Below are 115,343 nucleotides of genomic sequence, written 5' to 3'. Positions count from 1 at the left end.
CTGATCTGCCAGTCCGGATCGGAATTCGCCCATCGCAGCGCGGTGGGGTGGCGCGAATTGTTCGACCGGAAACTGTGCCTGTTGACGCCGGACATGCAGAACCGCCGCATCATCAACCGCAACTTTGCATCGGTCGGCGTGACCCCGGCGGCCAGCGTCGAGTCCAATTCCGCGATCGTGCTGGTGGCGCATGTGGAATCCGGCGGATACCTGACGGTGCTGCCCGAGGACATGGCGCGGTTTCTCATTGCCGGCAAGCCGCTGACGGTGGTGCCGATGCAGGGCAAGGAGCCGGATCACAGCGTCGGACTGATCGCGCCCTACCGCGAGCCGCATACGCCGGTGCTTGACGCGCTGCTGCGCGAGGCGCGGCGGCTGGCGGCAGATCCTTGATAGGAATTCTCTATCGCCTGACGGAAACCCGATATTGATTCGTGAATATAGCGGCTGATTGACTGGGCCTGACTCAACCAAGGGGCCAGACCATGCAACCAGCCGCATCTCCACCCTCAGACGAGGAACTGCACGCTCTCGTAACCGCCCATGCCGGGCGCGAGGGTCCGTTATTGCCGATATTGCACGATCTTCAGGACAGGTTCGGACATATCCCCGAGGCGGCGCATGGGCCGATCTGCGATGTGCTGAATATCACCGGCGCAGAGTTGCACGGGGTCATCACCTTTTACCACGATTTCCGGCAGGCCCCCGCCGGGCGCCATGTGCTCAGGCTTTGCCGCGCCGAATCCTGCCAGGCGGTGGGTGGCGCGGCGCTGGCGGAGACGCTGCTCGCCAGGCTGGGGCTGGATTGGCATGGCACCACCGTGAACGGCGCGGTGACAATCGAACCGGTCTATTGCCTTGGGCTCTGTGCCTGCGCCCCGGCGGCGATGATCGATGACCGGGTGATCGGCCGTGTGGACGGGGCCAGGCTGGACAGGGTTGTCGCGGAGGCGGGCGCATGAGGATTTTCCTGCCGATGGACAGCGCCGCCAAGGCCCTGGGGGCCGAGGATGTCGCCGCCGCCCTGCGCGCCGCAGCACCCGAAGCCGAGATCATCCGCACGGGAACGCGCGGGATGATCTGGCTCGAGCCGCTGATCGAGATCGAGCGCGACGGGGTGCGCTACGGGTTTGGCCCGGTCGAACCCGACGACGTGGCGGGCATTCTGGATGGCACCAGCCCCAAGGCGCTTGGCCCGGTCGAGGAACTGGACTGGATGAAACGCCAGACCCGGCTGACCTTTGCCCGCGTAGGCGTGATCGATCCGCTGTCCCTGCGTGAATACGAGGCGCATGGGGGGCTGACGGGCCTGCGCCGCGCCCTCGCCATGACCGGTCAAGAGATCGTTGATACGGTCAAGGCATCCGGCCTGCGCGGGCGCGGCGGGGCGGGTTTCCCGACCGGCATCAAATGGCAGACCGTGCATGACGCGGACGGCCCGCAAAAATACATCATCTGCAATGCCGACGAGGGCGACAGCGGCACCTTTGCCGACCGGATGCTGATGGAGGGTGATCCCTTTACCCTGATCGAGGGCATGGCCATTGCCGGGGTCGGCGTGGGGGCGACACGGGGCTATGTCTATCTGCGTTCGGAATATCCCGATGCCATCACGGTGATGACAAGCGCGGTCGAGATTGCCCGTGCGGCGGGTGTTCTGGGCAAGGACGTGCTCGGCTCGGGCAAGGCGTTCGACATGGAGATCCGCAAGGGGGCCGGGGCCTATGTGTGCGGCGAGGAAACCTCGCTGCTGAACTCGCTCGAAGGCAAGCGTGGCGTGGTGCGCGCCAAGCCACCGCTGCCGGCGCTGCAAGGGTTCCTTGGCCGTCCCACCGTGGTGAACAACGTGATCAGCCTCGCCACTGTGCCGGTGATCCTTGAAAAGGGCGCGCAGCACTATGCCGATTTCGGTCTTGGCCGCTCGCGTGGCACGGTGACGTTGCAGATCGCCGGGAACGTGTCGCGGGGCGGGTTGTTTGAAACCGCTTTTGGCATCTCCCTTGGCGAGGTGGTCATGGATCTTGGCGGCGGCACCCGTTCCGGGCGACCAGTGAAGGCGGTGCAGGTTGGCGGCCCGCTGGGGGCCTATTTGTCGGTCACGGAATTCGACACGCCGCTGGGATACGAAGAGCTCGACGCGGCGGGCGGGTTGATCGGCCATGCGGGGCTGACGGTGTTTGACGACAGCACCGACATGCTGGGCAAGGCGCGGTTCGCGATGGAATTCTGCGCGGTCGAAAGCTGTGGCAAATGCACGCCCTGCCGCATCGGCGCGGTGCGGGGCGTGGAAACCATCGACCGTATCGCCGAAGGCGACACCGCGGCGCTGCCCCTGCTCGCCGACCTGTGCGAGACCATGCAGGACGGCTCGCTCTGCGCATTGGGAGGGTTCACGCCTTTCCCCGTGATGTCCGCCGTGACCCGGTTTCCCGACGATTTCGCCCGGCACAAGGAGGCCGCAGAATGAAGGATTTCATCATTCCCCCGAATGGTTCGCAAGATGACCGTGACATGGGCACACCCGCCAAGGCGGGCAAGCCCGTCACGCTGACCATTGACGGGTTCGAGGTCACGGTCCCCGAAGGCTCGTCTGTCCTGCGCGCAGCCGCAGAACTGGGCATCCAGATCCCCAGGCTCTGCGCGTCGGACAATCTCGAGGCGTTTGGCTCCTGCCGCCTGTGTGCGGTCGAGATCGAGGGACGGCGCGGCACGCCGGCCTCTTGCACCACGCCGGCGGCGGCGGGCATGGTTGTCGATACCAACTCGGCCAAGCTGCGCAAGCTCCGCAAGGGCGTGATGGAGCTCTATATCAGCGATCACCCGCTGGATTGCCTGACCTGCGCCGCCAACGGGGATTGCGAATTGCAGGATATGGCCGGGGCCGTTGGCCTGCGCGACGTGCGCTTCAAGGCCCCGCAAAGCGGCGGGCTTGCCAATCACTTCACCGCCCGCGACACATCGGGCGCTGCCAACCCGGAATGGCTGCCCAAGGACGACAGCAACCCGTATTTCACCTATGATCCCTCCAAATGCATCGTCTGCAACCGGTGTGTGCGCGCCTGCGAAGAGGTCCAGGGGACATTTGCCCTGACCATTTCGGGGCGCGGGTTTGACAGCCGGGTATCGGCGGGCGGCGCGGGGGATGATTTCCTGTCCTCTGACTGCGTGTCCTGTGGGGCCTGTGTACAGGCCTGTCCCACCGCGACCCTGCAAGAGAAATCCATCATCGAGATGGGCACGCCCGACCGTTCGGTCATCACCACCTGCGCCTATTGCGGCGTCGGTTGTACCTTCAAGGCGGAAATGCAGGGCGACGACCTGGTGCGCATGGTGCCTTATAAACACGGCAAGGCGAACCGGGGTCACAGCTGTGTCAAGGGGCGCTTTGCCTATGGGTACGCGACCCACAGGGACCGCATCCTGAAGCCGATGATCCGCGACACGATCGACGAACCCTGGCGCGAAGTCAGCTGGGACGCGGCGCTGAATTTCGCCGCCAGCCGCCTGCGGGGCCTGCAAGACAGGTATGGCAGGAAATCCATCGGTGTCATCACGTCGAGCCGCTGCACCAACGAGGAAACCTTTCTGGTGCAAAAGCTGACCCGTGCGGTTTTCGGCAACAACAACACCGACACCTGCGCCCGCGTCTGCCATTCGCCGACGGGTTACGGCCTGGGCCAGACCTTTGGCACCAGCGCCGGAACGCAGGATTTCGACAGTGTCGAACAGACCGATGTGGTGATCGTCATCGGCGCCAACCCGACCGATGGTCACCCGGTTTTCGCCAGCCGGTTGAAAAAGCGTCTGCGCGCAGGGGCCAAGCTGATCGTGATCGATCCGCGCCGGATCGACCTGGTCAAATCGGCGCATGTGCGGGCGGCGCATCACCTGGCCCTGTCGCCGGGCACCAATGTTGCCGTGATCACCGCGCTGGCCCATGTGATCGTGACCGAGGGGTTGATGGACGAGGCGTTTATCCGCGAACGCTGTGACTGGGACGAGTTTCAGGTCTATGCAGACTTCGTCAGCGACCCGCGTCACAGCCCCGAGGCAAACCAGCTGTTGACCGGTGTGCCCGCGCAAGAGCTGCGCGCGGCGGCCCGCACCTTTGCGCGCGGCGGCAACGGTGCGATCTATTACGGGCTGGGCGTGACCGAGCACAGCCAGGGATCAACCACCGTCATGGGCATTGCCAACCTTGCCATGCTGACCGGCAATATCGGGCGGCCGGGCGTTGGCGTGAACCCTCTGCGTGGGCAGAACAACGTGCAGGGGTCTTGCGACATGGGGTCTTTCCCTCATGAACTGCCGGGCTACCGTCATGTGAAACTGCCCGAAGTGCGCGCGATTTTCGAGAGCACATGGGGCGTCGAGATCGATCCCGAGCCGGGGCTGCGCATTCCCAACATGCTGGATGCCGCCGTCGAAGGAAGCTTCAAGGGATTGTATTGCCAGGGCGAGGACATCCTGCAATCCGATCCCGATACCAAACATGTCGCGGCGGGGCTTGCGGCGATGGAATGCGTCATCGTGCATGACCTGTTCCTGAACGAAACCGCGAATTACGCGCATGTTTTCCTGCCCGGATCGACCTTTCTGGAGAAGGACGGCACATTCACCAATGCCGAGCGGCGCATCAACCGGGTACGCCGTGTCATGGCCCCCAGGAACGGCTATGCCGATTGGGAGGTGACACAATTGCTGGCGAACGCCATGGGCGCGGGTTGGTCATATACCCATCCGGCGCAGATCATGGCGGAAATCGCCGCCACCACGCCCAGCTTTGCCAATGTGACCTATGATCTGCTGGAAGAGAAAGGATCGGTGCAATGGCCCTGCAACGAGGCACACCCCGATGGTGCGCCGCTCATGCATGTGGACGGGTTTGTCCGGGGCAAGGGGCGGTTCATCGTCACCGAATACGTGGCGACGGATGAAAAGACCGGACCGCGCTTTCCGTTGTTGCTGACGACCGGGCGCATCCTGTCGCAATACAACGTGGGCGCCCAGACCCGGCGCACCGACAACGTGGTGTGGCATGGGCGTGACGAGCTGGAAATCCACCCGCATGATGCGGAGAACCGGGGGCTGGCCGATGGCGATTGGGTGCGGCTGGCCTCGCGCTCGGGGGAAACGACGCTCAGGGCAAAGGTCACCGATCGCGTCAGCCCCGGCGTGGTCTATACGACCTTTCACCATCCCGACACCCAGGCCAACGTGATCACCACGGATTATTCCGACTGGGCCACGAACTGTCCGGAATACAAGGTGACGGCGGTGCAGGTGTCGGCGTCCAACGGGCCCACGGACTGGCAGGAAGACTATGCGGCGCAGGCCGAACGGTCGCGCCGCATCCGGCCGGCGGCGGAATAGGCCGATGCCCGCGCATATCAGCATACCGGGCCGGGCCCATCGCGCCGACGAGACCCGCACCATTCACCGCGCCCTGCCCGAAGAGGTGCCCGTTGCCCTTGTGTTCAATGGCACGACCCAGGCGGTGATGATGGCGACGCCTGACGACCTGGCGGATTTCGCCCACGGCTTTGCCCTGACCGAGGGCATCGTCAGCGACCCGGCACAGATCGAAGGGTTCGAGATCGTCGAACATGCCGATGGGATCGAGGCCCGGTTCTGGCTGCGCGGCGACCGGGCCGCGGCCCTGTCCGAACGGCGGCGCGGCATGGCCGGGCCGGTTGGCTGCGGCCTCTGTGGCATTGACAGCCTGCAACAGGCGTTGCGCGCGGTGCCGGGGGTGGCCTATGGTCTGCGCCTGTCGGTGGCCGAGATGTCGGGGGCGACCGAGGCGCTTCGCGATCATCAGGGCCTGCACGACCTGACCCGCGCCACCCATGCGGCGGGGTTTCTTGTGCCCGGCCGCGGCGTGACCCTCGCGCGCGAGGATGTGGGCCGCCACAACGCGCTGGACAAGCTGATCGGCGCGGTGTGGCGACGGGGCCGCGACCCGGCAACCGGCGCTGCCGTCATGACCTCGCGCCTGTCGGTGGAGCTGGTGCAGAAATGTGCCTTTGCGGGCATCCCGGTCCTGATCGCGGTGTCCGCGCCCACCGGGGCCGCCGTGCGCCTGGCCGATCATGCCGGGATCACCCTCGCCGCCTTTGCCCGTGGCGGCGGATTCGAACTCTATTCCCACCCCCACCGCATCAGCCAAGAGGCCGCGCATGTCGCCTGACAAGATGATCCGCATGGCGAACCAGATCGCCACCTTCTTCAAAACCCAGCCGGGTCAGGATGCGCCCGCCATGGTGGCCGCGCATATCTCCGATTTCTGGGAACCGCGCATGCGCGCCCAGCTGCGCGCCCATGCTGAGGCCGGCGGGGCCGGGCTTGACGATGTCGTTCTCAGCGCCCTTCGGCACAAGGCGAACTCTGTGCCCTTCGGCACAAGGCGAATTGACAAATCCCTGACAAGGTGAGACGGACGATCCCGGCCCGCACCCTTTGAACGGTATCGGGCCGGGCCATCCCCTTGCGCACAGGGCCTATGCAATGTCATCGGGACATGTTCAATTCATCCGCAGGATCGGGGCGCTTGTCGCCCTGCTGTGCGTGCTTGTTATGCCGGTGTCGCCGCGCATCGCCGGCCCGGCACAGGCCGATGCGATCATTGGCGGTCTGGCCCCCGAGGATGTCAGGGGTATCCTGACCGGCCTTTCCGGCGATCACGCCCTGCTGCGCCCACCCGATCCGGCGGCGCCTGACTGGATCGATCCACATGCTGGCCCCTGTGCTGGCGATGAGAGTACCCGGCACGGTGCGGCGTCGCCTCGGGTGCGCCCGGCACTGCGCGGCTGCTGGCTGCGCAGCGCCGCCCGGCTGGCCAACCCGCCGCGCGCCCCGCCCGCATCGTGATCCCCTCCTGCCCCTGCCGCCGATCCGCGCGGGGCAGCTTTCGTCATCATCACAACCATCACGACATACGGCAGGCCCCGCGCAAAATCCGCGGCGGTTCCTGTCGGGGATTTCACATGCAACGAACACCTTTCTGGAAACGCCTGGGCGTCTGGGGCATCTGCCTCCTGTGCCTCTGGCTTGCTCTGCCCAACGCCTTTTACACCCGCGTCGAGCAACTTGACGACTCCTCTTCTGTACCGACCACCGCGCCCGGCTGGCCGGGGTGGCTGTCTTCGGGACTGGTCAATCTGGGTCTCGACCTGCGCGGCGGGGCCCATCTTGTGGCCGAAGTCGACATTGCCGGCGTCGAACAGGACCGCATGGCCGCGCTCTGGCCCGAACTGCGCGATGCGCTGCGCGGCGAGGTCGGGGCCTTGCGCCGTATCGAGGCTCCTGCCGGCGAAATGCACATCACCCTGGCCGAGCCACAGAACATGGCGACCGCGCTCGGGATCGCGCGCGACCTGCTTCGGTCAGATGGCGGGCAGCCCGAGATCGAGGTGCTAGAAGACAAGGGCACGCTGGTGCTGCGGTTCTCCGAGGCCGGGCATGCCGCCTTGACCGACCGCATCGTGGCGCAGAGCCTTGAGATCATCCGCCGCCGCATCGACGAGGCCGGAACCCGCGAACCCACCATCCTGCGACAGGGCCGCGACCGTATCCTGATCGAACTGCCCGGTATCGACAGCGCGCAGACGCTCAAGGCGCTGATCGGCACCACCGCCCGGCTGTCGTTCAACCCGGTGTCCGGCACCGCCGGGCCGGATCGGCTCACCCTGCCGCTGGCCGGGCAGCCGGGACAGAGCTATGATCTGGACCCCCGCGCCGTCGTCACCGGCGAGGATCTTGTCGACAGCCAGCCCGGCTATGACGCGAACGGGCGACCGGCGGTGACCTTCCGTCTTGACAGTGCCGGGGCGCGCGCCTTTGGCGCGTTTACCGCGACCCATATCGGCCAGCCCTTTGCCATCGTCCTTGACGGCGAGGTGCTGTCGGCCCCGATCATCCAGAGCCACATTCCCGGCGGCTCGGGGATCATCACCGGCACGTTCACAACCGACGAGACGGCCCGGCTTGCCACCCTGCTGCGCGCCGGGGCGCTGCCTGCCGAGCTGCGGTTTCTCGAAGAGCGCACCGTCGGGCCGGAACTGGGCCGGGACAGCATCATCGCCGGGGCGCGGGCGGCGCTGGTCGGTCTCCTGGCGACCTGTGCGCTGATGGTGCTGTGCTATGGCGGTTTCGGCTTTGTCGCGACCTTTGCGCTTGCGGTGAACATGGTCATGCTGGTCGGGCTGCTGTCGGCGATCGGGGCCACGCTGACCCTGCCCGGCATCGCGGGGATCGTGTTGACCATGGGCATGGCGGTGGATGCCAACGTGCTGATCTTCGAACGCATCCGCGAAGAGCTGCGCCGCGAAAAATCCGTGTGGCGCGCCGTCGGGAACGGGTTTGACAGCGCCTTTTCGGCGATCCTCGACTCGAACCTGACCGGGCTGCTGACCGCCGGGCTGATGTTCTGGCTGGGTGCGGGGCCGGTGCGCGGATTCGCGGTGACCATGGGGCTTGGCATCCTGACCTCGATGTTCGCGGCGCTTCTGGTCACCCGCCTCGTGCTGCAATACCGGCTGGAATGGCGCGCGCCACGAAGCCTCGGGATGCGCGGCCTGCTCGCCCGGTTGCCCGCCCGTCCGGGGGTCGATTTTTTCCGCGCGCAATTTGCGACCTTCGGCGCATCCGTGCTGGCGGTGGTGGTGTCGGTTGTCCTGATCGCCGGCATGGGGCTGAACCTTGGCATCGATTTCAAGGGCGGCACCGGCATCCGCGCCGAGACGCAGCAGAGCGTCGATATCGGCGCGTATCGCGAGGCGCTTGCCGGGGTCGGCCACGCGGACGCGGTGATCACCGAGGTTTTCGATCCCGGCCGCGCCGCCGACTCGCATGTAATCGCCATCCGCATCGGCACTGACGGGCGCGATACCGCCCTGCCCCGGGACGCGCTCGCGTCAGTGCAGACCGCCCTGCACACGGTGGATCCGGAGATGGCGTTCACCTCGGTCGAGACCATCGGCGGCAAGGTTTCGGCAGAGCTGATGTGGTCGGCGTTGCTCGCCATTGGGGCGGCGATCAGCGGCATCATGCTCTATGTCTGGGCGCGGTTCGAATGGCAGTTCTCGGTGGGGGCGGTGGCCGCGCTGGTGCATGACGTGATCGTTACGCTGGGGGTTTTCGCGCTGTTTCAGCTCCGGGTCGATCTGGCCACCGTGGCTGCGTTGTTGACCATTCTGGGCTATTCGATCAACGATACGGTGGTGGTGTTTGACCGGGTCCGCGAGAACCTGCGCCAGTACCGGCAGATGCCCCTGCGCGACCTGCTCAACCGCTCGGCCAATGAAACCCTGAGCCGCACGCTGATGACTTCGCTGACCACGTTGGCGGCGTTGATTGCGCTGCTGGTGCTGGGCGGAGACGTGATCCGGGGCTTTGTCTTTGCGATCACCTTTGGCATCGTGATCGGCACCTGGTCGTCGATCTTTGTCGCCAAGAACATCGTGCTGATGCTCGGCGTCGACCGCCGCAGCCAACAGGAACGCGACGCCGCGCTGCATCCGTTCCCCGGCTGATACGAACCGGCCCCCGCCTGACACGCGGGCGGGGGCCGGATTGCGGGGTGCAAGGTGGATCATTGTCGGCCTTGTGATTTGTTATGCTATAACATACCATCTTCACCAACCACACCGAAACCGAACAAGACACCGAACAAGGAGCAGGCAAGGGATGGAGCTTGAAGACACCCGCATTCCGGTGACCTTGCTGACCGGGTTTCTCGGGGCGGGCAAGACAACGCTGCTGAACCGGATGATCAGCGATCCGCAGGCCGGGCGCATTGCCGTGATCGTCAATGAATTTGGCGATGTCGGATTGGATCACGACCTGATCGAAGAAGCCACCGAAGAAACCGTCCTGATGCAATCGGGATGTGTCTGCTGTACGATCCGCGGCGATCTGCTGCGCACGCTGGGCAAACTGCTGGCGCGGCGCAATCGGGGCGATCTCGCCTTTGACCGGGTGGTCATCGAAACCACCGGCATCGCCGATCCCGGCCCGATCCTGCATAGCCTGGTGGTGGATCAGCTTGTCGGCCCCGGTTTCCGCATGGACGGCGTGGTGACGGTTGCCGATGCTGCCGCCGGACCACGCACGCTGGATACCCAATTCGAGGCGGTACACCAGGTCGCGATGGCCGACCTGATCATCCTGACCAAGACCGATCTTGTCACGCCGCAGGTGCTCGGACAGTTCGAGGCGCGGCTGAACGGCATCAACCCTACCGCGCGGCGGCTGCGCGCCGACCACGGACAGTACCCCGCCGGCGCGCTGCTCGGCCTCTCGGCAATGCGCGAGGGGGTGGAACCGGGCGATGTGTCCGGCTGGCTGGGCATGGCGACCGAAACGCCGGATCCGCTTGCCGGGCTGTCGGGGTTTTCGGCGAAACCGGCCACCGCCCTGCGGCTGGCGGGCACCGGGTCGCCGGGGCATCACGACCACCGGATCGTTTCGGCATCCATCGAGGTGCCCGAGCCGATCCCGGCCAGTGTCTTTGACTTCTGGCTCGACACGCTGATCGCGATCAAGGGTGCCGACATCCTGCGCATGAAGGGGATCGTGCATGTCGAGGACATGGAGTGGCCCTTTGTCTTTCACGGGGTGCAGCATATCTTTGACGCGCCGGTGCCGCTCAAATCCTGGACCGGCAGCGACCGCACCAGCCGGGTCGTGCTGATTGCGCGCGACATGCGCCAAGCCGATCTCGGGGCCAGCCTCGACATGCTGCGGATGCAGCTTTCGCAGGACCGGCCCGCCGCCCGGGGCATGATCGCACGGACGGTCGATCTGCCGCACTGAGCGCGGCCGCCCCAAGCCACCGCGCAGCGCGCGAAAATGACAAGGACATCGAGAAACATGATAACCCAGGACGAAATCACCGCCGCGCTCGGCCGTTGGGGGGATGCCAAGGTGGCCATCTCGCGCGCCTATGAAGAGAGCGGTATCGAGGCCGCGCGCAGAGTCGCCACGGCACATCTGGACAGCAATTACGCCTATGATCAGGGCCCGGTTCTGTTCAAACCCACCATGGCCAGCGGCGAACAGACCTTTCGCCCGACCAAGGCCGGGGCATTGGCCTATTTCTGTGGCCATTCCGACAGCTACCCGTTGGATGCGGGTTTTGCGATCCGGGGGTGGCGCGCCATGCGGAGCGTGACCTCGGCCATCTTTACCGAGGGCGATGTCGCCATGTGGATGGGTTGGGTCATCCTGACCGACAAGGCCGGTGCCGAGACCAAGGTCGACAAGAGCTTTGGCTACAAAAGGGACGCGACCGGCACATTGCGCATCGTGCTGCATCACTCGTCCCTGCCCTACGAACCCTAGCACCGCAGACCGCGCCCGACCCGCAGATGAAAGGACCGTCATGACACTGCTTGAGGCACAGGAATTCGCCGGCGCGAACGGCCTGCACAGCGCCGCCACGCCCGAGGGGCTGGCGGCGATCCGCCGGCCCGATTGCGCCGCCACGATCTGGGAGCGCCGCCCCCTGCCTCGGTTCCGTCAATGGATCGACCAGGTGGCCCCCGACAGGCTCCCCCGGGCGCGCATCGTGCTGCGCGCCGACAGGGTCTGCGAAGCGCTGGTGGACATTGCCGGCGTGTGCGGCACCCCCGACGGCCCCGAGCGTGACCTGCTGATTGATGACGTGTCGGCGCTGGCGGCGATTTTCGCCAATGTCATGCGGGTCGACTATCTGCGCCTGCGGCTTGACGTGGTGCGCGGCAATGCCTGTCGCAAGTTCCACATTGACGCGGTGACGGCGCGGCTGGTCTGTACCTATCGCGGTACCGGCACCCAATACGGCATTGCCGGCGACGGGGCCGATCCGCGCCGCGTGTTCACCGTGCCGACCGGGTCGCCGATCATCCTGCGCGGCACAAGCTGGCCGGAAACCCCGGTTTCCGGCCTGTTGCATCGTTCGCCCCCGATCGAAGGCACCGGCGAGACCCGGCTGGTTCTCGTGCTCGATCCGGTCACGGATCCCGGGCAGGAACCAGACAGGCATTTGATGCACTGACCCACCCACCCCATCAGGAGACGCCCAATGAAAACCCGTGCCGCCATTGCCTGGGAACCCAACCGGCCGCTTGAAATCGAAGAAATCGACCTCGAAGGCCCCAAGGCGGGCGAGGTTCTGGTGCGCATCGTCACCACCAGCCTGTGCCACACCGATGTCTTTACCCTGTCGGGCGAAGACCCAGAGGGACTCTTCCCCTGCGTTCTGGGCCACGAGGGCTGCGGCGTGGTCGAAGAGATCGGCCCCGGTGTCACCTCGGTCAAACCCGGCGATCACGTGATCCCGCTCTACGTGCCCGAGGACCCCAATTGCCCCTATATCAAATCCGGCAAGACCAACCTGTGCCAGACCATTCGTCAGACCCAGGGCGCGGGCGTCATGCCCGATGGCACATCGCGCTTTTCCCACAAGGGCAAGCAGATCCTGCATTATATGGGCACCAGCACCTTCAGCGAATACACCGTGTTGCCGGAAATCTCCGTCGCCAAAATCTCCAGGGATGCGCCGCTGTCGAAGGCATCGGTCATGGGCTGTGCCGTGCCCACCGGCATGGGGGCCGTGCGCAACACCGCCAAGGTCGAGGCCGGGGCGACGGTTGCGGTCTTTGGCCTTGGCGCGGTTGGCATGGCGGTGATCCAGGGGGCCGTGATGAGCGGCGCTTCGAAAATCATCGGCGTTGACATCAACCCGTCGAAATTCCTGCTGGCCAAGGCGCTTGGCGCGACGGACTGCGTCAACCCCCGCGACTACGACGCCCCGATCCAGGACGTATTGGTCGAGATGACCGGCGGCGGGCTTGATTACACGTTCGAAGCAGTCGGCAATGTGGGCCTGATGCGGGCGGCGCTGGAATCCTGCCACAAGGGGTGGGGCGAATGCACGGTGATCGGCGTGGCCGGCGCGGGGCAAGAGATCTCGACCCGCCCGTTTCAGCTGGTCACCGGAAGGGTCTGGCGCGGCACGGCCTTTGGCGGGGTCAAGGGCCGCAGCGAGTTGCCCGGCATGGTCGATGAATGGCTGCGCGGCGACTTCAGCGTCGATCCATACATCACGCATCACATGACCCATAACCAGATCAACACCGCCTTTGACCTGCTCAAGGCGGGCGAGTCGATCCGTTCGGTCATCCATTTCCAGCCGGATGAAACCATGACGGTGAACTCGCTGCCCGGGGTTCTGGTGCCCGAGTGACACGCCGATGACCCCAGGGCCCCGACACGGAACCATGCCGTGCCGGGGCCGTATCTGACCGCCCGGCGGGCCGGCCGGACACTGACCATTTCCCCTTTCCGTGACCTGCACCCCGGCCCACCCCGGCGCGTCGGGTCCGCCGTCGTGCCCGTCGTCGTGCCGGTATCCGGCGTGCAGCTTTGTAATTCTGTTTTGCAGAAATGAATTCTACATATTGAAATTTAGATCGAGATGATCTACACCCCCGGCGAATTGAATGCGACGGGAGGAACCTGCATGTCAGATTCGGTCAGGCCAAGTTTTCACGATGGCATCGCCGTGGTTGAAATCGCGAACCCACCGGTGAACGCGCTGTCATTCGATGTGCGGGTTGGTCTTGTCGAGGCTGTGCACCAGGCATCCGACGATCCGAAGGTCGCCGCGATCCTGATCCATGGCGCGGGCCGCACCTTTATCGCGGGGGCCGATATCCGCGAATTCGGCCAGGCTCCAAAAGAGCCGCTTTTGCCCGAGGTCATCAACATCCTCGAAGCCTGTGACAAGCCGGTGATCGTTGCCATGCACGGCACGGCCCTGGGCGGCGGGCTCGAAGTGGCGCTTGGCGGGCATTACCGGATCGCGCTGGCCTCTGCGAAATTCGGCCTGCCCGAAGTCACCCTTGGCCTGCTCCCCGGTGCGGGCGGAACCCAGCGTCTGCCCCGCGTGATCCCGGTCGAGAACGCAATCGCGATGATCACCTCTGGACGACCCATTGGCGCGGATGCGGCGCTGGAGTTGGGCCTGATCGACAAGGTGGCCGAAGTCGACGACATCCGCGCCGCCGGGATTGCCTTTGCCCATGAAATCGTCGCCGCGGCCAGGGGGCCGCGCCCGACCGGCGCGATGGCCGTAACCCCGGTTGATCCGGCGGTGTTTGACGCGGCACGGGCCAGGTTGGCGAAATCCGCTCGTGGTCAGGTAGCGCCGCAAAAATGCGTGGATGCCGTGCAGGGCGCACAGGACCTGCCGTTTGAACAAGGTCTGGCGCAGGAACGCGCCCTGTTTCGCGAATTGATGGACTCGGACCAGCGCGCCGCCCTGATCCACGCGTTTTTCTCGGAACGTCAGGTCGGCAAGCTGCCGGAACTTGCGGGGGTCGCCCCGCGCGACGTGGCGGCGATTGGCGTTGTCGGCGGTGGCACCATGGGTGCGGGGATCGCGGTCAGCGCGTTGTTGGCGGGGCTGGACGTGACGCTGATCGAACGCGATGCGGACTCGGTTGCGCGGGCACAGGCAACGGTCTCCAAACTGCTGATGGGTTCGGTTAAGCGCGGCAAGCTGAGCCAGAGCGCCCATGATGCCATTCTCGCCGACACTTTCCGGGCCAGCGATGACTATGCCGCGCTGTCGCAGGTGGATGTGGCCATCGAGGCCGTGTTCGAGAGCATGGAGGTCAAGAAGGACGTTTTCACCAGGCTTGATGCGGTGTGCAAACCCGGCGCGATCCTGGCGTCGAATACCTCGTATCTGGATTTGGACGCGATTGCCCGGATGACCACCCGCCCGGCGGATGTGGTGGGGCTGCATTTCTTCTCGCCGGCGCATGTGATGAAGTTGCTTGAGGTTGTCGTCGGGGCCGAAACCGCGCCCGACGTGGTGGCCACCGGCTTTGCCATGGCCAAGCGGCTGCGCAAGATCGCGGTGCGCGCGGGCGTGTGTGACGGGTTCATCGGCAACCGCATTCTGGCCCAATACCGCAAGGCGGTGGATGGCGCGGTGCTGGCCGGGGCCAGCCCGTTCGACGTGGACGAGGCGCTGGTTGATTTCGGCCTGGCCATGGGCCCCTTTGCGGTGGGCGATCTGGCGGGGCTGGATATCGGCTGGGCCAATCGCAAACGCGTGGCACCAAATCGCGACCCGCGCGAGGTCTATGCCGAATTTTCCGACCGCCTGTGCGAACAGGGCCATTTTGGCCGCAAGACCGGCACCGGGTTCTATATCCATGGCAGTGATGGCAGCCGTCCCAATCCCGATGTGGACGCGATTATCGCGGCCGAGCGTCAGGACAAAGGGATCGCGGCGCGGCCGCTTGACCCGCAGGAGATCGTCGACCGCTACATGGCGGCGATGGTCAACGAAGCGGCCCGCGTGGTCGAAGAGGGCATCGCCCTGCGTCCGCTGGACGTGGATGTGACGCTGCTCAACGGTTACGGGTTTCCGCGCTGGCGCGGGGGACCGATGCAATATGCCGACACCGTGGGCCCTGAGAAAATCCTGAACGACATCAAACGCTTTGCCGCCGAAGACGCGTATCTCTGGCAACCTGCTCCGCTGCTGGAGCGGCTGGTCGCCGAGGGCCGGACCTTTGCAAGCCTGAATTCCTGAGGAAGACCCATGAAACAAGCCGTTATCGTCTCGACCGCCCGTACGGGCCTTGCCAAGTCCTATCGCGGGGCTTTCAACGAAACCCACGGGGCCACGATGGCCGGTCACGCGGTGGAACATGCCGTGGCGCGGGCCAAACTTGACCCCGCGCTGATCGAAGACGCCTTTATCGGCTGTGGCTATCCCGAGGGGATCACCGGCATGAATATCGCGCGCCACGCGGTTGTGCGCGCCGGACTGCCAGTTACCGTCGCGGCGGCTACCGTCAACCGGTTCTGTTCCTCGGGATTGAACGCGGTGGCGATGGCGGCTCATGCGATCACGGCCGAAGGGGCCCCCGCCGCTATTGCCGGCGGCGTCGAGAGCATCAGCCAGATGCCCCCGTCGCGCCCGCCGCAGCAGCGCGAAGCCTGGCTGGAAGCCAACAAGCCGGCGATCTACGATTCCATGATCAAGACCGCCGACACCGTGGCCGCACGGTATGACATCAGCCGCGAGGCGCAGGATGCGCTGGCACTGGAAAGCCAGCAGCGCACCGCCGCGGCACAGGCGGCGGGCAAGTTCGACGGCGAAATCGTGCCGATCACCGTGACCCAGGCCTTCAAGGATCGTGAAACCGGCGAGATCACTCGCAAGGACGTGACCTTTGGCATGGATGATTGCAACCGTCCCAATACCACGATCGAAGGTTTGTCCGGGTTGGCCCCGGTACAGGGCGAAGGCCATTTCGTGACCGCTGGCAATGCTTCGCAACTGTCGGATGGGGCGGCGGCGCTGGTCTTGATGGAGGCCGCTCAGGCCGAGCAGCAGGGGATCGATCCGCTGGGCGCGTTCAAGGGGTTCGTGACCGCCGGGTGTGAACCCGACGAGATGGGCATCGGCCCCGTGTTCGCGGTGCCGCGCCTGTTGGAACGGCACGGGCTCAAGGTGTCGGATATCGATCTTTGGGAGCTGAACGAAGCCTTTGCCAGCCAGGCTCTCTACTGCCGTGACCGGCTGGGGATCGACCCGGCAATCTGCAACGTCAATGGCGGTTCGATTTCCATCGGGCACCCGTTTGGCATGACCGGCGCGCGCATGAGCGGCCATATCCTGCTGGAGGGGCGGCGGCGTGGCGCAAAGCTGGGCGTGGTTACCATGTGTATCGGCGGCGGTCAGGGCGCGGCCGGCCTGTTCGAGATTTTCTGAGGGAGCCTGAGCAATGGATCTGAATTTCACCCCCGAGCAACAGGCATTCCGCGCCGAAGTGCGTGACTTTCTGGCCGAGACCCTGCCCCGCCACATCCGCGAGAAAGTGCGGCTGGGCAAGCGATTGTCCAAGGCCGACAACGAGGAATGGAACGCCACCCTGAACGCGCGCGGCTGGCTGGCACCCAATTGGCCCGCCGAACATGGCGGTGCGGAATGGGATGCGGTGCAACGCATGATCTTCGAAGAAGAAGCCTGCCTTGCCCACGCACCTCGCCTTGTGCCCTTCGGGTTGACCATGCTGGGGCCGGTGCTGCTGAAATTCGGCTCTGACGCGCAAAGACAACGGTTTCTGCCGCGTATCCTGAATGGCGAGGACTGGTGGTGCCAGGGCTATTCCGAGCCGGGGGCCGGATCCGACCTTGCCGCCGTCAAGACCCGCGCGGTGCTCGACGGGGATCATTATGTGGTCAACGGTCAAAAGACATGGACCACGCTGGGCCAGCACGCCAACTGGATCTTCTGCCTCGTGCGCACCAATCCGGACGTGAAGAAACAGGAAGGCATCTCTTTCCTGCTGATCGACATGAAAACGCCGGGAGTCACGGTGCGGCCGATCACGCTCATTGATGGCGAGGCCGAGGTGAACGAGGTGTTTTTCGACAATGTCCGCGTGCCGGTCGAGAACCTCGTGGGCGAGCAGGACAAGGGCTGGACCTATGCCAAGTACCTGCTGACCCACGAACGCACCAATATCGCCGGGGTCGGGTTTTCGCAGGCGGCGCTGGCGACGCTCAAGCTGGTGGCGGCGAGCACGTATTCCGGGGGCAAGCCGCTGGATCAGAACCCGCATTTCGCCGGGCGCATGGCACAGGCGGAAATCGACCTGATGGCGATGGCCACGACCAACCTGCGGGTGGTGTCGGCGGCGGCGAAAGGTCAGGCACCGGGGGCGGAAAGCTCGATGCTCAAGGTCAAGGGCACCCTGCTGCGCCAGGAACTGACCTCGCTGCTGCGCCGCGCGGCGGGGCCGGACGCGATGCCGTTCCTGCCCGACTATCTCGAAGGGGGCGACAACCAGCCGCCACAGGGGCCGGAACACGCGCCCGCCGCCGCGCCGACCTATTTCAACATGCGCAAATTGTCGATCTTTGGCGGTGCGAACGAGATTCAGCGCACCATCATTTCAAAAGCCATTCTGGAACTCTGAGGGGGCGTCATGGATTTCAATCTTACCGAAGAACGCGCGATGCTGCGCGACATGCTTTCGCGCTTTCTGGCCGAGAAATACGACCACGAAGCGCGGCGGAAATTGCTGGCAAACGGGGCGGCCTTTGACCCGGCGATCCTTGCGGAGCTGGCCGAACTGGGCATTCTCGGGGCGCTGTTTTCCGAGGATCAGGGCGGGTTTGGCGGCACCGGGTTCGATATTTCGGTGGTGTTCGAGGAACTGGGTCGCGCCGGGGTGATCGAGCCGGTTCTGGGCAATGCGGTTCTGGCCGGCGGTCTTGTCGCGGCACTCGGGAACGACACGCAGAAGGCGCTGATCGATGAGGTCATCGCGGGTGGTCAGGTGCTGGGCCTTGCCCATGCGGAAACCGCGTCGCGCTATGACCTGATGCATGTCACCGCCACCGCGGCACCGGATGGCGCGGGCGTGGTCCTGAACGGCACCAAGGCGCATGTCATCAACGGGGCCGAGGCTCAGACATTGGTGGTTTCGGCCCGCGAAAGCGGCGCGGATTGGGATCAGGACGGCATTTCGCTGTTCCTGCTGCCCGCCGATGCCGAAGGCGTTTCGATCATTGGTCGCCCGAATATCGACGGCACATCCGCTGCGATAGTGGTGCTCGACAACGTCCGGCTGGACGCATCGGCGCGTCTGGGCGTGGCGGGCAAGGCGTTTGACGCGATCGAAGCGGCCCATGCCCGTGCCACGCTTGCCGTCTGTGCCGAAGCCGTGGGTGCGATGGAGGCCGCCAAGGCGCTGACCATCGGATACCTGAAGGAACGCAAGCAGTTCGGCGTCGCCATCGGCAAGTTCCAGGCATTGCAGCACCGCATGTCCGACATGCTGATCGAGATCGAACAGGCGCGTTCCGCCGTGGTCAATCTCGCCGGGCATCTGGACGCACCGCGCGCCACGCGCGAACGCTATGTCAGCGCCGCCAAGAACCTGATCGGGCGGGTTGGCGCGCTGGTCTCCGAGGAATGCGTGCAAATGCATGGCGGCATCGGCATGACCGACGAATACGCCCTGTCGCATTTCGCCCGCCGCCTGGTGATGATCGACCACCAGTTCGGCGACGTGGATTACCACCTTGAGCGCTTTATCGCGCTGAAGGCCGCCTGAGCCATGAGCCTGTTTCGCAAGGACCGTCATCCGGATCATCTGGTGTTGTGGAACACCAATGCCGCCACGCGCAATGCGTTGTCGCCCGAGTATTACGCCGGGCTTCTGGACGGTCTGCGCGAGGCCGGGACCGACCCGGACATCGCCGCGGTGATTCTGGCCGGCGACGGCGGGTTTTTCTGCTCGGGGGGCGATCTGAACCAACTGCGCGAGCGGCGCGACATGACGCTGGAGCAACGCCACGCCAATATCAACCGCCTGCATGACATCATCCGCGCCATCCGCGAATGCCCCAAGCCGGTGATCTGCGCGGTCGAAGGCGGCGCGGCGGGGGCGGGCCTGTCCATCGCGCTGGCCTGTGACATGGTGGTCAGCGCCGAGCGGGCCAAATTCGTGCTGGCCTATGTGCGCGCCGGGCTGGTGCCCGATGGCGGCGCGACCCATACGCTGATGCAGATGCTGCCGCGCGCCACCGTGTCGCGCATGGCGATGCTGGCCGAGCCGATCAGCGCCGAACGCCTGTTTGATCTGGGCGCGATCACCGAACTGGTCGCGCCGGGGGATGCGCTGCGCGTGGCCCAGGAGCTCGCCGCGCAGGTGGCCAAGGGGCCGGAGCAGGCCATTGCCACCATCAAGGGGCTGCTCAACGCCGCCCAATCCGCCACGCAGGACGAACAGCTTGCCGCCGAATGCACCGCCATGGCGCAGGCGCTTGGCAGCGACGAAGCCCGCACCGGCATCACCGCTTTCCTGAACAAACAACGCCCCGTTTTCCGCTGAGAGGTTGCCGCGATGAACGCCATTTCCCCGACGTCCGACATTTTCGACACCCCGGTGACCCGCGCCTTTGGCACCCGCCTGCCGATCGTGGCCGGGGGGCTGCAATGGCTGGCCAAGGCGGAATACGTCTCTGCCGCGGCGCGGGCGGGGATCATCTCGTTCATCACGGCGGCGAGCTTTCCCGAACTGGACGATCTGAAGGACGAGATCGAAAAATGCCGCGACCTGTCCGAGGGCAAGCCCTTTGGCGTCAATGTGTCGATGCTGCCGAAACTGGTACAGGGTGAACGGACCCAAGAGGTGTTTCACCTGATCGCCGAGAGCGGCGTGAAATTCGTGGAAACCTCGGGCCGCAGCCCCGAAGCCTTCATGCCGATCCTCAAGGGCGCGGGGATCACCGTTCTGCACAAGGTGCCCAGCCTGCGTTACGCGGTCAAGGCCCAGGCCGTCGGGGTCGACATGGTGTCGATTGTCGGCGCGGAATGCGGCGGCCATCCGGGCATGGACATGATCGGCAGCATGGTGAATGCCGGGCTGGCGGGCCAGCGGCTCGACATCCCGTGGCTGATTGGCGGCGGCATCGGCAGCGGGGCTCAGCTGATCGCGGCGCTGGCGATGGGGGCATCGGGCGTGGTGATCGGAACCCGGTTTCTCGTTGCCGAGGAAATCCAGGCCCATGCGGATTACAAGCAGCGCCTGATCGATGCGAGCGAGCTCGATACGGAACTCTGCATGGCCTCGATCCGCAACACCACCCGGTCGCTGCGCAACGACACCACGCGGACGGTTTCCGGGATCGAACGGGACAACCCGAATGTCGGCCTGCAGGAATTGATGCAACACATCTCGGGGGCCATCGGGCGCAAGGCCTATGAAACCGGTGACACCTCGCGGGGGTTGTTGGCGGCGGGTCATGCCCTGGGGTTTGTCGACCGGGTCGAGCCGCTGGCGGATATCGTCGGCCGGTTCGAGGCGGATGCACGGAACGCGATGAAACGACTGGGCTGCGCCGCCTGACGGGGCACAAGGGAGGGCCACATATGCAAACTCGAATCCATGATTTTCTGACCGAGGCCGCCGCCGCGCGCGGCGATACGCTGGCGGTGATCGATCACGCCGGCACACATCACGGCTGGGCGGATCTGCTGCGCGCCACCGATGACGCGGAAACCGCCCTGCGCGCGCGCGGCGTAAAAGCCGGGGACCGGGTGGTTCTGGTCTTTGAGAACGGCATTTCGGTTCCGGCGTTCTTTTACGCGGTCAGCCGGTTGAATGCGATTTCCGTCGTCATCAATGCCCGCCTGACCGATACCGAACTGGACCGCATCTTTGCCCATAGCGACCCGAGCATGGTGGTGTTCAGCACCGATGTTTCGGGGGCCGCGCAGGCCCATGCCACCCATTTCCAGGCAGAAGAGGTGTCGGGCGCCTTTGGCACCGTCGGTATGATGCCCCGCGCGGGCAGCACGCCGGAACCGGTCTTTGACGCCGCCGCCGAGCAGGTGGCGCTGATGCTCTATACATCCGGCACGACGGGCGCGCCCAAGGCCCCGATGCTGACCCATGCCAGCCTGATCAATGCCGCCCATGGCACGCAAGAGGTGCGCGGCATGCGCCCTGACGACGTGTGTTTCCTTGGGTTGCCGCTTAGCCATGTCTATGGATTCGTGACGTTTCTCGCGATGACACGGGCTCAGGGCACCGTGCGGCTTGAAACCCGGTTCGAGGTCGAACGGCTGTATGACGCGTTGCAGAAAGACGTGACCTTCCTGCCCGGCGTGCCGCAGATGCACGCGCATCTGTTCCACTATGCCCGCCAGCACGACAAGGCGCGCTATGAGCGGGGGCTGCTGCGCTATGTCTCGTCCGGGGGCGCGCCGCTCGATCCCGTGTGGAAGCGCAAGGCCGAGGCGTTTTATGGCCTGCCGCTGCAAAACGGCTATGGGCTGACCGAAGGGGCCGCCGGGGTCTGCGCCACCAATAACGAGCTGGGCGACCCGGATATCAGCGTCGGACAGCCGATGCTGAACTGCGAATTCCGGCTGGACATGACCGCCACGGGCGCGGAACCGGGCCAGGGTATCGGCGAAATCCAGCTGGGCGGGCCGCAGGTGATGAAGGGCTATTTCCGCGACCCGGACCAGACCGCCAAGGCCCTGACCGATGACGGGTTCTTCCGCACCGGCGACCTGGGCCGGTTCGATGAGGAAGGGCGCTTGCACATCGTCGGGCGCAGCAAGGAACTGATCATCCGCTCGGGTTTCAATGTTTACCCGGTCGAGATCGAAGCCACCCTGACCGAGCATCCCGAGGTGATCACCGCCGGGGTCGTGGGACGCCAGGTGGATGGCAACGAAGAGGTGCTGGCCTTTGTCAAGGTGGCCGAGGGGGGCAGCGTGACCGAGGCCGATCTGGGTGCGTTCATCCATGACCGGCTGGCCCCCTACAAGCGCCCGGCGCGAATCATCGTGGCGACCCAGCTGCCCACCGCGCCGACGGGCAAGATCCTCAAGGCCAAACTGATCGAGAGCTTTGCCGGGGAACTGGCGGGGTGAACCCGGTCTCAACCCTCTGGGACCGAACCGAAATCCGAGATTGCGGTCGCGAGGGGTAGATCGCAAATAATTTTGCTTTACGGAAAGTAATTCTACTTAGTAGAACGGCACGCAAACGCGACAAGTGGAGGAGTTGCAAATGAACCTGATGAAATCGGCAATCTGCGGTGCGGCCATGGCTTTGGGGCTCGGCAGCGCCGCCGCCGCCGAAACCACCATCTTTTACGGACATGGCGGGCCGGGGCGCGGAACGGTTCCGACGGCGTTGGAATGGTTTGCCGAACGCATGGGCGAACTGTCGGATGGCGAGATGAAGCTGGACATCCAATGGGGTGGCGCGCTGTTCAAGGCCCCGGCGGCGGTCCAGGGTATCGGCGATGGCGTGGCCGATGCCGGTTCGGTGATTGCCGCCTATTTCCAGAAGGAAATGGCCGCCTATTCGCTGGCCGACCTGCCGATTGCCGGGTCCAATATCTGGGTCGGGCTGCGCGCCACGGACAAGCTGATGCGCAATTCGCCCGCGATCACCGAACACCTGGCGCAGCAGAACCTGGTCTATATCGGCACCTTCACCGCGTCGGATGTGAACGTGGCCTGCAAGGGCGGCGAGATCGCCTCGGTGGCGGATATCGCCGGCAAGAAGGTGCGCGGCGCGGGTGTCTATGGCAAGGTCTTTGACGCGCTTGGCGCCACCATGGTCAACCTGAGCATCTACGAGGCATATCAGGCGATCGACACCGGCCTGATCGATTGTACCCAGGGCTATTCCTACGTGGTTCCGGCGTTCAAATGGTACGAGGTCGTCGACAGCTATACCTTGCTGAACTGGGGTCAGATCGGCGGTTATGGCATGTTCATGAACAAGGACACCTATGACAGCCTGACCGACGATCAGCGCGCCGTGCTGGTGCAGACCGGCACCGAGCTGGCCGACAAGTTCGCCGAGATCGTGATCGGGTTCAACGCCGAGGCCGAACGCAACATGCGCGAAGACGGCTATGAGCGCCCGGTCAAGCTGATCGAACTTTCCGCCGAGGACACCGCCGCCCTGAACGACGCGACCGAACCGTTCCTGGCCGAGTGGAAGGAAAATGCCGAAAGCGTCGGGCTGGACGCGGATCAGCTGATCGCGACCTTCACCGCCGCCGTCGCGGAATACACCGCCGAGTTCGAGCAACAGGGCTATCCCTGGGAGCGCTGATCGCGCGCGCAAGAACATCCTGCACGGGGCCACCCCTGGCCCCGGCTTCTCGTGAGGAGGACCCCCCATGCTGAACAGGCTGGAACGGCTGTTCGTGGATGTCGCCACGGTGGCCATCATTCTCTTGGCGCTGCTGATCTTCGCCGATGTGGTGGCGTTGAACCTGTTCAACGCGGCGGTGCCCGATACCGTGATCATCGTGCGCGAACTGATGGTGCTGGCCATTGCCATGCCGCTGGCCGCCGCCACCACCAAGCGCGCCCATATCGCGGTGGAGTTCGTCACCAATTTCCTGCCTGCCGGGCTGGTCAACTGGTTCGTCGTCTTCGGCAGCTTCTTTGGCGTGCTGGCTTTGACCCCGCTGATCTGGTCGGGGGGCAAGGAACTGCTGCACCAATGGACCACCGGCAGCGCGTTTTATGGCGATCTCAACCTGCCGCAATGGCCCGGACGGCTGGCGTTTGTCATCGGTGTGACGCTGTGCTGGCTGCGGCTGGTGGCGATGGTCATTTCCGATGCCGCAACCGCCCTGCGCGGTGAACCGATCGATATCGACGGGCACTGAGCCCGCCGCCGCAACCCCCTGAACAGAAAGAGCCCCCATGGATCCCGCAACCATCGGAATGATCGCCTTTGGCACCATGCTCGTCCTGCTGGCGATCCGGGTGCCGATTGCCTTTGCCCTGATCGGCGTCGCCACTGCCGCCGCCTTTGCCATCTTTGCCCTGCGCACAGGCACCTTCATGCCCGAGCGGGCGTTCCGGGCCACCGCGTCGCTGGTGTTTTCCAACTCCTTCGATCTGATGCACACATTCGATCTGTCGATGATTCCGCTGTTTGTCGCCCTGGGCAACATCGCCTATCGCGCGAGCATCACCACGGCGGTCTACAACTCGGCGCGGGTCTGGCTCCAGCAGCTGCGCGGCGGCGTGGCTGTGGCCTCGGTGGTGGGATGCGGCGGGTTTTCCGCGATCACCGGGTCGTCGATTGCCTGTGCGTCGACCATGGGCAAGATCTGTACCCCCGAGATGCTGCGGCTGGGATATGATCCGCGGCTGGCGACGGCAAGCGTCGCGGCGGGGGGCACCATGGGGTCGCTGATCCCGCCCAGCGTGCTGTTCATCATCTATGCCATCTTTACTGAAACCTCGGTCAGCAAGCTGTTCCTCGCCGGGGTCCTGCCCGGCCTGCTGACCCTGTTCGGCTTTGTGCTGGTGATCTGGATTTGGACCGCCGCCGACCCCGCCGTGGCCCCGGCCCGGGGCGAACGCGCCAGCAAGGCCGAACGGCTGCAATCGGCGATCGAGGCATGGCCCGCGATCCTGATCTTCCTGATCATCGTGGTGGGAATTTATGGCGGGTTCTTCACCGCAACCGCCGCCGCCGCCGTCAGCGTGGTGGTCACCGCCGCCATCGGTTTTGCACAGCGCCGCCTGACCCTGCGCGACATGTGGCTGTCGGTGCGCGAGACCTGTGTTCAGACCGCCGCCCTGTTCGCGGTCGCCGCGGGGGCCAAGATCTTTGTGGCCGCGACCGCCCTGACCGGCATGGCCCCTGCCCTCGTGCAAACGGTTGCCGAGGCACAGCTGACACCGGCCGTGCTGCTGCTCTGTGTCTGTGCGGTCTACCTGTTGCTGGGCATGTTCCTTGATCCCATCGGCATCATGGTTCTGACCCTGCCGCTGGTGATCCCGCTGGTTGAATCCTATGACATGAACCTGATCTGGTTCGGTGTCGTGGTGGTCAAGCTGCTGGAGATCGGGCTGATCACGCCGCCGGTCGGGCTGAATGTTTTCGTGCTGTCCAACGTGGTCGGCCGCGCCGCGCCCGTGGGCACGATCTTTGCGGGCATCTGGCGGTTCCTCTGTGCCGATGTCATCGTGCTGTTCCTGATTGTCAGCTTTCCGGCCATCTCGCTGCTGCTGGCGCAGGCGGTCAGCTGATGGGATCTTTTCGTCCGGCATAAATTCTATATTGTGGAACAGGGATTGTTGTCGGATGGGACGTTGATGCAGGAACTGAAAGGGGACAAGCGCTTTGCCAACACGCTGGCGCGCGGGCTTGGAGTGTTGCGCGCCTTTCGGCCAAGCGACAACGGCCTCGGCAATCTCGAGATTTCCGAGCGCACTGGCATCCCCCGCTCGACCGTCTCGCGGCTGACCTTTACCCTTTGCGCCCTGGGCTATCTGACCCATGGGCGGCACCATGACAAATACCGGCTGGGACCGGCGGCGCTGGCCCTGGGCAACATCGCTTCGGCGGCCTTTGGCTTTGTCGAAACCGCCGCCCCGAGCATGCAGGCCCTCGCCAACAGCACCCGCACCCTGATCGGTGTTGCCATCCAGGATGATGGCGACATGCTGATGGTCAAGACCTGGCGGCCGGAAAACACCGCGCCGATCTGGCTGAATGTGGGGTACCGGATGCCGGTTCTGAATTCCTCGACGGGGGTTGCCTATCTCGGCGCGCTGAGCGAGGGCGAGCGCAGCAAATTCCTGACCCACCTGCCGCAAGAGGCCCATGCCGATTGCCGCGCGTTATGCGACCGCGCCCAAAGCGACCTTCTGACCCATGGCTACGCGCTGTTCAGCGGCGAGCGTCGGTTCTCTTCCAAGATCAATGCGCTGGCCACGCCCTATCGCCCGTCCGAATTTGGCGAACCCGTGTCCTTTCTCGCGGGTGCGCCCGCCGATGACCTGAGCGACGAGCGCATCCGCGCCGAGGTCGGGCCGGCGCTGGCCAATGCGGTCGAACAGCTCCGGGTCATGACCGGCCAGCATTATTCCGTATTGGCGGGCGGCTGACGCATCGCGCGCCAGCCGCTTCAGGATGGCCTGCCCCTGTCCTGTCCGGGGTCCTGTCGGGGGTCCGTTTCGGGATCGGGGTCGGGTTCGGCGGCACGGGCCTCGCGCAGGGCCTCATGGTGTTCCGCCGCGTTCCGGTAGCCGATCAGGATGCCCGTCTTGACCTCTCCGTATGTCGTGTCACGTGCGGCGATCCATGCGTCGGACCGGGTTGTGCGCTGTGACCTGCGCCGCGTCCAGTCGAACAGCAGCCGTTCCAGCCGGGCGATTTCGCCGGCATGGGCGGGATCGGCCCCGATATCGGCCAGCTCATCGGGATCACGCTCCAGATCGAACAGCATGGGCCGGAACCCTTCGGCAAAGATGAACTTCCAGCGCCCGTCAAACAGCATCGTCAGCCGGGCGTCCCTGACCTCGACCCCAAGCCGTCGCCGCACGTCGCGCATCGAATAATCATATTCGGACACCACGAAATCCCGCAGGCTGTCGACCTGGCCCTGCAGGATCGGCAACAGCGATGTCCCTTCGAGGATATGGGGGGCCGGATCGCCGCCGAAATAGTCGAGGATTGTCGGCACGATATCGATCGCTTCGATCAGGGCGTGGGATTTCAGGCCGCGCGTGGCGTCGGCCTTGGGGGACGGGTCAACGACGATCAGAGGGATGCGGGCCGAAGCATCGTGAAACAGCTCTTTTTCGCCCATCCAGTGATCGCCGAGGTAATCGCCGTGGTCGGATGTGAAAACGATCATGGTGTCCCCGGCAAGGCCCTGGTCGTCCAGGAACGCCATCAGCCGCCCGATCTGGTCGTCGATCTGCTTGATCAGTCCCATATAGGCCGTCAGCACGCGGGTCCGGGCGGTGTCGTCGCGGAACGCCCGGCTGACGCGTTCCTCCATGAAGGCGCCATAGACGGGATGGGGATTGTCGCGCTCTGCCGGGTCGCGCACCGGGGCCAGATGGGTCGCTGGGCCATACATGGCGTGATAGGGCGCGGGGGCGATATAGGGCCAGTGCGGCTTGATATAGCTCAGGTGCAGGCACCAGGGGGTGTCGCCCGCCTCGCGGATGAAATCCATCGCGCGGCCGGTGATATAGGGCGTCTCGCTGTCTTGGTCGGCGGCCCGGGCGGGTTTGTCGGCATTTTCCATGAACCAGCCGCTCAGGATGTTGCCCGCCTCGTCCTCGGCACTGTTGGCAACGCGGTCCCAGGGGTTTTCGTCGGGCCAGCCGCGCCGTTTCATGTGGGTGTCATAGGACGCGTTGCGCGGATAGCGGGGGCCGTCGGGATGCAGGCCGTCTTCGCGCTCATAGGCTTCAAAGCCGCATTCCGAGACCCGCGCGCCGATCTCGCTGTCCGGGGCGAGGCCAAGCCGTTGCATGCCTTCGATATCCGCCGTCATATGGGTCTTGCCGCACAGCGCGGTGCGCACCCCGAGGGGCCGCAAATGATCGCCAAGCGTCATCTCGCCGACCTTGAGCGGGATGCCGTTCCAGGTCGAGCCATGAGAACAGACATAGCGCCCGGTATAGAACGACATGCGCGACGGGCCGCAGATCGGCGATTGGACATAGGCACGGTCAAACAGGACACCGCGCGCCGCGAGGCGATCGATATTCGGTGTGTGCAGGTGCGGATGCCCGGTGCAAGACAGGTAATCCCAGCGAAGCTGGTCGCACATGATGAAGAGAACGTTTTTGGGCATTGGGCAAGTCACCTGAAGTCATGGCCGGGACGATCCTGCCCCGGCCGGGAAGGGGCCTAGAGACGGCCGGCGTCCGGTATCTCCACTCCGAGCTCTTCGAGCGCGCGCAGCGACCCCGGATGCAGCGGCAGGTTCAGATCCGCCACCGCCGCCCCGGGTGTGATCGCCCTGAGCCAGGGCGCGCTGTCGCGCATCTCGGCCACGCCATCGTAAAACGCCCGGGTCATCTGGTAGATCATCGTTTCGTCGGCGGTTTCATTGGTGATGATGCCCACCGTCACCCGCAGGGTCGTCGTGTCGCTGTCGTTCACGTGGTTGTCGCCATAGGTGCCCGCGGGCAGCGTGCCCAGACCAAAGCCGGGGCGGCTTGCCAGCGCGGCAACCGCCTCGGAACCGACCTGGTCCTCGGGGATACCCAGGAAACGGATCGGGTTGGTCACGGCAATCTGGGTAAGCACCGGGCTCGGGGCATTGGTCGGGTTGCAATAAATGTCGAGATTGCCATCCTGGAACGACGCGGCGGCGGCGTCCCAGCCCAGCTTGACCGCCTCATAATCGGTGCCCGCTTCCAGGCCCGCGACCTCGCTGAAGAGCCGGGACATGGTGGCATAGGCCGCGCCGCCGGGCGGTCCGAGGAAGACCCGTTTGCCCCGTGCCTGCTCAAGCGAGGTGATGCCCGAAGAGTCATAGACCGCGATGTGATAGACCCCCATCGGGAAGTTCAGCACCGTGCGCAGCCGTTTGACCAGTTCGGGGGCCTGGTCGATCTTTTCGAACATGGCGCGCTGATCCCGCATCAGCGCGTGGATCGCCGGCGACGACATGCAGAACGCGGTCTTGCCCATTGCCACCTCGAGCGCGTGGCGGGTGGCCGCGCCGGTGGCATTGACCTGGATTTCATAATCCGGCAGGTCCCGATTGATGATATTGGCAAAGGTCGTCATCACGAGGTTCGGACTTGTGCCCGGTCCGAGCGTCGACATGCGCAACAGCTCCTTGGCCAGCGCGGTGCGGGGCAGCATCCCGAGTGTCGCGGCGGCCGTGGCGCCCGCCAGAACGGAACGGCGGCTGAGTTTGGTGATGTTCATGGGTGAGGTCTCCTCCTGGATGTCATGTGGGTTGGTTCGTGTTGGAGATGTCCAACCGGTCAAGAACCATCAGGCCCAGGGTCGCCACCGTGGCGATCCAGGACAGGATCGGTCCGAAAAAGATGAGCGCCGCCGCCAGCCCAAGCCCGAGCGGCACCATGTAGGCACGGCCACGCCGCGGATAGCAGGCCCGCGAGATCAGGATCGTGGCCAGCAGCACGAACAGGATCGACTGCGCTGACTCGCCCGGCGGATAGCCTGTCCCCAGCAACAGCGCCGGTTGATAGATGAATGCAAACGGGATCACGAACCCCGGCAGGGCGAGCCTTGATGCCTCCAGCGCCGTGGCCATCGGGCCGGCCCCGGCGATCGGTGCCGCCGCAAAGGCCGCAAGGGCCACGGGCGGGGTGATCGCGGACAGGACGCCGAAATAGAGCACGAACATGTGGGTATGGATGATCGGCACACCCAGTTTCTGAAGCGACGAACCCATCACCAGCACGATGATCAGATAGGCCGGAACCGTCGGCATCCCCATTCCCAGCAGCAGGCAAGCCACCGCCATCAGGATCAACGACAGGATCAGCTGATCGTCCGCCAGGCTTGAAAGCAACGCGGCAAAACGCAATCCGACCCCGGTCAGGTTCAACACGCCGATGACGATGCCCACCGCTCCGACGATCACCACCAGCTGAGCCGAGATCAAACCGGCAGAGCGCAGGAATTTCAGCCAGGCCCCGCCATTGGTCAGCAGGTCGGGACGGAGGGCAAAGCCCGGTATCGCGGCCAGGGCGACGCCGACAAAGCCGGCATAGGCGGGCGAGGAGCCGCCAACCATCGTCACCACGATCCCGGCAAGGGCGAGCACGAAAACCGCCATCTGGGTCAGTTCACGCCAGTTGAACGTGATGTCGGGGCGCGGCTCTTCGACCAGGTCCATGTTTCGCGCGGCGCTGGAAATCGCGACGAACAGCCCCCCGTAATAGAGCAGCGCCGGCACCGCGGCGGCGGCGCAAATGGTCAGATAGGGCTGTCCCGTGACATCCGCCATGATGAAGGCCACCGCCCCCATGATCGGCGGCGTGATCTGTCCGCCGCTGGAGGCCGCGGATTCCACGGCGCCGGCAAAGCGGGCCGAGAAACCGCGCTTTTTGATCAGCGGAATGGTGATGACGCCGGTGCCGACCACATTGGCAACCGCGCTGCCCGAGATGGTGCCGAACAGCCCGCTGGCCACCGTCGCCGCCGCGGCGGGCCCCGAGCGCATCCGCCCGGTCGCCGCCAGGGCCAGCCGCACCAGAACCTGATCGATGGCCAACAGCTCGAGCAGCGCGCCAAAGACGATAAAGATCAGGATGGTCGAAACGACCGTCGCCATCGGGCGGCCGAACACACCGTCGAAGGAATACCACAGCACGGTCATCAACTCTTCGGTAGAGATACCCGCATGTCTGAGAAACCCCGGCGCCAGATGCCCCAGGGCCCCATAGGCGAGCAGGACCCCGGCCACCAGCGCCATCACCAGCCCGACCGAACGCCGGGTCAGTTCAAGAACCGCAATCAAACCGAGAAACCCCATCCAGATATCGGTGGATGTCAGGAAATACAGCCCGGTCTCGATCTCTTCCGCGGCGCGGAAATACTGGAACACCGAAAGTGACAAGGCCAATGCCGCCGCAACGAGAAGCGCGCGATCCGGCAACCTGCCGCCGGCCCCGAGACCGGTCAGCACGATCAGCACCCCGGCGGCAAGCAACATGCCCACGCGCAGGTAGGAGTCAGAGAAAACCCCAAACAGCGAGACGTAAAAGACGACACCGATGATGACGCTCGAAAGCCCGAGTATTGCGGCCTCCAGCAATGCGGACCTGTTGTGTTCAGACACGATTTCCCTCCCTTTCGCATCTTGCACCGGCAGGACGGGCAGGCCCTGGCCCATGCGAAATGCGCAGGCTCGATACTTGACGGATGCCGCGATTTTGTCGACGCTGCGTTACACCAGGTGAAACGCGGCCCATGACGAAACTGAACCGATCCATCGAACGCGGGCTGGCGGTGCTCGAAGCCGTGCATATGTCAGGGGCCTGTTCGCTGGCCATGCTTGCGACGCGGACCGGGCTATCCAAGCCGACGCTGCTGCGCATCTGTGCAACGCTGGAAACCCGCCGCTGGCTGTCGCGCCGCAACAGCGATGGCTGGTATCAACTGGGCTCTGGTTTCCCCTCGGTTGGCGGGATGCCGGATCTCGGCGATCGGCTGGTGTCTGTCGCCAAGGGGGAAATCCTGCGCCTGTCCGAACAGACCGGGCTGGCGGTCGATCTGGCGGCGGCAATTGGCGAGGGGCGGACCGAGATCATGGATACCACCCGTGCCTTTCGCAAACATGGCGTTTATCCCGATACGGTCGGGTTCCGCCCCTCTCCGATCCTGTCGGCGCTTGGGGCGGCCTATCTGTCGGGCCTGTCAAAACCGGCCTTCGCCGAGGCGCTGCGCGCATTGGTGGCGCGGCTGCCACGCGAGGATGCCGCCGCCATTCCGAGGCTGCCGCAGATTCTGAGGTCGGTTCAGGAAAACGGCTATGCGATACGGGAAGAGGGCCATTGGGGGCGAGCGGTGGATTATGGTGCCCTGCCATCGGCAATCGCGGTGCCGATCATGGCCGGCCCGGACCCGATCGGTGCCATCAACCTGATCTGGAAGGCCAGCGACCACGCGGTCGCGGATGTCGTCAGGCACCACCTCAGCAGGCTTCAGGCCACCGCCCGGTTGATCGGAGAGGGGTATGTCGACCTTGGCTGACGGGTGGTCCCGTTCGGCGTCGTTCCGGGCATGGCCCGCGCTTTGATCCCGCGCGGGCCATGCCGGTCTTGTCACTGCCCAGACGGCTGCGCGAGCGCGTCCTTGCCTTCGATGAGGTAATGATGGCTGGTCGAGCCCTCGGTGCGGGCCTTCAGGTGGGGCGCGTATTCGGGATCGTTGGCAAAGGCCAGGGCCGCGTCTTTGGAGGGCCATTCGATGATGATCCGCAGCGCGGCGTCTTCGCCCTTGCCCTCAAGCCTTTCGTGGGTCGGCGTGCGGGCGAGATATGTCCCGCCATGCGCGGCAACCAGACGGTCGGCCACCGGCAGATAGGCCGCAACCCAGGCATCATCCGTGGGGGTGACTTCGAGAACCGAGTAATAGGTCCCCTTGTCCTGCGCAATCGCCTGAACGGCCGCGATGGTCAGGAGTGCGGCAAGTACAAGTGTCTTTTTCATTGGATTTTCCTTTCTGGTGAGTATCGGGGCCGGCCTCGTGTCGATGGCGGCCCAATGGGGCCGGGCGCGCCGGTCATTGCTGTCCGTTGACGCGCCCGGTGTTGGTTTCCTGTCAGCGTCTGCAAGGTCGGTCAGGCGGCTTTCATCTGGTCCCATGCCGCCAGAATTTTTCCGGCATCGGGCATGAAGTCCTGCTCCACGTCCCGCGCACAGGGGATCGGCACATCCGGATGCGCCACGCGCTTGGGCGAGGCCTTGAGGACCGAAACGTCATGCTCGGTGACGGTCGCGATGATTTCACCCGTCACGCCATAGCTGAGATAGTCGTCATCAACCACGATCAGCCGGCCGGTCTTGGCCACGCTGGCGCGGATCGTCTCGCGGTCCAGCGGCACCAGGCTCATCAGGTCGACCACCTCGGCGCTGACACCCTGTTTTTCCAGCTCACCGGCAGCCTTGAGCGCGTTATGCGCACCCATGCCAAACCCGACGATGGTGACATCGCTGCCCTCGCGGGCGATCCGCGCCTTGCCGATCTCGACCGAATAGCTTTCCTCGGGAACATGGACCGCCGCCGATTCCTCGGCGCCCAGCCAGGCCAGCCCGTGCAGCCGCTTGTCGAACATGTAGACAACCGGGCTGTCGTCGCGAATGGCCGCCGCCAGCAACCCCTTTGCATCGCGGGAATTGGAGGGCGATACCACCTTGAGGCCCGGAAAATGTGCAAATGCCGCATAGGGGCTCTGCGATTGGGTCGCGCCATCGGCATAGCCGCCACCGGTCCCCGTCATCAGCACCATCGGCACCTTGATCTTGCCGCCCGACAGGAAATGATGCTTGGCCATCAGGTTATAGATCGCATCGTAACAGACCCCGAAAAAATCCGCGAACATCAGCTCGATCACCGGGCGCATTCCGTCCGCGGCAGCCCCGACCGCCGCACCGATGATGGCGGTCTCCGAGATCGGCGTGTCGCGCACGCGTTTGTCGCCGAATTCCTCGAGCAGGCCACGGGTATTGCCATACAGGCTGCCGAATTTGCCGATATCCTCGCCCATGACGAAGACGCTTGGATCGCTGCGCATCTCTTGTGCCAGGGTTTCGTTGATAGCCTGCGCGCTGGTCAGCACGCGTTCGTTTGTCTTGTCCATTTTCAATCTCCTGTGGCTCAGGCCGCGAAAACAATGTCGCGGGCAAATTGCGATGTCGGGTATTCGCTCTCGACCGCGAAGGTGATGGCCTGTTCCGCCTTGGCCGCGCAGTCGGCCTCGATCCGGTCAAGCTCATCCGTGGTGGCGACCCCATCCGCGATCAGCTTGCGGCGCATCGCCGGGATCGGGTCCTTGGCGCGTTGCGAGTCGAGTTCGCCTTCGGGCATGTAGCTGAAATCGTCACCGACAAAGTGGCCCTGAAGGCGATAGGTTTCGACAACGATCAGCGACGGCCCCTCACCGGCGCGGGCCCGCGCAATGGCCTCTCCGGCAACGCGGTAGATTTCGTAGGGATCATTCCCTTTGACGTGATAGCCGGGCACACCGTAGGACGCCGCGCGCACGCTGTGGTTTTCGACCGAGGTCGCGGCGCTCTTGGGGGTCGAGATGCCCCAGCCATTGTCTTCGATCACGGAGATGAACGGCAGCTTCCAAACGGCGGCAAGGTTCATCGCCTCGTGCCATGCCCCTTCATTGGCGCCGCCATCACCGATGAAATTCACCGCGACACCGGGTTTGCCCTGGATCGAACGGCTCAGGGCCGCCCCCACCGCCGGACCAAGCCCCTGCCCGATGATGCCCGAACAGCTGAAATTCACTTCGGCGTCGATCAGGTGCATGTGACCGCCCATGCCGCTTGAAAGCCCCGTCTTCTTGCCAAAGATCTCGGCCGCCATCTTGTTCAGGTCGACGCCCTTGGCGATGGCTTCGTGGTGCGGGCGATGCGACCCGGTCACAACGTCTTGGGCAGTCAGGTGCGCACAGACCCCCACGGCGACCGGCTCCTGCCCGTCGCTGCGGTGCATCTCTCCGGGAAGCGGACCCTTGGCGAAATCGAATTTCGGCTGCTTGCCTTCCATATAGATTTCTCCGATCGCTTCATCAAAGCGGCGGCTGGTGACCATCGTTCGATACATCCAGATTTGCTCTTCACGGGTGGGATTCATCGGTTTGATCCTTTTGAGGTTGTCGTCGCCCTGACACTTACAGAACCCCATAAGGAATATAATTGGCATAATTTTGATTTTAGTTTCACGATTTTCTATATAATGATGTGACGGAGGGTCGCTAATGGTTGACAAATTCTGTATTTCCGCTATCTGCGATCTCAGATCACAAGTTAGGCGATGAAAAATCCATGGACCTGTTCAGTGAAACACAAGCGGCCGGGGACCGGCCGCTGCGGCGGGACAGCCTGCAACAGCAGATCTATGACAAGTTGCGGCTGCGCCTGATCACCGGCGCCTATCAACCGGCGGACACGATCTCGAGCCGTGGGCTGGCGGCCGAACTGGGGGTCAGCGCGATGCCCGTACGCGAGGCTCTGACCCGTCTCACCGCCGAGGGGGCCCTGGAACTGACCAGCAGCCGGACGTTGCGGCTGCCATTGCTGAGCACCGGAGATTTTGACGAGATCACCGCCATCCGGATTGACCTGGAGGGGCGCGCCGCCTCCCGTGCTGCAACCGAGGCGACGCCCGCAGGTGTCGATGACATACGCCGCGCCCATGAGGTGCTGCGGGATGCCGCCGAGGCCGGGGATGTCGATGCCTATCTTGTCGCCAATGCCGCGTTCCACAGCCGCATCTATGCGACGGCGGGCTGGCCGCGTCTGCTGGAGATGATCCAGCGCCTGTGGATGATTGTCGGCCCGTCGATCCGCGCCAGCCTTCCGGACCAGACGCATGTGGCAAACTCGATGCAGTTTCACGACGCCGCGCTGATCGCGATCTCGGCACATGACCAGACCGCCCTGCGGCAGGCCATCACCGATGACATTCAGACCGCCGCCACGGACATCCGTGCCTTTCTTGGCGCGGAAGGCGGCAAATCGCTAACGAGGAGCAAGTAACATGTCGATCCTGAGTTCATTGACGCCGCCACCGGGGCTGCGGGTGCTGGTGACAGCCGGGGCTGGGGGCATCGGGGCCAAGATCGTGGCCGGCTTTGTCGAAACTGGTGCAAAGGTGCATTTTTCCGACGTCGATGCCGATGCCGTTGCCGCGGCAACCGCGGAGTCCGTAACGGGGTCGGTGGCGAATGCGGCGGACGAGGCCGATACCCGCCGGCTCTTTGACGAGGCGCGCGAGGCAATGGGCGGGATCGACGTGGTGGTGGCAAATGCCGGCATTGCCGGACCGACGGCCACGATCGGCGACATATCCGCCGACAACTGGGACCAGACGCTCGATGTGAACCTGCGCGGTGCTTATCTGGCGGCCCGTTTCGGTGCGCCCGACCTGATCGCCGCCAAGGGGTCTTTCATCGCCATGTCATCGGTGGCCGGGCGGCTTGGCTTTGCCTATCGCACCCCGTATTCGGCGGCGAAATGGGGGATCGTGGGGCTGGTCAAGAGCCTCGCCGCCGAACTGGGTCCGCAAGGTGTGCGGGCCAATGCCATCATGCCCGGAATCGTCGAGGGGCCGCGTATCGACCGGGTCATCTCGGCCCGCGCCGACGAGCTTGGAATTTCCTTCGAAGAGATGCGCGAAAGGAACCTCGCCAAGGTCTCGTTGCGCCGGATGGTGACCGCCGAGGACATCGCCGCGACCTGCCTGTTCCTCTGCGCCCCGGGCGGTGGCAGCATCTCTGGCCAGGCGCTGAGCGTCTGCGGCAATGTCGAGGCGTTGTGATGTCAGAGCACCCTCGTATCGCGATTGTCGGCGCGGGCCTGATCGGCTGTGCCTGGGCGGTGTCCTTTGCGCGTGGCGGCTGTTCGGTCAGGCTTTTTGACCGGTCCGCCGATGTGGCCGGGGCTGCGCCTGCGTCGATTGCCGCCATTGCCGGCGAACTCGAAGCCGCCGACCTGCTTGGCGAGACCGATGCCGCGTCGATGATGCGCAACATCGACATCGCCGCCACCCTGCCCGAGGCGCTCGACGGCGCGATCCACGTACAGGAGAACACGCCTGAGCGTCTTGATGTCAAAAAGGCGGTATTTGCCGAGCTAGATGCCATCGCCGACCCTGCCGCGACCTTGGCCAGTTCGACCTCGGCGCTGCTGCCATCGGCCTTTACCGAGGATTTGCCCGGCCGGGCGCGGTGTCTGGTGGCACATCCGATCAATCCGCCCAGCCTGATCCCGGCGGTCGAGGTTGTGCCCGCCCCCTGGACGGCCCCCGGCACGATGTCCGATTGCATGGCCCTGATGCGCCGCATCGGCCAGATGCCCATCCGGATGAAGCGCGAAATCGACGGGTTCATCATGAACCGCCTGCAATCGGCGCTGTTGCACGAGGCGTTTCGCCTGGTGGCCGACGGCGTGGTTGAGCCCGAGGACGTCGATATCGGCATCGCCCACGGGTTGGCCCCGCGTTGGGCTCTGATGGGTCCGTTCGAGACCATCGATCTGAATGCGCCCGGCGGGGTGCGCGACTATGTGGAGCGTTATGGCGACATGTATCGCCGGATCGGCGCAGAGCAGAAACGGCTGGTGGATTGGGAGGGCGATACGCTCGACCGGATCGACACCGCCCGCCGCGCGGAACTGCCGGTCACGCGGATCAACCAGGCCCAGGCCCGGCGCGACAGTCGGCTGATCGCCCTGATGAAACATCTGCGCGACGATGCGCAACGCCAGACGAGCTGAACCAAAAAAGGAATCCAGAACATGGGCAAGCCCAATCGCAAAGTCATCATCAGCTGCGCCGTCACCGGTGCGATCCACACCCCCTCGATGTCGCCGCACCTGCCGGTCACACCCGAGCAGATCATCGATCACTCGCTTGCCGCCGCCGAGGCCGGGGCGACCATCCTGCACCTGCACGCCCGCGACCCGCAGAATGGGCGCCCGACACAGGATCCGGATGCGTTTCGGGCCTTTCTGCCCCAGATCAAACAGGCCACCGGCGCGGTGCTCAACCTGACCACCGGCGGCAGCCCGCATATGGAGGTCGCCGAGCGGATGCGCCCCGCGGCAGAGCTGAAGCCCGAGGTGGCGTCGCTCAACATGGGGTCGATGAATTTCGGTCTCTACCCGATGCTCGACCGGTTCAGCGAATTTGAACATGACTGGGAACGCACCCATCTGGAAAACAGTCGCGACCTGGTGTTCAAGAACACATTCAGCGATATCGAGCATATCCTGCGCACCGGCAATGGCAACGGGACGCGGTTCGAATTCGAATGCTATGACACCAGCCACCTCTACAACCTTGCGCATTTCGTCGACCGGGGGTTGGTCAAGGCACCGTTCCTCGTGCAGACCGTGTTCGGCCTGCTGGGGGGCATTGGCGTTCATCCCGAAGACGTGATGCACATGAAGCGTACGGCCGACCGCCTGTTCGGCGATGCCTATGTCTGGTCCGTGCTGGGCGCGGGTCGCAACCAGATGAACATCGCCGCTCAGGCCGCCGCGCAGGGCGGGAATGTCCGGGTCGGTCTCGAGGATTCGCTGTGGATCTCACCCGGCAAGCTGGCGAAATCCAACGCCGATCAAGTCACCAAAGTGCGCGGGATTCTCGAAGGGTTGAGCCTGCAGGTCGCGACCCCGGACGAGGCCCGCGAGATGCTGCAACTGAAAGGTGGTGCCGACGTCGCCTTCTGACGCGGTACGACAGCCGAATGCCCGAAGGCTCGGGGAAAACACGCAACGCCATGGCCAGCCGGAAGCGGGCCATGGCACCCGTTCAGACCAGCGCCAGCCCCAGGTCGATATTGCGTTGCCGCCCGTCGAGGAACGGCTTGCCGGCATGGACATAGGTTGTGTGCCGCAGCATGTCCGCAACCGGCAGGTCGCTGGCAAACCCCCCGAGCAGCGCCTGAATCGGCACCTGCCGATCGCTGTAATTCCCGCTCCAGAAATAGCCGTGAACAACCCCCGCCAAGAGCCTGGCCTGACGCGGGATGTTGCCGTCGATCCCGGCGGCGGTGAAAAGGTCCGGATACAGGCCGAGGCCGTCCACATTGCGGGCGAGCTTGTTTTTCAATGCGCCCAGATAGGCCAGGTACAGGCGGATATTCTCGTCCAGGCCAATCCGGTCGTCAAAGGCCGGGGCATCGTGGACCAGCCAGAAGTCGATATTGCGCGGCAGCGGCAGCAGGCCGAACTCGCCGTTGGAATGGACAAAGCCCGGATCAACCTGTCCGGACGGGGTGATCCCGGCCTCGGCCATGACAATGACCGCGACATCCTGCAGGCTGAGAGGCATCGCGCCCGGCCCATAGCGGCTTTGCAGGTCGGCATTCACCGTCGCGGTCACGCGTTCAAGCGACGCGCGGTTGTCGCGGAAGAACTCGGGCTTGGTCCGCCCGTCGGTGAGCCAGCCCGCCATGGCTGCGGGCGCGTCCGCGGCGACAGGCGGCGTTGATGGCCCGGCCGCCACGGCCAGCCCGAGATCCACGAGCTTTTGCCGGAAAATCGCGTCCGCCGAGCGGCTGTTCGGTGTCGCCGTCTCTTGGGCCGTTTCGATGTCGGGTAGATCCGCAAGCGAAAGCCGCATCGCGATCGGACGATGATCCGAGGTTTCATCGATGAACCGGCTGACGGATTTGTCGGTTTCGACGATATAGAAATCATCCTCGTCCACCAGCCGCCTGAGGTTTTGCGAGACAAAGATCGTGTCGATCAGGCTCTTGTACGGCGCCTTGAGATAGGTAAAGGCACCAGAGGCTTCATCGCTGGCGGAAAGCGGGGTAAACCCCTTGGCGGTCAGCGGATCGAAATCCTCGCTGGCAAGCGTGGCATTGACATCGCCCAGCAACACCCAATCCTTGTCCGCACCATGGTTCTCGATCATCTGGTCGACCGCGTAGGACAGCGCCTTTGAGGCCAGCTGTCGCCGCAGGCTGCCTTCACCGCGCGCCTTCAGGTGCAGCGGTACGAGGTAGAAATCAAAGGCCTTGGTCTCGCTCTTGATCTTGAACCGGAACAGGCCGGGATAGCGGTTGAAGATCTTGCCATGCACCGCCTCGAAAGGCAGGTCATCGCGGCTGTCGAGGCCGAACAATTCGTCGATCCGGTCGGGCCAGTCGGCACGCTCGCCTTCGACTATGGTGGGCCGCCAGATCACCGCCGTGGTCTGTTTGCCACTTGAGGCATCCGGTTCCGAATAGGCGACGTGGTAGGTCTGCTTGAACTTGGTCGCCAGAACATCGAGCAGGGCGGCAACAGCGTCGGGTGAAACTTCGACCAGCGCCCAGATGTCGAGGTTGAGATCGGTGATGACCGTGGCCACCCGGTCAAGCCTGCCGGGCTTTCGGTAATCGCGATTGAGCCATTCGATGTTCCACGACCCGATGTCGATATCCATCTCGTTGCCCTGATAGACCTGGACAACATGTTCATAGGCGCTTGCCCCCGCGGTGCTTTCGTGAACGGGTTTCGGGGTCGCGGTGGCGCGATGCCGGCCAAGGCTCCCGAACAGCCCGGTCATCGTGTCCGACCCGGTAAAGGCCTGCAGCACGGTTGCGGCGGCGCTGCCTTCGCTGCCCCCGCCGGCAACCCGGCGCTCCAGGTCGATGGCAATCGCCGAGAGCTTGATCCCCTCGTTCACCACGTTGGTGGACCCGCCGTCATTCAGCCTGCCGTCCAGCGTGGCGTATCTCGCCTTGGCGGACGAGATCGACCACCAGGCATGGTGCAACGCCACCAATCGGCCCCGCCGGCAAAACACCGGCGCCCCCGACGACCCGCCGGCGGTATCCGCCGCATAGAGCACGGCGCTGGAATTGATCGACAGGACCTCGGTATCGTCAAGCGACACCTGCTTGGGATCGCCGCCGGGATGATGGATGATATAGGTCGGTTCCGTCTTGCGCACGGTGAACGATCCGCGGGTCATGGTGACATGGCCGAATTGCGTCGCCGCGCCGGGATCGATCCAGACAAAGGTGTAATCGAAATCCTTCATGCTGCTGGTGATGAACAACCGCGCAGGGTTCAGCCGGAACCGCGTGGCAGAGGGTATGGTGTCGGGCGGCCCGTCCTGCAATTCCGCCTGGGTGATCTGGTATTCGAACTCTGCCGTCGCCGCTTCGGCCACGGCCGTCGAGTTCAGAACATGGTGGTTGGTCAGCAGGATGTTGGGCGAGACGAGAAATCCGGTTCCGAACCAGGTGGAATTCGCCCCCCGGTCGCGGTAATCCGTATAGTTGCCGGGGGGAACGACAATTCGGCAAACCGCCCTGCTGTGGCGCGCAAGTATCGCCAGCAGCGACGCGTCCACGGTTTCGAACCGCCCGACGGTCGCCTCTGCCCCGCCTTCCGCCGGGGCGGCGGGAGGTTCCCGCCACTGTTCGAGCATCCGTTCCGGGCTGTCGACCTTGGCAACGCTGCGAAGATCGCTGAAAACACTCGTGTCGCTCCAATCGGTGACGAAATCGATCTGGCGGCCAAAACTGGTGTCTGACATGCTCATGGCGGGCCTCTCAGAGTGTGTCGCGCGTATCGATATGTACGAAGGTGGCGTATGGTTTGATGAAACCACGGAAGCGGGCCGGATCGCTGTCGCTGACCTGTCGCGCGACCGACGCCCATTGTGACGGAGACCCCGTTGCACAGCTCCAGTCCAGCGCGTTGAAGCGCATGTGCAGCGAGGCCGCAGCTCCGCCGATGCAGGTGTTATACGCCGGCGAGCGATAGGCCGAGCTGATCGTGACAGCCGCGCCCAGCCGGTCGCGGATCCTGTCGATCATGATCGCCGTGTTCGCGATGTTTTGCCAAAGCGAGCGGTCCGGGAAATGGTTCTTTCCGGCGCAGGGGCCGGCGTTGTTCTGACCGCCCAGCACCAGGAATTCGCCGGCGCTGAAATGGCTCAGGTTCAGGCTCTCGATGAAGGCCGCAAATGCCGCGAGGTCAAAGCCCGTGCCGGTTTCCGCGGCACCGAATATCCGGCCAAGCGGTGCCATGTTGGCATCGGGATCGGCTCCCATCCGTTGGAACGCGTCGGCAACCGCCGGATCGAGATCCGCTGTCTCGTTCCCCTCGTCGCCGCCGCCGCCGGCCTGTCGCCGCCGCATGAACCGCGCCTCGATCTCTGCGAGGGATCGCAGGAACGAACCGCCGACACTTTCGGCCCCAGCGATCATGTGACCGTTGGAGATATCCGCTTGCGGCAACATGGGCGGCGCGACCACCTCTGGCGTGTCGTCGGACAATTGCGTGGCATCCTCGATCTCCGCTTCGGTCATGCCCAGGCTCTCTGCCCCGGCAAGGCCCTGCAGATAGGTCTCAATCCCATCGGCAAGCGCGGTCGCGACCCGTCGCCGGTAAGACACCGTCAAGAGCCTGCTTTCTTCGTCCGCACGGTCGAGAAAACTCACCTCGTGCAGGGTCGCGGCGGTCGCGGGGTCATGATGCGCCGGCTTGAGCACACCGAAATTGGCAAATTTCAGCCCACCGGGATGCAGGGCGTTGCGGTCCCTGTGGCCAAGCGCCGCGACCATTTCCGCCTGCACCGCCCGGCACAGCGCCTTGGCCGCCGACCCGCCCGCCGACCGGAGCGCGGAATGCACGAATGTTTCGGTGCCCTGCGCCGTATGCCCGGACGATGCGTTGAAATGGACCGAAACAAAGACCGCGGCCTTGTTCACCCTGGCGATGGCCGCCCGGTCCGCCAGCCCAAGATTGCTGTCGCTCTCACGCGTCAGCATGACGGAATGCCCGCGCCCTACCAGAATGTCGCGTGCGCGCTTCGCGACATCCAGCGTCAGCGCCTTCTCGAGGGTGCCCGCCGGACCAACCGCGTTGTTCGCCGACGAACCGCCGACGGCGGTCATGCCCCCGTGGCCCGGGTCCAGAACGATAAGCCCGGTTTGCCCCGTCAGGCTTTCCGCAGCCGGCCCGCCGGTCGCCAGTTCCGCCCCCCCAGCCAGCCGGTGCCGGATGGTGGCTTCCAGTTCCAAAGCCGCCCGCGCATAGCCGGCATTCTTGGGGTGCAGCTCGTCAAACCAGCTGTTGGGTCCACGATCGACCTTTTCGCGCAGATCCGAGAACACGAAATTCGCGTGCTGATCCTGCAAGACAAGCAACGCCTCGTTGAAGCGGTTCATCATGACGCCCAGGACATTCCTGCCGATGTCAAAGGGAATGCCCTTGTCCTGAAGAACCGGACCGATCCATTTCCCGTCATCCTGCGGAAACGGCAAATCATACCCGTGGCCAAAAACCGGAAGGCCGGGAAATCCGGCGGCAACGTCGGTCAGGATGGTATTGTAGCCCGCGATCACCTCGTTCAGGAGCGCATCAAAGGCCGCGCCATCGATCAGCTCTTCCGGCGTTGCGCCCGCGAAAAAGCGGCGCAGAACACCGCCCAGATCCCCGAACAGGTCATTGCCCCCGCCAGACAGCAACAGCCCGTCCGCCCGGCTGGTTCTCAGCGCCGGGAGATATTCCTTTTTCTGCGCCATGTTGGCAACAAGATCGCCAGCGGCGCCAACCGAGAAAACGGCGATATCGCCGTTGCGGTCAAGCTGGTCGACAATGTCTTCGAGCAAGAGCGGGTATTGGGTCCAGCTGTCGCCCTCCTCGGCCAGCCTGATCCCCTTGAAACCGAACAGGGTCTTCAACCGAAAGCTGACACGCCGCTCTGCCCGTGCCAGCGCGTTCGCCACGTCAACCGCGACGCCGCCAACAAAATCGCCAAACCCGGCCTCGGCCCCGCCTTCCAGCTGCGGGCCAAAGGAATTCTTCAGCGGCCCGGTCATCTCCAGCGCGGCCGCATAGGGTTTTGACGCGCTTTCCGTCTGGGTGAACCCTTCGTGCAGGAACCATTTCAGCTCCTGCTGGGCCCGTTCCAGTTCTTCCCTGGTCCGGGCGGCATCAGCTTCTGCAATGAGTTGTTTGTACCGGGATTCGGTCAGTTCAAATTCATTTGTCATCAGGTCTACTCCCCGAATGGCGATGTCAAAATAGAAAAAGCTTATTGAAACGAGACACTAAAATACGAAACGGCCACCAGAACTATCAATCGGTGCGGGTATTTCGGTGTGGGTATTTCTCGTAGAAGTCTTTCTATTAAACAGCCTGGGGTTGTCCTGCGTCAAATGTAAAAGCGGAAAACCACCATCTGCCCGCCTTCGCCCGGAATGGGGAAATTCGGCGAGTGCGGTGATCGCGGGGTTTCAAAGCCTGACGTGAAACCCCGCCAGTGCCGCCGGATCAATCGGTCAGCAGAACGCCCGCCGCGCCGGAGATTGAATGATGCCCCTGGAACTGGATCACCCCTTCATATCCGAAATTGCGGCCGATGCCGGATTTCTTGAAGCCGCCAAAGGGGCCGTTGCCATCCTGCGCCGAGGGGCCGTGCGCGTTGATAAAGGAATAGCCGGCCTCGATCCGCCGGGCCAGTGCCACCGCGCGGTCGATGTCCTCTGACCACACCGACGAAGCCAGCCCGAACGGGTCGTCATTGGCCATTGCCAGAGCGGTTTCCTCGTCATCGAAAGGAACGATCGGAAGCACCGGGCCGAATTGCTCTTCGCGCACGACCGACAGGCCGGGATCGGCATCGAGCACAAGGGTCGGTCGCTGGAAATACCCCCCGGCATAGAGCGCGGGATCGGGAACCTGGCCAAGTTCGAGCACCTTTTGCCCCCTGGCGCGGGCTTGGGCGATCATGTCGGTCACTACCTTCAGCTGCTTGGCGTTGTTCATCGGCCCCATGGTGGTTTCGGGCAACAGCCCGTCCCCGACCACCTGGGCGTCGATGGCCGCGCCAAGCCCTTCGGCAATCTCGTCAAACCGCGAACGGTGCACGTAGAGGCGCTTGAGGGCAAAGCAAATCTGCCCGGTGGACATGAAGGCCCCGCGATAGAGCCGTTGAAACGCATCCCCCGTCAGGTCCGCGTCATGCAGCACCAGCCCCGCGTCATTGCCGCCCAGCTCCAGCGTCACCGGGGTGATGTTCTCGGCGGCGACCTTCATGACATGACGCCCGACATCCACCGAGCCGGTGAAATTGACATAGCGCACCAAGGGATGACCGATGATCGCATCGCCGATCCGGCTGGCCGATCCGGTCAGGATGTTGACCACGCCGGGCGGCAGCAGCGCGGCGATCTTGTGCAATGTCATCGTGGGTGCCAATGCCGAATTGGCCGAGGGTTTCACCACAACCGTGTTCCCCGCCATCAGCGCCTGTGGCAGTTTCGCGCCCAGGATCGCCAGCGGCCAGTTCCACGGCACCACCAGCGCCGCGACCCCGCGCGGCTGGCGGGTGATGATCGTGTCATTGGGCGCGGCGCGGATGAGGTCGTCGCGCTCGAGCCGCTCGCCGTAATCGGCGGATTGCACGAACCGTTCGCCCAGGCGGCTGATCTCGAGACGGGTTTCGCGCAGGACCTTGCCATGCTCACGGGTGAACAGGCGGGCGCGGGTTTCGACCTCTTGCATGTCCTCGGTGATTGCGGCGGCCACCTTGCGCAGCAGCGCCCCGCGCTCGCCATAGCTGAGCGCTGCCCAGGCCGGGAAGGCCGCATGCGCGGCCTTGACGGCGCGCTCCACATCGTCCGGCGTGCCTGCGGCGGCGCGGCCTACCAATTCGGCCGGTCGGGCCGGGTTGAAAATCTCGTAGGTGCCGCCATCGGATGTCCCGCAGGCGGCCCCATCGATGAACAGCTTGGTTTCGACGGTCTCGGTCATGGCAGGGCCTTTCTCAGCGCATCGCCTGCGGCAGCAGGGTGGCGATCTGGGGGAAGAACAGGATCAGCACACCGCCCAGCACCATCGCGGCGATATAGGGCAGCACGCCAAGGAAGATCGAAGCGAGCGGGATTTCCGGCGCCACGGATTTCACCGTGAAGACATTCATGCCGATCGGCGGCGAGATGAGGCCAAGCTCGATCACGATGATGACGAGAATGCCGAACCAGATCAGGTCGACCCCGAGCGAGCTGAGCGAGGGCAGGAATACCGGGATGATCAGCAACAGGATGCCGATCGATTCAAACACCATCCCGAGCAGGACACAGATGGCACAGATCATCAGCACCAGCCCGACCGGCCCGAGTTGCCAGCCCAGGACCAGCGTCTGCAAGTCATAGGGCATCCCGGTGAGGTTGACGAACTGGGCCAGGACCAGCGCCGAGAACACGATGGCAAAGATCATCGCGGTGGTCGTCACGGTTTCCTCGAAAACCCCCCAGAGGCTTTGCCGGTCGAGGAAATGACCCCGGAACACGCCAAAGAGAAACGCCCCGGCACAGCCGACACCGGCGGCCTCGGTCGGGGTGAAGATGCCCGAATATATGCCGCCAAGCACGATGCCGAACAGGATGATGACGGGCCAGGTCGAATAAGAGGCACGCAGGGTATCGCGCAGGGTCATGGCCTTGCCGGCGGGGCCAAAATCCGGTTTCACCATGGTGACCGCCGAGGCGGACAGCATGAACAGGCACACCAGAAGGATCCCCGGAAGAACCCCCGCCATGAACAACAGGCCAATGTCCTGACCGGCAACGATCCCATAGATCGCCAGCGGCACCGAGGGCGGGATCATGATGCCAAGCGTGCCACCCGCCGCGATGGTTCCGGCGGAAAACCCGTCATTATACCTGAACTCGCGCATCGGCGGCACCGCGACGCGGGTCATGGTGGCGGCCGTGGCCAGCGATGATCCGCAGACCGCCGCGAACCCTGCGCATGACAGGATCCCCGACAGGGCAAGACCGCCGCGAAACCGTCCGAGCCAGGCGTAGGAGGCGGCAAACAGGTCGCGGCTGATGCCCGAGCGGTGGATAAAAGCCCCCATCAGCACGAAGAGCGGGATGATCGACAGGTTGTAGTGGATCGACGTGTCGATGATCCATTGCGACGAAACCGCGAGGGCGGCATCGAGACCGCGCAGGTACATCAGGCCAAAGAACCCGACGCCGAGCGTCGCAAAGGCCAGCGGCACGCCGATCAGCGCCAGTACCAGGATGATCGCAAATCCGGTCAATGCAAGTTCCATGTCCCTGTCCTCACTCGAAATTCTGCGGGGAATGCGGCGGGGTCTCGCGCGAGGTGTCCCGCATCGCGGCAATTGCCGCCACGACCGCCAGACCCGCCAGCAGCGTCATCACGCCGACGATCCAGATCATCGGGAACCTGAGGACCACCGTGCTTTCGGGGTAATGCGTCAGGTCCCAGACCCGCCACCCGAGAATGACCGCAATGGCGAGCACCCCGACAAGGGTGCAGATGTCAAAGAGCCTGCGATAGGCGCGGCGCACATGCCGCAGCAGAAAGGGTTCGAACAGCGAGACATTCACATGCCCCCGATCCCGGGTGACGGCGAACATGCCGGAGAAGACCAGGATACCGAGCAGCAGCTGGGTCAGCTCGGCCGCCCCGAATATCGGACTGCGCATGAAATACCGCATGAACACTTCGGCGCAGGTGACACAGGCCATCGCGACCAGGCACAGCGCGCCAAGAACGATGGTGATTTTCCGGATATAGGTCAACGCGGCCTCCCTTGATCTGATGCGCGACGCCTGGCGGAGCCGCGCTTGGGGTTTCTCAGTTCGCGGAATCGGCGGCGACGCGCGCGCGGGTCGCCTCGATGATCGCCAGGCCATCGACGCCATAGGCGGCCTGCACCGTGTCGGACCAGGCCTGGGTCACATCGCCGGCCGCCGCCTGCATCGCCGTCAACAGCCCGTCATCAACCGGCGAGAATGTCACGCCCATCTCTTCCAGCTGGGCCCGCGCGGCATCGTCGGCAGCATCGGTGGCCGCACCGATGCGCGCGGCGAGCGCCGAACCGGACAGGTCGGTAATCGCCGCCCGGTGCGCGTCGGAGAGACGATCCCAGGCCCGCTGGTTGAAAAACACCGAGAAGCTGGCCGACAGCAGCGAGCTGTCCATCTCGACGCAGGATTTGGTATAGGGGGCGACACCGAATGCGACGATGGTTTCCATGGTAACGCCATGATGGGCATCAACCGTGTTGCGCGAGGTCAATTCCTGAAGCTGCACCGCGGGCGATGCGGTGATCGCCAGGTCCATCCCCACGAACGTGTCCGCAATGGTGCCCGGAAGCGCCCAGACACGGCGGCTTTGCAGGTCGTCCAGCGTGGTGATCGGATTGTCGGTTGTCGAGCAAAGAAATGTCGGACCCAGATGGAAGCCCGAGACCAGTTCGACCCCGCGAATGTCTTCTACATCGGCGAAATTGTCCTGGTAGGTTTCCCAGAACGCAACCGACATCGCCCGGCTGTCGCCACGGTCGATAAAGGGCATCTGGGTCACCATGGTGCCCGGCGCGCTCTGGGCGAGAAACCCGTTGAAGATAAAGCCGCCATCGGCCACGCCATTGCGCACCGCATCGACGACGCCCGGCGGCGGGGCGACCGATTGCGGCGGAAAGGAGATGGTGACCTCACCGTCGGTTGCGGCGCTCACATCATCGGCCCAGGCCTCGAAAACCGGCCAGACGAAATGGGTCGGCGGAACGAAGATGTTGAAGGTAAGTTCGGTCTTCGCGGCGGCCGGGCCCGCGACGATACCGGCGGCGACAAGCGCGGCGGCCATGGTCTTGCGCGTCATTCTGGTTCCTCCCTTGAAACGACAAGCGGCTTTCACCCTTCCTAGCGGCTAAGAGTGATAACAATCAACGCAGATTCTCAAATCGCGATAGGTATGGCTTATTGCCTAGAGCGACGACACCCGCCGCCGGATGCACATGGCCAGCGCGTCCGCCGCCGGGGTCAGCGGATGCCCCGCCCGCGTCATCAGCGAGATCGTCAGCGGATCAATGCGTTCCCGGATCGGGATCGGCGCGATGCGCGAGGTTTTCTGCATTTCTTCGAGCAGCAACGCCGGAAAGGTGCAGATCGCCCCGAGATGCTCGACCATCGCCAGGGCCCCGAAATAGGACTCGGATGTCGTGGTTGCATGCGGCGGCGCCAGGCCGTGATCGATAAAGGGCTGGCGAAAAATGTCGCCCGGCCCGCCGGGCGCGCCGATCATGATCCACTGGGCATGGGTCAGCTCGCCAAGCGAGCGCGCCTTCAAGAGCGGCGACTCCGCGGATGTGACCACCTGGATCGGTGTTTCGATCAGGTGCTCGATGGTGATCTCGCGGGCCATTCCGGCAGGCGGCGTCGGGCCGATCAGGATGTCGGTGCGCCCCTCGCGCAGGGGTCTGAGCGCGCCGGGGAACAGACCGCTGGACAGGCGCACGTCGATATTGGGATGGGTTCTGCGAAACAACGTGAGCGCCCGTGGCATGATCCGCGTCGCCGCGAGCGGCGATACGCAGACATGCACCGCCCCCACCTGTTCGCCGCGCAGCTGCGCCACTTCTTCGTCCAGCCGGTTGATTTCCGAGGTGATGGTGCGGGCGCGGGTCAGGATGCGCTCGCCGATCTCGGTCAGCTCGACCCCCCGCGAGGTGCGGGCGAAAATCGCAACCCCGACCTCGTCCTCGGCCTGGCGCAGGGCCTGGGTCAGGGCCGGTTGCGATTTTCCCAACGCCGCCGCCGCCGCCCGCAGGCTGCCATGATCCGCGATGGCCACCAGAATCTGGATATATTGTGCTTTCATGCGATAAGTAGGAATTATACATCACGCAATTTCAAGTCTTTTGTTGATCGATGGCCCCGACCTAACCTGACCGCAAACCAGGAGGATGAGATGGTGCAACTGACCTACGCAGTGACCGGCGTCGCCAGCGGTATCGGGGCCGAGCTTGCCCGGATCCTGACGCGGCGCGGGGACCGGGTGATCGGTTTTGACATTCGTGAACCGGAGGGGCCGCTGGCCCGGTTCATTCCGCTCGATCTGAGCGACGCGGCAAGCATCGCGCAGGCAGCGACACAGGTTGACGAACCGCTTGACGGGCTGTGCAACAATGCCGGCCTGCCCCCGCGCACGGGGCTTGAGGAAACGATCCTTCAGGTCAATTTCATCGGCACCCGGGCCTTTACCCGGGCCATGCTGCCCCATCTGCGCCGCGATGCCTCGATCGTCAACATGGCCAGCCGCGCCGGGCATGGCTGGCCCGAGGCGGTGGAACAGGTCAAGCGGCTGGGCCGGCTGACCCGCCGCGACCAGCTGGCCCGGTTCATCGAGGCCGAACGGCTTGACGCGACACGGTGCTATAACCTCACCAAGGAGGCGGTCATTCTCTGGACCATCGCCGAGGCCGAAACGATGGTTGAGCGCGGCATCCGGATCAATTCACTCAGCCCCGGCGGTATCGCTACCGGGATCCTGGGCGATTTCCAGAAGGCCTTTGGCGACAGGATGGCGCGCAATGTCAAACGGGCCGGCCGCCCCGGCAAGCCGGAAGAAATCGCCGAGATCGCCGCCTTTCTGCTGTCGCCCGCCTCGCATTGGATCAAGGGCACCGACATCGCGATCGATGGCGGGATGGGCGCGTTCAACCAGACCGACGCGATGGACCTGCACGGTCTGCGCCTGCCACAGCAGGCGGGCGATCCGTGATGGCCAGACCCCGCAACATTCTGTTCATTATGTTCGACCAGCTGCGGTGGGATTACCTGAGCTGTGCCGGGCATCCGCATCTGCACACGCCGCATATCGATGCGCTGGCCGCCGAGGGGGTACGCTTTACGCGCGCCTATGTGCAATCGCCGGTCTGCGGTGCTTCGCGGATGAGTTTCTATACCGGGCGCTATGTACATTCGCACGGGGCGACCTGGAACCGGGTGCCGCTCAAGGTGGGCGAACGCACCATGGGCGATCACCTGCGCGACGCGGGCATGGCGTGCTGGCTGGTTGGCAAAACCCACATGAAGGCCGATGACGAGGGCATGGCCTGGCTGGGCATCGACCGTGACAGCGTCATCGGCGCGCGGGTCGAGCAATGCGGGTTCGACATCTGGGAACGCGACGACGGCATGCGCCCCGAGGGTCCGGACGGGCTCTATGACGCGACATATGGCGCGGCCACCTATAATGAATGGCTGCGTGGCAAGGGCTATGACAGCGCCAATCCCTGGCACGATTTTGCCAATGCGGGCCGCCACGAGGACGATCCCGGCCAGATGGCATCGGGCTGGTTTCTCAAGAACGCCCGCAAGGCCGCCGCGATCCGCGAAGATGACAGCGAAACGCCCTACATGACCTCGCGCGCCATCGAGTTCATGGAACAGGCCGGCGACACCCCCTGGTGCCTGCACCTGAGCTATATCAAGCCGCACTGGCCCTATATCGCACCAGCGCCCTATCATGACATGTACGGCCCCGAGCATGTCCTGCCCGCCGCCCGTCACCCGCGCGAACAGACCGAGGCTCACCCGGTGTTCAGGGCGTTCATGCAGGGCCGGATCGGCCAGGCCTTTAGCCGCGACGAGGTGCGCGACGCGGTGATCCCGGCCTATATGGGGCTGATCAAGCAATGCGACGACCAGATGGGCCGCCTGTTTGCCTGGCTGCGGGAAACCGGCCGCTGGGACGACACGCTGATCGTGCTGACCTCGGATCACGGGGATTACCTTGGCGATCACTGGATGGGCGAAAAGGACCTGTTTCACGAGCCGTCGGTAAAGGTGCCGCTGATCATCCGCGACCCCGGTTCCGAGGCTGACGCCACGCGCGGCACGACCTGCGATGCGCTGGTCGAGGCGATCGACCTGGCACCGACCTTTCTTGAGGTCGCGGGGGGCGAGGCCCGGCCGCATGTTCTCGAAGGGCGGTCGCTGTTGCCGTGGCTGCATGCCGAAACCCCCGAGTGGCGCGACTTTGTCGTCAGCGAATACGACTATTCGATGAATCCCGGTGCCTCGAAACTCGCCAGGGACCCGTCATCGGCCCGTCTCTTCATGGTTGCGGACAAGCGTTGGAAATTCATGCATGCCGAGGGTCTGCGATCGCAGCTTTTCGACATGCACGAGGACCCGTTCGAATATGTCGACCTTGCCGAGAGCCCGGCACATGCGGATATCGTCGCGATGATGTATGACCGGCTGGCGCAATGGGCCCGCCGCCTGTCACAGCGGACCACGCGTTCGGACGCCCAGATCGTCGCGGAGCGCGGCCGCTCGCCCACCCGCGGCATCACGCTTGGGGTCTATGACGAAGACGAGATCCCCGCGCGGCTGACGCAGTATTACCGGGGCAAGCCAAGGCCCGATCCCGCCAGCTGATCATACGCCCGGCGCGAGGTCACGCGCCAGAGACCATCACCGCCCGGTCAGCAATTCGGCTTTCCAGCGCTTGTTGGCGACGGCTTCGACGGTCAGGTCGATGCACAGTTGGCGGATGGTTTCAAAGGCGAATGTCGGGGGGCGGTCGTTCAGTTCGCCGACATAGAGAATGCGGCTCAGCGCCGGTTTGATGATCGGGCGCGAGATCAGGCGACCGGCTGTCAGATGGTCGCTCAGGATGAACTCGGTGCCGATCAGACAACCAATTCCCGACAAGAGCGAGCCGTCAATCGCGGTGATTGAATTCATCTGGAATTGCGCGCGTTCTTCGATGCGGCGCAACAGCGAGGGGTCATCCATCACGGCCCGGGCATTCAGCCCCTGGCGCAGGATGATCAACGGCATTTCGAGCACAGCGTCAAAAGGGATCGGACCGGTGCCGCCGACACGGTCCGGGTGCCCCAGCAGGACCACCTCTTCCTCCAGAATCGGCTGGAACCGGAACCTCGAATCCGGCGGCTGATTGTAGGTGATTGTCAGATCGACCTCTGCCGAGGCCAGTTGTCGTGCGGTCGCACCCGAGAAGATTTCCGACAGATGCAGCCGCAGGTTCGGATAGTCCCGTGACACGCGTTGCATCAACTGCACGCCGATCGCCTTGACGACGGAATGGGCAAAGCCAACCGAGATTTCACCCGCGATTTCGGTTTCCGTGTCCCGGATGTCGGCACTGGCCGCCTGCATCGATTTCAGGATCGCGCGCGCGTGTTCGTACAGCCGTGCGCCGGACGCGGTCGGTCGCACGCCACGCGGTAACCGCTCGAAAAGGGGCACGCCAAGTTCGGCTTCGAGATTGGCCAGATGCCGGCTCAGGGCCGAGACCGCAACCCGCTCGCGGTCGGCGGCGCGGGCCAGCGAGCCTTCCTCGTGGATTGCGGCGAAATACCGGAGTTGTCGACTGTCCATGCGTTCGCAATATCAGAAGGCAGCCTTATTAACATTATAATTTTGCAACGCATCACCATCCGATACCCTGCCGCCAACGCCAACCCATCTGGAGAACCCATCGTGACAAACGAGTTCAAACCGCTGACGGGCATTCGGGTCGTCGAGATGACCCACATGATCATGGGTCCAAGCTGCGGGCAGATCCTCGCTTATCTGGGGGCCGAGGTGATCAAGGTCGAACCCCCCGCCGGCGACAAGACGCGGCATCTGACCGGCATGGGGCGCGGCTTTTTCCCCAGTTTCAATCGCGGCAAGCGGTCGATCACGTTGGACCTGAAATCCGATGCGGGGGTTTCCGCGCTCGACCGGCTCCTGGAAACTGCGGATGTGTTCATCGAGAACTTTCGCGATCAATCTCTCGCCGGGATGGGTTTTGCGCCCGTGGTTCTGCGCGAAAAGCACCCGCGCCTGATCGTTGCGTCCTGCAAGGGCTTCTTGCACGGTCCCTACCAGGACCGGACCGCGATGGACGAGGTTGTCCAGATGATGACCGGCATTGCCTATATGACCGGTCCGACGGGGCGGCCGCTGCGCATCGGGTCATCCGCGAATGACATCATGGGCGGGCTGTTCGGGGCCTTGGCGGTTCTTGGTGCCCTGATGGAGCGCCAGACCACCGGCGAAGGGCGCGCGGTGCGGATTGGTCTGTTTGAAAACTGCCTGATGCTGGTGATGCAACATATGGTGCAGTTCGATCTGGACGGGCGCGAACCATCGCCCATGCCCGAACGGGAGTTTTCCTGGCCGGTCTATGACATCTTTGACACGCGCGATCGGCGCCAGATTTTCGTCGGCGCGGTTACCGAAGGCCATTGGGGCATCTTGTGCAAGGCGGTGGGGTTGCAGCACCTGCTGGAAGATCCGGGATTGCGGACCAAGATGGAGCAGATCGAGGCAAGGTCGCGGACCATCCCGATTTTCGCGCAGGCCATTGCCGCGCGTGATTTTGCCGAATTGATCGAGATTTTCGAAACTTCGGGCATTCCGTTTTCGCCGATCAACCGCCCGGCGGACATGTATCGCGACCCGCATGTCATGCGGCCCGGCGGGTTGCATGAATCGCGCCTTCCGGGCGGGCAAACCTTTCGCGCGCCGGGCCTGCCCATCGAGGTGGATGGCGAACTGCCCAGCCCTTCCTCGCTGGATGTGGCGGATGTGGGGGATGATACGGATGCGGTTCTGGCGGAACTTGGGCTGTCCGAATCCGATGCGCTGGCGGCAAGCGGCATGGCCAAGAGGACAAGCGCATGAACCGCCTTGCCGAAATCTATCCCGCGGACAAGGTCACCCTGCGCGAGGTCGGACTGCGCGACGGCTTGCAAATGGTAGAGCGCTTCCCCTCGACAGCCGCCAAAACCGATTGGCTGCGGCGCGAAAGTGCGGCCGGGGTGGGGCATTACGAAATCGGTTCGTTCCTGCCGGTCAAGACCATGCCGCAATTTGCCGATCTGCGCGAGATCATCGAGGTTTGCACGGCGCTCGGCATTCATTCGGCGGCGCTGGCGCTGAATGACCGGGGGGCGGCTGACGCGGTTTGCACGGCGGTGGATGAAATCGTGACGGTCGTGTCCGCAACCGAAGAGCACAGCCGGGCCAACACCCGCCGCTCGCGCGCCGAGGCGATCGCGCTGGTCGGGCACACGGTCGAACTGGCAGCGGCGCGCGAGACCAGGCCGCTGGTGCAGGCGGGGATATCCATGGCGTTTGGCTGTTCCATCGCGGGCGAGGTCGATCCCGACGAGGTGGTCCGCCTTGCCGCCGCCTGTGTCGAGGCGGGCGCGGATATCATCGGGCTGGCCGACACGGTGGGCTTTGCCGGACCGGACCAGGTCAGCGACCTGCTCGGGCGGGTGCGCCGGGCCCTTGGCGACACCGTCATCAGCATTCACCTGCACGACACGCGCGGCATGGGGATCGCCAATGCATCCGCCGCGCTGGACGCCGGGGTGCGGGTCATCGACGGGTCACTGGCGGGGCTGGGCGGCTGTCCATTTGCCCCCGGTGCCACCGGCAATGTCGTGTTCGAAGACCTGGTCTATCTTTGTGAACGCAAGGGATTTGCCACCGGGATCGACCTGGAAATGCTGATCGCGGTCCGTGAGATCGCCGAAGCCGAAATGCCGTCGGAAAACCTATATGGCGCGCTGCCACGTGCCGGCACGCCACGCCAGATCGGCTGGCGCGCGCAACATTGACCTGAATGACAAACGGAGGAGAGAATGGACATGTTCAAGACGATAACGGCGACATCACTGGTCGCAACAACCCTTGCCGGTGCCGCACATGCAGAGGCAACCGAGATCCGGTGCAGCCACCAGATGCCGCCCAAGCATCACATCGCACAGGTGATCGACCGCTGGGCCGACGAGGTGGAAACCCTGTCGGGTGGCTCGATCGATATGCAGATTTTCGGCGCCAACAGCCTGGTCGGGGCCAAGGAAAACATCATCGCCACCGCAAAGGGCGACATTGAATGCGCGTTTTCCATCGGCCCGCAATGGGGCAAGACCCTGCCTGTGATGAACGTCACGCTGACGCCGTTTGCCTTTGGCGATATCGAGATGTGGAAAGACTGGCCCGAGTCCAAGGCGGCGGCCTTCCTGGGAGAACAACTGCGAAACAAGGGGGTTCAGAATGTCGTCTGGCTGTTTACCACCAACACTTCGGTGTTTTCCTCGAATGACGGCTTTCTGTTGCGGCCCGAGGATTTCGACGGCGTTAAGGTTCGAGGCCTGATCCCCGCGTTCAATGCGTCGCTTGAAGCGCTTGGAGCGGCCCCGGTTTCGATGTCGGGCAGCAAGGTGTACGAGGCCCTCTCAACCGGGGTGATCGACGCCGGCTTCACCGATATCGCCGCCGCGGTCAGCCGCAAATATTACGAGGTTCAGGACCATTTCACCGTGCTCCCGGCGATCTCGGTCTATTTCCATGGCTATATGAACCCGCGTTTCTACGATGGCCTGAGCGACGATCAGAAAGCCGCCCTGAGCGAGGCCGGGGCCAAGGCCGCCACATGGGCCATCGAAGCGTCCCAGGCCGCCGCCGAGGCGGCGCCCGAACAATTGCGCGAAAAAGGTGCGGCGGTTCATATCGCGACCGAGGAGGAAATCAAGGCGCTGGAGGCGATCATGCGCCCGGCCTTTGATCGCGCCTTTGGTGGCGGCGATCCGGTCAGCCAGACCATGGTGGACCTTGTCAAAGACCTTGGGCAGTAACCATGTCCGGTCACCAGAATTCAGTGGAAGAGGCTCCGGCCTCTTCCCTGTCCCGATACGTATTGCGCCCCGTCGTCTGGTTCGCCGGCGCAATCAGCACCGCCACGATACTCGGACTGTTTGCCATCACGATCTATGCGATCGTCATGCGCTATCTGCTTGATGCTCCGTCGCTGTGGACCGACGAAGTGACCGGCTGGGCGCTTGTCTCGCTTGTCATGCTGGGTGCCGCCGAAGCCTATCGGCGTGGTGATCACATCGCCGTTGACCTCTTGACCTCCAGGGCAAAGGGACATTGGCGCAAGCTGGTCAACTTTATATCCGACCTGGCTGTTCTGGCCTTCGGCATTGTCCTCGGGATCAGCGCGTGGGAGGCAATTTCCTTTGCCAGGGCCTTTGGCTCTTACACCAACGGCAACGTCGAAATGGAAACCTGGATACTTCAGGTGCCGCTTTTGATCGGCAGCGTTCTGCTGGGATTGACAGCCGTCAACAGAATTGTCGAACGAGCGATGGGATTGAACGAATGACGATTTTTCTGGTTTTCTCGGGCCTGATTTTCCTGTTGCTCACAGGCATGCCCGTCTTTGCGGCGCTAGGCATTGCCGCCACGGTCATCCTGCTCCTGTTCGAAGGCAATATAGGCTCGGTCGCGGATACGGTTTTTGCCCATCTCGACAAGTCGATCCTGCTGACGGTGCCGCTTTTCGTGTTCATGGCGAATGTCATGATCAAGGCCAGGGCCATCGATGATGTCTTTGACCTGGCAAATGCGGTCATCGGTCATGTGCGCGGCGGGCTGGGCGTGGCCACGGTCATGTCCTGTACGATCTTTGCGGCGATTTCCGGGTCTTCCGTGGCCACCGCCCTGTCCATCGGCTCGAGCGCCATTCCCCAGATGAAACGCTTTGGTTATCACGAAAGACAGGCGCTTGGGGTCATCGCCGCCGGCGGCACCCTGGGTATCCTGATCCCGCCCTCGGCCCCGATGATCCTTTTTGCCATCGTATCCGAAGTCTCGATCGGCGCGCTATTCCTTGCCGGGATCGTGCCGGGCGTTTTGATGGCACTGATCTTTTCGATCTATTGCGTGATGTCCGCGCGGGACGCGAGCGCACATCCCTGGGCGGGCTGGGGCAACGTCAATGCCGCGTTCCGGCGCAGTTTTTTCGCGATCATGGCACCGCCGGTGGTGCTCGGCGGCATCTATCTCGGCATCTTCACCGCCTCCGAAGCCGCCGCCGCCGGTTCGCTGTATGCATTGCTGGTGGCGACGCTCGTCTACCGGAATTTCGGGTTCCGCGATCTTTGGGATGCGGCCTATAAATCCATGCGTACGTCAATGATGCTGTTCATGATCATTGCCGGGGCCGCGATCTTTGGCCATGCGATCACCATCATTCGCCTGCCACATGAAATCACCCAGGCAGTGACCGCATTGGGGCTGCAACCGCTGGCCTTCATCCTCATCGTGATGGCGATGATCTTCCTGATGGGGATGTTCTTTGAAGCGGTGGCGATCATCCTGATCACCACGCCGATCCTGTTGCCGACGATGGACGCGATGGGGATTGATCTGGTCTGGTATGGCATTCTGTTGATGGTGAACCTGGAGCTTGCGATGATCACCCCGCCGGTCGGCATGAACCTGTTTGTGATCAAGGGGATCACCGATGCACCATTGTCAGAGATCGTGCGCGGCGCGGCACCGTTTGTCATGCTGATGATCCTCGGGCTGATCCTGTTGCTGGCCTTCCCGGCAATCGCCACCTGGCTTCCGTACACGGCGGGGTTTGGCCGCTGAGGGGGGCGACCCCGTGCCGGACATAGCGCGCGCGGGCGGTTGCAATGCCGCCCGCCGCAGTTGCACGTCGGGATGGCGTGGCGGCAAAATTTTGTGATGTTATCACTTTGCCTACATGGTAGATGCCAACCGAATCTTGTCCGCAGACTTCGGAGACCTCCATGTTCAGAACCCTCACGACGGCGCTGTGCCTCGCCGCTGCCGTCACCGGCGCCGCCCGGGCCGAGACCCCCACCAGCGTCACGATCGCCTCGCCCTGGGAAGTGGCCAGCTATGATCCCTCGGTTGCCGGTTTCGCCATCCAGAAGCTGCAAATCATGGAAAACCTCGTTGATGCGGATGCCACCGGCGCGCTGCGCCCGGGTCTGGCCACCGAATGGGGTGCCTCCGATGACGGGCTGACCTGGAGCTTTACCCTCCGCGACGGTGTGATGTTCCACGATGGCACCCCGTTTCATGCGGACGCGGCGGTGGCCGCCCTGACCCGTGCATGGCAGCAGCCGGGCATCCTGCAAAAGGCACCGATCACCGGAATCGCCGAGCAGGACGGCAAGCTGGTTATCACCCTCGGCAGCCCGTTCACCGCCCTGCCCGCCTTTCTGGCCCATGCCACGACGATCATACCCGCCCCCGCCTCGTTCGACGCGGATGGCACCCCGGTGCGCTTTGTCGGCACCGGCCCGTTCAAAGTGACGGGCTTCACCCCGCCGCAAAGCGTGTCGCTGGCGCGCAACGACGCCTATTGGGGCGTGGCCCCCAGGCTGGAAAGCGCCACATATCTTGCCTCGAGCCGGGCCGAGACACGGGCGCTGTTGGCCGAGAGCGGCGATGCCGACATGGTCTTTACCCTTGATCCTTCGGGCTATGCGCATCTGCAACATGTGGACGAGATCGCAACATCCGCCGTGCCGATCCCACGGGTGGTGGCGCTCAAGGTCAATGCCGGTCACCCGTTCTTTGCCGATGCCCGCGCCCGGCAGGCGCTGAGCCTTGCGGTGCCCCGTGCGGGCATTGCCAAGTCGATCACCCGCTTTCCCGAATCCGCGGCAGGCCAGTTGTTCCCGCCCGCGCTGAACGAGTGGCATTCCAAAGAGCTTGCGCCGCTGGACACCGATCTGGACAAGGCCCGGGCGTTGCTGGCCGAACTGGGCTGGGTGGCCGGTGACGATGGCATCCTGACCCGCGATGGCGAACGCTTCTCGATCCTGCTGCGCACCTTTCCCGACCGGCCGGAACTGCCCCTGATCGCCGCCGCCCTGCAAGACACCTGGCGCGAACTGGGTATCGAGCTCGAGGTCAGCGTCAGCAGCTATTCCGAGATCCCCGCGGGGCATCAGGACGGTTCCCTGCACGTGGCGCTCTATGCCCGCAACTATGGCGTGACGCCGGATCCGGTGGGCGCGGTGCTACAGGATTTCGGGGCCGGTGGCGGTGACTGGGGTGCGATGGGCTGGCAGAATGCCGAAGCCGCCGAGGCGATCTCGGTGATTGCCGCGACGGCCGACCCGGACCTGCGCACCGCCAGCATCAGGAAGGTCGCAACCATCCTGCACCAGGAACTGCCGGTCATTCCGGTGGTCTGGTATCAGCATACCGTGTCGCTCAACAAAAAACTGCAAGGCGTCGTGATCGACCCGCTGCAACGCAGCTATGGCCTGAGCAACATCTACTGGGCCGACTGATCCGATGCACAGCTTTGCGAAATCCGCGCTTGCCGTCCTCGCCACGCGGGGTCTGCAGGCGGTTATCGTGGCGGTGATCGTGGGCATTGTCAGCTTTGTCATGATGCAGGCGCTGCCCGGCGATGCCGCCTATCGCATCGCGGCAGGGCGCTATGGCTATGACATGATGGATGCCGCCGCGGCCGACGCGGTCCGGCAAGAGCTCGGGCTGGACCGTCCGTGGTTTCAGCAATTGTGGTCCTGGCTCGGCCAGCTCGCGCAGTTCGACCTGGGCAAATCCGCCGTCTATGGCACATCGGTATTCGACGAAATCACAACCCAGCTTGGCTATTCCCTGCTGCTCGCCGGCGGGGCGGTGATCGCCTCGATCCTGATCGCCGTGCCCCTGGGAATTGCGACAGGCTTGCGTCCGGGCAGCGTGCTCGACCGGTTCACCCTGGCGCTGTCGATCTTTCTGCGGGCTATTCCGGCCTTTGCCCTGGGCATCGTTCTTGTGCTGGTCTTTGCGGTCCAGCTCAAGCTGTTCCCGGTGGCCGGGTTTCGCGGTGTCGAAAACCTGGTCCTGCCCTCGCTCACGCTGGGGATCGGCCTCGCGGCGGTTTCGAACCGGGTGGTGCGCGACGCGGTGCAGGACGCCATGAGCGCCGATTGGCAGCTCTTTGCGCGCACCAAGGGCCTGTCGGCGCGGCTGACCCTGACGCGCCATGTCCTGCGCAATGCGGCGTTACCGGTGGTCACCTATATCGGCGTCCAGCTGGCCTATCTGATCGAAGGCGTGGTGATCGTGGAATCGGTCTTTGCATGGCCCGGCATCGGTCACGCGCTGGTCCACGCCATCTTTGGCCGCGACATCGCGATGGTTCAGGGCACGGCGCTGTTCCTGGGCCTGCTCTATGTCGCCCTGAACCTCTGTGTCGACCTGGCCTGCCGTGCCATCGACCCGCGTGAGAGAACCGCATGAGCGATATTGCAATCAACGCGGCCCCATTGCCGCGCCCTTCGCGCCCCGGCCCCGCTCGGGTCCTGGGCTTTGCCCTGCTGGGCCTGCTGGCGGTGGCGGCGGTGTTCGGCCCCTCCCTGATCGGCCAGGACCCGGCGAAACAATCGCTGCTTTCCACGCTGGAAGGACCAAGCGCCCGACACCTGCTGGGCACGGATCACCTGGGGCGGGACATGGCGGCCCGCCTGTTGTCTGGCGCTCAGCTGTCGCTGGCGCTGGCGCTGTTGTCGGTCGTGACTGCGGGGGTGCCCGGCACCCTGCTGGGCGTGGCGGCCGCGTGGCTCGGAGGCTGGCCCGACCGTCTGCTGGGGGCCCTTGCCGACGCGGTACTGGCCCTGCCCGGCCTGTTGCTGGTGCTGATGCTGGCGGCAATCTCGCCGGGGTCGTGGTGGGCGCTCTATGCGGGGATCTCGCTGACGCTCTGGGTCGAGTATTTCCGCTATACCCGCCAACGCGCCCGGATCGTTCTGGCCGAACCTGCGGTGCAGGCCTCGCGCCTGCTGGGGCTTGGTCCCTGGTTCATCCTGCGCCGCCATCTGGCTCCCGAAATCGGCCCCGGCCTGTTGACCATTGCCGCCTTTGGCGCGGCCACCGCCGTGACCGCGGTTGCCGCGCTAGGTTTTGTCAGCGTCGGCATCCGGCCGCCCACCGCCGAATGGGGCGTGATGATGACCCAGCTGCTGCCTTATTGGCGCGAAGCCCCCTTCCTGATCCTGCAACCTGTTGCCTGCCTGGTCATCACCGTGCTGGCACTTCACCTATCGGTCGGAGGATTGCGCCGCCCATGACCTGTTCAATCGACGTAAGCGACCTGTCGGTCTTTGCCGGCCAGACCCGGCTGATGGGGCCGGTCAGTTTCCGCATCGCCCCCGGCGACACGCTGGTGATCATGGGCGAAACCGGGGCCGGCAAGAGCCTGATCGCACAGGCGATCCTCGGCACCCTGCCCGGGGCATTGCGGGCCGAGGGCCGGATCTCGATCAACGGACGCCGCGTGGACGGGCTGGGCCCGGCTGACCGCGCGGCGCTGTGGGGGCATGAGATCGCCACCCTGCCGCAGGAACCCTGGCGGGCGCTCGACCCGCTGATGCAATCGTTCCGGCAGGTGGCCGAGGCGCATCGCTTTGTCGCCGGCAAAGCGCCCGCAGAGGCCCGGCGCGCCAGCGCCGATGCCTTTGCGGCGCTGGACCTGACCGGCGCGGAACAGCGGCTGCCCGGTGCCCTGTCGGGCGGCATGGCGCAACGGGTCGCCTTTGCCGCCGCGACCGCCGGACATGCGCCGATCCTGATGGCGGATGAGCCGACCAAGGGGCTGGACGCGGAACGTCACGGCAAGGTCGTCGCCTTGCTGGCCCAGGTCCCCGAGGCCGGCGGCACCCTGCTGGCGATCACCCACGAGGTCGCGGTTGCCCGGCGCCTGGGCGGCGACATCATCGTGCTGCGCGACGGGTCGCTGGTCGAACAGGGCGCGACCGAAACCGTGCTCGCCGCGCCCCGGCATGGCTATACCCGGTCGTTGCTCGATGCCGACCCCCGCAACTGGCCCGATACAGAGCCTGCCGCCACCGGGGATTGGGTGTTGAAGGCCCGGGGCATCGCCATCGAACGCGGCGGCAAACGGTTGATCGACGGGTTCGACCTGACCCTGCTGGCCGGGGAACGGCTTGCCCTGGTCGGCCCAAGCGGCATTGGCAAGACCACCTTGCTGGACGCGCTGGCCGGATTGCTGAACCCGGCGCGGGGCGAAGTGCAACGCAGCCCGAACCTGTCGCGGCACGGGGTCCAGAAGCTCTATCAGGATCCGCCGGCGGCCTTTCCGCACCGGGTGCCGCTGGACACTTCGCTGCGCGATGTGGCGCGGCTGCACAACACATCCTGGGGCGATGTCCTGTCGATGCTCGGTCAGCTTGGCATAGATCCGGCCCTGCTCGCGCGCCGCCCGGATGAAGTCTCGGGCGGTGAACTCCAGCGGATCTCGATCGCCCGCGCCCTGACCGCCCGGCCCGGCGTGCTGCTCGCAGACGAGCCGACCTCGCGGCTTGACCCGGTGACACAGCGCGAAACGCTCGCGCTGCTGGCCTCCATCGCAGGTTCGCAGGGCATTGCCGTGGTGTTGGTGACCCATGACCGCGACATCGCGCGGAAATGGGCCAGCCGGACCGTGGCCCTGTCCTGAGAGGCCTCGGAAACCGCCGCCGCCAATGACATGGGTGCGCTGCGCAAGCTGGAATCTGCGCAGCGCTGTAGCTGCAATGCCGCCCGTCCGGACATGGCACCGGGCAGGATCCCGCCGGATGCCGCGGTATCAGCCCCTGAGCCGCGCGCCCTTGGGGTCAAAGGCCGGGGCAGCGAGGATGCGGGCCTTGTGCGGAAGGCCCAGGATCATCACCTCAACCTCGTCACCGGGGCCGGCGACACGCGGGTTGGCATAGCCGATGGCAAGCGATTTCCCCACCGAATAGCCATAGGCGCCCGAGGTCACGCGGCCCACCGACTGGCCATCGGGGGTAAAGATCGGCTCTCCGCCGCTGGCGTCGGCATCATGATCGGTGTCGATCTCGAAAAAGCTCAGGCGCTCGCGCGGGGCGTTGTCCTTGATCGCAAGATAGGCCGATTTGTGCAGGAACTCCTTGTCCAGCTTGATCAGCCCGTCCAACCCGACCTCTTGCGGCCAGTATTCCTGGCTGTATTCGCGCCCCCATGAGCCATAGCCCTTTTCGATACGCAGCGCGCCCAATGCCCGGCCCCCCACCGGGCCGCCATCACATTCCGCGGCCGCCGCCAGCAGCGCGGCATAAAGCCTGACCTGATCCGCCTCGGCACAATGCAACTCCCATCCCAGGTCGCCGGTAAAGGACACGCGGATCGCCAGGCATTCGACGCCGCCAACCTCGATGCTGCGCGAGCGCATGAAGCGGAAGGCGTCGTTTGACAGATCCGCATTGGTCAGCCGTTGCAGCATTTCGCGCGACCGGGGGCCAGCGACGTTAAAGCCGGCAATACGGTTCGTGGCGACCTCGAACGTGGTCCCCCGGGGCAATGCGACCATGTTGAAGAACCGTTGGTGATAGCGCTCGGCCATGCCCGAGCCGACCATCATATAGCTGTCCTCTCCGGTCTTGGTGATGGTGAAATCCCCTGCCACCCCACCATGCACCGAGATCAGCGGCGTCAGGCATGACCGCCCGATCCCGGTCGGCACCCGGTTGGCGACCAGAGCTTCGAGCCAGCCATGCGCGCCCGGCCCCTTTACCACGTAATTGGCAAAGTTCGAGATATCGATCACCCCGACATTCTCGCGCAGCATCCTGGCCTCGCGGCCCACCGGCTCCCACCAGTTCTGGCGGGTAAAGCCGTTGCCGTCGGTGATGCCCGGTGTGTCAGCGAACCACAGGGGGTGTTCCCAGCCGCAATTCATGCCAAAGACACAGCCCATCTCCCGCTGCATCTCATAGGCCGGACGCACCCGCGCCGGGCGGCCTGCGCTGCGTTCTTCGTTGGGGAAATGGATGGCAAAGCGGTTGGCATACTGGTCCCTGACCCGAGCTTTGGTAAAGGCCTTGTCCGCCCAGTCGCCAAACCGGGCGAGATCCCAGGCGAACATGTCATACCGGGGCTCGCCATCGATCATCCACTGTGCCGACAACAGGCCCAGCCCGCCGGATTGCGAAAAGCCGGGGATGATGCCGCCGCAAAGGAAGTAATTCCGCAATTCGGGCACCGGCCCCCACAATGCGTTGGAATCGGGCGACCAGATCATCGGACCGTTGATCACGCGCTTGACCCCCGCGGTCTCGGCACAGGGCACGCGTTCGGTGGCGCGGATGACGTTGTCCATGATCCGGTCGAGATCGTCGGGAAACAGGTCATGGGCAAAATCCAGCGGCGTGCCATTCTCGGCCCAGAACCGCATATCCCGCTCATAGGCACCAATCAGGAAACCGTTGCCTTCCTGGCGAAAGTAATACTCGCCGTCCCGATCCGCGATCGATGGCAAGCGACGGCCCAGCCGGGCAACCTCGTCGATGGTCTCGGTGACGAAATACTGGTGTTCGGTGGGTTGCAGCGGCAGCTCCAGACCGGCAAGCGCGGCAACTTCGCGACCCCACAGACCGGCGGCATTGACCACCCATTGCGTGTGAATGTCACCCTTGGTTGTGCGCACGATCCAGCTGCCGTCGGGTTGCTGGTCGGTGCCGATCACCGGACAGAACCGTTCGATCTCGGCCCCCATCGCACGAGCCCCCGCCGCATAGGCCATGGTCACCCCCGACGGGTCGACATTGCCGCCTTCGGGTTCGAACATGATACAGCGCACGTCGTCGAACCGGGCCAGCGGATGCAGCTCTTTTGCCTCTTCGCGGCTGACTTCATGGAAATTCAACCCGTAGAATTTCGCCTTGGCGGCCTGCAGGCGCAGCTGGTGTTCGCGCTCTTCGGTCTGGGCGAGGTAAAGCGAACCGGACTGGAAAACGCCGCATCCCTGGCCGGTTTCCTTTTCCAGATCCTTGTAAAGGTTCATCGTATAGTGCTGGATACGGGTGATGTTGTTGTTGTCATGCAGCCCGTGAATGTTGGCCGCCGCGTGCCAGGTCGAGCCCGAGGTCAGCTCGTCGCGCTCGAGCAGGACCACGTCGCTCCAGCCGAGTTTCGCGAGGTGGTAAAGGATCGAACAACCAACGAGTCCGCCGCCGATCACAACAGCCTGTGCATGGGTTTTCATCGAGATTCTCCTGTGGAACTGTCAAGGGACGCGGCGCGGAACCAGGGCCGCGGCGGGGGATAGGCGGTCAGGCAGGCAGATAGGCCGTGGCGATGATTTCGATCCGCACGCCCGATGGCGCGCTTGCAAGCGCCACGCCCCCGGTGGCGCGGGCCGGTGGGGTGTCGCCATCCACCCAGGCATCCCATGCCGCGTTCATCCCGGCGAAATCCGCCATGTCATGCAACCAGATCTGAACCGTGACCAGGTCGGATTTGGTGCCACCCAATTCGGCCAGCAGAGCATCGATCTTGCCCAGGGTCTCGGTGGTCTGCGCGCCGATGGCGGCGTCGCGCTGATCGGGTATCTGCCCGGCCAGGTACACCATGTCACCGGCGCGCACGGCCTGGCTCATCCGGTGGTTGGGTTTGTGATGTGTCTTGGTCATGTCCATGGGCCTCATCATGACGGTTACATTTCCGAACGGCTTTCCCATTCCACCAGCTTCATACGGCCGCTGACGCCGACGCTGAGAAAGGGATCGGGAGGCAGGGTCGAAGGTTTGCCGCTGACCGCGATGATATCGTCCAGCGCCTGCGATCGGTGCCCGACCGCGAGATCGACCAGCAACCGGCCAGAGCTTGCGCCCCGCGTCATGCCCACACCGTTATAACAGTTAGCCGAGAACACACCGGGTGCCATTTCACCGAAATAGGTCGCGTGGTTGCGCGACAGGCTGACAACACCACCCCAGGTCGAGGTGATCGGCATGTCGCTCAGCCGCGGAAACCGTTTGTCGAGCCCCTGTTTATGGGCTTCGGCAACCCGCGCGAGGACCGCCCCGTCGGCGCGGTACCGGGGCGCGTGGCCGTAATGGTTGCGGATCAGCAGCCGGCCATCCGCCGTCATCCGCAACGTGGTGCCGCCCGCATCCGCCGGGGTCAGCCCCCAGTTCATGCGCCCCTTGTAGCGGCTGCGCTCTTCGCGGGTCATGGGGCGGGTGATGCTGGCATAGGTGATGGTGGGCAGGATCCGGTTCTTCATGTACCCGAATTCGCGGGTATAGGGATCGGTGGCGAGGATCACGCGCCGGGCCGAAACCACGCGGGTGTCACCGCCCGAGAGCCGCAGTTTCGCGGTGAACCCACCGTCGCGCGCGGCAAACTCGACCACCGCAGCGTCATCGCGCAGGGTTACGTTGCCGGGCAGGTTGCGCGCCAGACCGCGCACCAGCAGCAACGGATCGACCAGCACCGAACCCGGCGTGAACACCGCCCCGGCGTAATATCCGGTGCCCATGATCTCGGTACAGCCTTGCCGGTCGAGAACCTCGTATGTCTGACCGATCTTGTCCAAGGCCTCGCAGAACCGGGCCATCATGCCGGTGCCGCGTTTCTTGACGGCCCCTTGCAGCTTGCCCACGGGCGACCAGTCGCATTCGATGGCAAAACGGTCCACCTGCTCATGCAGGCGGTCAATCGCGCCACGATTCAGTTTCATGATCCGGTCCAGCCGCGCCGTATCGGGGTGATCCAGGTCGAACTTGTGCGGCAGGTCCAGCAGGAAACCCGAGTTGCGCCCCGAAGCGCCCCACCCCACTGGGCGCGCATCGACCAGCAGGGCGCGGTCCTGCGGCGCCACTTCCCCCAGCCGCATCGCCGCCGACAGCCCGGTGATCCCGCCGCCGACAATCAGCCAGTCATAGCTGGCGTCAACCGGGGTGGATTCGTCAACCGGCACCAGTTCGTCCATCGGCCGCCACCCGGTCGGGCGATCCAGTGGCGGCAGGGTTGGTTTGCAGGCCATCTGTGTTCCCTGTGCTTGCATACTGGGTTTCAGGGATTGCCAGGTCAATGGATCGCCGCCCCCGAATAGACGCCGAGCAGTTTCGGAATGGCGAGCGAGACAAAGGGCACAAAGGTCGTGATGATCATCACCGGCATACCGACAAACACGATCAGCCAGACCGCGGGCATCACCGCGTGGTGGATTGATACCTGGCCGATGCGGCACGCCATGTAGAGGATCGGAGCGACCGGCGGGCTGTTGGCGGCGATCACCACCGAACAGGCGACGATGGTGCCATAATGCAGCGGATCGACACCGGTGCTGACCACCAGCGGCAAGAGCAGCGGAGCAATCACCACGGTGACCGACAGGTCGTCCATGATCATGCCGGCGGCGATCAGGAACAGGTTGACCAGGATCAGGATCAGCACCGGATCCCTGACCAGCGTGGTGATGGTTTCGGTCAGCTCCTGCGGCACGCGCTCGGCGGTCAGGATGCGCCCGATCATGAACGAGAACAGCAGGATCAGCATGATGGTCCCGGTGGTTTCGCCCGCCGATATGACACTGTCCTTCAGGTGTTTGAGCGACATTTCCTTGTAGACGAAAATGCCGATCAGGATGGCACAGACCACCGCGATCGAAGCCGCTTCGGTCGGGGTGCAGATGCCGCCATAGATGCCGCCTAGGATGACAACCGGCAACATCAGCGCCGGCACCGCATGGCGAAACGCCGCCCCGCGCGAGATGGTCTGGCCCCGGGCATCCCCGAGATAGGTTTCCTCGAACCTGCGCCCCACCAGAAAGCGGTTGTACAGGATCAGACCAACGATCAACAGCAGCCCCGGCCCGATCGACGCCGCGAACAGGGCAGTGATCGACTGGCGGGTGACAACACCGAACAGGATCATGGTGATCGATGGCGGGATCAGGATACCCAAGAGCGACGAGATACCCAGGAGCGCGCTGGCATAGCCGCGGGGATAGCCACGCTCGGCCAGCGGGGTGATCATGATCGTCCCGATTGATGCCACGGCACCGCTGGCGGTGCCGGAAATCGCGCCGAAAATGCCCGAGGCCAGCACCATCGAGGCCCCAAGACCCCCTCGGCGGCCCTTGACCATGCCCTCGATGAACTCGACCAGCCGGCGCGCGATGCCGCCGCTTTTCATCAGGTAGCCCGCCAGCACGAACAGCGGCAGCGACAGCAGGATCAGGTGATCGAGCGACCGGAACCCCTGCATCAGCAAGACGGTAGTGCTCACGTCGAACACATAGACCAGATAGGCAAGGACCAGCGCAAAGGACCAGGCGACCGGCACGCCAAAGGCCATCAGGACGACAAGAAGAAGAATGCCAAAGGCCGCCATCACAGGTCCTCCTGCTCTTTGGAGTTGTGACAGGCGCGCCCGGTGACGAGATCGCGGACGGCATAGGCAAGGCACACCACGCTGGCGAGCGCCACGGCGCTGAGCGGGATCAGCTCGGGCAGGCCAAGGCCCGGCGTTTCCTGCGGCCGCTTGATGGCAAAGCCCATCATGTCCCAGGCGAGGTAGATGAAAAAACCCGAGGCCGCGATCATCAGGATGGCAACAGCGCGCTGGTGCAGTTTCAGCAGCACGGGGGATGTCAGGCGCTGTGGCAGGAAATCCACCACCAGGTGTTCCGCCCGACGGCTGGCGACCATGGCACCGACCATGTAGAGCCAGATGGCGCTGATCAGGGCGATCTCGTCGATCCCGACAATCGACAGTTCAAGCACATAGCGCGCCACCACCATGAAAAAGACCAGCCCGACCACCAGGGCGCTGGACACCAGAACGATCAGATCGCAGAGGCGCGCGACAAACCCGTCGAGCGCGTTGAAGAACCGGGTCATTTCTCCCCCAATGTTCAATGTGACAAGGACGGGGGTCCGCCCGGCAACGGGCGACACCCCAGTTGACATCAGGGCCGGGGCGCGTTGGCCTTGACCTGCTGGACGATCTCGGCGCCGAGCTCCTCCTGCATCAGCGGCCACACCTGTTCGCGCGCGGCGGTGGCATAGGCGCGGATTTCCTCCTCGGTCGGCTCGATATATTCCATGCCGCCTTCGATGGCCTTTTCCACGTAAAGCTCATCGCGGGCACGGGCATCGGCAAACTGTTTTTCCATCACCGCCAGCGCGGCATCGGCAACGATGGTCTGCTGCGCCTCGTTCAGGTCGTCCCAGCTTTCCTGGTTCATCGACAGAACGCCGGTGGCAAAGGTGTGCTTGGTGCGGACATAATAATCCAGCACGTCGCGGAAATACTCGTAATCCCAGTAGATCACGTTGCCCGCGTCGCCATCGACGACCCCGGTCTGGATCGAGGTGAAGGTTTCGCCCCAGGCAATGGCCGTCGCCTGATAGCCGAGCGCCTGCATGGTCTGCGGGTTCGGGAAGTTCGACGGCACGCGCACCTTGAGACCCTTGGCCCCCTCGATGGTGGTGGCATATGTGCCGCGCGTCGCGACGCCGCCAAAGCCCTCGGGCCATGCGCCAAAGAACTTGAGACCCTGGTCGTTGTGAACGTCGTTGTAAATCTTGTTCAGCCAGCCACCCGGGCCATAGGCGTCAAACGCCTGTTCCCAGGAAAAGAACATGTAGGGCATGTTGCGCAGGCCAAGACGCTTGTCATACGACGTGAGCGGCCAGTTCAGCATCATGTCGACCTCACCGACCACGAAGAGATCGAACACCTCTTTCTGATCGCCCAGCTCATCCTGGTAGAACACGTCGATGGTGATCTCGTCGTCGGTGCCGGCGGTCTTTTCCTCGACCAGGCTGGCCCACATTTCGATGGCATCACCCGCGGGCGAACCCTTGGGCCCGGAATCAGTGGCGATTTTCATCTCGACCGGATCGGCAATGGCCGCGGTGGCACCAAGCAGCGCCGCGATCGAAGCGGCCAAGGTGTGGCGAAGGGGGGTCATTTCAGTCTCCTCTCAGACAATTCGGGACGGGGCAAAACAGGCTGTTCTGAGCCGTGTGGACAGGGGTGCGATGGCTGGTGCCTGGGGTCGGTTATTCGCAGTAGATTCCGAGATCGCGCCGGATCGCCTCGGTCTGCTTGATCCTCTCCTCGGCCACGTCACCCAGATGCGCGGCAAGCATGCTCATCATCGCTTCGAGCAGCACGACCGTGGGAGCGTAGGACGGAAAGTAATGCGGGCTATCTGCCGAGAGCACGAAATACTCGCTGGCAAAGGCAAGTGCCGGACAGGTATGCGAGTCGGTGATCAGGACCACATGTGCCCCCCGATCCGCCGCCAGCTCGGCCGCCCTGATCGGTGCGGCGGTGAACAGCGACTTGGAAATCAGGATAAAGACATCGTCCTCTGTTGCCGTGGACACCGCGCGGGACACGGCGGTTCCGTGATCCTCGACAACCCGCCAGTTATCGGTGATCCAGACGGCCATTTCCTCGAGATACCGGGCAAGCCCCTGGGAGGTCGCCCCCGCCAACAGCGACACCCGCCGCGCCCGGGCCAGCTTCTCGACCACGCGCACGGTCTTTTCCATGTTGATCGAATGCACCAGGTCGGTGACGTTCCGCAGGTTGGCCTCGGCCTGCTGTAGGAACAGCGCGCCAATGCCCTCGGCCTTGAAGGCCTCGGACTGCAAATCGCGCGCCTTGTTGGCAAAGCTGGGTTTGCGGGGCGTCAGGGCCACCCGGCAAAGGGCGCGCACCTCGTCATGGTTCTCCAGCCCAAGCGCCCGGCTCAGGCGGGAAAAGGTGGTCGGAGACATGCCGCTTGAGGCGGCGACGGACCGCAGGCTCTGGGTTGCCACGTCAATCGGGTTGGCAACCACGTAATCGGCGGCCTGCTGCAACCCCTCGGTCAGTTCGCCGTAACGCGCAGACACCAGTTCCTTGATCGACATGCCATCCGTCATCGAATCGCCTCCTCGCGAGCGGTGAAGTCATGGCCAAGTTGCATTTGTTCCTGTGTTAGTCAAACACAAAAACAAACGTAACGGGAAAATCCCGTCACGCGGTACGCTGTCAAACCGTTTGACCTTGGCGCGAGAACGGGATTCACTCTGGCGGGACAGGGGACCAGGCCGGGATTGGTCCCTGCCCCTTGACCCGGCCGCACCATTGCAGGGAGAGCCATGCCTATTCAGCGTGTAACCCCGACCGCATCGCGCCGCCCAACCCCGAACCGGAGTTCCCGATGACCGACACAACCGCGAACAAGGCCAATGCGATGGCTTTTTACGATCTGATGTTCAACCAATGCGACCCGCGCGCCGCCATCTCGCGGTATGCGGGTGACGTCTATATCCAGCACAACCCGCATGTGGCCGATGGCAAGGACGCCTTTGTCGCGTATTTCGAACGCATGGCCGCCGAGTATCCGGGCAAGTCCGTCACCTTCAAACGCGCCGTGGCCGAGGGCGACCTGGTCGTGCTGCATTGCCACCAGATCTGGCCCGGCAGCGACGATTATGCCGGCATCGACATCTTTCGGTTTGACGACAACGGCAAGATCGTCGAGCACTGGGACGTGTTGCAGGTAATTACCGACGTCTCCGCCAACCAGAACGGCCTGTTCTGACGTTGCGCAGACCTGTCGCCTTGGGGCCTATTCCGCCGCGATCGCAACCCCGGTTCCCGAGCGGTAGTTAAGCACCGGCGCAAGCCAGCGTTCGACCTCGGCAACCTCCATGCCCTTGCGCGCGGCATAATCCTCGACCTGGTCGCGCTCGACCTTGGCGACGCCAAAGTAATAGGCGTCAGGATGGCCGATATAAAGCCCGGACACCGATGATCCCGGCCACATGGCCATGCTGTCGGTCAGCTCGACGCCGGTATGGGCATCGGCCTGCAACAGCTTGAACAAGGTGAGCTTTTCGGTGTGATCCGGCTGAGCCGGGTATCCCGGTGCCGGGCGGATGCCGCGATAGGGCTCGGCGATCAGCTCTTGCGGATCGAACCGCTCGTGCGGCGCATATCCCCAATGATCGCGCCGCACCCGCTGGTGCAGCATTTCGGCCATGGCTTCGGCATAGCGGTCGGCCAGCGCCTTGACCATGATCGCGGCATAATCGTCGCCGGCCTTTTCGAACCGTTCGGCGATGGCCACTTCCTCGGGCCCGGCGGTCACGACAAAGCCGCCAAGGTAATCGCGCACGCCCTCGGGGGCGACAAAATCCGACAGGGCGAGGTTGGGGCTGTCCTTGCGCTTGGACGTCTGCTGGCGCAGCATGTGCATCGTGGCCACCTGTTCCGAGCGGCTTTCGTCGGAATACAGGCGCACATCGTCACCATGCCGGTTCGCCGGCCAGAAACCAACCACCGCGCGCGGGGCGAACCATTTTTCGCCGATGATCTGCTGCAACATCGCCTGGGCATCGGCAAACAGGTTGCGCGCCGCTTCGCCGTATTTCTCATGCTCGAGGATGCGCGGATACACGCCCTTGAGCTCCCATGTCTGAAAGAACGGCGTCCAGTCGATATAGCGCGCGATCTCGGCAAGATCCCAGTCGTCGATGACCCGCGGCCCGGTGAATTTCGGCGCAGGCACGTCATAGCCGCTCCAGTCAATCCGCATTGCGTTGGCCCGCGCCGCCGCCAGCGGCAATCGCTGCTTGGCGCGCTCGGCCCGCTCGTGACGCTCGGCCACCTCGTCATACTCGGCGCGAATGCCGTCGATATAGCCGTCGCGCTGTGTCGTACTGAGCAGGGATGACACCACCCCCACCGCCCGGCTGGCATCGGTGACATAGATCGCCTGGTTGCGGTTATAGCGGGGCGCGATCTTGACGGCGGTATGCACCTTGGACGTGGTGGCACCACCGATCAGCAGCGGCACGTCAAACCCCTCGCGTTCGAGCTCCGAGGCAAGATGCACCATCTCGTCCAGCGATGGCGTGATCAGACCCGACAGGCCGATCACGTCGACATCATGCGCCTTGGCTTCTTCCAGGATCTTCTGGGGCGGCACCATGACGCCCAGGTCGATGATCTCGTAATTGTTGCAGGCCAGAACCACGCCGACGATGTTCTTGCCGATGTCATGCACGTCGCCCTTGACCGTGGCCATCAACACCCGGCCCGCACTCTCGCGGCCCCCGGCCTTGTCGGCCTCCATATAGGGCAGCAGCACGGCAACCGCCTGTTTCATCACGCGGGCCGATTTCACCACCTGCGGCAGGAACATCTTGCCGGCTCCGAACAGGTCGCCAACCACGTTCATCCCGGCCATCAAGGGGCCTTCGATCACGTCCAGCGGTTTGGCGGCGGCAAGGCGCGCGGTTTCGGTGTCCTGTTCGACAAACTCGGTGATGCCATTGACCAGCGCGTGTTCCAGGCGTTTCTCTACCGGCCAGTCACGCCATACCAGGTCGCGCTTTTTCTCTTCGCGCCCGGCCCCGCGAAAGCGTTCGGCGATCTCCAGCAGGTTCTCGGTGGCGGTGCCCTGCGCCGGGGTGCGGTTGAGCACCACGTCCTCGCAGGCTTCGCGCAGATCGCTGTCGATTTGGTCATAGACCGCCAGCTGACCGGCATTGACGATGCCCATGTCCATCCCGGCCTGAATGGCGTGATAGAGGAACACCGCATGCATTGCCTCGCGCACCGCGTCGTTGCCCCGGAAGGAAAACGACAGGTTCGAGACACCGCCAGAGACATGGCAATGGGGCAGGTTCTGGCGGATCCAGCGCGTTGCCTCGATGAAATCGACGCCGTAATTGTCATGTTCTTCGATCCCCGTCGCCACGGCAAAGATGTTGGGATCAAAGATGATGTCCTCGGGGGGGAAGCCGACCTTTTCGGTCAGAACCCCGTAGGCGCGTTCACAGATCTCGGTCTTGCGTTCGAAACTGTCCGCCTGCCCGTCTTCGTCAAAGGCCATGACCACCACGGCGGCCCCATAGGCCAGGCACAGCGACGCCTGATGGATGAACGCCTCTTCGCCTTCCTTGAGCGAGATGGAATTGACCACCGGCTTGCCCTGCACACATTTCAGCCCGGCCTCGATCACCTCCCACTTGGATGAATCGATCATGATCGGCACGCGGGCGATGTCCGGCTCGGCGGCGATGAGGTTGAGGAAATCGATCATCGCCTGTTTTGAATCGATCAGCCCCTCGTCCATGTTCACGTCGATGATCTGGGCCCCGTTCTCGACCTGATCCCGCGCCACATCGAGCGCGGCGGCATAGTCGCGATTGGTGATCAGCTTGCGAAACCTGGCCGACCCCGTGACGTTGGTGCGTTCGCCCACGTTCACAAAGGGGATGTCGGCGGTCAGGACAAAGGGTTCCAGCCCGGACAGGCGCAAAAGTGGATCAGGCAACGGCTTTCTCCTCTACCCGGCGCGGCGCATGGGCGGCGACATGTTCTGCCATGGCGCGGATGTGGTCCGGCGTGGTCCCGCAGCAGCCACCGACAATGTTGATCAGCCCCTCGCGGGCAAAAACCTCGATCTTGCCGGCGGTGTCCTCGGGCCCTTCGTCATAGTCGCCAAAGGCGTTGGGCAGGCCGGCATTGGGATAGGCACAGATCAGCGTATCCGCGACGCCGGACAGTTCCGCGAGATGCGGGCGCATGGCATCGGCCCCCAGGGCACAGTTCAACCCAACGGTAAAGGGGCGCGCATGGCGCACCGAATGCCAGAACGCGGTCGGCGTCTGCCCCGAAAGCGTGCGGCCCGAAGCATCGGTGATGGTGCCCGAAATCATGATCGGCAGGCGGCGGCCCACCTTGGCAAAGCTCTCGAACGCGGCAAAGATCGCGGCCTTGGCGTTCAGTGTATCAAAGATCGTCTCGATCAGGATCAAGTCCGATCCGCCCTTGATCAGCCCGTCGATCTGCGCGCCATAGGCGATGCGCAAATCGTCGAAGGTCACGGCGCGATAGCCGGGGTCGTTTACATCGGGACTGATCGAAGCGGTGCGATTCGTCGGTCCGACAGAGCCAGCCACCCAGCGGGGCTTGCCATCTTGCGCCGTCGCCCGATCCGCCGCGCGCCGGGCCACCTGCGCCCCGGCGACATTGAGATCCTCAACCGCGCCTTCCAGCCCGTAATCGGCCTGCGCGATGGTGGTCGATGAAAAGGTGTTGGTGCCCAGAATATCCGCCCCGGCGCGGGCAAAGGCGTATTGGATGTCTTCCACCGCCTGCGGCTGGGTCAGAACCAGCAGGTCGTTGTTGCCCTTTTGCGGATGGTCGCTCTGATGACCGCAGCAGCCGCAGGACCCGGGAATATGCCCTTGCGCGGTGAAATCCTCTTCGCTCATGTTCAACCGCTGAATCATCGTCCCCATCGCGCCGTCAAGGATGAGGATACGTTCGGCCGCCGCACGGGTCAGCGCCCCATAGGCCGGGGTTTGGGGAAGGGCAAAATTATACATCGTTCACCTGCTTTCTCAGGCAGGCGGGATACCATCGCCCTCACCCAAGGCCAAATTCATATTTCAGGTGAAGATTATGAGTAACGTTCACATAAGGGGCTATAACAACCGTCTGCGCTCGCGGGCGCCGCCGCGCCGCGCGGGTCGTGGCAGTTTCAGGTCGGACAGCGCCATCGGCCCCGCAAGCGAGCGCCGCACGAGATCGCAGAACACGGCAACGCTGGGGTCGGTAGCCTCGAACGGCGCGGCCTTGTCGAGCGCCTGTTGCGCCTGGCTTGCATAGCCCTGATCGCCGTTCAGAAAGGTCAGCCATTGAACAAAGCCCATCCGGCCAAGCTCTTCTGCCCGTTCCGGCGTTTCCGAATGGGCCTGAAGGCCGTGGATCGTGCGTTCAAGTATCATCGCGCCCTCCGCGCAGAACGGCGGGGTGGTGATCGCGGCGATGTGTCGGGCCGGTCGGGTCCATGACTGCCTCCGTATCCCCGAGGCACCCCGCCCGGGTAAAAGGTGACTGCGACCGCGACATGCGGCCGAGGATGGCAGGTCTCCTGACTTGCGGGTCAAGGCAGTTCCGAACCTTCCCGGCGCATCACGCGCCAGTGGCAATTTTCGAAACCGCTCTCCGCCTACAGTTGCGGGGGCAGTCGCGGAATTGGGAGGTCCTCCCGCACCGCGTTCCCTTTTCAGCCGCACCCGGACTCTCCGGAGGCGGCACCATCTCCCTATTGGTGGCACGGAAACCGGGCCCTGTCCACCGCGAACGCCGCAGCGCGGCAAAACACGGGTCGAAACCGGCTCGATCCGCGTGGCGACCCTGCGCCTCAGCCTTGTTTCCTGCGGGCAAAGATCAAGGTAATCATCACGAAGAACACCGGCACGAAAAGCACGCCCAACGCGGTAGCCGAGATCGTGCCGCTGAAGACACCGGTGCCGATGGCGGTCCGCCCGCCGGATCCCGCGCCGGTCGAAATCACCAGCGGCAGAACCCCCAGCGTGAACGCCATCGAGGTCATCAGGATCGGGCGGAACCGCTCGCGCGCGGCTTCGACCACGCCTTCGTAGAGCGGTTTGCCCGCCTCGATCTGTTCCTTGGCGAATTCGACGATCAGGATCGCGTTCTTGCCGGTCAGCCCGATCACCGTCAGCAGGGCCACCTGGAAATAGACGCCGTTGTCAAAGCCGCCCACCCAGGCCCCGACCAGCGCGCCCGTCACCCCGATGGGCATGGCAAGCATCACCGCAAAGGGGATCGACCAGCTTTCATAAAGCGCCGCGAGACAGAGGAACACCGCCGCGAGGGACAGCGCATAGAGCAGGCCGGCCTGGCTGCCGGATTCGATCTCTTCAAGCGACAGGCCGGTCCATGCAACCTCGAAACCGGGCGGCAGCTGGGCCGCCAGCGCCTCGATCTCTGCCATCGCCTCGCCGGTGGTGACGCCCGGCACCGGGTTGCCCTGCAACTGTACCGCGGATACGCCGTTGTAACGGTAAAGCCCCTGGGGGCCGTATTGCCAGTTGGCCTTGGAAAAGGTCGAGAACGGTACCAGCCCGCCGGTGGCATTGCGCACCCGCCAGCGTTCGATGTCTTCGGGCACCATGCGATACGGCGCGTCGCCCTGCACATAGACCCGCTTGATCCGGCCCGCGTCGATGAAATCGTTCACGTACTGACCGGCCCAGGCCACGGACAACATGTCGCCGACCTCGGTTGCCGACAGGCCCATCGCCCCCGCCGCGCGCCAGTCGATGTCGAGGTTGAACTGGGCCGCATCCTCCAGCCCGTTCGGCCGGACCGAAGCAATCAGCTCGCTCTGCGACGCCATGCCCATCAGCTGGTTGCGCGCCTCGATCAGCTGTTCATGCGACTGGCCGCTGCGGGCCTGGAGGTAGAAATCAAAGCCGCTGACATTGCCCAGCTCGATCACCGCCGGGGGAACGATCGGGAATACCAGCGCTTCCTGGATCTGCGAAAAAGCCCCAAAGGCGCGACCGGCGATGGCATTTGCGCTCTGGCTGGATTCGGTCCGTTCGGACCAGTCCTTGAGACCCACAAAGGCCAGGCCCATGTTCTGCCCCTGCCCGGCAAAGTTGAACCCGCTGACCGTGAATACCGATCTGACCAGGTCGGATTCCCCGTTCAGATAGTGATCGGTGATCCGCTCCAGCACCTGGTCGGTGGCTTCGGCGGTCGACCCCGTCGGACCCTGAACCATGGTGAACAGGATGCCCTGGTCTTCTTCGGGCAGGAATCCGGTGGGCGTGCGTTCAAACAGGAAAATCATCCCGGCCCCGATCAGCAGATAGACCATGCCAACCCGCAAGGGGCGGCGCACCAGCCAGCCGACCGACCCGGTGTACCGGTCCAGCAGACGCCCGAAACCCCGGTTGAACCAGCCGAAAAAGCCGCGGGACTTGCCGCCCGGCTCGGGTCGGCGCAGCAACGTGGCACACAGCGCCGGCGTCAGGGTCAGCGCCACGACAACCGACAGGGTCATCGCGGAGATGATGGTGATGGAGAACTGCTGATAGATCACCCCGGTCGAACCGCCAAAAAATGCCATCGGCACGAATACCGCCGACAGAACCATGGCGATCCCGACCAGCGCGCCGGTGATCTGGCCCATCGATTTCCTGGTGGCGTCATAGGGCGAAAGCCCTTCGTCCTCCATCAGCCGCTCGACGTTTTCGACCACCACGATGGCATCATCGACCAGCAGGCCGATTGCCAGCACCATGGCCAGCATCGTCAGCGTGTTGATCGTGAACCCAAAGGCCGCCAGCACCCCGAATGTGCCCAGCAGAACCACCGGTACCGCGATGGTCGGGATCAGGGTCGAACGGATGTTCTGCAGGAACAGCAGCATCACGAGAAAGACCAGCACCAGCGCCTCGAACAGCGTCATGATCACTTCTTCGATCGACAATTCGACAAACGGGGTGGTGTCATAGGGAATGACGTAATCGACGCCATCGGGAAAGAACGCCGCCACTTCTTCCAGCCGTTCCTTGACCAGCTCGGCGGTGTTCAGGGCGTTTGCCCCGGTGGCAAGCTGGATCGCCATGCCGCCGGTCGGCGCGCCATTCAGCCGGGCGGAAGTCGCGTAATTCTCGGCACCGATCTCGACCCGCGCAACGTCGCGCAGCAGCACAAGCGCACCGTCGGATTCGGCGCGCACCACGATCTGCTCGAACTCTTCGGGCGTCGACAACAGCGATTGCGCGGTGATGGTCGCGGTCAGGGCCTGCCCCTGAACGGCGGGAAGCGCGCCGAATGACCCGGCCGAAACCTGCGCGTTCTCTTCGGACACCGCGGCCACCACATCGGCGGGGGTCAGTTCGAACGCCGCCAGCTTTTCTGGGTTGAGCCAGATCCGCATCGAGTATTGCGCGCCAAAAACCTGCACGTTGCCGACCCCTTCCAGGCGGCTGAATTCATCGACCATGTTGGCGACCAGGTAATCCGACAGGTCCACGGCATCCAGCGCACCGTCCTGCGAGACCAGCGCGATCACCATCAGGAACCCGCCCGACGATTTCTGGACCGTCACACCCTGGCGCTGCACGATCTCGGGCAGCAGCGGCGTCGCCTGGCTGAGCTTGTTCTGCACCTGTACCTGGGCGATGTCGGCATCGGTGCCGGTCTCGAAGGTCAGCGTGACACTGGTTGCGCCGGTCGAGGTCGAGGAGGAATTGATATAGCGCAGCCCGTCCAGACCGGTCATCTGTTCTTCGATCACCTGGGTCACGGTGTTGTTGACGGTCTGTGCCGACGCACCCGGATAGGACGCGCTGACCTCGACCGTGGGCGGCGCGATCTGCGGGTATTGCGCCACGGGAAGTGTCAGGATCGACAATATCCCGATGCCCATGAGCATGATGGAAATGACCCAGGCAAAAATTGGCCGGTCGATAAAAAAGCGTGCCATGAGATATCCTCGTTGTGCTGCGCGTGGCGCAGCTTGTCACCGGTCGGGTCGGTTATTCGGACGTGTCCCGGGCGGCGCGCTCCTGCGGCGCGACCACGGCACCGGGGGCGGCCTTTTGCAGGCCCGCCACGATCAGCCGGTCACCGGCGGCAAGCCCGTCGAGCACGATCCAGCTGTCGCCATGGGTGCCTGCCACCTTGAGGGTACGGGCCTGCACCACGTTCTGGTCATCGACAACCAGCGCCGTGGGCTCGCCGCGCCGGTCGCGCGAGACGCCTTCTTGCGGGGCCAGGATCATCTGCCGCGCCGGGCCGGTCGGCATGGTCGCCATCACGTACATGCCCGGCAGCAGGATGTTGTCGGGGTTCGGAAACTTCAGCCGCTGCACCGAAACCCCGGTCAGCGGATCGACCTGCGGTTCAAGCGCCAGAAGCGAGCCGGTATGGTCGTATTGCAGGCCATCCGCGAGGGTCAGCGTCACCTGCGGATCACCTGCGGGCAGCGGTGCCTCGTTGGCGGCGGCGGCTGCACGGCGGCGGCGCACGATATCCGCGGCCGAGGCGGTCACGTCGACGAACACGCTGTCGATCTGGCGGATCACCGCCAGCGGGGCGATCTGCCCAGAGGTTGCAAGGGCCCCCCGCGTCGCCAGCGCTCGCCCGGCCACGCCGGACAGCGGCGCGCGCACGATGGTGTGTTCCAGGTCGATCTTGGCCACTTCCAGTTGTGCCTTGGCCAGGTGCAACGACGCCTTTGCCTCGTCACGGGCGGCAATGGCATCGTCAACCACCGTCTGGCTGACCACCTTGCGCACGAACAGTTCGGCGTTACGCTTTTCGTCGCGCTCGGCACTGGCCAGAACCACGTTCGCCTGTTCAACCGTGGCGCGCGACAGTTCGACCTGCGCCGCATAGGTTGCATCATCGATGCGGTACATGGGATCGCCCTCGGCAACCGCCTTGCCCTCTTCAAAGAGTTGTTCGACGATGATGCCGGACACCTGTGGCCGCACTTCGGACACGCCGAGGGCAACAACACGGCCGGGCAGCTCTTCGGTCATGGTGATTTCCTGCGGTTGCAGGGTCACGACCGTCACCGCCGCCGGTGGCGGCCCGTCCTGTGCGCGCAGGGCATGGGGAGCCAGGGACAGCAGGCCGCCCATGGCAATGCACAAAATGGACCGGGCCCTGTTTTCATGGGCGATCATCGGTATCTCCTGAATCAAATTCTGGTTGTTCGCAGCGTGTTTGCGCGCAGCAACTACGGTCTTGGTGGTTTGTCAACAGCGCGCGGCGCCGATTGGGTTGAGACGTTCTGTCACGGCTTGAACCCCTGCGGCGCGGCGTTGCCAACAGGATCATTGCGCCGCGTACAGGGCGGTTTCTCATAAATACCTAACAAACGGTACAAAATTAGGATTGCGCAGCTCGGCGCAGCCCCGGCGGTCGGTCCATATCACATGTTGGGCAGCCACAGGATGAGCTGCGGATTCAGAACCATGATCGTGAGGTTGATCGCCTGAATGATGATGAACGGCCAGGACGCCGAAAAAATGTCGAGCAGCGAAACACCCTCCGGGGCCACGCTCTTGAGGTACACGGCCGCCGGGGCCAGCGGAGGTGTCAGGTAGGAAATCTGCATGTTCAGGCAAAAGATCACGCCGAACCAGATCGGATCATATCCCAGGCTGACCACCAGCGGCAGAAAGATCGGAACCGTCAGCAACAGGATGCCGATCCAGTCCAGGAACATCCCCAGAAAGATCAGCACGATGTTGATCACGATGATCGTCTGCAACGGTGTCAGTTGCAGATCTTCGGTGAAAAACGATGTCACCACGGATTGGCCGTTCATGAATGTAAAGACACCCACCAGCGCATTGGCCCCGAAAGTCACCCAGAACAGGATGCCAGAGGTGGTAAAGGTGGTCAGCCCCGACCCGATCAGCATGTCCCAGCTCAGGTTGCCACGTACCCAGGCGGCAAAGATCGTGCCCACCGCGCCAAATGCCGCGGCCTCAGTCACCGAGGCGATGCCGCCATAGATGCTGCCCAGAACGCAGAAGGCGATGAACAGCGGCAGGATCAGATTGAAACGCTCGCGCCAGCCGATGGGCTCGCAGGTCTCGGGGAATTCGGGTTTGGGCGCAATCTGCGGGTTCATCAGCGCGCGGATGACGATATAGCTGACATAGCTGCCGGCAAGGATCAGCCCCGGAACGATGACGCCCGAAAACAGGTCGGCAATCGACACGTTGGCAGTCAGCCCATAAAACACCAGCACGATCGACGGCGGTATCATGGTGCCCAGCGATCCGCCCGCCACCACCGTGCCGATGGCGAGTTTCTTGTCATAGCCCAGCTTGAGCATCTGCGGCAGCGCGATCAGCCCGAGCAGCACGATCTCACCGCCGATGATGCCGCTCATCGAGGCGAGGATGACCGCCACGACAAGGGTCTGAACCGCAAGGCCACCGGGCAGGCGGCGGCCCCACATGTTCATGGCGCGGAACAGGTCCTCGCCGATCCCCGCCTTCTCCATCATGGTGGCCATGAAGACGAACATCGGCACGGCGAGCAAGGTAAACTCGTTCATCAGCCCGTAGGTGCGGCTCGACAGGATCCACAGCGCCATATCGCCAAACAGCACCACCCCGAACACCGTCGCGATAAAACCGGTCGCAAAGGCAAGCGGAACGCCCAGCACGATCAGCACGAACAGCGCGCCGATCATCAGCGACACCAGATATCCATCAGTCATGAAGGTCGTCCTCGACCGGGCGTTCAAATGTGCCGCCGGTAAAAATGGCATGCAGGACCCCTAGCAGCTTGCCAAGCAGCAGCAGCCAGAACAGGGCGCAGGCAATGAACAGAACCGATTTGGTCACTTGCGGGATCGGGACATCCCAGGCCCCGCCCAGGGTTTCGCCGCCGCTGATCGCGGAGGAGGCCATGTCAAACGCCCCGTAGGCCAGCGCGCCGATATAGACAAGCCCGCAGAGCACTTTGGCCAGTTCCGATATCGATTTCAGCCAGCGGGGGAAGTGATCGGAGAACACCGTGATCTCGATATGCCGCCGCTTGTACAGCGCATAGGGCCCGGCCAGCACATATGCGCCCGCCGCCACCGCCACGATCAGTTCGCTCGACCAGATCGACGGATCGACCAGCACGTAGCGCCGGAAAATCTCGGCCACCGAGAGCAGCGCGACAAAGATGATCGCACAGGACCCCAGCAATCCCAGCCGGTCGATCATGCGTTCCAGGGTTGTGAACAGGATGCGCATGGGCAAAAGTCCTCGCATTCGGTCAGGAACGGCCCGCCAATCAGGCGATCTGCGGACCGGTATCGCGGCTCAGAGCAGGCCCAGCTTGGCCAGATAGGCCATGTGGCTTTCATAGATCCGGCCCGCCAGTTCGTTCTTCTGCCCGTATTCCTGCCAGACTTCGGCAGCAATCGCGCGGAATTTGTTGCGCTCTTCCTGCGACCAGTCGATCAGCTCGACACCGTTCTCCGCCGCCTTGGCCACGGCTTCGGCGTCTTGCAGTTGCAGCTGTGCGATCATGTCATAGTTGAGCGTGCGCACGGCCATTTCCAGGATTGCCTTGTTCTCGTCGCTCAGGGCGTTCCACGCATCAAGGTTCACCACCACATCCGCTGCCGGCAGCTGGAAAAAGCCCGGATAGGTTTCGTATTTGACGATCGAATGCAGGCCAAGGGCCTCGTTCATGCCAAGCGTGCCCCAATCGGCAATGTCAATCACGCCCTTGTCCAGCGCCGAAAAGATCTCGGCCCCTGACATGGTAACCGGGGCGGCGCCCAGGCGGGTCATCAGTTCCGAGGCGACACCCGAAGTGGTGCGGATTTTCTTGCCCTCGAAATCGGCAATCCCGCGCAGGGGTTCCTTGCTCGGCAGCGCCTCCATTCCCCAGAAAACCGGGCCGACATAATAAGCGTTGAATGGCGCATAGGCTTCGCGCGCAAGCTCAAGCCCGCCTTCGTAATAGAACCAGTTCGACATCTGGTAGGGGCTTTCATAGGCACCGCTCAGTTCGCCCACCAGCGCCAGCGCCGGATCCTTGCCGGCAAAATACACGCCGCCCGAATGGTGCGCTTGCAGGATCCCCTTACCAACAGCTTCCAGCGTTTCGGTAAAGGGCACCACCGACTGTACCGCGAACAGCTGCATTTCGATATCGCCGCCGGTGGCGATGGTCAAACGCTTGGCGAAATCCTCGACGATCATCTGGTTCGGCGACCCCGCAGGCCACAGGGTCTGCATCTTCCAGACCTCTGCCTGCGCCGCGGTCGACAGGCCAATGGCCAGAGAAAGCGTTGCAATTGCGGTTGATAGGTTGTTCATCCCGTTCCTCCCTGATCGGATTTGACACCGTTTGACGACAGGCGGTTTGGCCAGCCGCCGATTCCCCGGATTCGGTGTCTGTTTTCCTAGGTTATGTATTTGTACGTATATTATCAATCTCAAGATGGAGACGCCACGAAGGAAAAATTTGCCTATAAGGTAGGCACAAATTGCCGTTCCGCAAATATACTTCAGGCATACGCCTCCGGCTTGGAGGCATTATTGCGTATATTATAGCCAGAAAGGGACGCACACCCGGCCCGCTCATGCCGATCGCGCGTCTTCGATGATCATGTCAGCTGCCTTTTCGGCGATCATCATGGTTGGCGCATTGGTGTTTCCGCTGACAATTTCCGGCATGATCGAACAATCCACGACCCTCAGGCCGGGCACCCCGTGGACGCGCAGACGATCGTCGACCACGGCCATGTTGTCCTGCCCCATCTTGCAGGTTCCCGCCGGGTGAAAGATCGAACTGGCATTGCCGCGCACCCATTCGAGGATCGCCGCGTCGTCATCCATGGCAACCGAGGCATCCGGCTTGAACATTTCGGTGATACGTGACGCAAGCGCGGGCTGTTGCGCGATCCGATGCGCGATCCTGACGCCGTTCACCATGGTTTGACAGTCGGTTTCAGTGGCGAGGTAGTTCGGATGTATCTCGGGATAGGCATTGGGATCCGCCGAGGTGATCCGGATCTCGCCGCGGCTCTCCGGGCGCAGCTGGCAGACCGACGAGGAAAAGGCCGAAAACCGGTCGGCGCCCTTTTTCATGTCCTGCGCGGTCATCGGCTGAACGTGGAACTGGATATCGGGCGTCGCGACGTCGGGGCGCGTGCGCATGAAGCCGCAGGCCAGCGAGGCCGCGATGGTCATCGGGCCACTGCGGTTGATGACGTATTGCAGCCCGATCAGCGCCTGACCGAAAAGCGTGCGTACCTCGTCATTGAGGGTCGGAATGTTGGTCTTGAAGACCAGCCGCGCCTGCAGGTGGTCCTGCATGTTCTTGCCGACGCCGGGCAGGTCCCTGACGGTTTCGATGCCGTTCTCCTGCAATTGGCTGGCCTCTCCGATCCCCGACAGCATCAGGAGCTGTGGCGAATTGACGGCACCGCCCGAAAGGATGGCCTCGCGGCCTGCCCTGACCACATGGGTGTTTCCCGCCCGGTCGGTATAGGCGACGCCACGGGCGCGCCCGCCCTCGAAATGGATCCGGGCAACCCGGGCATGGGTGATGATCCTGAGATTTCCGCGATGCTTGACCGGGTTCAGATAGGCCACTGCGGCGCTGCACCGACGTCCCTTGCGGGCGGTGAACTGAAAGACGCCGACGCCTTCCTGTTCGGCGCCGTTGGAATCCGGATTGTAAGGGTAGCCCGCCTGCTGCGCCGCGTCCAGCCAGGCATTGGTGATCGGGCGCTCGACCCGCATGTTGCTGACCGAAAGCGGGCCGGCATCGCCGTGAAACTCATCCGCGCCGCGCTCGTTGTTTTCAGACTGCCGGAAATAGGGCAACACGTCATCCCAGCCCCAGCCGGTATTGCCCATCTGCCGCCAGCGGTCATAATCTTCGGCCTGCCCACGGACATAGAGCAAGCCGTTGATCGCCGAAGACCCGCCAAGCCCCTTGCCGCGCGGCCAGTCGACAGAACGGCCATTCAGACCCGGAACCGGTTCGGTCTTGTATTGCCAGTCATAGGCCGGACGGTCGATGGTCTTGAAAAACCCAACCGGCACGTGAAGCCACGGATTGATATCGCGCCCGCCCGCCTCGAGCAGGACCACTTTCTTCGAGGAATCCCGGCTGAGGCGATTGGCCAGAACACAGCCTGCAGAGCCCGCGCCCACAATCACATAATCGGCTTCAATACGTTCCATAGCTGCGTCCCTTGGCTTGTACGCGTCATCATTGTCGGCCGCCTGGCCTTGGGGCGGGCAGCGGCACGATTTTCGGTGGCGCCCGGCCATGACCGGGCGCCGCCACCTCAGCTGTAGAAGTCGGGGGCTTTTTTGAAGCCTTCCCAGGACTCCGGGTCATGCCCGGTCACCACCAACGCATCGGTTTTCTCGGCGAGGGCGCGCAGCTTCTGAACCGAACGGACCGAATCCACCGCCGAACTGACAAAACCGGGCAGTGCCTTTTCTTCCCAGTGATCCATCGTGTAGGCGGCATCGACGGCCAGCAGGACATGACCGGCCTCGGGCAGCTTGACCATCAGCGACATATGCCCCGGCGCATGGCCCGGCGTGAAAACGGTGGTCAGCGTGCCATCTCCGTACACGTCGTAATTGTCGTCCTGCGCCCCTTCGAGAAAGTGCCATTTCAGGTCGGGCCGGTCGAAATCCTTGCGGATATAGGCGGCGGCTGCAAACCAGTCGGGGTTCATGGCATATTCATATTCGGAACGCTGAACGATATAGGTCGCATTCGGGAACCGCCCCACCGAACCGGTGTGATCAAGATGCAGATGCGATTGCACCACGTATTTGATGTCTGCCGGATCAATGCCAAGCGCCTTGATCTGCTCGACACAGCCATCCGCGCGGGTCATCTGGGGCTTGAACGCCTCGGCGATGCCGCCCCAATGGCCGGCCGCATCCTCGACGCATTCCACGGCAACACCGCCGTCAATCAGCGTGTGGCCCTTTGGATGGGTCAAGAGAAAGAACGGAACCGGGATTTCAAAATCCGCGCCATTGCCCTCGTTCATCTTGATGTTATGCACTTTCAGCTTCAGCGTGCCGGTCTGAAACATGTACAGTTTGATATCGCTCATCATGCGTCCTCCAATGTTGTGATGATCTGTTTTCCTGTTCAGGCCGCGGTTTCGTCCTGATCGTTTTCCTGTTGCTCTGGCGGCAGCCAGCTCACCACCGAGTTCCAGAAGCGGTTCGGGTTGTCCTCGTCCAGCCCGCGAATGTGCAGGGTCCGAATGGTCGGGGTGATGTGGATCACGGGCTCTTCATAGGGATGCAGATCGAAAATCACCTCGAGCACTTTGGTCGCCAGTTCTTCCTCGGCGGGGATCACAAAGATGACCTCGACACAGGGAATGCTGACAACCGCACCCGTGGCCTTGTTGCGCCCGGTGCCCAGGGACTTGAAGCTCTGCACGCCCACCGAGGACTTGAACATCACGCTGTCATAGTCGCCATATTTCAGGTCGGTGACGGCCAGGATGCCATCCATCAGCTTGCGCGCGTTCTCGTCGGGTACGATCACCGACACGCGCAGCATCTGTTCCGTTTCAAAACGCCAGGATTTCAGGTTTACACTCATCGATCTATTCTCCGGTTTTCGATGATCGAGCTGGGTGGCCGCACCGCATTTCGCGGTTTGGCCGGGATGCCTTGCGGCGGGGTTGATCAGGTGTTTTTCGGGGTGAACACGTCGTGTTCCTCATAGCCGGGCTCAAGCTCCGGATGGTCTTCGCGAAGCCATCGGATCAGGGACCAGACCATGATGAACAGGACGGGCATCAACGGCACGGCGACGACCACGGACGCCGCCTGAAGCGCCGACAATGCGTCCGAGCCGCCGGAATACAGCAGCGCCAGCGCCACGAAGGACAGGACGATCGCCCAGAACGCCCGGTGCCAACGCGACGGTTCATGCGCTTGGCCGGTATCCTGTTCCGCGACCGAGGCCAGCGTATAGGCCGAGCTGTCCATCGTGGTCGCGCCAAAGATGAAGGCCAGCGCCACGAACACGACCACCAATGCCGTCCCCAGCGGCAACATCCGGTCGCCCACCGCCTTGACCGTGGCAATGATCGCCTCGGGCGTCTTGCCATCGGCAACCATGCCCGTCAGGTCAAGCAGGCCCTCCATCTGGAAGAACAGCGCCGAGTTGCCCAAGAGCCCGAAAAAGACCCAGCAGCCAATCGACCCGCCCACCAGCTCGGCGCCGATCAGTTGCCGAATGGTCCGCCCGCGCGAAATCCGCGCCACGAACAGCCCCATGAAGGGGGCATATGCAACCCACCAGGCCCAGTAGAAGATCGTCCACCACTCGGGGAAGGTGCCACCGGCGCTGACATAGGATTTACCCTCGGCGGTCGCGGCGAAGATGTTTTCGGCCTTGGTCACCGGGTCAAGGTAAAAGCTCATCTTGAGAAAGTTCTGAAGCAGCAGCCCCAGCGAATTGGTCAGCACGTCGAGCTGGAAAACCGTCGGGCCAAACACGAACACGCAGCCCAGCAATATGCCGATCAGCCAAAGGTTGATGTCGGACAGAACCTTGATGCCCTTGCTGAGGCCGGAATAGACCGAGAACCCAAAGATCAGGCCCCAGATCGCAATCACGATGAAATCCAGGGTCAGCGAGCGTTCAATCCCGAACAGCTCGGCAATGCCGGCCGACAGCATGGGCGTGCCCAGGCCAATTGTCGTGCTGACCCCGCCGATCAGGCCGAACATGAACAGAATGTCGATGAGTTTGCCCAGGGGCCCGTTGGCGGCCCGCGTTCCGATCACCCCTTCACAGGCACCGGACAGGCGCAGAACCGATTTCTTGCGGTTCCAGTACATGTAGGCCAGCGGCAGCGTCGGGATGCAATAGACAGCCCAGGCGGTAAAGCCCCAGTGGAACAGCCCATAGGTGGCAGCCCATTCGATGGCGTCCTTGCTGCCGGCCTCCATGCCGAAGGGTGGGCTCGTATAGTAGTAGGCCCATTCGATCGTGCCCCAATACATCACGCCCGAGCCAATTCCGGCGCAGAACAGCATGGCGATCCAGCTCGCCATCGAGAATTCGGGCGTGGCCCCGGCGCCGCCAAAGCGGACCTTTCCATAGCGACCGAAGGCAAAGAAAATCAGAACGCCGAACGCGCCGATGGTCAGCCACAGGAACGACCATCCGATTGTCTTGGTCGTCCAGGCCAGGGCGGTGTTGAGCGCCGCCTTGCCTTCGGTTGGCCAGATGACCAGCGGGATCGCGAAGGCCAGAATGACGGCCAGCGCCAGGCCGAAAATCGCCTTGTCAACTTTGGGTTGGTTCATGGTGGTCTCCCCCTTTTTCGGAACTGACAATCAATGCGGCAGGAGCATTGCGCGCGTGCGGGCGCAATCATCGCCCGCCGTTGTTCCGAACCTCGAAATGTTCCTTGGTGCCGTGTCACGTTCCGCCTGGGTTCCGTGCCGCGACGCGTGGTCCGCAAAATGCATGTTTCCATCCTCCCGGGACCGCTATTACATATTTGTACGTATATTCGCAACATTCTTTTTCGACCCACATGACCGAGCCTGGATCCGACCGTGTGGACCTCGTGTCGCCCCGGCGCTAAGTTACTGAAATGCCAATCCCTCCAACCCGCACGTGAAAGGCAGGACCCAGTGAGCCCCTCCAACCGCCAACCCAAGTACCGAATTGTCGAGGACTACCTGCGCGATCAAATCTCGTCGGGGGGATTCGCGGTCGGGTCGATTTTGCCCACCGAGGAAGAGCTGCGCCGCCAGTTCGGCGTCAGCCGCGCCACGGTGCGCACGGCGCTTGGCAAGATCCAGTCGGACGGGCTGATCACCAAGAGTCCCGCAATCGGTTCGCGCGTGATCTCGCGCGCGCCCAAGCAGGAGTTCAGCGCCGGCTGGGATTCCTTTGATGACCTCATGCAATATGCCAAGGACGCCAGGTTTCAACTGGAGACTTCAGAAAAACTCATTACAGACAGCGAGTTGAGTGATCTTACCGGGTTTGACGCGGGGCGCAACCTCATCCGGGTCAAGGGGCTGCGCGCCCGTCTTGGAGAGCCGGACCCGACCTGCATCCTGCATATCTATTTCGACGCGCTCTATGGCGGCATCCTGGATTATGTCAACGACTCGGGCAAGCCGATCGCCGCCCTGATCGAAGAGCATTTCCGCCTGCGCATCATGTCGATTCGCCAGGAGATCTCGGCAACCCTCCTGAATGAAACGGACGCGGCCCTTCTGGCGGCCCCCGCGGGGAGCGCCGCGCTGGTGATCCGGCGCTGGTATTCGGACACTGACGGCCATGTGTTCGAGATGTCCCAGGCGATCTATCCCGCTGACAGGCTTCGCTATACCATGACGCTGGGTCGGTCTCCGTCCGCGTCGAACGGCGGCTAGATACAAACATTCGAACCCATGAAACCACCTCCCCATTGACCTATTCCGTTTTGCCTCTATTATATTGTACGAACAAAGGAGACGATGATGGCAAGCACGGTTTACAACTCAGTACTCTTCCGCAACATGTTCGGAACTCCCGAGATGCGCGACATCTTCAGCGATGACGCTCTGGTCGGTCGATACATCCAGGTCGAATGTGCCCTGGCCCGCGCGCAGGCGCGCATGGGTGCGATCCCGAAGGACGCCGCCGACGCCATTGCCGAGGCCGCGAAGACCATCGTACCCGATATGGACCGGATGCGCGACGAAACCGAGAATGTCGGCTATCCGATCCTGCCGGTGGTGCATCAGCTGTCCGAAGCCGCGGGCGCCGCGGGGGGATATGTACACTGGGGCGCGACGACCCAGGACATCATGGATTCGGCCACCGCGTTGCAGGTGCGCGATGCATTGGGCGTGGTGCGACGTGACCTGCTGGAGCTGCGCGGCATCCTCGTGGCGCTGGCGCAAAAGCACCGCGATACACCCATGGCGGGCCGCACCCATCTGCAACAGGCGCTGCCGACGACATTCGGCAACAAGGTGGCTGTCTGGCTGTCCTCGGTGGACCGCCATGTCGTGCGTGTCGACCAGCTGCTGCCGCGCGTGGCGCTCGGTCAGTTCTCGGGCGCATCGGGCACATTGGCGTCCATCGGCGAGGGCGGGCTTCAGATGCAGGCGCTGCTCTGCGAAGAGCTGGACCTGGGTCAGCCGGCCATGTGTTGGCATGTCGCCCGCGATGGTCTCGCCGAGGTGGTTTCGGTTCTGGGCCTGATCACCGGCAGCCTCGCCAAGATCGCGACGGATGTGATGATCATGTCCTCGATCGAGTTTGGCGAAGTCGCCGAACCCTTTGTCCACGGGCGCGGTGCATCCTCGACCATGCCACAGAAACGCAACCCGATCTCGAGCGAGATGATGCTGGCCGGGGCCAAGCTGGTGCGCCAGCATGTCGCCGCCATGATGGACGCCATGATCCACGATTTTGAACGGGCCACCGGGCCCTGGCACGTGGAATGGGCCGTCATCCCCGAGGCCTTCCTGTTGACGGGTGCGGGCCTGTCGCATGCGAAATTCATGCTCTCGGGACTGTCGGTCGATACCGACCGGATGCGCCAGAACCTAGACCTGACGCACGGATTGATCGTGGCCGAGGCGGTGATGATGGCGGCGGCTCCGACGATGGGGCGGCAAGAGGCTCATGACATCGTCTATCGCGCGTGCCGCACCGCGTTGGAGGAAAAGCGCCTGTTGGCGGACATCCTGTGTGACAACCACGAGATCGTTGCGGCGCTTGGCGGCAAAGCCAAGGTGCGGGCGACCTGTGCGCCCGAGGCGTATCTGGGCCTGTCCGGTCCGATGGTCGATCGCGCGATTGCGAGCCTGTCGGCCTGACCGCACAGCCCTTCATGTCACCTATGGGTCCGGGTCCGGGCCCATATCCCATTCAAGACACCATGCCACCCAAGAGGAACCCGGAGTGATGCTGGATTTCAAACTACTGATAGACGGGACAGAACGCGCAGGCAGCACCGATGTCTGGCAAGACGTGCAGAACCCCGCCACCGGCGAGGTCATCGGGCGCGTCGCCCATGCCACGCGGGACGATCTGGACCTGGCGCTGCAAACGGCGGCCCGCGGCTTTGCCGAATGGAGCGCGGTTTCAAACTGGGAGCGCGGCACGATCCTGAAACGCGGAGCGGCGCTGATCCGGGACCGCTGTGATGACCTTGCCCTCATGTTGACCCGCGAGATGGGCAAGCCGCTGCGCGAGGCCAAAGCCGAAGTCAACCGGTCCGCCGATTTCATCGAATGGGCCGGAGAGCAGGCGCGCCGCATCACCGACGTCACCATGCAGGGCCGGCAGCCCGGCAACCGGATCACCATCGAAACCCATCCTGCCGGTGTGGTCGCCGCCTTTACACCGTGGAATTTCCCGATGGCACAGGCGGCCAAGAAATTTGCCGGCGCGCTTGGTGCCGGGTGCGCGATCATCTGCAAATCGCCCGAAGAGACCCCGGCGTCGGTTCTGGGAATGTCACGGGCGCTGTTGGATGCCGGTGTCCCGGCGGCGGCGATCGGCGTGGTCTATGGCGTTCCGGCCGAGATTTCTTCCTACCTGATCCCCGCCCCGCAGGTGGCCAAGGTCACGTTCACCGGCTCGATCCCGGTGGGCAAGCTGCTGGCGGTACAGGCGGGCCAGGCGATGAAACCCGTGACCATGGAACTGGGTGGCCATGCCCCGGTGATCGTCTGCAAGGACATGGACCCGGTTGCAACCGCCGATATCCTGGTCAAAGGCAAATTCGCCAATGCCGGGCAGATCTGCATGTCGCCGACCCGGTTTTTTGTCGAGGATGACATCCATGATGTCTTTGTCTCGCGCTTTGCCGAGATGGCCGGCAAGCTCACCGTCGGCCCGGGCGAAGAGGACAGCACCGACATGGGCCCCCTGCTCAGCGAACGCCGCCTGACCGCGATTTCCGAGCTGGTCGAAGACGCCCGCCAGCGCGGCGCCACGGTGCATACCGGCGGCCAGCGTATCGGCAACACCGGGGCGTTCTATGCCCCCACCGTCCTGTCCGACATCGCCCCGGATGCCCGGGTGATGCGCGAAGAACCATTTGGCCCCATCGCCGCGATTCAGCGGTTTGACGATGAAGATGCCATGCTTGGCGTGGCCAACGGGTTGGAATTCGGGCTGTCCAGCTATGTCTATACCAATGATGCCGCGCGCCAGCGCCGCCTGTCGGACCGGTTGAAATACGGTGTCGTGGGTATCAACGACCTGCCTGCGCATATGCCCGAAATCCCGCTCGGCGGCTGGAAAGAGAGCGGATACGGCACCGAGGGCGGGCAATCGATCCTTGAGCCGTTCCAGAAAACCAAGGTCGTCAGCCACCGCTGAGCCGTCTGTGGTGCCTGGGCCGTCCCTGTTGCCAGGGTCGGCCCCATGCGCATTCAGGGCGGGGACCAGCGGTGAATCAGGCCGTCCAGCACCTCGCCAAAACCGCGCATCTGGTCGTCGTCAAACGCGCAGAACGCCTCGTTTGGGAATGCCAACTTGCTGTCCCTGCTGAGGCGGTTTAGCTGGTGGCCATGACTATCCCAGCCGAGATGCCGCGCCTGAAAGGCTTTCGTTTCCCGCGCGAGATCATCGCCTACGCCGTCTGGGCCTACCATCGGTTCGCGCTGAGCACGGCGGATGTAGTGGATCTGCTCGCGGAGCGAGGCGTAATCGTCAGCCGGGAAGCCGTTTGCAAATGGGTGAACCGGTTTGGTCGGCATTTCGCACATTGCATCAAACGCGACCGCCCCGTTGCGGCAGATAAGTGGCACCTCGATGAAGTCGTCGTGCCGATCAACGGCGTGAAGATGTGGTTGTGGCGGGCCGTGGATGGGAGTGGGGATGTGCTCGACATTCTGGTGCAGCCAAGGCGAAACGCCAAAGCGGCCAAGCGGTTTCTGAAACAGTTGATTGCCCGTTTTGGCCAGCCCCGCGTTATCATCAAGGACAAGTTGCGCAGCTATATCAAACCGATACGTCAGCTGGCCCCGGACGCCGGCCACCGCGCCCACAAAGGGATCAATAACCGGATCGAGGGCTCGCACCGACCGACGCGGAAGCGAGAGAAGCTCATGGGCCGGTTCAAGTCGCCAAGGCAGGCGCAGCGTTTCCTGTCCGCTCATGACCAGATCAATACGATATTCAGACCCCGCCGCTATCGTCTTTCCGCCACCTCATACCGCCACGCCAGATCCGATGCCTTTGATCTGTGGAAAAGCTATGCCCTCGAAATGACCACGTGATCGAAATCAGATGGGGCGCTTACGGGCAGCGAAGAACAAGTTGGCAATCCCCGACCTCGGCCTCTTCATCCCCGACGAGACCCGGTCGCAGCAGCGCCGACACCAGAACATGGGCAATGAACAGCGACGCGAGGATCACCCCCGGAACGACGCCGGCCAGGAACAGCTTGCCGATGCTCTGCTCGGTCAGAATGCCCCAGACGATCATCAGCACCGACGGCGGGATCAACATGCCCAGAACGCTCGACCCGGCAATCGCCCCGAGCGAAAACCCCCGGTCATAGCCATGCGCCCGCATCTCGGGATAACCGATCCGCGAAAAGGCGGCGGCGCTGGCGATCGACACCCCGGTGACAAAGCTGAACACCGTGTTGCCCAGCACCGTGGCCACGGCCAGCCGTCCGGGAATGCGGGCCAGACCCCGATTGATGGCGACGTAGATGTCGGTGATCGCCCCGCTTCTGCCGATGGCTTCACCCATCAGCATGAAGAGCGGGATCACCGCAAAGGTGAAATCTCGCAGCGCCTCGGCGCTGGTTGAGGCCACGGTGGCCTCGACGATCCGCATCTTGCCCGTGGCCAGGTAGATCCCCACGAGGCTGGTCACTCCGAGCGCCACCGCCACATGCACCCCGAGCAACACGAGCCCCAGCAAGAGCGCGATGATCACCAGCGTCGGAGACGCTCCCAGTTGGCCGACAAGCTCTCCCAGGCCGGCGATCACCCAGCCGGGCAGACCGCCAAGCCAATCGAGAATGGATGCCAGAAAATCAAGCATGGTGCCTCACACTTTCAGGGTGTCGACGCGCAGGTCGAAGATTTCAATGATGGCGACGAGGATATAGTTGAGCCCCGCAAGGCCAGAGCCAAAGACGATGACCCACCGTGCCGGCCAGACCGGCACCTGGAACGCCCCGACCCCATCCATCTCGCCGCGCGAAAAGGACCGGATGGCATGTAGAACCGCGGCATCCAGCAGGAACAGGAAGAAGATCGCTCCCAGGCCGTAGGCCAGGATCAACAGCATCTTTTGTACCCAGCCAGGAAACATCACCGTCAGGAAATCCGCCCGCAGCATCGTGCCGCCACGCACCGCGAACCCGACCTGCATAAAGACGATGATCACGACGGAATTGGCAATGATTTCCTTGGTACCCGTGACCGGATTGCCGATCAGGCGCAGAAAAATGTCTCCGAGTACGATGAAGCAGAGGCAAAAGGCCCAGATCGTCCCGAAGACCATCAAGAACTTGGTCAGCCGGTCGGCGGCGTGAAGAACCCACATTCAGATCACCTGCGTTGTAAGATTTGCGGGAAGCGGCCGCGCCCGTGCGTGTCGCGGCCGGTGGTTTGCAGCCACCCGGCGGTGGGTCACTCGATGACGTAGCGCACCGGCCAGTCATAGCCGTGCCTTTCGGCCGCATCGAGCGTCAGGTTGAGCACCTCCTTGGCCGGCAGGCCAGCGGCCTCGAGCTCGTTGGCGTTGGACTGCACCCAGCCTTGCAGCGACTCCGCCCAGGCCTGGCGGACCGCGGGATCAATGTCGCGGACCGTGATCAACGCCTCCAGTTCACCAATCAGCCGCGTCTGCTCCTGCGCTTCGATGGCCGCCACATGGGTTTGGAAATCCGCCGCGACTTCGACAAGAATGGTCTGCACCTCGGGCGGCAATTCCTCGAAGGTCTGGGAATTGACCGAGAGAACGTGCTGCGTCATCGCGCCAAAACCCACCCGCGTGTAAAAGGGTCCGGGTTCATACAGCTTTTGATTGAACCAGGGCGACGGAAACATGATGAAGCCGTCGAATACGCCGGTGGCCATATCCGTGTAGGCGGCGGCAAGCGATGTGGAAACCGGCACGATGCCCGCACCTTCCAGCCAATTCAGGTTCAGCCCCGCCCCCGCGATCCGCCGACCCTTGAGATCGTCCAGGGTTGCCCATTCGAAATTGCTGCCAAGGTTGTAATCGCCATGCGGCAGAAGGCTGATGAGCTTCTGGTCGAATTCGTCTGAGATATGCGCAGAAGTTTGTGACGCTTGATCAGGCGGCGATTTGAACGCGGCGGAGACCGTCGCGGAACTCAACCCCTTCGATGATTTCGGGCAGGCGGTTCCGACAGTCGAGTTTGCGCCATTTTCCTTGCGCTGACATCACGAGCTTGAATGCCATGGCCAGTCCGGTCTTGCGGCTGAGGCAGCCCTTGGTGCGTTTCGTGCGATGCCGGACGGTGGCAAAGGTGCTTTCGATCGGGTTTGACGTGCGGACGACCGTGTCGATATCGGTCAGCTTGGCACCGCCAAAGTCGGCTTCGAAAGCAGGGCCATGGCCCAGGCCGCCGTAAGGGGCCAGCGCGGCTTGGTAGTCCTCGGGCATGATGCCGATATGGTGAATGCCGGTGCGGCCCGCATCCAGGAATTCCTTGTACACCGAAGGCGCCTCATTGTTCTGCTGGATCAGTTCGATCTGCAGGTCGCCGCTATAACCGATGGCCAGGCTGATATCGACATCGCTGTCCTGTCCGCGATACCGCTTGTTGGCCAGCGGCGCGTGGTCGAGCCTGTAGAACGGGCCGGCCTTCATCACACGGGTCCAATGGTCCAGCGCCTCGTCAAGGTTCGCCACGACATAGGCGATCCGGCGCAGGTTCGTCATCGGCGGAGTCATCTTCCATCTCCTCTCGGGTTGATTGACGGGATCGGGCCGCAAAGACACGGGCCGGCGGCGACTGCGCGGCCGGTTGGTGTCGTCTGCGGGCGCGAAGGGTTTCAGCCCTGCGTGTGGCTCAGCGGGATGGTCAGGATGAGGTCATCGATCTCGCGGGTTTCGGTGTCGATCGTGTGGTCAAGCAGGTCCTTGAAATTGTTGCCCGCCACATCCTCAAGCGTGCTGGCCACCACCAGCCGCAGCGTGCCGTCGCGCCAGGGCGCGGTGGGCCGGAACTGCCACATCTGCTGGTTGTCGGCCAGCGTGATGCGGCCTTCGATCACCCCGCCGGTGTCGGCGAGCAGGCGAATATCCTTGCGCAACAACTGGTTGTCAAAGGGTCGGTCAAACCGGATCGTCAGCGGATCGGTGGTGCCCGGCGCGGGGGGCGTGATCTGCCACTGGTCCGGGTCCGGCAACGTGCGCAGCGCCGAGGACACCGCAAAACGCTTGGAAAACGCCGGCAGCACCGAACGGCCATCCGCCGTGGGCCAGCCGCTCTTGATGCGCAGCTCGAACCTGTCGCCCTCGGTCAACGCGGGTCCCAGGCGCAGGTTGCTTGCCACTTCGCGCTTGATGCGGCCCGGATCCATCAACAGCGTCAGGCGGGTACGGTCGGCATTCCAGAGCTCTTGCTTGAACCGCATGAAGGCGGCATCATCGGCCTGGCCATCGGCGTCGAGCAATTGGATATAGTCAAAGGCCACATGCGGCTTCATCGGGCGCGCGAAATGGATGTAGAACCGCAGCGTGTTCTCGGGCAGCACATCGCCGCTCGGGTAGATTTCGGTGACACCGGCCGCAATCGCCGGGGCTTCCGGTGCCATGGAAAAGGCGATTCGCGTGCCTGCCTCGGTGACGACAACGTAGTCCTGCCCCTCGACAAACGGGAAGGCCGGGGTAAAGCGCAGGGCATCGTCGCCCGCCATGTATCGGCCCGCCAGCGGGGTCCGGTCGGCACAGCAATCCGCCATGTCGCCAACAAACACCCGCAAATGATCGGCCATATTGGTGTCGGTGAGCGTTGCGGCACCGTCCGGCAATTGCAGCACAACCGCCGCCGCCGGATCGGTAGGGAGGATCAGGCTGTTGTCCTGCGCGACAACAGCCCCTCCCATCAGCGACAGCACCAGGCTGGCCAGTACCGTTGCAGGTCTGATGGGCATCTGGATCATCCCTCAGGGTCGATGCCGTTTTCGGTGTACCATTGCGGGAAATCATACTCGGCCACCAGGTTATGCACCCGGTTCGGGAAGAAGGTCGGGTTGCTGTCGAGATTCAGGCTACCGGTATAGGCGTCACGGGTCAGCGATACAAAGAACTCCTCGCCCAGCCGGTCCATCTGCAACGACACGCCTTCGAACATCACCATTTCGCCCACCGGTCCAAAGGGCAGCACCGGGCCCGCATCCAGCTTGGGACCGCGTTCGAAATCCGCATCCGTGACCACTGGTGTGTCATTCAGCCCGCTGACCGGGATCACCTGCGGCGACCGGCTGTTGGAGGTCACGAACAGGTAATCCTGTCCGTTCATCTGGTAGGGGATCATGTCCACCGGCTGGCCATTGCCCATATCGGCAATCGTGTGGGCCGAGATCTTGGCACCATCCTGGATATCCTCAAGCGGAACCAGCACCAGCGGGCTGCACGTATAGGCGGCGACCAACTGTTCCTTGCCGTCGATCACCTGAACCGACATGGCGCGGATCGGCGCGCGGGTTTCATATTGGTCATGGGCGATGTGATACATGTCCACATCGGTCACGCCCTGCGAGCCATCAAACGGATAGGACATGCGCCGCAAGGTCGACAGGAAATTGTCATGCGCCACGCCGGAAACAAACAGTTCTCCGTTGTGGTATTCCATATCCATGATCGCCAGCGACGACAGCGGGGTTTCACCCTTGGCAAGATCGCGCGGTGACGGCGGGCTGCCCATCAGGCCACGCGCCTGAAAGGTGGTGTCGCTCTCGGGAAAACTGGCCAGTTTCTGCCGGGTGAATTCGGCCTGCGCCAGGTCAAGCAACTCGATCTCGCTGTCCTGCGTGACCTTCACGATGGCCGGACGCGAGGCGAAATTGCCGATCCGCGTGACCGAAATATAGATCTCGTTGGTCTGCGGGTGTACCGCCATGTCGTTGATTTCAAGGGCATTGGCCCCGATCCCGAGCAGGTCGGCGATCTTGGTGTCGATGTCCGGGATCCCGACGGGCGCAGCGCTTTCTGCCGGGGCGTCCGTTTCGAAATCAAACGCATAGATCGCACCATTGTAATTGTCGCCGACAAACAGCGTACCGCTGTCGGAGAATTCCAGCGCCCCGGCAAAGGCCAGCCCGGGGGTGTTCCCGGCGGCCATGGCGGGCGCCGCCAAGAGCGACACCATCGCGGAAGTTGCAAAGGCGAGGGTTCTGAATTTGAACATGAAGGCTTCCTCTTGAAAGGGGAACAGGCGGCAGGCAGGGCATCTGAAGATCGTCATGGTCTGATGCTCCGTCACCGGCGGCTTGCTGTTTTGTACCGATGCGTATATAAATACGTGAACAAGTTTCGGTGTCAAGGTAATATACTGAATGGTACAAAAAAGAGGTCCCGGTCGTCCAAGAACCTTCGATGCGCAGGACGCGCTCGACAAGGCGGTCGCGGTGTTCTGGGAAAACGGCTACGAGGCCGCCGACATGGCGACGCTGTGCAAACGGATGGGATTGTCAAAACCCAGCCTTTACAATGCCTTCGGCTCCAAAGATGCGCTTTTTGTCCGGGCGCTCGAGCGGTATCGCGCCACCATCACCCGGCAGAATCTCGATGCGTTGCATGATGCCGGGACCCCGGCGCTGGCCTTGCGTGCCTATTTCGAGAGTGTCGCGCGCAACGTATCCGGGCAGAATGGTCCCTGTGGCTGTCTGATTGCCTGCGTGGCGGTCCCCGCCGCCAGCCGGATGCCCGCCGTTGCCGAATTTCTGGACACGGGCGCACCGGCGGGGTTGATGCGGGCGGTCTCGTATTTCCAGCAGCAGGTCCAAAGCGCTGCCCTGCCCGCCGAATACGATATCCCTGCGGCAATTGCGCTGATGGCAGATCTGAGCATGGCGCTCGGTCTCAAGGGACGCCTGGGGGTACCGTTTGAAACCCTGCAACCCCGCGCGGCCCGCTTTGCCGAACTCACCCTGGCGGAAGGTATGCCACACCTGCACTGAGCCGGAGGGGATAGATTGCCGTCAGCGCTCTGTCCGGAGCGCATGCCGCAGGTCTTGCGCGGCAAAATCGATGAACGCTCGCAACGTCGGGCTCAGGTGGCGGCCGGATTGGTACAGGATGTGCACCGGCAGCGGCGCGCGCGCGTATCCGTGCAGGATCTCGATCAGGCTGCCGGCCGCGATCTCTGCCGCGACATTGATACGTGGCAGCCGCGCGATTCCCAGCCCGGCAAGGGCCAGCGCCTTGAGACAATGGGAATCGTTCGCCCGCATATCGCCGGAGACCTTGAAATCCATCTCGGCCCCGTCAACCTGAAACGGCCAGCGCACGAAATGCGCCGTCGCATCCATGCTCAGGCAATTATGCGAGGTCAGGTCCGCGGGCGCGGCGGGTTCGCCACGGGCGGCGAGATAGGCGGGGCTTGCTACCGTGCACATGCGCACATGCCCGGCCTTGCGGGCAACCAGAGTGGAATCCGACAGCCTGCCCGCGCGCACCGCCAGGTCAAACCCCTCTTCGACAAGGTCCACCCGGCGGTTCACCACAGATACCGAGATCTCGGTGCCGGGATGGTCCTGTTTGAACCGCGCCAGAGTGGAGGGCAGAACGAATTGCCCCAACATCATCGGCGTAGTCAGCCTGACATGCCCGGTCAGCCGCTGATCCGTGTCCCCCAGCGTCTTCAACGCCTCGATTTCCGCGGTGATATGGCGCAGCTTGGAAAGATAGGCCTGACCCTCTTCGGTCAGGTGCAACGACCGGGTGGTGCGGTTGATCAGCCGCAGACCGGCCCATTCCTCGAGCTCGCCGATCTGGCGACTGACCGCGGAAGGCACGATGCCCAGAACATTGGCCGCGGCGCTGAAGCTGCCCTGCTCGGCAACGTTCTGAAACACCGTGAAGGAACGCAATAGGTCCACCCTGTTTCCCCAACCCCGCCATTCATCAGAATAACTGAAAGCTTAAATCATTTCTGCGGTATTTTTCAACAGACAGAACAGTCCTAAATCGGGGTCTTCACAACGCAAGAACAAGGAATGACCCCATGAAAATCCTTCTTATCGGTGCCACCGGAACCATCGGCAAAGCCATTGCTGCGGAGCTGAGCGAACACGACATCATCACCGTCGGCAACACGCGTGGCGACTATCAGGTTGATCTGACCGACGCGGGTTCGATCGCCGCGCTGTTCGGCAAGACCGGCAAGGTTGACGCGGTGATTTCCACCGCTGGCAGCATCGTGTTCGGCCCGGTGGCCGAGCTGACCGAAGCGCAGGTCACCGAGGCACTGGACGGCAAGGTGACAAACCACCTTAACCTGTTCCGCGTGGCCAAGGATTACATCAACGAGGGCGGCAGCCTGACCCTGACATCCGGTGATCTGGCGCAGAATCCGATGCCCGGCGGGGCTCTGGTCAGCCTGGTCAACGGGGCGCTTGACAGCTTTGCCAAGGCGGCGGCGCTGGAAACCGGAGCAGCCCTGCGCGTGAACAGCGTCAGCCCCCATTTCGTCAAGGAAACCATGGAGATGATGGGCATGGACAGCAGCGCCGGCATCTCTGCCGCCGACACCGCCAAAGCCTATCGCCACGCGGTTGAAAGCACCGAAAGCGGCAAGGTGTTCGACGTTCCCGATTACATCTGAGCCTCTGCCCGCCACCCGTTCGGGGCTGGCGGGCGCAAGGCTCCCGACTACTCCGACATTCCAACGAGGACAACATGACACAAGAACGCAAAGCCGCCATCATCACCGGCGGCGGATCGGGCATGGGCGCGGCAACGGCCCGGCGTCTGGTCCGCGACGGTTGGACCGTCACCATCTTTGGCCGCACGCTATCGAAGCTGAATGATTGTCTGGGCGAACTGGACCAGCCCGAGCGCACCCTGGCGGTGCAGGGTGATGTCAGCGTGCGCACAGATGTACAGCGGTTGATCGACACGCATATTGCACGGTTCGGACGGCTCGACGGGCTGGTCAACAGTGCCGGCGTGGCCGTTGGCGGGCCGATCGACACCATCACCGAAGACACCTGGCAAAAGGTGATGGCGATCAATACCAACGGCGTGTTTCACACGATCTCGCTCGCCGCGCCGCATCTGAAACAGGTCAAGGGATCGGTGGTGAATGTCTCATCCGTGTCCGGCCTTGGCGGCGATTGGGGGTTCAGCCCCTACAACGCGGCAAAAGGCGCGGTCAGCAATTTGACCCGCGCTCTGGCGTTGGAACTGGGCGGTCAAGGCGTGCGCGTCAACGCGGTCGCCCCCAGCCTGACCAAGACCGACATAGCGGCCTTTGTGTGGGAAAACGAAGAATCGATGGCCCAGTTCAGAAACCGCATTCCGATGGGGCGGGCTGCAGAGGCCGATGAAATCGCCTCGGTGATCGCATTCCTGCTGAGCGAGGGTGCCAGTTTCGTCAACGGTGTGAACCTGCCGGTCGACGGAGGCACCCATGCCTCGAACGGGCAGCCCAACTTTTTCTGACAACCCGATACCGGAACCTGTGCGGCCACCCCGTCGCGGCCGCACATCATTCACTGAAATTTGGAACAATCCCATGACACTACACCCCGTCATCGCCGATCTGGCGACCCGCAAGACTTCGAAACGCTATGACCCCACCCGCCGCGTGACGCAGGACAAGCTGGACGTGCTGTACGAGGCGCTGCGGCTGACCGCCTCCTCGATCAACTCGCAACCGTGGAAATTCATTGTTGTCGACTCCGAGCCCGCCAAACGGCGCCTGGAAAGCACCTTTGCCCGCAAGAACCCGCATAACCGCAAACATGTCGCCGACGCCCATCAGGTCATTCTGATGGCCCATAACCCGGCCTATTCGCGCGACGACTTTGCGCATGTCGTGGATCAGGACCTCGCCAATGGGCGCGGCACCCCGGCAGAACGAGACGCGGCATTGTCCAAGTATTCCTTTGCCGAAACCAAGACGGATGCCAATGGCAAGAACGGCGTCTGGACCATGGCGCAGGTCTATATCGCGCTTGGCAACGCCCTGCACACGCTGGCACGGCTGGGCGTTGACGGCACTCCGATGGAGGGGATCGACCCCGAATTGATCAGCGAGGTGTTTGCCCAAGAGCTCGACGGCTATGTCTGCGAGGTGGCGCTGGTGGTTGGTTATCACCACCCGGAAGATCGCAACTCGATGCTGCCCAAATCGCGCCTGCCGCTGGACCGCGTGCTTCGCGTCATTTGATGGCCTGCGCGGTCTCCCGGCATATCGGGGGCCGCGCGCTATCCGTTCCGATGATAGTCCAAATCAGTTTTAAGAATTCGACTCCCCATATTTTATACCAAATAGTACATTAACCATCCCTGAACAAGGACAGCATCGAAAAACTTAGGGGTGGCAATAGTTTATCCATATCGAACCGAGGGAGGAACCAATGGGTCGTGTCGAAGGAAAGGTCGCAATTGTCACCGGTGCGGGGAGCGGCATGGGGCGGTCGCATGCGATCGTGCTGGCGCGCGAGGGGGCAAAGATTCTGGCAACCGATCAGAATGAAGCCGGTCTGGAGGAGACGGTCGCCCAGATCCGCGAAGCCGGTGGAACCGCCGAAATGCAGCGCCATGACGTTGCGGATGAAGCCAATTGGAACGCGGTGTTCGAAACGGTCACCGGAACCTTTGGCAAGCTCGACATCCTGGTCAACAACGCCGGTGTCGTTACCGTGGGCAACACCGAGGACTGCACGCTGGAGCAATGGGACTCCGTGTTCAATGTCAACGCACGTGGAACCTTCATTGGGGTTCGGGGGGCCGTCCCCCTCATGAAGCAGAACGGCGGCGGCTCGATTATCAACGTGTCGAGCACCTTCGCGCTGATCGGGCGTGCGGGGTTCGGGATCTATTGCGCCTCGAAGGGTGCGGTCCGTTTGTTGACCAAATCGGTGGCCGCCGAAGTTGCCGAAGACCAGATACGCGTGAACTCGATCCATCCGGGACTGATCGAGACCCCGATGACCGAAGAGATGATCGACACCCAGGAAAAGCTCGATTTCATCCTGGGATCGGCCCCGCTGCGCCGCGCCGGAACGCCCGAGGAAGTGTCGGCTCTGGTGCTGTACCTTGCCTCGGACGAATCCCGGTTTGTCATCGGCTCGGAAATGGTGGTCGACGGAGGCATGGCCGCGATCTGACCGCCCTGCGCCGGGGCCACCGGCCCCGGCACCTGACCGCGATCAAGAACAGCACCACATTCGGTATGAGATCCGCGGGTACAGCCGCCTGACGATCGCATCACGAGAGTCCGCGCCGATCTGTACCGCCCGGCGCGCTGCCAAAAGCGGCCCGGAGCCCCGAGATACTGCCCGCGAGCGTGACCGGCACGAAGCCGATATCGAACCCACCGGTTTCCGTGTCGCCATTGCCCAGGACGTGCAATTGCACCGGGTCGAGTTTCCGGCCCGCCCAAACCCGAAACTGATCGCTGTGGATCCCCGGATTTTGGCCGACTCCCTGCCGGATTGGCCGCGCCGGGTAAGGTGCATGGTTGGGGTATCGGTTGGCGGAACCAGTACCTATAACCAACAGGAATGCAATCGTCCTTATTCGGAATATGAAGGAATCGTGAATCTGGCCCACCCTATGGGACAAATGTAACCAAAGGCTGGACATGACAGAATTTGCCGGGAAAATCGGACGCACCGCCGCCGAAAGCACGCCTTGGTGGCCAGAACCGCGCAATCGCGATGAGCTGCCCCCGAACATCATCACCATTATGTTCGATGACACCGGCTGGTCGGATTTCGGCTGCTATGGCTCGGAAATCCGCACGCCGCATATCGATGCGCTGGCGACCGGCGGTCTGGTTTACAACAACTTCCACGTCACGCCGCTGTGCTCTCCCAGCCGCGCCAGCATGCTGACCGGGCGCAATCATCACAACGTGGGCATGCGCTGCCTGTCGGATACCGATACCGGGTTCCCCAACAGCCGGGGCCGGGTGCGGCCGGATGTTCCGATGCTGCCGTCGCTGCTGCGGTCGCAGGGCTATGCCACCTACATGGTGGGCAAATGGCACCTGACACCGGCACAGGACATCACCCCCGCAGGCCCTTTCGACACCTGGCCGACGCAATGCGGATTCGACCGGTTCTACGGGTTTCTGGGCGGTTGTACCGATCAGTTTTCTCCCGAGCTCTACGAGGACAACCACGCCGCCGAGCCGGAACTGGGCGAGGGCTATCATCTGAGCGAGGACCTGACGGATCGGGCCATGCACTACCTGCGCGAGCATGTGAGCTTTCGACAGCGGGATCCGCTATATCTGAACCTCTGTTTCGGGGCGACCCATGCGCCGTTCCAGGTGCCCAAATCCTATATCGATCCCTATGTGACGACGTTTGAAAAGGGATGGGACCAGACCCGCAAGGACCGCCTGAAGCGACAGATCGACATGGGGTTGGTGCCCGAGGGAACCGCGCTGACTCCGCGCAATCCGGAAGTGCCCGAATGGGACAGCCTCGATGGGGATACCCGCCGCCTGTTCACCCGGCTGCAAGCCTGTTTCGCCGGCTTCCTGGAACATACCGACGACCAGATCGGGCGGCTGGTCGCCGAGTTGAAACGGCTCGATCTCTTTGACAACACGATCATCATGATTCTGTCCGACAACGGTGCCAGCCGCGAGGGCGGGCCCAACGGCGCGGTGGATACCAACTCGAACTATTCCGGCCAGCCAGAAACGGTGGCGGAAATGCTGCCCCGTATCGATGACATCGGCGGGTCAAAGGGGCCGGCCTTTTATCCCGAGGGCTGGGCGATGGCGGGCAACACCCCGTTTCGCCGCTACAAGCAATATGTCGAACTGGGCGGGGTGCGTTCGCCGCTGGTGGTGCATTGGCCATTGGCGCTGCACGATCGCGACAAGACCCGCGACCAGTTCCTGCATGCCGTCGACATTGCGCCGACGTTCTTGCAGCTGGCCGGTGCGCCACGCGCAAGCGCCTTTGACGGGCAGAGCTTTGCCGCCAGCTTTGAACAGGCCGCCGCCCCCGCCCCCCGGCGGACCCAGTATTGGGAGATGTTCGGGCGCAGGGCGATCTATGCCGACGGGTGGAAAGCGGTGTCGCAACACGAAAAGGGCGACGATTATGCCGGGGACGACTGGCGGCTGCATGATCTGGCCAGCGATTTCTCGGAAACGCATGACCTGGCCGCGCGGCATCCCGGCAAGCTCAAGGAGTTGCAGGATCTCTGGTGGCAGGAGGCCGAGGCAAATGACGTTCTGCCGCTGGATGACCGCACCTTGGTGGACATCATCAAGTTCCGCCAGCCAAACGGCATCATGTCCGCGCACGAGGTCACGCTTTATCCCGGCCCGACCCATGTGCCACAAACCAGCATGATCACCTCGTCCGAACGGTCGATGGAGATCACCGCCCATTTCCGGGGGGCGGTGGGGGCTGCCGAGGGGGTTCTTATCTCGGCGGGCGACGGGCTTGGCGGCTATACCCTGTTCATCCGGCAGGGCGCATTGTGCTTTGAACATGTCCGCATGGGGCATCGCGTGGGGGCTTCGGCAGCGTTGGACCAAGGCGCGACGACCTGTGGTATCCGGGTGATGGTGAACCCGGATGCCGGTGCCGTCGCGACCCTGGTTGCCAATGACCGCGAGCTTGCCCGGCTTGTCATTCCCAAGGTGGCGTTGCATCTGTCCTTTTGGGGGCTGGATGTGGGGCGCGACGCGGGCCTGCCGGTATCGACCTCATATCCGCCCGGCTTTGCGTTTTCCGACACCGTGCTCGACCGGGTTGTCATGCGCTTTCTCGAAGACACGCCCGCGACGGATACCGCGCGTGTCGCAGAGATGACGGAATGACCCGCTCGGTACCCGCCACACCCGAATCGAAACGAATAACAAAGGGCCAACCCATGATCACGAAACGTGCATTTCTCTCGGCAACGCTTGCAATCGGGATCGGCTGTCTTGCCCTGCCCGCCAGTGCCGACACCCGGGATTTCACGCTGCAACTGGGCTGGCTGCCCAATGCGGCCTCGGCGGGCGAGATCATCGCGCTTCAGAATGGGTATTTCGCCGAGGCGGGTCTGAACGTGACCATCCTGCCCGGCGGGCCAAGCGCCAACACGATCCAGGAACTGATGAGCGGCACCGCCGATGTCGCCATCGGTTACGCGCCGCAAATCATGTATGCCGTCGACAAGGGGTTGCCGCTGGCCTCGTTCGGGGCCGCGTTCCAGAAGGCGCCGCTGACCTTTTATTCACTGGCGGGCAAGAACATCACCTCGGTGGCCGCATGGAAGGGCATGCGCGTCGGGGCCGGACAGAGCGCCGCGCCGCAGATCGCGGTGCTGCTCGACAATGCGGACCTGACGCCTGAGGACATCACCCATGTTCAGGCCAACGTCCCGGCGCTGATGCAGGACCAGGTCGACATCGTCGCCGCATGGCCAACCAACGTCGCCCAGATCGGACCGATCCTGTCCCATGAGGGCGGTCATAACACCCAGACCATCTGGGATAACGGCCTGCAATTCCAGTCCAACTATTACGTTGCCACGACGGATACGCTTGCCGACGACGCCAAGACGCTCGAAGCGTTCCTGGGGGCGGTGGACCGGGGCTGGGCCTGGGTGGCGGACAACCGGGACGAGGCGCTTGCTATCCTGCTGGACTACGCCCCGGCCCTGCAGGCAGACCGCGAGGCACCGGCGCTTGGGATCATCATCGACGACTATATCTATACCGATGAAACCGCCACGAACGGGTTTGGCCACGTTTCCGCCGCGCGCTGGCAGGATACGCTGGACCGCTATGCCAAGCTGGGCGAGATTTCCGCGGACATAACCGCCGCCGATGTCCATACCGGCGCAATCCTCGACGCGGTCGAGCGCAGGATGAAAGACTGAACCATGACCGGCGGGCAACCATCGCACGAGGCCGGGGCCGCGGAACAGTCGGCCCCCGCGATTTCGCTTTCGGGCGTCAACGTGACCTTTGGCTCGGGGTCCAGGGCGGTCGAAGCCGTCGGCAATGTCGATCTTGACATCGCGCAGGGCGAGTTCGTGTCGCTGATCGGCCATTCCGGTTGCGGCAAATCCACGCTCTTGCGGGTGATAGCGGATATCCTGCAACCGACTCGGGGGCGCGCGGAGATCCTCGGCAAGACCCCGGATGTCGCCCGCCAGGAACGCATCTTTTCCATGGTCTTTCAGCAATCGGTGCTGATGCCCTGGGCGACGGTGATGGAAAATGTCTGCATGCCTTTCAAGATCGGCGGCAAGCGGGCCACCAAACCGTCAGAGGCCATGGACCCGATGGAGGCGCTGCGCCTCGTGGAACTGGACGGGTTTGCCGACGCGCGGCCCTCGAACCTGTCCGGCGGGATGCGCCAGCGGGTGGCGATTGCCCGCGCGCTGGTTACCCGGCCGCGCATCCTGTTGATGGACGAACCTTTCGGGGCGCTGGACGAACTGGTGCGCGACACGCTGAATGTCGAGCTGTTGCGCATCTGGAAACAGAGCGGCATGACGATCATCTTTGTGACGCATTCGTTGCAAGAGGCGGTTTTCCTGTCGCAACGGGTTGTTGTCCTGAGCCGCCGGCCCAGCCGTGTCGGCGGTATCCTGGATGTCGACCTGCCGGATGAACGGACATTGGAACTCAAGGACGACGCCCGCCTGGGTGCGCAGGTGGCGCGCCTTCGGGGCTTGCTGGACGCGGGGTAAACGCATGGCTGACACGACCACAGACACCACCAACGCCGGCACCGGGCGCGGCCTTGCATCGCGCCTGCCCTCCCAGGGGCCGGTGCGGGTCGCGATCATGGGCGGGATCGGGCTGTCCTCCATCCTCGTGCTCTGGCAGGCGATCTGCGTGGTGTTTGCGGTGCCGGAATACCTCGTCCCCACGCCGGTCGCGGTGTTCAAGGCCATGGGCAAGGATTGGGCGCTGTTGCTGGACAATGCGGTTCCGACGATCACCGAGGCGTTTTTCGGGTTCATCATCGGCAACACCATCGCGATTCTCGTCGCCATCGCCTTTGTCTACAACAAGGTGATCGAAGAGATGTATTACCCGGTCGCCATCCTGATCAAGACCATCCCGATCGTGGCCATCGCCCCGGTTCTCAAGCTCATCCTCGGCAACGGCATCGAACCCAAGATCGCGGTCGCGGCGCTGATCTGTTTCTTTCCGACGCTTGTCAACGCGGTGCGCGGGTTTCGCGCGGTCAGCCCCAACCTGCTGGAACTGATGCATGTGCTGTCGGCCTCGAAAACCGAGGTCTTTCGCTATGTCCGCATCTACGGTGCCCTGCCCTATGTGTTCTCGGCGTTGAAAATCTCGGTCACCATGTGTGTTCTGGGCGCGATTGTCGGGGAATGGATCGGGGCCAACAAGGGCATCGGCTATATCCTGATCCAGAGCATGTTCGATTTTGACGCGCCGCGCCTGTTTGCCACCATCCTGACCGCCTCGGTGATCGCCATCACCGGGTTCGCGATCGTGTCGGCGGTGGAAAAGGCGATCATCACCTGGGACCCCGGTGAATCCGTGTGAGCGGCTTGCGCCGCGGCGATGGCCCCGATACGCTTTGGCACGCCCCATCCCCTTCGGCCTGTCAATCCGCCCCGCCCATGCCGCGCCACCTGCCCAACCTGACCTATATCCGGCAATTCATCACTGTCGCCGAACAGGGCAGCATCAGCGAGGCCGCGCGCAGCCTGAACATCACCCAGCCGGCCCTCTCCAAGAGCCTGCGCAAGCTGGAACAGACGGTCGGCACGCCGCTGGTCGAGCGTTTCGCGACCGGTATCCGCCTGACCAGCGCGGGCCAGATGTTCCTGAACCACGCACAGGTCATCGCCCTGGAGTATGAGCACGCGCTCCAGAACATCCGGAACGTGATCGAAGACCAGGACAGCACGGTCAACATTCTCGCCGGTCCGATCTGGTCCAACACGGTGGTTCCGGCGGTGCTGCCACAGTTTCACCGGCTGTTCCCGCGCATTCGCCTGAACGTGAAATCCGTGGGCGCACGCGGGGTTGCGGAGGATCTGCTCATGGGCAAGGCCGAGATCTTTGCCGGGGCGCTTCTCGATCACGAGATTCCCGGCGAACTCGAGGTACAGCGGGTGGTTAAATCCGGTCTTGGCGTTCTGGCCTCAAACGCGCATCCGCTGGCCGGACGCGCGCATGTCTCGGCGCGGGATCTGGCGAATTTCCCCTTTGTCATCTATGCGCCGTCGTCGGAAATCTATGACTATCTGGCGGCGTTTCAGTACCGCCACCAGGCCCCGCTCCCCAAGGTCGTGCTCGAAACATCGTCGCTGCAATCCTGTCTGGAGATCGTCAAGAAAGGTGAATTACTGCTGTTTGAAACGACCATGATCGCAAACAGCGCCTATGGCTCCGGAATCGTACCGCTCAGGATTGGCGAGGTGCTGAACCCCTATGATGTGGGATTGGTCTATCGTCCGGCGCTGAAGAAGATCGCGCATAACAACCGGCTCTTGCGGATCATGCGCTCTGCCATGCTCGACTTTGTGCAGCCATGAATACCGCGACCCGGCGCACGTGACGGCGCGCGCCGGGTGGTCTCTTGCGCGGCTGCGGCTCAGCCGAACATCCGTCCCGGCAGGAACAGCGCGATCTGCGGCATCAGCAGGATCAGCACGACCGCCAGAAACATCGCCAGCCAGAACGGCCAGATGCCGCGAAAGATGGTATTCAGCGACACCCCCGGCGCGATCCCCTTGACCACAAAGACATTGACTCCGACCGGCGGCGAAATCAGCGCCATCTCCAGCACGATCACCATCAGCACGCCGAACCAGATCAGATCCACGCCCAGCGATTCCAGCAGCGGCTGTACCAGCGGCACCGCCAGCACCAGGATGGCAAAACCCTCCATGAAAGTGCCCAGCACGACAAAGAGAAGCAGCACCGCGATCACCACCTGCGACGCCGAATATCCCTGTGCCTCGACCCATTGGGTCATTGCATAGGTCACGCCGGTAAAGCCGATGAACGTCTTGAAGACAAAGGCGCCAAACAGGATGAAAAACACCATGCCGGTGGATTTCAACGTGCTTGTGGTCACTTCGCGCAGGGTCTGCCAGGTGATCGCGCGACGGATGAAACAGACGATCAGCGCGAGAAAGGCCCCGATGCCCGCCGCCTCGACCGCCGAGAACACCCCGGAATAGATGCCGCCAATGGTCAGCAGGATGATCCCGATGATCCAGAGCGCCCGGCCCAGTGCCGCGACCCGCTCGCCCATCGTGTCGACGCGGGCCGATTGCGGTGCCTTGCCCGGGTTGAGCGCCACCACGACATAGATTGCCGCGATGAACAGCACCGTCAGCAACAGCCCCGGCAACACCCCGGCCATGAACAGCCGTCCGATGGATTCCTCGGTCAGGATGGCATAGATCACAAAACCCGCCGAGGGCGGGATCAGGATGCCCAGCGTGCCGCCCGCGGCAATCGCCCCCGTGGCCAGACCGTTGTCGTATTCATAGCGTTGCATCTGCGGCAGGCTCACCTTGCCCATGGTCAACGCCGCCGCCAGCGACGACCCCGACAGGGCCGAGAACCCGGCGCATCCGACGATGGTAGCCGAGGCAAGGCCGCCCTTGAGATGACCGATCCAGCTATGCGCCGCGTCATAGAGATCGCGGCTCATGCCCGAGATGCCGGCGAGATTTCCCATCAGGATGAACAGCGGCAGGATCGTCAGCGAGTAATTCGTGGCCTCGCCAAAGATCTCGCCCGCCACCACCGGCAGGCTCGCCACCGGGCGGATCATCCAGATCCCCGCGGCCCCCACCAACAGCATCGCCGCCCCGACCGACATGCGAAACAGCAGCAACAGCATGAGCGCGCCAAAGCCGACAAAGGCAAGTGTCGTACCGTCCATCAATCGGTCTCCTCGAACGGGTCGTCGCCGCCCCAATGCCCCAGCCCGGCGATCATCTGGTACAGCAGCAGCGCCGAGATCAGCGCCATCGACGCGGCAAGCAGGTAATAGAACGGCTGGTGCGGGATCAGCATGTTCTCGGTGTTCAGGCCACAGGCCAGCCCGCAGGACCCCTTGAGCGCCAGCGCATAGGCCGCATAGCCACAGATCAGGCAACCGGCCGCGCGGATCGCCACGTCGGCAAAGCGCAATGCCTTGCGCCCGAGAAGGGCCGAGATGATGTTGACGCTGATATGCACACCATGCACGCCGCCATAGGCGACCCCGGATGCGACAACCACCGCCAGCGTCATCGACGACATGTCGCCGATGCCAAAGATCGGATCGCGCAGCGCATAGCGCCAGAAAACCGACACCACCGTGATCAGCATCAGCACAACCAGCGCAACCCCGCCAATCACCGCAAAGGCATTGGCCGCATGGTGAAACCACCGCTCGACAATCCCGGCGGTGCCCTCACGGATGGGAGCGCCCATGGTTCATTCGCCTTTCATCAGGGCTTTGACCTCGGCACCGGTCAGCCCCTGGCCGACCACGCTGGCCTCCCATTGATCCAGCGCCGGCTGGATCGCCGCCTCCCAGCGGGCGCGCTCCTCGTCGTTCAGGGTGATGATCTCGACCCCGTTTGCACGCGCGGTCTCGATCCCCTTGATCGCCAGTTCGTGATAGGTCTCGGCACCTCGCATCGACAGCCACTTGCCCGAGGCCTCGTCAACCCAGGCCTTTTCCTCGTCCGACAGCGAGTCATAGATGCCCTTGTTCATCAACAGCGCAAAGGACGTGACCGAGCCGGGCACGTTGGTGGTGATGTAATTGGCCGGTTCGTCAAGCTTGAATGACAGGTTGGCCGACGGATCGATGGCAATCGCGTCAATCACCCCGTTCGCCAGGTTCTGGTTGACCACCGAGACCGGCTGCGACGCCGCCGACGCGCCCTGGGCTTCGATAAAGGGCGCATCCTGGGCCGATGACACCCGCACGATCAGCCCGGCCATGTCCTCGAGCACCCGCACCGGCTTGTCCTTGGTATAGATCACGTGCGGATCGTTGGCCCAGACCGCCAGGATCTTGGCGTCGAACTCCTTTTCCACCACGTCATAGGCGCGCCACAGGGCTTCGGTACATTCCAGCGCGCTGTCGCAGATCCCGGGCGTCGTGACCGAGGTGGTGACCGGAAAGAGCTGCGCGGTATAGCCGGGCGGGTGAAAGACGATATCCGCCACGCCGTCCCGCAGGATCGAATACTGCTTGGGCGGGGCCGAGTTCAGCGCGCCACCGGGAAACTGAGTCACCGTCAGGGCACCCTGCGACAGTTCGGCCAGCTTTTCCGCAAACGGCGTGAACACCGCCGCGTTCATCGGGTGCTTGGGGCCCATGAAATAGGCCAGCGCCAGGTCACGCGCCTGGGCCACCGGGGCGGCCAGGATGGCCACCGTCGTGGCAATAGCAGTCAGTCTGTACATGGTTTCCTCCTGGAATGGCTTGCAATTGCGGCGCGGGCAAAGATGCGCCGCGGCGGTGGTCAGGTTTCGAATGGCAGACCGATATATTCATAGGCCAACGCGTGCTGCGCGGCTTCGGACATCAGCAGCAGGTCGTAATCGTTTTGGCGGATCTTCTGTTCGAACGGGTCTTCGCCGGGGAACACGTGCAACAGCTTGGTCAGCCGCCACGAGATGTTTTCCGCCGACCAGACCCGGCGCAGCGCGGTATCGGAATAACCCGCGATCAGGTCGCCCTGCCCCTGTTTGAAAAACGCCACCAGCGCGCGTTGCAGGTAATGTACGTCCGAAAACGCCAGGTTCAGCCCCTTGGCACCGGTCGGCGGCACGATATGCGCCGCGTCCCCGGCCAGGAACAGGCTGCCGTGACGCATCGGCTCGGAAACGAAACTGCGCAGCGGGGCCATGGATTTCTCGATCGTCGGACCGGTCTGGATCTTCGCGGCCACCTCTGCCGGAAACCGGCTGAGCAGCGTCTCCCAGAACCGCTCATCCGGCCAGTCCTGGGGCGTGTCGGTGATCGGGGCCTGCACGTAATAGCGTGACAACATCGGGTTGCGCTGTGCCGCCATCGCCATGCCATCGCCGTGATAGGCATAGATGAAATCGTCCAGCGGCGGCTTTTCGACCATCACGCCCATCCAGCCAAAGGGATAATCCCGCATGTATTCGCGGCGGTGGCTGTCGGGAATGGCCCGGCGCGATGGTCCGTGAAACCCGTCACAACCGGCGATGAAGCGGCAATCGATCCGGTGCGTCGCCCCGTCCCTCTCATAGGTCACATGCGGCGCGTCGCTGTCGATATCATGCAGCGCGACATGCGCCGCCTCGCAGATCACCGCCCCGCCGTCGCGGTCGCGCGCGGCATAGAGATCCTCGGTGATATATGTCTGCCCATAGGCCATCATCTGCTTGCCGGTCCATTTCTTCACGTCGATGAAGAAATCCGGCCGGTCCTGCCACAGGATGCGGGTGCCGTCCTTGGGCTTGCCGATCTTGTCCATCCGCTCGCCCAGACCGTAATCGCGCAGCATCTGCACGGTGTTGTGCTCGAGCACCCCGGCGCGGATCCGGCCCAGCACATATTCCCTGGACTGGCGTTCCAGCACCACGTTGTCGATACCGTTGGCGTCAAGAACATGGCTCAGCATCAGCCCCGCGGGGCCGCCGCCAATGATGCAGACCTGTGTTTTCACCTCACACCCTCCTGATGCGGAGTTTGGTTTTGAGGTCTGTGCGGCAGAAGGCGTGGAGGAAGCAGGTTTGTTCCGAGATGTCGAGCATTTCGCGGGCGGTGTCGTCGGATTCGGAGGTTTCCAGGTAGACATGGGTTTCGATCGGGTCGGTCTCGCCGGCCTTGCCGGTGCCGCCGGACGCGCCGCCGAGGCTGAAATGCGTGTCCTGCACGATGCGGTAATCCGGCAGGTCGAGCTTGAGCATCGACACGAACCGCCCGAACTGGGTCATGAAACAAAACCCGATCCCCGCCGAAATCAGCGTGTTGGCGTCGGGCGCGCGGCCGTCCTCGGAGGACAGGAAGCGGAACGAGGTGCCGTAGGGCGAATATTGCATCTGCTGGATCTCCTTGATCCCGTCCGCGCGCAACTCTGCCACCGCCCCGATATTGAGCCGCCGGTCCTGCTCGTCCGCGAGGCTGCCCGCCGAACCCGAAGTGCCCAGAACCACGTCTTTTTTCGGCGTCGGGCCAACCGGTTCCATCAGCGCCAGATCGCCCGGTTCGGCTTGCGATTTCGCGAAATGGTTGCCCGGATCGGGGAACAGCGCGGCGTCCAGCTCGGCCACCTTGGCGGTCGCCAGCGCGCTGCCGTTCTTGCCCAGCTTGAACAGGCTCTCGAGCTGGCCGCGCATCAACCCGTTCAGCGGCGAGGCATAGGTCGCATCCAGCAGGAACTGGTACAGCGCCTTGTCGTCCAGGTCGCAATCGATCTCGACCTGCAGATCGATATTCTCGGCGCCACCCACCATGGTGCGCTTGGGCATCGAGCCCTTCATCGTATAGTAATTATCCTGGATCAACCTGAGCTTGCGAATCTCGACACCCCGGATTTCCGCCAGCGCGGTGATCTCGTTCATGAAGCTCGCGACCATGCCGCTCGACAGAAAGGCCAGCGGACAGGGTGCCGCGTCATGCCCGTTCAGATAGGGCCCCTCGTCCGAGACCAGCCGCCAGGTCACACCGGTCCGCGCCGAACGCACCAGCGCCTCTTTCTGAAACCCGCTCAGCGACCGCACCCAGCTGCGCAACGCATCCCCCTTGCGGTTCTGCGGCGCATCAATCGACACATCATCCGCATTCGACACACGAAAAAACGCCGGCAACGCACTGCCACGGATCAGGTCTTCTCCAAGCTTCGACATCGGGTCTCTCCTAGGCTGC

General features: G+C 63.5%; 97 protein-coding genes, 3 pseudogenes and 1 riboswitch (1 of these 101 running past the window's edge). Of the genes and pseudogenes, 54 read left to right on the top strand and 46 right to left on the bottom strand.

Going from position 1 to position 115,343, the window contains the following annotated elements:
- The 23 genes from ACP15R_RS21690 to ACP15R_RS21580 all read left to right on the top strand — a co-directional run.
- Positions 1-393, top strand: the 3' end of a protein-coding gene (locus ACP15R_RS21690) for a LysR family transcriptional regulator (protein ID WP_424988164.1). It extends 495 nt beyond the left edge of the window; 393 of the gene's 888 nt are visible here — the last part of the coding sequence; its start codon lies beyond the left edge, outside the window; it ends in the stop codon at positions 391-393.
- A gap of 92 nt (positions 394-485) precedes the next feature.
- Positions 486-962 (top strand): formate dehydrogenase subunit gamma, encoded by a 477-nt coding sequence (locus tag ACP15R_RS21685; protein WP_424988163.1) that lies wholly within the window; start codon positions 486-488, stop codon positions 960-962.
- Positions 959-2,467 carry an NADH-ubiquinone oxidoreductase-F iron-sulfur binding region domain-containing protein gene (locus ACP15R_RS21680; RefSeq protein WP_424988162.1) on the top strand — a complete coding sequence of 503 codons (1,509 nt, stop codon included), beginning with the start codon at positions 959-961 and terminating at the stop codon, positions 2,465-2,467. Before ACP15R_RS21685 ends, ACP15R_RS21680 begins: the two co-directional genes overlap by 4 nt.
- Positions 2,464-5,373: a formate dehydrogenase subunit alpha gene (gene fdhF, locus ACP15R_RS21675; RefSeq protein WP_424988161.1), complete on the top strand. Its 2,910-nt coding sequence runs from the start codon at positions 2,464-2,466 to the stop codon at positions 5,371-5,373. Before ACP15R_RS21680 ends, fdhF begins: the two co-directional genes overlap by 4 nt.
- Before the next feature lie 4 nt (positions 5,374-5,377).
- A complete protein-coding gene (gene fdhD / locus ACP15R_RS21670; protein WP_424988160.1) occupies positions 5,378-6,190 on the top strand; it encodes a formate dehydrogenase accessory sulfurtransferase FdhD in 813 nt (270 codons plus the stop codon).
- On the top strand, positions 6,180-6,434 hold the full coding sequence (locus tag ACP15R_RS21665) for a formate dehydrogenase subunit delta (protein WP_424988159.1): 255 nt from the start codon (positions 6,180-6,182) through the stop codon (positions 6,432-6,434). The genes fdhD and ACP15R_RS21665 overlap by 11 nt, the downstream gene beginning before the upstream one ends.
- Positions 6,435-6,507: 73 nt before the next feature.
- The gene (locus tag ACP15R_RS21660) at positions 6,508-6,870 is read left to right on the top strand and encodes a hypothetical protein (protein ID WP_424988158.1); all 363 of its coding nucleotides are present in this window, start codon (positions 6,508-6,510) and stop codon (positions 6,868-6,870) included.
- Between the two features lie 116 nt (positions 6,871-6,986).
- Positions 6,987-9,533 carry a protein translocase subunit SecD gene (secD, locus tag ACP15R_RS21655; protein ID WP_424988157.1) on the top strand — a complete coding sequence of 849 codons (2,547 nt, stop codon included), beginning with the start codon at positions 6,987-6,989 and terminating at the stop codon, positions 9,531-9,533.
- Positions 9,534-9,687: 154 nt separating this feature from the next.
- Positions 9,688-10,815, top strand: a complete 1,128-nt coding sequence (locus ACP15R_RS21650) for a CobW family GTP-binding protein (protein ID WP_424988156.1) — start codon at positions 9,688-9,690, stop codon at positions 10,813-10,815.
- Positions 10,816-10,872: 57 nt separating this feature from the next.
- The gene (locus tag ACP15R_RS21645; RefSeq protein WP_424988155.1) at positions 10,873-11,343 is read left to right on the top strand and encodes a phosphoribosyl-AMP cyclohydrolase; all 471 of its coding nucleotides are present in this window, start codon (positions 10,873-10,875) and stop codon (positions 11,341-11,343) included.
- Positions 11,344-11,383: 40 nt separating this feature from the next.
- A complete protein-coding gene (locus tag ACP15R_RS21640) occupies positions 11,384-12,037 on the top strand; it encodes a DUF1826 domain-containing protein (RefSeq protein WP_424988154.1) in 654 nt (217 codons plus the stop codon).
- Between the two features lie 27 nt (positions 12,038-12,064).
- On the top strand, positions 12,065-13,228 hold the full coding sequence (locus ACP15R_RS21635; RefSeq protein ID WP_424988153.1) for an S-(hydroxymethyl)glutathione dehydrogenase/class III alcohol dehydrogenase: 1,164 nt from the start codon (positions 12,065-12,067) through the stop codon (positions 13,226-13,228).
- A gap of 276 nt (positions 13,229-13,504) precedes the next feature.
- Positions 13,505-15,592, top strand: a complete 2,088-nt coding sequence (locus ACP15R_RS21630; protein ID WP_424988152.1) for a 3-hydroxyacyl-CoA dehydrogenase NAD-binding domain-containing protein — start codon at positions 13,505-13,507, stop codon at positions 15,590-15,592.
- A gap of 9 nt (positions 15,593-15,601) precedes the next feature.
- On the top strand, positions 15,602-16,780 hold the full coding sequence (locus tag ACP15R_RS21625; protein ID WP_424988151.1) for an acetyl-CoA C-acyltransferase: 1,179 nt from the start codon (positions 15,602-15,604) through the stop codon (positions 16,778-16,780).
- A gap of 13 nt (positions 16,781-16,793) precedes the next feature.
- A complete protein-coding gene (locus tag ACP15R_RS21620; RefSeq protein ID WP_424988150.1) occupies positions 16,794-17,990 on the top strand; it encodes an acyl-CoA dehydrogenase family protein in 1,197 nt (398 codons plus the stop codon).
- Between the two features lie 9 nt (positions 17,991-17,999).
- The gene (locus ACP15R_RS21615) at positions 18,000-19,133 is read left to right on the top strand and encodes an acyl-CoA dehydrogenase family protein (protein ID WP_424988149.1); all 1,134 of its coding nucleotides are present in this window, start codon (positions 18,000-18,002) and stop codon (positions 19,131-19,133) included.
- A gap of 3 nt (positions 19,134-19,136) precedes the next feature.
- Positions 19,137-19,913, top strand: a complete 777-nt coding sequence (locus ACP15R_RS21610) for an oxepin-CoA hydrolase, alternative type (protein WP_424988148.1) — start codon at positions 19,137-19,139, stop codon at positions 19,911-19,913.
- 12 nt (positions 19,914-19,925) lie between these two features.
- Complete coding sequence (locus ACP15R_RS21605) at positions 19,926-20,930, top strand: NAD(P)H-dependent flavin oxidoreductase (protein ID WP_424988147.1); 1,005 nt, start codon at positions 19,926-19,928, stop codon at positions 20,928-20,930.
- Between the two features lie 23 nt (positions 20,931-20,953).
- A complete protein-coding gene (locus ACP15R_RS21600) occupies positions 20,954-22,468 on the top strand; it encodes a class I adenylate-forming enzyme family protein (protein ID WP_424988146.1) in 1,515 nt (504 codons plus the stop codon).
- A 139-nt stretch (positions 22,469-22,607) separates the two neighbouring features.
- Positions 22,608-23,669, top strand: coding sequence for a C4-dicarboxylate TRAP transporter substrate-binding protein (locus ACP15R_RS21595; protein ID WP_424988145.1), 1,062 nt, complete (start codon positions 22,608-22,610; stop codon positions 23,667-23,669).
- Positions 23,670-23,736: 67 nt separating this feature from the next.
- On the top strand, positions 23,737-24,234 hold the full coding sequence (locus ACP15R_RS21590) for a TRAP transporter small permease (protein ID WP_424988144.1): 498 nt from the start codon (positions 23,737-23,739) through the stop codon (positions 24,232-24,234).
- 37 nt (positions 24,235-24,271) lie between these two features.
- Positions 24,272-25,612 carry a TRAP transporter large permease gene (locus ACP15R_RS21585; protein ID WP_424988143.1) on the top strand — a complete coding sequence of 447 codons (1,341 nt, stop codon included), beginning with the start codon at positions 24,272-24,274 and terminating at the stop codon, positions 25,610-25,612.
- A 66-nt stretch (positions 25,613-25,678) separates the two neighbouring features.
- A complete protein-coding gene (locus ACP15R_RS21580) occupies positions 25,679-26,473 on the top strand; it encodes an IclR family transcriptional regulator (RefSeq protein ID WP_424988142.1) in 795 nt (264 codons plus the stop codon).
- A gap of 20 nt (positions 26,474-26,493) precedes the next feature.
- Here ACP15R_RS21580 and ACP15R_RS21575 read toward each other — a convergent pair whose 3' ends face one another.
- From ACP15R_RS21575 to ACP15R_RS21565, 3 genes are read right to left on the bottom strand one after another with little or no spacing between them, the layout of a single operon-like run.
- A complete protein-coding gene (locus ACP15R_RS21575; protein WP_424988141.1) occupies positions 26,494-28,179 on the bottom strand; it encodes a sulfatase-like hydrolase/transferase in 1,686 nt (561 codons plus the stop codon).
- A 56-nt stretch (positions 28,180-28,235) separates the two neighbouring features.
- Entirely contained in the window at positions 28,236-29,267 is a 1,032-nt protein-coding gene (locus ACP15R_RS21570; protein ID WP_424988140.1) for a TAXI family TRAP transporter solute-binding subunit, read from the bottom strand.
- A gap of 22 nt (positions 29,268-29,289) precedes the next feature.
- A complete protein-coding gene (locus tag ACP15R_RS21565) occupies positions 29,290-31,152 on the bottom strand; it encodes a TRAP transporter permease (RefSeq protein WP_424988139.1) in 1,863 nt (620 codons plus the stop codon).
- A gap of 131 nt (positions 31,153-31,283) precedes the next feature.
- Here ACP15R_RS21565 and ACP15R_RS21560 point away from each other — a divergent pair, with 131 nt between their 5' ends.
- Positions 31,284-32,066 carry an IclR family transcriptional regulator gene (locus ACP15R_RS21560; protein ID WP_424988138.1) on the top strand — a complete coding sequence of 261 codons (783 nt, stop codon included), beginning with the start codon at positions 31,284-31,286 and terminating at the stop codon, positions 32,064-32,066.
- 71 nt (positions 32,067-32,137) lie between these two features.
- Here ACP15R_RS21560 and ACP15R_RS21555 read toward each other — a convergent pair whose 3' ends face one another.
- From ACP15R_RS21555 to ACP15R_RS21545, 3 genes are all read right to left on the bottom strand, one after another.
- Positions 32,138-32,524 carry a DUF1330 domain-containing protein gene (locus ACP15R_RS21555; protein ID WP_424988137.1) on the bottom strand — a complete coding sequence of 129 codons (387 nt, stop codon included), beginning with the start codon at positions 32,522-32,524 and terminating at the stop codon, positions 32,138-32,140.
- Between the two features lie 131 nt (positions 32,525-32,655).
- A complete protein-coding gene (locus ACP15R_RS21550; RefSeq protein ID WP_424988136.1) occupies positions 32,656-33,675 on the bottom strand; it encodes an alpha-ketoacid dehydrogenase subunit beta in 1,020 nt (339 codons plus the stop codon).
- A gap of 17 nt (positions 33,676-33,692) precedes the next feature.
- Positions 33,693-34,682, bottom strand: a complete 990-nt coding sequence (locus ACP15R_RS21545; protein WP_424988135.1) for a thiamine pyrophosphate-dependent dehydrogenase E1 component subunit alpha — start codon at positions 34,680-34,682, stop codon at positions 33,693-33,695.
- 191 nt (positions 34,683-34,873) lie between these two features.
- On the opposite strand from ACP15R_RS21545, the gene ACP15R_RS21540 reads away from it, so the two are divergent.
- Genes ACP15R_RS21540 through ACP15R_RS21525 form a run of 4 tightly spaced genes read left to right on the top strand, consistent with a single transcriptional unit; the run spans position 34,874 to position 38,281 of the window.
- Complete coding sequence (locus tag ACP15R_RS21540) at positions 34,874-35,587, top strand: GntR family transcriptional regulator (RefSeq protein WP_424988134.1); 714 nt, start codon at positions 34,874-34,876, stop codon at positions 35,585-35,587.
- Position 35,588: 1 nt separating this feature from the next.
- A complete protein-coding gene (locus ACP15R_RS21535) occupies positions 35,589-36,368 on the top strand; it encodes an SDR family oxidoreductase (protein WP_424988133.1) in 780 nt (259 codons plus the stop codon).
- The gene (locus ACP15R_RS21530; RefSeq protein ID WP_424988132.1) at positions 36,368-37,324 is read left to right on the top strand and encodes a 3-hydroxyacyl-CoA dehydrogenase; all 957 of its coding nucleotides are present in this window, start codon (positions 36,368-36,370) and stop codon (positions 37,322-37,324) included. Before ACP15R_RS21535 ends, ACP15R_RS21530 begins: the two co-directional genes overlap by 1 nt.
- Positions 37,325-37,345: 21 nt before the next feature.
- Positions 37,346-38,281, top strand: coding sequence for a 3-keto-5-aminohexanoate cleavage protein (locus ACP15R_RS21525; protein ID WP_424988131.1), 936 nt, complete (start codon positions 37,346-37,348; stop codon positions 38,279-38,281).
- An 82-nt stretch (positions 38,282-38,363) separates the two neighbouring features.
- Here the strand turns inward: ACP15R_RS21525 and ACP15R_RS21520 are convergent, their stop codons facing one another.
- The 7 genes from ACP15R_RS21520 to ACP15R_RS21490 all read right to left on the bottom strand — a co-directional run bounded on the left by ACP15R_RS21520 (position 38,364) and on the right by ACP15R_RS21490 (position 49,204).
- Complete coding sequence (locus ACP15R_RS21520; protein WP_424988130.1) at positions 38,364-41,093, bottom strand: trypsin-like peptidase domain-containing protein; 2,730 nt, start codon at positions 41,091-41,093, stop codon at positions 38,364-38,366.
- 10 nt (positions 41,094-41,103) lie between these two features.
- Complete coding sequence (locus ACP15R_RS21515; RefSeq protein WP_424988129.1) at positions 41,104-43,554, bottom strand: N-acetylmuramoyl-L-alanine amidase; 2,451 nt, start codon at positions 43,552-43,554, stop codon at positions 41,104-41,106.
- A 280-nt stretch (positions 43,555-43,834) separates the two neighbouring features.
- Positions 43,835-45,316 carry an aldehyde dehydrogenase family protein gene (locus ACP15R_RS21510; RefSeq protein WP_424988128.1) on the bottom strand — a complete coding sequence of 494 codons (1,482 nt, stop codon included), beginning with the start codon at positions 45,314-45,316 and terminating at the stop codon, positions 43,835-43,837.
- Between the two features lie 13 nt (positions 45,317-45,329).
- Positions 45,330-46,625 (bottom strand): TRAP transporter large permease, encoded by a 1,296-nt coding sequence (locus ACP15R_RS21505; RefSeq protein ID WP_424988127.1) that lies wholly within the window; start codon positions 46,623-46,625, stop codon positions 45,330-45,332.
- 10 nt (positions 46,626-46,635) lie between these two features.
- The gene (locus ACP15R_RS21500) at positions 46,636-47,121 is read right to left on the bottom strand and encodes a TRAP transporter small permease (RefSeq protein WP_424988126.1); all 486 of its coding nucleotides are present in this window, start codon (positions 47,119-47,121) and stop codon (positions 46,636-46,638) included.
- 55 nt (positions 47,122-47,176) lie between these two features.
- A complete protein-coding gene (gene dctP / locus ACP15R_RS21495) occupies positions 47,177-48,205 on the bottom strand; it encodes a TRAP transporter substrate-binding protein DctP (protein WP_424988125.1) in 1,029 nt (342 codons plus the stop codon).
- Between the two features lie 105 nt (positions 48,206-48,310).
- Positions 48,311-49,204 carry a LysR family transcriptional regulator gene (locus ACP15R_RS21490; protein ID WP_424988124.1) on the bottom strand — a complete coding sequence of 298 codons (894 nt, stop codon included), beginning with the start codon at positions 49,202-49,204 and terminating at the stop codon, positions 48,311-48,313.
- A 90-nt stretch (positions 49,205-49,294) separates the two neighbouring features.
- Between ACP15R_RS21490 and ACP15R_RS21485 the strand changes: the two genes are divergently transcribed.
- Together ACP15R_RS21485 and ACP15R_RS21480 are read left to right on the top strand one after the other, a co-directional pair.
- Positions 49,295-50,107 carry a coniferyl-alcohol dehydrogenase gene (locus ACP15R_RS21485; protein ID WP_424988123.1) on the top strand — a complete coding sequence of 271 codons (813 nt, stop codon included), beginning with the start codon at positions 49,295-49,297 and terminating at the stop codon, positions 50,105-50,107.
- On the top strand, positions 50,107-51,771 hold the full coding sequence (locus tag ACP15R_RS21480) for a sulfatase-like hydrolase/transferase (RefSeq protein WP_424988122.1): 1,665 nt from the start codon (positions 50,107-50,109) through the stop codon (positions 51,769-51,771). Before ACP15R_RS21485 ends, ACP15R_RS21480 begins: the two co-directional genes overlap by 1 nt.
- Before the next feature lie 36 nt (positions 51,772-51,807).
- Here the strand turns inward: ACP15R_RS21480 and ACP15R_RS21475 are convergent, their stop codons facing one another.
- Positions 51,808-52,737 (bottom strand): LysR family transcriptional regulator, encoded by a 930-nt coding sequence (locus ACP15R_RS21475; RefSeq protein WP_424988121.1) that lies wholly within the window; start codon positions 52,735-52,737, stop codon positions 51,808-51,810.
- Between the two features lie 102 nt (positions 52,738-52,839).
- On the opposite strand from ACP15R_RS21475, the gene ACP15R_RS21470 reads away from it, so the two are divergent.
- The 9 genes from ACP15R_RS21470 (at position 52,840) to ACP15R_RS21430 (ending at position 62,656) form a co-directional block, all read left to right on the top strand.
- Positions 52,840-54,030 carry a CaiB/BaiF CoA transferase family protein gene (locus ACP15R_RS21470; RefSeq protein WP_424988120.1) on the top strand — a complete coding sequence of 397 codons (1,191 nt, stop codon included), beginning with the start codon at positions 52,840-52,842 and terminating at the stop codon, positions 54,028-54,030.
- Positions 54,027-54,974: a hydroxymethylglutaryl-CoA lyase gene (locus ACP15R_RS21465; RefSeq protein WP_424988119.1), complete on the top strand. Its 948-nt coding sequence runs from the start codon at positions 54,027-54,029 to the stop codon at positions 54,972-54,974. The genes ACP15R_RS21470 and ACP15R_RS21465 overlap by 4 nt, the downstream gene beginning before the upstream one ends.
- A gap of 30 nt (positions 54,975-55,004) precedes the next feature.
- Positions 55,005-55,994 carry a TRAP transporter substrate-binding protein DctP gene (gene dctP / locus ACP15R_RS21460; protein ID WP_424988118.1) on the top strand — a complete coding sequence of 330 codons (990 nt, stop codon included), beginning with the start codon at positions 55,005-55,007 and terminating at the stop codon, positions 55,992-55,994.
- Between the two features lie 2 nt (positions 55,995-55,996).
- Entirely contained in the window at positions 55,997-56,524 is a 528-nt protein-coding gene (locus ACP15R_RS21455) for a TRAP transporter small permease (RefSeq protein WP_424988117.1), read from the top strand.
- On the top strand, positions 56,521-57,798 hold the full coding sequence (locus tag ACP15R_RS21450) for a TRAP transporter large permease (RefSeq protein WP_424988116.1): 1,278 nt from the start codon (positions 56,521-56,523) through the stop codon (positions 57,796-57,798). Before ACP15R_RS21455 ends, ACP15R_RS21450 begins: the two co-directional genes overlap by 4 nt.
- A 161-nt stretch (positions 57,799-57,959) precedes the next feature.
- On the top strand, positions 57,960-59,480 hold the full coding sequence (locus ACP15R_RS21445) for an ABC transporter substrate-binding protein (protein WP_424988115.1): 1,521 nt from the start codon (positions 57,960-57,962) through the stop codon (positions 59,478-59,480).
- A gap of 4 nt (positions 59,481-59,484) precedes the next feature.
- The gene (locus ACP15R_RS21440) at positions 59,485-60,441 is read left to right on the top strand and encodes an ABC transporter permease (RefSeq protein ID WP_424988113.1); all 957 of its coding nucleotides are present in this window, start codon (positions 59,485-59,487) and stop codon (positions 60,439-60,441) included.
- The gene (locus tag ACP15R_RS21435; RefSeq protein ID WP_424988112.1) at positions 60,438-61,268 is read left to right on the top strand and encodes an ABC transporter permease; all 831 of its coding nucleotides are present in this window, start codon (positions 60,438-60,440) and stop codon (positions 61,266-61,268) included. Before ACP15R_RS21440 ends, ACP15R_RS21435 begins: the two co-directional genes overlap by 4 nt.
- Positions 61,265-62,656, top strand: a complete 1,392-nt coding sequence (locus ACP15R_RS21430; RefSeq protein ID WP_424988111.1) for an ABC transporter ATP-binding protein — start codon at positions 61,265-61,267, stop codon at positions 62,654-62,656. Before ACP15R_RS21435 ends, ACP15R_RS21430 begins: the two co-directional genes overlap by 4 nt.
- A 129-nt stretch (positions 62,657-62,785) precedes the next feature.
- Here the strand turns inward: ACP15R_RS21430 and ACP15R_RS21425 are convergent, their stop codons facing one another.
- From ACP15R_RS21425 to ACP15R_RS21395, 7 genes are all read right to left on the bottom strand, one after another.
- Positions 62,786-65,203, bottom strand: coding sequence for a GcvT family protein (locus ACP15R_RS21425; RefSeq protein ID WP_424988110.1), 2,418 nt, complete (start codon positions 65,201-65,203; stop codon positions 62,786-62,788).
- 67 nt (positions 65,204-65,270) lie between these two features.
- Positions 65,271-65,630: a RidA family protein gene (locus ACP15R_RS21420; RefSeq protein ID WP_424988109.1), complete on the bottom strand. Its 360-nt coding sequence runs from the start codon at positions 65,628-65,630 to the stop codon at positions 65,271-65,273.
- Positions 65,631-65,653: 23 nt separating this feature from the next.
- Positions 65,654-66,988 carry an NAD(P)/FAD-dependent oxidoreductase gene (locus ACP15R_RS21415; protein ID WP_424988108.1) on the bottom strand — a complete coding sequence of 445 codons (1,335 nt, stop codon included), beginning with the start codon at positions 66,986-66,988 and terminating at the stop codon, positions 65,654-65,656.
- Between the two features lie 44 nt (positions 66,989-67,032).
- The gene (locus tag ACP15R_RS21410; RefSeq protein ID WP_424988107.1) at positions 67,033-68,340 is read right to left on the bottom strand and encodes a TRAP transporter large permease; all 1,308 of its coding nucleotides are present in this window, start codon (positions 68,338-68,340) and stop codon (positions 67,033-67,035) included.
- The gene (locus tag ACP15R_RS21405) at positions 68,340-68,849 is read right to left on the bottom strand and encodes a TRAP transporter small permease (RefSeq protein ID WP_424988106.1); all 510 of its coding nucleotides are present in this window, start codon (positions 68,847-68,849) and stop codon (positions 68,340-68,342) included. Before ACP15R_RS21405 ends, ACP15R_RS21410 begins: the two co-directional genes overlap by 1 nt.
- Before the next feature lie 68 nt (positions 68,850-68,917).
- Positions 68,918-69,925: a TRAP transporter substrate-binding protein DctP gene (gene dctP, locus ACP15R_RS21400; RefSeq protein WP_424988105.1), complete on the bottom strand. Its 1,008-nt coding sequence runs from the start codon at positions 69,923-69,925 to the stop codon at positions 68,918-68,920.
- A 91-nt stretch (positions 69,926-70,016) separates the two neighbouring features.
- Positions 70,017-70,889, bottom strand: coding sequence for a MurR/RpiR family transcriptional regulator (locus ACP15R_RS21395; protein WP_424988104.1), 873 nt, complete (start codon positions 70,887-70,889; stop codon positions 70,017-70,019).
- A 281-nt stretch (positions 70,890-71,170) separates the two neighbouring features.
- Here ACP15R_RS21395 and ACP15R_RS21390 point away from each other — a divergent pair, with 281 nt between their 5' ends.
- On the top strand, positions 71,171-71,554 hold the full coding sequence (locus tag ACP15R_RS21390; RefSeq protein ID WP_424988103.1) for a nuclear transport factor 2 family protein: 384 nt from the start codon (positions 71,171-71,173) through the stop codon (positions 71,552-71,554).
- A 27-nt stretch (positions 71,555-71,581) separates the two neighbouring features.
- Here ACP15R_RS21390 and metH read toward each other — a convergent pair.
- The 11 genes and pseudogenes from metH to ACP15R_RS21335 all read right to left on the bottom strand — a co-directional run bounded on the left by metH (position 71,582) and on the right by ACP15R_RS21335 (position 88,643).
- Positions 71,582-75,353 (bottom strand): annotated as a pseudogene (gene metH, locus ACP15R_RS21385) (methionine synthase).
- 99 nt (positions 75,354-75,452) lie between these two features.
- Complete coding sequence (locus ACP15R_RS21380) at positions 75,453-75,755, bottom strand: hypothetical protein (RefSeq protein ID WP_424988102.1); 303 nt, start codon at positions 75,753-75,755, stop codon at positions 75,453-75,455.
- Between the two features lie 119 nt (positions 75,756-75,874).
- A riboswitch (cobalamin riboswitch) is annotated at positions 75,875-76,087 on the bottom strand.
- An 87-nt stretch (positions 76,088-76,174) separates the two neighbouring features.
- Positions 76,175-79,279, bottom strand: a complete 3,105-nt coding sequence (locus ACP15R_RS21375) for an efflux RND transporter permease subunit (RefSeq protein WP_424988101.1) — start codon at positions 79,277-79,279, stop codon at positions 76,175-76,177.
- A 52-nt stretch (positions 79,280-79,331) separates the two neighbouring features.
- Positions 79,332-80,486, bottom strand: a complete 1,155-nt coding sequence (locus tag ACP15R_RS21370; protein WP_424988100.1) for an efflux RND transporter periplasmic adaptor subunit — start codon at positions 80,484-80,486, stop codon at positions 79,332-79,334.
- Positions 80,487-80,734: 248 nt separating this feature from the next.
- Entirely contained in the window at positions 80,735-82,039 is a 1,305-nt protein-coding gene (locus ACP15R_RS21365) for a TRAP transporter large permease (protein WP_424988099.1), read from the bottom strand.
- Positions 82,032-82,565 carry a TRAP transporter small permease subunit gene (locus ACP15R_RS21360; protein WP_424988098.1) on the bottom strand — a complete coding sequence of 178 codons (534 nt, stop codon included), beginning with the start codon at positions 82,563-82,565 and terminating at the stop codon, positions 82,032-82,034. The genes ACP15R_RS21365 and ACP15R_RS21360 overlap by 8 nt, the downstream gene beginning before the upstream one ends.
- Before the next feature lie 69 nt (positions 82,566-82,634).
- Complete coding sequence (locus ACP15R_RS21355; RefSeq protein ID WP_424988097.1) at positions 82,635-83,642, bottom strand: TRAP transporter substrate-binding protein; 1,008 nt, start codon at positions 83,640-83,642, stop codon at positions 82,635-82,637.
- Between the two features lie 264 nt (positions 83,643-83,906).
- Entirely contained in the window at positions 83,907-85,520 is a 1,614-nt protein-coding gene (locus tag ACP15R_RS21350) for a GMC family oxidoreductase (protein ID WP_424988096.1), read from the bottom strand.
- A gap of 107 nt (positions 85,521-85,627) precedes the next feature.
- The gene (gene attM, locus ACP15R_RS21345; protein WP_424988095.1) at positions 85,628-86,419 is read right to left on the bottom strand and encodes an AttM family quorum-quenching N-acyl homoserine lactonase; all 792 of its coding nucleotides are present in this window, start codon (positions 86,417-86,419) and stop codon (positions 85,628-85,630) included.
- 38 nt (positions 86,420-86,457) lie between these two features.
- Positions 86,458-86,922: a hypothetical protein gene (locus tag ACP15R_RS21340; protein WP_424988094.1), complete on the bottom strand. Its 465-nt coding sequence runs from the start codon at positions 86,920-86,922 to the stop codon at positions 86,458-86,460.
- Positions 86,923-87,008: 86 nt separating this feature from the next.
- Positions 87,009-88,643 (bottom strand): BCCT family transporter, encoded by a 1,635-nt coding sequence (locus ACP15R_RS21335; protein ID WP_424988093.1) that lies wholly within the window; start codon positions 88,641-88,643, stop codon positions 87,009-87,011.
- A 333-nt stretch (positions 88,644-88,976) separates the two neighbouring features.
- Here ACP15R_RS21335 and ACP15R_RS21330 point away from each other — a divergent pair, with 333 nt between their 5' ends.
- The 4 genes from ACP15R_RS21330 to ACP15R_RS21315 all read left to right on the top strand — a co-directional run bounded on the left by ACP15R_RS21330 (position 88,977) and on the right by ACP15R_RS21315 (position 93,581).
- Positions 88,977-89,729, top strand: a complete 753-nt coding sequence (locus tag ACP15R_RS21330) for a GntR family transcriptional regulator (RefSeq protein ID WP_424988092.1) — start codon at positions 88,977-88,979, stop codon at positions 89,727-89,729.
- Between the two features lie 87 nt (positions 89,730-89,816).
- Complete coding sequence (locus ACP15R_RS21325; RefSeq protein WP_424988091.1) at positions 89,817-91,166, top strand: class-II fumarase/aspartase family protein; 1,350 nt, start codon at positions 89,817-89,819, stop codon at positions 91,164-91,166.
- Positions 91,167-91,254: 88 nt separating this feature from the next.
- The gene (locus ACP15R_RS21320) at positions 91,255-92,679 is read left to right on the top strand and encodes an NAD-dependent succinate-semialdehyde dehydrogenase (protein WP_424988090.1); all 1,425 of its coding nucleotides are present in this window, start codon (positions 91,255-91,257) and stop codon (positions 92,677-92,679) included.
- A 191-nt stretch (positions 92,680-92,870) separates the two neighbouring features.
- The gene (locus ACP15R_RS21315; protein WP_424988170.1) at positions 92,871-93,581 is read left to right on the top strand and encodes an IS6 family transposase; all 711 of its coding nucleotides are present in this window, start codon (positions 92,871-92,873) and stop codon (positions 93,579-93,581) included.
- 19 nt (positions 93,582-93,600) lie between these two features.
- Here the strand turns inward: ACP15R_RS21315 and ACP15R_RS21310 are convergent, their stop codons facing one another.
- From ACP15R_RS21310 to ACP15R_RS21280, 7 genes and pseudogenes are all read right to left on the bottom strand, one after another.
- On the bottom strand, positions 93,601-94,359 hold the full coding sequence (locus tag ACP15R_RS21310) for a TRAP transporter large permease subunit (protein WP_424988089.1): 759 nt from the start codon (positions 94,357-94,359) through the stop codon (positions 93,601-93,603).
- Positions 94,360-94,365: 6 nt separating this feature from the next.
- Entirely contained in the window at positions 94,366-94,866 is a 501-nt protein-coding gene (locus ACP15R_RS21305; protein WP_424988088.1) for a TRAP transporter small permease, read from the bottom strand.
- A gap of 86 nt (positions 94,867-94,952) precedes the next feature.
- Positions 94,953-95,666 (bottom strand): TRAP transporter substrate-binding protein DctP, encoded by a 714-nt coding sequence (gene dctP, locus ACP15R_RS21300; protein WP_424988087.1) that lies wholly within the window; start codon positions 95,664-95,666, stop codon positions 94,953-94,955.
- Positions 95,623-95,847 (bottom strand): annotated as a pseudogene (locus ACP15R_RS21295) (IS256 family transposase); the annotation flags it as partial. The pseudogene ACP15R_RS21295 and the gene dctP (ACP15R_RS21300), both read right to left, overlap by 44 nt.
- 84 nt (positions 95,848-95,931) lie before the next feature.
- Positions 95,932-96,234, bottom strand: a pseudogene (locus ACP15R_RS21290) (VOC family protein); the annotation flags it as partial.
- A 113-nt stretch (positions 96,235-96,347) separates the two neighbouring features.
- Positions 96,348-97,451 (bottom strand): hypothetical protein, encoded by a 1,104-nt coding sequence (locus ACP15R_RS21285; protein WP_424988086.1) that lies wholly within the window; start codon positions 97,449-97,451, stop codon positions 96,348-96,350.
- 5 nt (positions 97,452-97,456) lie between these two features.
- Positions 97,457-98,707: a hypothetical protein gene (locus ACP15R_RS21280; protein ID WP_424988085.1), complete on the bottom strand. Its 1,251-nt coding sequence runs from the start codon at positions 98,705-98,707 to the stop codon at positions 97,457-97,459.
- A 148-nt stretch (positions 98,708-98,855) separates the two neighbouring features.
- Here ACP15R_RS21280 and ACP15R_RS21275 point away from each other — a divergent pair, with 148 nt between their 5' ends.
- Positions 98,856-99,479: a TetR/AcrR family transcriptional regulator gene (locus tag ACP15R_RS21275; protein ID WP_424988084.1), complete on the top strand. Its 624-nt coding sequence runs from the start codon at positions 98,856-98,858 to the stop codon at positions 99,477-99,479.
- A gap of 21 nt (positions 99,480-99,500) precedes the next feature.
- On the opposite strand, the gene ACP15R_RS21270 is transcribed toward ACP15R_RS21275, so the two are convergent.
- A complete protein-coding gene (locus ACP15R_RS21270; protein WP_424988083.1) occupies positions 99,501-100,400 on the bottom strand; it encodes a LysR family transcriptional regulator in 900 nt (299 codons plus the stop codon).
- Positions 100,401-100,525: 125 nt separating this feature from the next.
- On the opposite strand from ACP15R_RS21270, the gene ACP15R_RS21265 reads away from it, so the two are divergent.
- From ACP15R_RS21265 to ACP15R_RS21250, 4 genes are all read left to right on the top strand, one after another.
- A complete protein-coding gene (locus tag ACP15R_RS21265; protein ID WP_424988082.1) occupies positions 100,526-101,125 on the top strand; it encodes a short chain dehydrogenase in 600 nt (199 codons plus the stop codon).
- Between the two features lie 74 nt (positions 101,126-101,199).
- Complete coding sequence (locus ACP15R_RS21260) at positions 101,200-101,964, top strand: SDR family NAD(P)-dependent oxidoreductase (protein ID WP_424988081.1); 765 nt, start codon at positions 101,200-101,202, stop codon at positions 101,962-101,964.
- 73 nt (positions 101,965-102,037) lie between these two features.
- On the top strand, positions 102,038-102,694 hold the full coding sequence (locus ACP15R_RS21255; protein WP_424988080.1) for a nitroreductase family protein: 657 nt from the start codon (positions 102,038-102,040) through the stop codon (positions 102,692-102,694).
- Positions 102,695-102,884: 190 nt separating this feature from the next.
- Entirely contained in the window at positions 102,885-103,637 is a 753-nt protein-coding gene (locus ACP15R_RS21250) for an SDR family NAD(P)-dependent oxidoreductase (RefSeq protein WP_424988079.1), read from the top strand.
- Positions 103,638-103,737: 100 nt separating this feature from the next.
- Here ACP15R_RS21250 and ACP15R_RS21245 read toward each other — a convergent pair whose 3' ends face one another.
- The gene (locus ACP15R_RS21245) at positions 103,738-103,887 is read right to left on the bottom strand and encodes a hypothetical protein (protein ID WP_424988078.1); all 150 of its coding nucleotides are present in this window, start codon (positions 103,885-103,887) and stop codon (positions 103,738-103,740) included.
- A gap of 226 nt (positions 103,888-104,113) precedes the next feature.
- Here ACP15R_RS21245 and ACP15R_RS21240 point away from each other — a divergent pair, with 226 nt between their 5' ends.
- Genes ACP15R_RS21240 through ACP15R_RS21220 form a run of 5 tightly spaced genes read left to right on the top strand, consistent with a single transcriptional unit; the run spans position 104,114 to position 110,019 of the window.
- On the top strand, positions 104,114-106,321 hold the full coding sequence (locus tag ACP15R_RS21240; protein WP_424988077.1) for an arylsulfatase: 2,208 nt from the start codon (positions 104,114-104,116) through the stop codon (positions 106,319-106,321).
- 53 nt (positions 106,322-106,374) lie between these two features.
- Positions 106,375-107,370, top strand: coding sequence for an ABC transporter substrate-binding protein (locus tag ACP15R_RS21235; protein ID WP_424988076.1), 996 nt, complete (start codon positions 106,375-106,377; stop codon positions 107,368-107,370).
- Positions 107,371-107,373: 3 nt separating this feature from the next.
- Positions 107,374-108,189 (top strand): ABC transporter ATP-binding protein, encoded by an 816-nt coding sequence (locus tag ACP15R_RS21230; RefSeq protein ID WP_424988075.1) that lies wholly within the window; start codon positions 107,374-107,376, stop codon positions 108,187-108,189.
- A gap of 4 nt (positions 108,190-108,193) precedes the next feature.
- On the top strand, positions 108,194-109,021 hold the full coding sequence (locus tag ACP15R_RS21225) for an ABC transporter permease (protein ID WP_424988074.1): 828 nt from the start codon (positions 108,194-108,196) through the stop codon (positions 109,019-109,021).
- On the top strand, positions 109,018-110,019 hold the full coding sequence (locus tag ACP15R_RS21220) for a LysR family transcriptional regulator (RefSeq protein ID WP_424988072.1): 1,002 nt from the start codon (positions 109,018-109,020) through the stop codon (positions 110,017-110,019). The genes ACP15R_RS21225 and ACP15R_RS21220 overlap by 4 nt, the downstream gene beginning before the upstream one ends.
- Positions 110,020-110,078: 59 nt before the next feature.
- Here ACP15R_RS21220 and ACP15R_RS21215 read toward each other — a convergent pair whose 3' ends face one another.
- From ACP15R_RS21215 to ACP15R_RS21195, 5 genes are read right to left on the bottom strand one after another with little or no spacing between them, the layout of a single operon-like run.
- The gene (locus tag ACP15R_RS21215; RefSeq protein ID WP_424988071.1) at positions 110,079-111,383 is read right to left on the bottom strand and encodes a TRAP transporter large permease; all 1,305 of its coding nucleotides are present in this window, start codon (positions 111,381-111,383) and stop codon (positions 110,079-110,081) included.
- Positions 111,383-111,919: a TRAP transporter small permease gene (locus ACP15R_RS21210; protein ID WP_424988070.1), complete on the bottom strand. Its 537-nt coding sequence runs from the start codon at positions 111,917-111,919 to the stop codon at positions 111,383-111,385. The genes ACP15R_RS21215 and ACP15R_RS21210 overlap by 1 nt, the downstream gene beginning before the upstream one ends.
- Before the next feature lie 3 nt (positions 111,920-111,922).
- Positions 111,923-112,906 (bottom strand): TRAP transporter substrate-binding protein, encoded by a 984-nt coding sequence (locus ACP15R_RS21205; protein WP_424988069.1) that lies wholly within the window; start codon positions 112,904-112,906, stop codon positions 111,923-111,925.
- Between the two features lie 59 nt (positions 112,907-112,965).
- Complete coding sequence (gene pobA / locus ACP15R_RS21200) at positions 112,966-114,141, bottom strand: 4-hydroxybenzoate 3-monooxygenase (protein WP_424988068.1); 1,176 nt, start codon at positions 114,139-114,141, stop codon at positions 112,966-112,968.
- 1 nt (position 114,142) lies between these two features.
- The gene (locus ACP15R_RS21195) at positions 114,143-115,324 is read right to left on the bottom strand and encodes an OsmC family protein (protein WP_424988067.1); all 1,182 of its coding nucleotides are present in this window, start codon (positions 115,322-115,324) and stop codon (positions 114,143-114,145) included.
- Positions 115,325-115,343: the final 19 nt, after the last annotated feature.

Source organism: Microbulbifer sp. S227A (genome assembly GCF_049800935.1).
The sequence above is the reverse complement of the archived record's forward strand: the minus strand, read 5'-3'. Positions and strand labels throughout refer to the sequence as shown.

Coding starts and splice junctions, on each gene's coding strand:
- ACP15R_RS21685 (WP_424988163.1), top strand. CDS start 486: ATGCAACCAGCCGCATCTCCACCCTCAGACGAGGAACTGCACGCTCTC.
- ACP15R_RS21680 (WP_424988162.1), top strand. CDS start 959: ATGAGGATTTTCCTGCCGATGGACAGCGCCGCCAAGGCCCTGGGGGCC.
- fdhF (WP_424988161.1), top strand. CDS start 2,464: ATGAAGGATTTCATCATTCCCCCGAATGGTTCGCAAGATGACCGTGAC.
- fdhD (WP_424988160.1), top strand. CDS start 5,378: ATGCCCGCGCATATCAGCATACCGGGCCGGGCCCATCGCGCCGACGAG.
- ACP15R_RS21665 (WP_424988159.1), top strand. CDS start 6,180: ATGTCGCCTGACAAGATGATCCGCATGGCGAACCAGATCGCCACCTTC.
- ACP15R_RS21660 (WP_424988158.1), top strand. CDS start 6,508: ATGTCATCGGGACATGTTCAATTCATCCGCAGGATCGGGGCGCTTGTC.
- secD (WP_424988157.1), top strand. CDS start 6,987: ATGCAACGAACACCTTTCTGGAAACGCCTGGGCGTCTGGGGCATCTGC.
- ACP15R_RS21650 (WP_424988156.1), top strand. CDS start 9,688: ATGGAGCTTGAAGACACCCGCATTCCGGTGACCTTGCTGACCGGGTTT.
- ACP15R_RS21645 (WP_424988155.1), top strand. CDS start 10,873: ATGATAACCCAGGACGAAATCACCGCCGCGCTCGGCCGTTGGGGGGAT.
- ACP15R_RS21640 (WP_424988154.1), top strand. CDS start 11,384: ATGACACTGCTTGAGGCACAGGAATTCGCCGGCGCGAACGGCCTGCAC.
- ACP15R_RS21635 (WP_424988153.1), top strand. CDS start 12,065: ATGAAAACCCGTGCCGCCATTGCCTGGGAACCCAACCGGCCGCTTGAA.
- ACP15R_RS21630 (WP_424988152.1), top strand. CDS start 13,505: ATGTCAGATTCGGTCAGGCCAAGTTTTCACGATGGCATCGCCGTGGTT.
- ACP15R_RS21625 (WP_424988151.1), top strand. CDS start 15,602: ATGAAACAAGCCGTTATCGTCTCGACCGCCCGTACGGGCCTTGCCAAG.
- ACP15R_RS21620 (WP_424988150.1), top strand. CDS start 16,794: ATGGATCTGAATTTCACCCCCGAGCAACAGGCATTCCGCGCCGAAGTG.
- ACP15R_RS21615 (WP_424988149.1), top strand. CDS start 18,000: ATGGATTTCAATCTTACCGAAGAACGCGCGATGCTGCGCGACATGCTT.
- ACP15R_RS21610 (WP_424988148.1), top strand. CDS start 19,137: ATGAGCCTGTTTCGCAAGGACCGTCATCCGGATCATCTGGTGTTGTGG.
- ACP15R_RS21605 (WP_424988147.1), top strand. CDS start 19,926: ATGAACGCCATTTCCCCGACGTCCGACATTTTCGACACCCCGGTGACC.
- ACP15R_RS21600 (WP_424988146.1), top strand. CDS start 20,954: ATGCAAACTCGAATCCATGATTTTCTGACCGAGGCCGCCGCCGCGCGC.
- ACP15R_RS21595 (WP_424988145.1), top strand. CDS start 22,608: ATGAACCTGATGAAATCGGCAATCTGCGGTGCGGCCATGGCTTTGGGG.
- ACP15R_RS21590 (WP_424988144.1), top strand. CDS start 23,737: ATGCTGAACAGGCTGGAACGGCTGTTCGTGGATGTCGCCACGGTGGCC.
- ACP15R_RS21585 (WP_424988143.1), top strand. CDS start 24,272: ATGGATCCCGCAACCATCGGAATGATCGCCTTTGGCACCATGCTCGTC.
- ACP15R_RS21580 (WP_424988142.1), top strand. CDS start 25,679: ATGCAGGAACTGAAAGGGGACAAGCGCTTTGCCAACACGCTGGCGCGC.
- ACP15R_RS21575 (WP_424988141.1), bottom strand. CDS start 28,179: ATGCCCAAAAACGTTCTCTTCATCATGTGCGACCAGCTTCGCTGGGAT.
- ACP15R_RS21570 (WP_424988140.1), bottom strand. CDS start 29,267: ATGAACATCACCAAACTCAGCCGCCGTTCCGTTCTGGCGGGCGCCACG.
- ACP15R_RS21560 (WP_424988138.1), top strand. CDS start 31,284: ATGACGAAACTGAACCGATCCATCGAACGCGGGCTGGCGGTGCTCGAA.
- ACP15R_RS21555 (WP_424988137.1), bottom strand. CDS start 32,524: ATGAAAAAGACACTTGTACTTGCCGCACTCCTGACCATCGCGGCCGTT.
- ACP15R_RS21550 (WP_424988136.1), bottom strand. CDS start 33,675: ATGGACAAGACAAACGAACGCGTGCTGACCAGCGCGCAGGCTATCAAC.
- ACP15R_RS21545 (WP_424988135.1), bottom strand. CDS start 34,682: ATGAATCCCACCCGTGAAGAGCAAATCTGGATGTATCGAACGATGGTC.
- ACP15R_RS21540 (WP_424988134.1), top strand. CDS start 34,874: ATGGACCTGTTCAGTGAAACACAAGCGGCCGGGGACCGGCCGCTGCGG.
- ACP15R_RS21535 (WP_424988133.1), top strand. CDS start 35,589: ATGTCGATCCTGAGTTCATTGACGCCGCCACCGGGGCTGCGGGTGCTG.
- ACP15R_RS21530 (WP_424988132.1), top strand. CDS start 36,368: ATGTCAGAGCACCCTCGTATCGCGATTGTCGGCGCGGGCCTGATCGGC.
- ACP15R_RS21525 (WP_424988131.1), top strand. CDS start 37,346: ATGGGCAAGCCCAATCGCAAAGTCATCATCAGCTGCGCCGTCACCGGT.
- ACP15R_RS21520 (WP_424988130.1), bottom strand. CDS start 41,093: ATGAGCATGTCAGACACCAGTTTTGGCCGCCAGATCGATTTCGTCACC.
- ACP15R_RS21515 (WP_424988129.1), bottom strand. CDS start 43,554: ATGACAAATGAATTTGAACTGACCGAATCCCGGTACAAACAACTCATT.
- ACP15R_RS21510 (WP_424988128.1), bottom strand. CDS start 45,316: ATGACCGAGACCGTCGAAACCAAGCTGTTCATCGATGGGGCCGCCTGC.
- ACP15R_RS21505 (WP_424988127.1), bottom strand. CDS start 46,625: ATGGAACTTGCATTGACCGGATTTGCGATCATCCTGGTACTGGCGCTG.
- dctP (WP_424988125.1), bottom strand. CDS start 48,205: ATGACGCGCAAGACCATGGCCGCCGCGCTTGTCGCCGCCGGTATCGTC.
- ACP15R_RS21490 (WP_424988124.1), bottom strand. CDS start 49,204: ATGAAAGCACAATATATCCAGATTCTGGTGGCCATCGCGGATCATGGC.
- ACP15R_RS21485 (WP_424988123.1), top strand. CDS start 49,295: ATGGTGCAACTGACCTACGCAGTGACCGGCGTCGCCAGCGGTATCGGG.
- ACP15R_RS21480 (WP_424988122.1), top strand. CDS start 50,107: ATGGCCAGACCCCGCAACATTCTGTTCATTATGTTCGACCAGCTGCGG.
- ACP15R_RS21475 (WP_424988121.1), bottom strand. CDS start 52,737: ATGGACAGTCGACAACTCCGGTATTTCGCCGCAATCCACGAGGAAGGC.
- ACP15R_RS21465 (WP_424988119.1), top strand. CDS start 54,027: ATGAACCGCCTTGCCGAAATCTATCCCGCGGACAAGGTCACCCTGCGC.
- dctP (WP_424988118.1), top strand. CDS start 55,005: ATGTTCAAGACGATAACGGCGACATCACTGGTCGCAACAACCCTTGCC.
- ACP15R_RS21455 (WP_424988117.1), top strand. CDS start 55,997: ATGTCCGGTCACCAGAATTCAGTGGAAGAGGCTCCGGCCTCTTCCCTG.
- ACP15R_RS21450 (WP_424988116.1), top strand. CDS start 56,521: ATGACGATTTTTCTGGTTTTCTCGGGCCTGATTTTCCTGTTGCTCACA.
- ACP15R_RS21445 (WP_424988115.1), top strand. CDS start 57,960: ATGTTCAGAACCCTCACGACGGCGCTGTGCCTCGCCGCTGCCGTCACC.
- ACP15R_RS21440 (WP_424988113.1), top strand. CDS start 59,485: ATGCACAGCTTTGCGAAATCCGCGCTTGCCGTCCTCGCCACGCGGGGT.
- ACP15R_RS21435 (WP_424988112.1), top strand. CDS start 60,438: ATGAGCGATATTGCAATCAACGCGGCCCCATTGCCGCGCCCTTCGCGC.
- ACP15R_RS21430 (WP_424988111.1), top strand. CDS start 61,265: ATGACCTGTTCAATCGACGTAAGCGACCTGTCGGTCTTTGCCGGCCAG.
- ACP15R_RS21425 (WP_424988110.1), bottom strand. CDS start 65,203: ATGAAAACCCATGCACAGGCTGTTGTGATCGGCGGCGGACTCGTTGGT.
- ACP15R_RS21420 (WP_424988109.1), bottom strand. CDS start 65,630: ATGACCAAGACACATCACAAACCCAACCACCGGATGAGCCAGGCCGTG.
- ACP15R_RS21415 (WP_424988108.1), bottom strand. CDS start 66,988: ATGGCCTGCAAACCAACCCTGCCGCCACTGGATCGCCCGACCGGGTGG.
- ACP15R_RS21410 (WP_424988107.1), bottom strand. CDS start 68,340: ATGGCGGCCTTTGGCATTCTTCTTCTTGTCGTCCTGATGGCCTTTGGC.
- ACP15R_RS21405 (WP_424988106.1), bottom strand. CDS start 68,849: ATGACCCGGTTCTTCAACGCGCTCGACGGGTTTGTCGCGCGCCTCTGC.
- dctP (WP_424988105.1), bottom strand. CDS start 69,925: ATGACCCCCCTTCGCCACACCTTGGCCGCTTCGATCGCGGCGCTGCTT.
- ACP15R_RS21395 (WP_424988104.1), bottom strand. CDS start 70,889: ATGACGGATGGCATGTCGATCAAGGAACTGGTGTCTGCGCGTTACGGC.
- ACP15R_RS21390 (WP_424988103.1), top strand. CDS start 71,171: ATGACCGACACAACCGCGAACAAGGCCAATGCGATGGCTTTTTACGAT.
- ACP15R_RS21380 (WP_424988102.1), bottom strand. CDS start 75,755: ATGATACTTGAACGCACGATCCACGGCCTTCAGGCCCATTCGGAAACG.
- ACP15R_RS21375 (WP_424988101.1), bottom strand. CDS start 79,279: ATGGCACGCTTTTTTATCGACCGGCCAATTTTTGCCTGGGTCATTTCC.
- ACP15R_RS21370 (WP_424988100.1), bottom strand. CDS start 80,486: ATGATCGCCCATGAAAACAGGGCCCGGTCCATTTTGTGCATTGCCATG.
- ACP15R_RS21365 (WP_424988099.1), bottom strand. CDS start 82,039: ATGACTGATGGATATCTGGTGTCGCTGATGATCGGCGCGCTGTTCGTG.
- ACP15R_RS21360 (WP_424988098.1), bottom strand. CDS start 82,565: ATGCGCATCCTGTTCACAACCCTGGAACGCATGATCGACCGGCTGGGA.
- ACP15R_RS21355 (WP_424988097.1), bottom strand. CDS start 83,642: ATGAACAACCTATCAACCGCAATTGCAACGCTTTCTCTGGCCATTGGC.
- ACP15R_RS21350 (WP_424988096.1), bottom strand. CDS start 85,520: ATGGAACGTATTGAAGCCGATTATGTGATTGTGGGCGCGGGCTCTGCA.
- attM (WP_424988095.1), bottom strand. CDS start 86,419: ATGAGCGATATCAAACTGTACATGTTTCAGACCGGCACGCTGAAGCTG.
- ACP15R_RS21340 (WP_424988094.1), bottom strand. CDS start 86,922: ATGAGTGTAAACCTGAAATCCTGGCGTTTTGAAACGGAACAGATGCTG.
- ACP15R_RS21335 (WP_424988093.1), bottom strand. CDS start 88,643: ATGAACCAACCCAAAGTTGACAAGGCGATTTTCGGCCTGGCGCTGGCC.
- ACP15R_RS21325 (WP_424988091.1), top strand. CDS start 89,817: ATGGCAAGCACGGTTTACAACTCAGTACTCTTCCGCAACATGTTCGGA.
- ACP15R_RS21320 (WP_424988090.1), top strand. CDS start 91,255: ATGCTGGATTTCAAACTACTGATAGACGGGACAGAACGCGCAGGCAGC.
- ACP15R_RS21315 (WP_424988170.1), top strand. CDS start 92,871: ATGACTATCCCAGCCGAGATGCCGCGCCTGAAAGGCTTTCGTTTCCCG.
- ACP15R_RS21310 (WP_424988089.1), bottom strand. CDS start 94,359: ATGCTTGATTTTCTGGCATCCATTCTCGATTGGCTTGGCGGTCTGCCC.
- ACP15R_RS21305 (WP_424988088.1), bottom strand. CDS start 94,866: ATGTGGGTTCTTCACGCCGCCGACCGGCTGACCAAGTTCTTGATGGTC.
- ACP15R_RS21285 (WP_424988086.1), bottom strand. CDS start 97,451: ATGCCCATCAGACCTGCAACGGTACTGGCCAGCCTGGTGCTGTCGCTG.
- ACP15R_RS21280 (WP_424988085.1), bottom strand. CDS start 98,707: ATGTTCAAATTCAGAACCCTCGCCTTTGCAACTTCCGCGATGGTGTCG.
- ACP15R_RS21275 (WP_424988084.1), top strand. CDS start 98,856: ATGGTACAAAAAAGAGGTCCCGGTCGTCCAAGAACCTTCGATGCGCAG.
- ACP15R_RS21265 (WP_424988082.1), top strand. CDS start 100,526: ATGAAAATCCTTCTTATCGGTGCCACCGGAACCATCGGCAAAGCCATT.
- ACP15R_RS21260 (WP_424988081.1), top strand. CDS start 101,200: ATGACACAAGAACGCAAAGCCGCCATCATCACCGGCGGCGGATCGGGC.
- ACP15R_RS21255 (WP_424988080.1), top strand. CDS start 102,038: ATGACACTACACCCCGTCATCGCCGATCTGGCGACCCGCAAGACTTCG.
- ACP15R_RS21250 (WP_424988079.1), top strand. CDS start 102,885: ATGGGTCGTGTCGAAGGAAAGGTCGCAATTGTCACCGGTGCGGGGAGC.
- ACP15R_RS21240 (WP_424988077.1), top strand. CDS start 104,114: ATGACAGAATTTGCCGGGAAAATCGGACGCACCGCCGCCGAAAGCACG.
- ACP15R_RS21235 (WP_424988076.1), top strand. CDS start 106,375: ATGATCACGAAACGTGCATTTCTCTCGGCAACGCTTGCAATCGGGATC.
- ACP15R_RS21230 (WP_424988075.1), top strand. CDS start 107,374: ATGACCGGCGGGCAACCATCGCACGAGGCCGGGGCCGCGGAACAGTCG.
- ACP15R_RS21225 (WP_424988074.1), top strand. CDS start 108,194: ATGGCTGACACGACCACAGACACCACCAACGCCGGCACCGGGCGCGGC.
- ACP15R_RS21215 (WP_424988071.1), bottom strand. CDS start 111,383: ATGGACGGTACGACACTTGCCTTTGTCGGCTTTGGCGCGCTCATGCTG.
- ACP15R_RS21210 (WP_424988070.1), bottom strand. CDS start 111,919: ATGGGCGCTCCCATCCGTGAGGGCACCGCCGGGATTGTCGAGCGGTGG.
- ACP15R_RS21205 (WP_424988069.1), bottom strand. CDS start 112,906: ATGTACAGACTGACTGCTATTGCCACGACGGTGGCCATCCTGGCCGCC.
- ACP15R_RS21195 (WP_424988067.1), bottom strand. CDS start 115,324: ATGTCGAAGCTTGGAGAAGACCTGATCCGTGGCAGTGCGTTGCCGGCG.